The organism is Shewanella waksmanii (assembly GCF_043643685.1).
GTDB lineage: Bacteria > Pseudomonadota > Gammaproteobacteria > Enterobacterales > Shewanellaceae > Shewanella > Shewanella waksmanii_A.
The window spans coordinates 1-115,001 of sequence record NZ_JBHZSN010000010.1 but is presented as its reverse complement, the minus strand read 5'-3'; the positions used below and the strand labels follow the sequence as shown (position 1 = coordinate 115,001).

Below are 115,001 nucleotides of genomic sequence, written 5' to 3'. Positions count from 1 at the left end.
GAAAGCGATTTACTAACCATTGCGTATAATTCATCAATCGTCCTATCGTGAAATTATTTTGCGCCTAAAAAGCAGGCAAATATAGACCACAGAAATGGTGAGGACAAGTGATAGCACATTAATATGACAATTTGATTAATATTAACGCACGCATTTAGCTGTTAGTCGCGCCAGTCCGTTTCGCTGTGATGCAGCTTACCTTTATTGCAATCGCTACATAGGATTTGCAAATTATCGATATCTAATGCGAGCTCAGGATACTTTGAGCGTGGTTTAATATGATCCACTTCCAGGCGCACACCATCATTCGCCGTGGCAGCGCAACACTGACATCTATTTCCATAGCGTTTAAACGCTTGATGTCGCAAAGTCAGCCATTTTTGACTCTGATAGAAATGACTCGTTTTAGCTGGCGTAAAAGGTACCTGTTCAATGGATTCGAACGTACTCGGATCGTGACCAGGGCCTATGAGCACCGCCGAGGCACTTTGGTCTGACTGTATGTTTTGAAACCATTTATAGATCGCCCGTAACGCACCTTGTTCAGTTTTGTATTTTTTGCGCTTTACACCATCGCGGGTCTCATAGCTAACAGAAAATATCATTGTCACCTCAATGCTAAACGCCAACGTTAACGATTACACACAAAAAAATACCCTGTCAGTAAACTAACAGGGTATTGTGCTAAAACTCAATTAAAGTCGAGTTTAGTCTTTGTATTTCAAGGTACCGTTTTCTTTGATTTCGTCAAACCAAAGGTTGTGATGTTGGGTCGCCCAGTTCTCATCACAGTAGCCTGAAACCATACATTCCATACCACCTTCAGACATCACTGTTGCCATGAAGATATGTACGATTGAGAATGCAGTAATGATGATTGCACTCACAGAGTGAAGCACCAACGCAATTAAGCTCAATGTACGGCTTGGTTCAAATAGGTTAGGGAATAACAGCAACATACCTGATGCTGAAATCACTAGACCAAACAGAGCAAATGCCCAGAACCACATCTTCTCACCAGCGTTGGCGAAGCCAGCGTCTGGGTGCTTACCTTTAAATGGACCAAAGTTGATGTAACCACCAACGACCATCATCCATTTAAGATCGTACATTTTAGGTAACTGGTTTTTGGCCCAAAGCACGCTCATCAATGCCCAACCGATCATGAACGGAATCGCCATGATGTCATGCACTTGTTTTGCGCCGTAAACCAAACCAGCCCAGAACCCTTCACCTAGGTAAGGTTGGAAGAAGAAACGACCTGCAAGCAAAGTTAATCCGGTCAAAATCAATAGTAGACACGGTATCGCACCTAACCAGTGAATTGATACGTCAAACTTAGACCAACGATACACCATCTTGCCAGAGAAACCGCCATGCAGCTTCGAGATACCATTCACTTTAATAAACAGTACAAAGATGATGATCATGCCAAAAAGCGCCGCCATTAAGGCTGGAGCTAAAAGGTCGCTACGTAATTCAAGTACGCGCAAATCATAAGTATTGATAGGCTGATTGTGGAACTGACCGTGAGAGGTTGTTTCTCCAGTCGCACCCGCTTTTAACTGTGCCCAAATTTGGCCTTCAGTTGCTGCATGAGTGTGGTCCGTCGCATCGTCATGTGCCATCGAAACGGGAGCAAATACCGTTGCAACAACTAACGCTAAAATCACACTAAAACGTTTGAACAAATTGTTCATGTAACATCCTCTTAGGCCACAACATACCTCGGCATGTTGTGGCTTTGGTGTCATGCTAGTTTGGGGTTAACCCCAGATAGCATTTTTTGAACCACGGTATGCAACACGCTCACGGAAGATTGAAGAAATCACTTCAGCATCACCCGCTAGCAGCGACTTAGTCGCACACAACTCAGCACACATTGGTAGCTTACCTTCAGCAAGACGGTTTGAACCGTACTTCTGACGCTCTGCATCAGAGTGGTTCTCTTCTGGGCCACCGGCACAGAATGTACATTTATCCATCTTACCGCGGCTGCCAAATGCACCCTGTTTAGGGAACTGAGGCGCACCAAATGGGCAAGCATATAGGCAGTAACCACAACCAATACAGGTATCTTTGTTGTGTAGCGTTAGGCCGTCTTCTGTTTTGTAGAAACAGTTTGCAGGACATACCGCTTCACATGGCGCATCAGTACAGTGCATACATGCCACTGAGATTGACGCTTCACCTGGTTGACCGTCGTTAATCGTCACAACGCGGCGACGTTGAATACCCCACTCTAGCGCAGAGTCGTTTTCGTTTTTACACGCAGTGACACAACCATTACATTCGATGCAGCGCTTGGTATCACATAAAAATTTCATTGTAGCCATAATGGCAATTCTCCTAGCTAATTCTGCGCTTACGCTTTAGTGATCTGACATAGCGATGCTTTAGTTTCTTGCATCTGTGTCACAGGGTCATAACCGTAAGTCAGTGCAGTGTTAGCTGATTCACCGATAACGTATGGAACCGTACCTTCTGGGTAGTTAGGCGCTAAACTCTCACCTGACATTTCACCCGCGAAGTGGTAAGGCATCCAAGTTACACCTGGCTTAACGCGTGGGGTAACCATTGCCTTAATCTTAATACGTCCACCTTCTGCACCCTCTAGCCATACCGTGTCGCCATTGCGAATGTTACGGTCTGCTGCGTCAGCTGGGTTGATTTCAACAAACATCTCTTGTTGAAGCTCAGCTAGCCATGGGTTAGAACGTGATTCCTCACCACCACCTTCGTACTCAACCAAACGACCAGAAGTTAGACCTAGTGGGTACTTATCTGTGTTGTCATTTTGCTGGATAGACTTGTACAGCGTTGGTAGACGGTGTACTTGCATATCGTCATAAGTTGGGTACTTAGATACCAGATCACGACGAGGTGTATATAGCGGCTCGCGGTGAACAGGTACTTGGTCTGGAAATGTCCAAACGATACAACGTGCTTTAGCGTTACCGAAAGGAATACAGCCATGCTTCATCGCAACACGCTGGATACCACCAGAAAGGTCGGTCTTCCAGTTTTTGCCTTCCGCTTCTGCTTTCTCTTCAGCAGTCAAGTCATCCCACCAGCCAAGTTGCTTAAGTAACTTGTCAGAGAACTCTGGGTAACCGTCTTGAATCTCACTACCTTTAGAGAAGCTGCCTTCAGCAAGTAGGTTCTTACCGTTGTACTCAACACCATAACGGGCACGGAAGTTACCGCCGCCTTCTAGCACGTGCTTGTGTGTGTTATACAGAATTTGGGTACCAGGGTGCTTCTGCTCTGGTGTACCCCAACATGGCCAAGGTAGACCATAGGTCTCACCTTTCGCTGGGCCACCTGCAGCTTCAAGCGTCTTGTTGCTGAATGTACCCCAGTTTTGGGTGTGCAGTTTCAAACGCTCAGGGCTTTGACCTGACATACCGATAGTCCACATACCGCGGTTGATTTCGCGAGTAATGTCTTCAATCACTAATAGGTCTTTAGCGTCTTTAGCAATACGCTTAGTGTACTCTTTGTCGAAGCCTAGCTTTTGCGATAGGCGGTACATGATCTCTAAGTCAGTCTTAGATTCAAATAGTGGCTCAACCACTTTTTCACGCCATTGCTGGCTACGACCAGAGTTAGATACTGAACCTTCAGTTTCAAACTGAGTACAAGCAGGTAGCAAGTAAACACCATTTTGACGACGATGCATTACACCAGCCATGGTTGGGAATGGATCCACAACAACCACAGTGTCCATCTTATCTAGTGCTTCGCGCACATCATTTTGACGTGATTCAGTGTTAACTGACTGTCCCCAGAAGAAGCCCATGCGAACACGGTCTTTTTGTGCAAGTTTTTCAGGGGTTTCAAGCACACCATCGTGCCAGCGTGAACATGGAATACCAGGGGTATTCATTGGAATGCGGCCAAGGTATTCATTGTTATCGAAGCGACCTTTAACCCAGTCAAAGTCTAGATCCCAAACGTGAGACCAGTGCTTCCAAGAACCGGTTTTTAGACCGTAGTAACCAGGTAGCGTATCGAACAATAGACCTAAGTCAGTTGCACCCTGTACGTTATCGTGACCACGGAAGATGTTAGTACCACCACCTTGCTTACCCATGTTACCTAGGGCAAGTTGCAGCAAGCAGTATGCACGTGTGTTGGCATTACCAACGTGGTGCTGAGTACCACCCATACACCAAACAACAGTACCAGGACGGTTGTCCGCCATTAGCTTAGCCGCTTGGTAAACTTCCTCTTCGCTACAGCCTGTGATGTCAGCCACTTCTTTTGGTGGGAACTTCTTAGCTTCTTTGCGGATCTCATCCATTGCGAATACGCGCTGCTCGATAAAGGTCTTATCTTCCCAACCATTTTCAAAGATATGCCAAAGCATACCGTAGATAAATGGAATATCAGTACCTGGACGCAGGCCGCAATGAAGATCTGCGTGAGCGGCAGTACGAGAGAAACGTGGATCAACAACAATAACTTTAGCGTTGTTCTTCTCTTTCGCAATCAAGATGTGCTGCATAGCCACAGGATGCGCTTCAGCTGGGTTTGACCCGATGAAGAAGATGGCATTGGCGTTCTGGATATCGTTGAAAGAGTTAGTTTGCGCACCATAGCCCCAAGTGTTAGCAACACCGGCTACCGTGGTAGAGTGACAAATACGTGCAGAGTGGTCGACGTTGTTGGTTCCCCACATTGCCGCAAATTTACGGTACATGTAGCAGCCTTCATTTGAGAACTTAGCACTACCCATAAAGTAAAGTGAATCTGGACCAGACTCTTTGCGGATATCCAGCATCTTGTCGCCAACTTCATTAATGGCTTGTTCCCAAGATAATTTCTTCCACTTGCCATCAACAAGCTTCATTGGGTATTTTAGACGCTTCTCACCGTGACCGTGTTCACGAAGTGCAGCACCTTTAGCACAGTGACCACCGGCATTGAATGGGTGATCAAACGCAGGCTCTTGACCTGTCCACACACCATTTTGTACTTCAGCGTATAAACCACAACCTACCGCACACGCACTACATACAGTACGTTTGATTTCAATCGGCGCGTCATGTGGAATGTCTTTGGCTTCAGCACGACGCATCATGCCAGTACCAAGAAGAGATGCAGCAGCAATACCACCTGAAGTGATACCAGCATGCTTCATAAATTGACGACGGCTAATGCCTAAAGATTTTTTTTCTGCCTTAGGTGCCTGATTAGATTTGCGAGTTAATTGCATCGCTCAAATTCTCCTAAACTAGCTACGCAAGCTGTTGTAATAACTGCGGATATGTGCAGTTTCGTGGTAGCCATCAGCATGCTTAGATGCTGCAGTTTTTTCTGTTGCTTGGGCAGTGCTAATACCTGAAACTGCCAATGCAGCGGTAGCTGAGCCACCTATGGTTAGCGCTTTCAGCAGTGATCTACGGTTGAGATCGGGCTGTTGCTTCTTCATCATTACTCCTGACGAGTGGTAAAACTCTATTTGTCGGAACTTGAATTTACCGCCGACACACATGTTGCAAATTTGTTTGAACTTGGTGTGCTTTTGGTGAATTTTGTTTATTTATTAAAAACATCCAAAAAAATGCCGTTGCAATATAGAGAAATTTAGTCGAGCAAAAGTTGATCTAAATCCATTTAGGTCGGCGCTAGCGTGCGATGGTTCATGAAATTGTTAACCAAGTCATATTTCTTAACGCCAATGACTAAAATTTCACCTTGGATTAATTTTGAATTCAGAGAAGATTTGTAACAGCTTTGTGTCAACTAAGACGTTGATTCATGTAGGTAAATGATGTTGATAACTATTATCAACTAATGCAAAAAGTGACTAGTTTACAGCCAAAACAGATACAAAAACCCCCTCTGACACTGTGTGCCAGAGGGGGTTTTAATTTATAACCAATATTTAGATTAAGCTTGGTCTTTGTACTTCAACGTACCATTTGCCTTGATTTCATCAAACCAAAGATTGTGATGCTGGCTAGCCCAAGTTTCATCACAATAACCTGAAACCATACATTCCATACCACCTTCAGACATCACTGTCGCCATAAAGATATGGACGATAGAGAAGGCACAAATAATGATGGCACTGATTGAGTGTAAAATAAGCGCGATTAAGCTTAGCTCACGACTTGGCTCAAATAGGTTCGGGAACAATAACAGCATACCTGATGCTGAAATAATCAAACCGAATACCGCAAATGCCCAAAACCACATCTTCTCACCGGCATTGGCGAAACCTGCATCAGGGTGCTTACCTTTGAATGGACCAAAGTTAATGTAGCCACCCACCACCATCATCCATTTAAGGTCGTACATCTTTGGCATTTGGTTCTTGGCCCAAAGTACCGTCATTAATGCCCAACCAATCATGAATGGAATGGCCATGATATCGTGTACTTGCTTAGCCCCATAGACCAATGAGGCCCACATGCCTTCACCTATGTATGGCTGGAAGAAATAGCGTCCAGATAGTAACACTAAGCCAGTCAAGATTAGCAATAGGCACGGAATAGCACCTAACCAGTGAATAGATACATCAAATTTAGACCAACGGTAAACTAACTTGCCGGAAAAACCGCCATGCAGCTTTGAGATACCATTAATCTTAATAAATATGACAAAGATGATGATCATACCAAACAACGCCAACATCAATCCCGGCGCTAACCAATCACTACGAACATCGAGCAAACGCAAGTCGTAGGTATTAATAGGTTGGTTATGGAATTGACCTTGAGATGTGGTTTCCCCAGTCGCGCCAGCTTTCAGTTGCGACCAGATCTGACCTTCAGTTTCAGCAGCAGGTGTAGACTGGGCAAAACTCACAGCACTGAAAGCTGTGGTTAATGCCACCACTAAAACCAAACCTAACTGTTTAAACCATCTGTTCATGTTACATCCTCAATAGTCACAGCATGCCAGGCATGCTGTGAACAGTTTGACAATGCCTATTGGCAGTTAACCCTATTGATTAACCCCAAATAGCACTGTTAGAACCACGGTATGCAACACGCTCACGGAAGATTGAAGAAACAATCTCTGCATCACCAGCAAGTAGTGACTTAGTTGCACATAGCTCGGCACACATAGGTAGCTTGCCTTCAGCTAAACGGTTAGCACCGTACTTACGACGCTCCGCATCTGAATGATCCTCTTCAGGACCACCCGCACAGAAGGTACACTTGTCCATCTTGCCACGGCTACCAAACGCCCCCTGTTTCGGGAACTGAGGCGCACCAAATGGGCAAGCATAGAGGCAGTAACCACAGCCGATACAGGTATCTTTGTTGTGCAGCGTTAAACCATCTTCAGTCTTATAGAAACAGTTTGCTGGGCAAACCGCTTCACACGGTGCATCAGTACAGTGCATACATGCCACTGAAATAGATGCTTCGCCTTTAACACCATCATTGATAGTCACAACGCGACGACGTTGAATGCCCCACTCTAGAGCTGAATCATTTTCGTTCTTACATGCTGTGACACAACCATTACATTCGATGCAGCGCTTGGTATCACATAAAAATTTCATTGTAGCCATAGTGGCTTATCTCCTCGCTAAACTGTGTTTAGGCTTTCTCAACCTGACACAGAGTCACTTTCGTTTCCTGCATCTGTGTTACTGGGTCATAACCGTAAGTCATTACCGTGTTAGCCGACTCGCCTACCACGTATGGCTTAGTGCTGTATCCGCCAGACTCAGGGTACTGCAGCGCTTCACCGTGCATCACACCCGCAAAGTGGTATGGCATCCAAGTTTGACCAGGAAGTACCCGCTCAGTCACCATAGCTTTAATCAGAATGCGACCGCCTTCTGCACCTTCAACCCAAACATCATCGCCATTGCGAATACCGCGGTCGGTTGCATCAGCTGGGTGCATCTCGATGAACATCTCTTGTTGAAGCTCAGCAAGCCAAGGATTAGAACGAGACTCTTCACCACCACCTTCGTACTCAACCAGACGACCAGAAGATGCAATAAGTGGGTATTTCTTATCTAAGTTATCGCTGATCACTTTGTCTTGGATCGTCTTGAACAAGGTCGGTAGACGATGTACTTGCATATCTTCATGGGTCGGGTACTTAGCAATTAAGTCACGACGTGGGGTATACAGCGGCTCACGGTGTGTTGGGATTTCATCAGGGAAAGTCCAAACACGACAGCGTGCTTTCGCGTTACCGTAAGGCACCATGTTGTGTGCGAGTGCAACACGAACAATACCGCCACCTAAATCCGTTGCCCAAGTGCGATTTTCTGCTAAGGCTTTTTCTTCGTCCGTTAGCTCATCCCACCAGCCAAGTTGCTTCAGCATCTTGTCATCAAATTGTGGGTAACCATCTTGAATTTCAGCGTCAACAGATGCTGAGCTATCAGCAAGAATGCTTTGACCTTCATACTCAACACCAAAGCGGGCACGGAAGTTACCACCACCTTGGTTCACATTCTTACCGGTACGATAAAGAATTTGTGTACCTGGATGCTTCTGCTCTGGCGTGCCCCAGCAAGGCCAAGGTAGACCGTAGGTCTCGCCCTTGTTGATACCGCCTGGCGCTTCCAAAGTTTCTGCAGAGAAGTCACCCCAGTTCATGGTGTGATTACGGATACGCTCTGGACTCCAACCGGTGTAACCGACACTGCGCATACCGCGAGCGTACTCACGCATGATGTCATCAGGGTTTGGCATGTTGCCATCAACGGCGATGTTTTTAGTCCAAGTGTCAGCAATACCAACATGTTTAGCAAGGCGATACATGATTTCTAAGTCATTCTTAGACTCAAACATTGGCTCAACAACTTGTTGACGCCACTGCGCACTACGGCCAGAGTTGTTCACCGAACCTTCACACTCAAACTGTGTTGCTGCAGGTAGGATGTATACACCATCCTTACGACGATGCATCACACCCGCCATGGTTGGGTAAGGGTCAACCACAACCACAGTCTCTAGCTTATCTAATGCATCACGCACTTCCATCTGACGGGTTTCAGTATTGATTGACTGACCCCAGAAGAAGGCTAAACGTAGGTTGTCTTTTTGCGCTAGCTTATCTTTCGCTTCTAGCACACCATCTTGCCAACGTGAACATGGCATACCTGGTGTGGTCATTGGGTCGCGACCTAAGTATGGCGCTTGGTCAAAACGTGCTTTAACGTCGTCATATGGCAGTTCCCAAACACGAGACCAGTGCTGCCATGCGCCTGTTGCAAGGCCGTAGTAACCAGGAAGGTTATCGAACAGCAGACCCATATCGGTCGCGCCTTGCACGTTATCGTGGCCACGGAAAATGTTGGTACCACCACCTTGGATACCCATGTTACCCAGGACTAACTGGAGAATTGAGTAAATACGAGTATTACCGTTACCCACAGTATGCTGAGTACCACCCATACACCAGATAATCGTACCTGGACGGTGCTCTGCCATATTCTTAGCCGCAGCGTAAACATCTTCACGTTTAACACCAGTAACATTTTCAACTTCTTCAGGTGTCCAACGCTTGGTTTCTTCACGGATCTTGTCCATACCGAAAGCGCGTGCTCTGATAAAGTCTTTATCTTCCCAACCGTTTTCAAAAATGTGCCATAGCAGGCCATACACTAGCGGGATATCTGTACCTGGACGAAGTGGGAGATGAATATCCGCATGGGCCATCGTGCGAGAATAACGTGGGTCAGCAACCGTAATTTTAGCCCCGCGCTCTTTCGCAATTAAAATATGCTGCATCGCAACAGGATGCGCCTCTGCTGGGTTAGCCCCAATCAGGAAGATATTTTTCGCGTTACGAATATCGTTAAACGAGTTCGTTTGTGCACCATAACCCCAAGTGTTTGCTACACCCGCGACTGTGGTTGAGTGACAAATACGTGCAGAGTGGTCAACGTTGTTTGTTCCCCACATCGCCGCAAGTTTACGGTACATGTAAGCGCCTTCGTTAGAAAACTTAGCACTACCCATGAAGTAAACTGAATCTGGACCGGATGTCTTGTTGATCTCAAGCATCTTATCGCCAATTTCGCTAACCGCTTGTTCCCAAGACAGCTTCTTCCACTTGCCGCCTTCCAGCTTCATTGGGTATTTCACACGCTTATTAGAGTGAGTGTGATAACGTAAGCTCGCGCCCTTGGCACAGTGACCGCCTTGGTTAAATGGGTGGTCAAATGCTGGCTCTTGGCCAGTCCACACACCATTTTGTACTTCAGCATACACACCACAACCTACCGCACAGTGTGAACAGATTGTGCGTTTTACTTCCGTTGGAGCGTCATAAGCAACATCTTTTGCTTCCGCTTTACGCATCATGCCAGTGCCTAGCATAGAGACAGCGGCAATACCACCTGAAGTGATACCAGCGTGCTTCATAAATTGACGGCGGCTAATACCAAGCGTTTTCTTTTCCGCTTTTACAGCCTCGTTTGATTTGCGCGTTAATTGCATCGCAGTTGTTCTCCTAGGTTAGCTACGCAAGCTGTCATAAAAACTACGAATATGCGCAGTTTCACGGTAGCCATTAGTGTCTTTCTTGCTTGATGTTGGTGCAGTAACTTGAGCAGCACTAACACCTGTCACTGCTAATGCAGCGGTAGCTGAGCCACCTATGGTTAGCGCTTTCAGCAGTGATCTACGATTTAGATCGGGCTGTTGCTTTTTCATTCTTACTCCTAATAAGAAAATTACCCTAATCTAGGGCTATTGGAGGAGGCGGTTTGTTGCCCTGAATGAGGAGAAAAAAGCTATCGCCCAATCGTTAAGCAAATGTATAAAAAACGTTGATCTACGTTTTGTATTAACCGCTTCCTAAAATGTCGCAGTCAATATAAGGAGGGAGATGATTCGAAATATTGATCTAAGCTAATTTCCGAGTCGGATTCTGGCTAAAATAAACTGATTTTGTTAGCTAGATCATACAAAAAAACCAAGCTTAAAACAGGCTTAAATTTAGATTAAAAACACTTTAAGTCAACAACTTACACAACATTAATCGAAGCTTAAAACGCCCTGTTTTTTGTTAACTTATGGTAACTATTGCTGCAGTTATGTGAACGTCATTTAAGGCCGATTTAATTGGTTTCACCTGCCAAAATGGCCACTCAGTCTTAAATCAATCATGCCGACATAAATTGTCATGGACAAATCATCAAACCTAGCAGGGCTGGCCATTTTAGCCTTAAACAATCTGCGCCAAATGGCGACGTATACAAGCCAGTAAATCACGACATAACCATCACCTTCTAGCAAGATAAAACCGCAAGCCACAACCCTAGTTAACCAACGAGTAAAATAACAATACTTCTCATTAAGGCTTCGGTATAAAAATGCTGCGATCCTAGTCTAATACCAATCAACATAAAGATGTGATCGCTCAGCGAGAGTTTAGCGCTTTTGAGACAAGGCAACGAATGAAGGGCGTAGTTACTCTAGGTTCAAGTTTGTTTACACAGTCTCAGAAGCGCTAAAACTCGCCCTTTGGGCGCTTTTTGGGCTGCCTACTTCTTCGTTGAATAACTTCCCAATAGAACCACTATTACTTAAGTTATTCGTCTCGAACTAGTTTGCCAAAAATAGCTTTGAGTAGATCACTTTCTTATGCCGACTGGTATAACTCTGCGGATAAAAAAACACCCCGAGGTGAAACCATCGGGGTGTTTTATCAATCCAGCGTAGCGCGGTATGATTAATTAATCTCGATACTGTAACGTGCCATTTTCTTTGATCTCATCGAACCAAAGATTGTGGTGTTGAACAGCCCAGTTTTCATCACAATAACCGGATACCATAGACTCCAAACCGCCTTCACTTAATACCGTCGCCATCCAAATATGAACGATGGTAAATGCAATCAAGATGATGGCACTAATACCATGTATTAATAGTGCAGCCATCGAAGCTTCGCGAGGCAAGTCTAAACCTGGTAATACCAACATAATGCCTGAAACACTGATGAATAATCCGAACAGAGTTAATGTCCAGAACCACATCTTCTCACCAGCATTGGCAAAACCACTATCAGGGTGCTTACCTTTAAATGGACCAAAGTTGACATAACCACCAACAACTAAGAACCATTTAAGATCATACATCTTGAACGTCTGCAGTGGCATCCACTTAACCACACACAAAGCCCAAGAAACAATGAAGATTGGACCAACCCAATCATGCACCACTTTACTACCGTAAATGAGTGCCGCCCATATACCTTCGCTAACATAAGGCTGTAATACATGCTTACCTAGCATGATATTCAAACCGGTGAAGATCAAACCCATACAGGAAATCGCCATCACCCAGTGCAACCAAATATCCGCTTTTGTCCAGCGCAACACCATCTTGCCAGAAAAGCCTTTACTTAACTTTGAAGGCCCATTGACAAAATAAAACACTAAAAATGCACCAAATACCCCTAGTACAGCTAGCCCCATCACTGGAGTCAGGTATTTATTACGTACATCTTTACCTTGGTTACCTGCAACATTGATTAGTACGTTGGCATCAACGCCCTTATCAGTGCTGTAACCTTTTTCACCGCTTTTAACCGCACGCCAAAGATCGGCATCGCTCTTAGTCGAGTTGGCCATCTGTTGGCTAGTTTGGTCATCAGCAGCAGCAACCGTGGTCGCCATACCTAACCCTAAAGTTAAGACAACGGGCAATACCAGTAAAGCAAACAGGCCGCGCAGTGATTTCAATAACATAGTCACTCCCTTATCGGATAAGCACTTGGCGGTGGCATGCCACCGCCAGCTCTTATTACGCGCCAGTTTGTGGGGTGTAACCCCAGATTGCGCCTGGGTTACCGCGTGCAGCAATACGCTCACGATAGATGGTCGATACGATATCGGCATCACCCGCTAGCAGTGCTTTAGTTGCACATAGCTCTGCACACATAGGTAACTTACCTTCAGCAATACGGTTTGCACCGTACTTTTGACGCTCAGCATCAGAGAAGTTCTCTTCTGGGCCACCGGCACAGAAAGTACACTTATCCATTTTGCCACGGCTACCAAAAGCGGTTTTCTTAGGGAACTGCGGCGCGCCAAATGGGCAAGCGTAGAAGCAGTAACCACAACCAATACAGGTATCCTTGTTATGCAGGACAATGCCGTCTTCTGTACGATAGAAGCAATCTGCTGGACAAACAGCCTGACAAGGTGCATCGGTACAGTGCATACATGCCACTGAAATTGACGCCTCACCTGGCTCACCATCGTTAATCGTTACAACACGGCGACGTTGAATACCCCACTCAAGTGCGGCATCGTTCTCGTTCTTACATGCTGTGACACAACCGTTACACTCGATGCAGCGTTTGGTGTCACACAAAAATTTCATGACTGCCATAATGGCTTATCTCCTCATCAAGTTCAGTTAGGCTTTTTTGGTGATTTGACACAAGCTAGACTTCGTCTCTTGCATCTGTGTCACAACATCATAGCCATAGGTCAATACGGTGTTGGCAGACTCACCAATCACGTAAGGAACCGTACCTTCTGGGTAGTTCTTCTCAAGGCTCTTACCTTCAAAGACACCCGCAAAGTGATATGGCATGAAGCTTTCACCTTCGATAACACGAGGAGTCACCATAGCTTTAACGGTGATCTTCGACCCTTCTGGACTGTGAACATAAACGTCATCACCGTCACGAATACCGCGATCCGCTGCATCAGCAGGGTTGATCTCGATAAACATTTCTTGCTGAAGTTCTGCAAGCCATGGGTTAGAACGCGTTTCTTCACCACCACCTTCGTACTCAACTAAGCGACCAGAAGTCAGTGCTAATGGGAAGTCCTTAGCAAAGTCTTGATCCTGAATTGACTTATAAAGCGTTGGAAGACGTGCAACCATACGGTCATCATAAGTTGGGTATTTAGAAACCAGATCACGACGAGGTGTATATAGCGGCTCACGGTGCACAGGGATATCATCTGGGAAGTTCCAAACAATACAACGGGCTTTTGCATTACCATAAGGAATACAACCGTGCTTAATAGCCACACGCTGGATACCACCTGAGATATCGGTCTTCCAGTTCTTACCTTCCGCGTGTTGCTTCTCTTCGTCGGTCAGTTCATCCCACCAACCAAGTTGCTTAAGCATCTTGTCGGTAAACTCTGGGTAACCGTCTTGAATCTCACTGCCTTTAGAGTAAGAACCTTCAGCCAAGATGTTGTTACCATTATGCTCAACACCATAACGTGCACGGAAGTTACCACCGCCGTCTTTAACGTGGCGACCAGTGCGGTAAAGGATCTGAGTACCTGGATGCTTCATCTCTGGCGTACCCCAACATGGCCATGGTAGACCATAGGTTTCGCCGCGAGCTGGGCCACCAGGAGCTTCAAGAGAGTTAATATCGAAAGTGCCCCAGTTTTCTTGGTGCATTTTCAAACGCTCTGGGCTTTGACCAGTATAACCAACAGTCCACATACCTTTGTTGAATTCACGGGTAATATCTTCAATCAACGGCTCATCACCGTTCACTTTAATATGCTTACAGAATTCTTTTTCGATACCCCATTTCTTGGCTAGCTTGTACATGATCACATGGTCAGGCTTAGACTCGAATAGTGGTTCGATAACTTGAGTACGCCACTGTAGCGAGCGGTTTGACGCTGACACAGAACCGTAAGTTTCAAACTGTGTTGCTGCAGGTAATAGATACACACCGTCAGTACGTTCGTGCATTACACCAGCCATCGTTGGGAATGGGTCAACAACCACAACTGTGTCCATCTTGTTCAGTGCTTCACGCACTTCACGGCCACGGGTTTCGGTGTTAACTGATTGACCCCAGAAGAATGACATACGGATGTTATCTTTTTGGGCAATCTTAGATTTGTCTTCAAGTACACCATCATGCCAACGTGAACATGGGATACCTGTAGATGTCATTGGATCTTGACCTAGGTATTGCTCTTGGTCGAAGCGACCTTTAACCCACTCATAGTCTAGGTCCCAAACATTACACCAGTGCTTCCAAGAACCGGTTTTCAGACCGTAATAACCAGGTAGCGTATCGAACAGTAGACCGAAGTCGGTCGCACCCTGTACGTTATCGTGACCACGGAAAATGTTAGTACCGCCACCTTCAACACCCATGTTACCTAGGGCTAATTGCAGGATACAGTATGAACGGGTATTGGCATTACCAACGTGGTGCTGAGTACCACCCATACACCAAACGATGGTGCCAGGCTTAGTTTCAGCCAACATCTTAGCAACGCGACGCATTTGCGCTTCAGGTACACCGGCCACGTTTTCAACTTCAGCGGGTGTCCACTTAGCAACCGCTTCACGGATGCGTTCCATACCGTATACACGTTGGTTGATAAAGTCTTTATCTTCCCAGCCATTTTCAAAGATGTGCCATAGTAGACCATAAATGAATGGGATGTCCGTACCAGGACGGATATGCACGAACTCGTCAGACTTAGCTGCAGTTCGGGTGAAACGAGGATCAACAACAATAACCTTCGCGCCGCGCTCTTTACCTTCTAAGACATGTTGCATCGCAACCGGGTGCGCTTCAGTTGGGTTAGACCCAATGAACATCATGGCTTTGGCTTTACGAATGTCGTTGAACGAGTTGGTTTGCGCACCGTAGCCCCAAGTGTTTGCAACACCGGCTACCGTGGTAGAGTGACAGATACGAGCAGAGTGGTCGACGTTGTTTGTGCCCCACATTGCCGCGAACTTTCTGTACATATAAGCTTGTTCGTTCGAGAACTTCGCACTACCCATGAAGAATACTGAATCTGGACCTGATTCTTGACGAATCTGTAGCGCCTTAGCACCCACTTCTTCAATCGCTTGATCCCAAGATAGTTTCTTCCACTTACCGCCTTCAAGCTTCATTGGGTACTTAAGACGTTTCTCACCGTGTCCATGTTCACGCAGTGCAGCACCTTTGGCACAGTGACCACCAGCGTTGAATGGGTGATCAAATGCTGGTTCTTGACCAGTCCATACACCGTTTTGTACTTCGGCATAAATACCACAGCCCACTGAACAGTGAGAACAAATAGTACGTTTTACTTCAGTTGGTGCATCATGAGCTACATCTTTTGCTTCAGCTTTACGCATCATTCCTGCGCCAAGCATAGAAGCCGCAGCAATACCACCAGTTGCAAGACCTGCAGACTGTAGGAATTGACGACGGTTTAGACCTAGAGCCGGCTTACTCGGTGCCGTTGTTGCTTGGTCTGTTTTGCGGGTTAATCGCATCACACATCTCCTTAAATTATTCTTTATGTATTAAGTATTTAATTACTTGCTACGCAAAGAATCGTAATAACTACGAACATGATCGGTTTCACGGTAGCCATCGCCCTTTGCTGTAGGCTCAATAGATGGCGTTGCCGCTACGGCTTGTCCACTTACTGTCGCAACAGCACCAGCAGCACTACCCAATGCCAATGCTTTAAGCAGTTGGCGGCGGCCCATGTCAGAAGCTTGCTTCTTCATAGTGTCTCCTATTTGTTTTTTTACTAAAGGTGATACTTATGCCGCTGCGTATCGTTGACTCTCACATCTCATTACGCATTAGCATAAGCACTACCCAACTCATGCGAGGGTTCCCCCTCAGTTCTTGCACACCATCTCAACGACAAATTTCTAAGATGGCCTAAGATCTACCCATTCACTAAGACGCAAGTTCGCTAGTGGTTGGGGTGATTTTTTCTGCTTCACTGCCAGGGCAGTTAACAGGGATATCTAAACTCAATTGTTCAAATTCGTTAGCTTCAATTTCGAAGAACGCTTTGGCTAACTGTGCAACAGTGGCATAGAAAGCCGCACTTGGTGTTGCTGCCAATGTGTCACAGAAACGCTCAATCCAGCTGCCAATATGACGCTGATAAAACGCCAGCTGACGGTAGCCTGGTGCTTCCAAAATCAATACACCCATCACTTCACATAATGCGGCAACATGATCTTCAGGCTCTTTCACTTCTTCTTCGCGCTCAAAGCCTAGCTGCATCAAATCTTGACGTAGCAATGCTAGCGGCTTGTCCATTAATGAACCTGTCATAAACCAACTGCCGTAAGGCAAGATTTCACCACTACCTACACCTAAGAAGATGTTGAAGTATTCATCTTCTAGCTGCTCGCTGGTGAACTGGCCAGCCGCCAATTTGAGGGCAAGCCAGGCTTTGGTCATTTCGCTATCGTCATCAGCATCAACTTCTAGCTCTTGTAAAAAAGCCAATAGCTCAGCACTAGGCTGACTGCGTAAAAGTGCCGCGAGTAAATGATAAATATCGGCTCTTAACTGATCGTTTTCTGAAACTTCTCTTACTTGTTCGGTCATAGTTAAACTCTTATCGCAGTTGCTTTTCAGGATCTTGAAGAATGTCTTCAAACATATCTTTAACCCGGCAGTCGCCGCACATTTTTAAGCGCTCAGTGTTAGCACTAAATGCACTATGGCCACCGACTACATCCAGCATCCGTTGCACCATGGACTGGGTTGCGAAAGCGGTGCCACAACGAATACATTCGAATGGGGCTTCCTCTTTCAACGTTTGACGCTGTTGACGCGCCGCTTTATCAAAGTTGATTTGTGGTGTCAGGCTAATCACTTTTTCAGGACAAGCCGTTTCACACAAACCACACTGAACACAATCTTGCTCAACAAAGTTCAGTGCTGGTAAGTCACCGCCATCGGTCAGTGCTTGAGTCGGACAAGTCGACACACAAGACAGACACAAGGTACAGTTTTCAGTGTTAACACTGACCTTACCGAAAGGAATATTGCTTTTAGTTAAGCAGCTATCAATTGACGCTGCTTGCTCATTAAGGTGGTCAACAGCGGCATACAAGGTGTCGCGCTTCGTTGTAGGCGCAAATTCACCAGGAACAATCACTGGCCAATTGGCACTGGTTGCAATCAAATCACCTAACTCATTTAGTTGCTCTTGATTGACGACGCTAATGCGTTGCGGCTGACCCATCTCATCCAAAATGTCATTAGCAAGTTTTAGCTCACCATTAAGCATTTGCGTCAAAGTTGGCGCTGTGGCGTCGGTATTAAGCACCAAGATTTGACGTGCGCCCCAAGCTAGCGCAGACATCCAGTGGTCCATGCTGGCCACGGTAATCTCTTCCAGCTCAACAGGAATAATCGCGCCTGGAAGTTCTTCATTAATTAACGCCGCACCATTAGCTGCGTCATGGAATAGGATCACAGGTGCAGTTTGAGCTTGCTCACGGAAGCGCCCGACTAACTTATGTAGATAAGAGTGCAGCGCTTGTGGCGTAGGCAAATCATAGGCAATAGCCCCAGTTGGGCAGGCGTTGGTACAACTACCAGCACCGTGACAAAGATAAGGGTCGATCTCAATGACTTTGTCGATGCTTTGAATCGCATCCGCTGGGCAGAAATTTAAACAACGGTTACACCCGTCTAAGCCGTTGCGGTGATGCGCACAAATCTCGCTATTCACTTTCACGTATCGAGGCTTATCAAACTCACCAATCATGCTAGGAAGCTGTTCAATGGCTTCATCTAACTTAGCCTGATCTTGACCGACATAAAAATATCCAGGTGGCAGCATCTCTAGGTTGATACAAGGTGCGATGCTTAAATCAAGGATAAGGTCAAAATGGGCTTTACGAATGGCGGCAAGACTTAAATCAATTGCCGAGGTTTCGGTGGCTGATTCAGGTTCAACTTTGACTTGGAACTGACCTAAAAAGCCTTTGATCTCGATGAGTTTGTTGTAATAACTTTCGATGTGTTCTGCAGACTGCATCACCTTTTCAAGGTGTGCTTCGTCTTGGCTAGTGATAGATTCATTTGCCAAAATAGCCACTTGTCCCATGTTGGACAAACGGTCTGCAGCCAAACGTGCCAAATCTTCTGGCCCGATGACCAACACATTGCCTTCAGTGGTATAACTCACTGTCGGTGGGATCAGATTCTGTAGAATCTGGGTTTGCCCCAATACTTGCTGACGGATCTGCTTTAAGTCAGCTGATTCACTACTATTTAAATGTATGCTCACATTGCGTTCCTGAACAGTTTTGGCCGCTGCTGTCGGCTAGGTGGCTGTTTTGCTCTTGATGGCTGCGCTTTAAATGCGCCAGCTTCACCTATTTATATTTGTAATACAGCAATTCACGTACCAAATTTATGGGTTTAATAACTCTCCAAACTTACCTTAAGCAACAGTTCCTTTTGTTTCACCGTCTACATCTGGTTCATTTTGGGACACCTCGACAGTACCTTCGTCCAAAATGTCCTCGCTGTTGTTTTCGGTGATTTTCGCCATTTGCGCTTCACGTTCTACGGCGGAATCTGCAGTCATCTCTTCTGCAGACTCTTGAGTCTCTTCATCATCTTTAGTGATGTGTCGGAAAATCTTTTTGGTGAGCTCTTGTGACACATCAGCACTTAACTTTGGTTGGTTACTGTAATCCAATGCGTACTCAAGCAAGCCATCAATTTCGTTATAATGCGGTTGTTTCCAAAGTGCTCTTAATGCGGCCGTTTTAGCTGCTGGGTCAACATTGTCAGCCATAAAGCTGGCAAAACTGCCACCCACCTCAATTTTCTCGGGATCTGGCAAGTCTTCTGCACCAAGCACTTTATCTTCCGCGGTGTCCGCTACAGACATTTCAGCTTCAACAACAGGCTCTTCGGCTTGCTGCTCATCAGCTGTCTGCTGTGCTTGCTTAGCTGCTTCAGCTTCTTCGGCTAGCTTCTCTTCTTCGACCTTTTGCCTGCGAAGATTCCAGCGTGATAAAAAGCCACTCGACTGTTCACTCATAATTAACCTCGCCCATGACTATTACTTTGGCTAGGTCCCTCGCCTTTACGTCGGTTCACATGCTTACGACGGTGAGCACTAATCTCAACTTCACCGTGACGAGTAATGAACGCTTCTATCCAACATGCAATGGCACTTGGCATTGGTATGTTTAACACTGGGGTATCACCTTCTAAGCAACCGGCGGCGACATTCTGGTCGGCCGAAATTGCCGCTGGAACCCAAGTACCATCTTCAAGTTCATCACAGACAATATAGAGCATGGTATTGTCCATATCGAGGTTTAAGCGATAACTGGCGCGCTCATCACGGTACAACTCTAAAACAACGAGTTTAGACCCTTCAGGGGCTTCATGGGTGGCAGGAACAATCTGATCGATTTCCCACTGGACTGATGTCCAGCGACCCACAAGTTTCTCTGTTTTTTTCAAAGATACGTACATGGGCCATTGACTTTCGGTATGCTGCATTCCGTCTCCGTCTTGCTATGGAAAGCCGACTCAAACATAGAGAATCAGCTATTTTCCGCTCAGCGATGTCTATGCAGCTGCAATATTGATGCCAGTTAATAAGCCTCAATAGTTTGAACTAGATCATCATTTCCACAATAAGCGTAGGACAATTTGTCCAAGCTGCCAGTCGAAACGGGACAATAAAGGGCGTCGATAGCGACAAAAATCGACCAGATCACGCATTTCATTAAGAATCGCTGCATAAGGAATGAATATTGCTATGCTTGAGGCTGTCTATTGTGACTACACAACGAAATGAGCGCCATGAAACGTAATCCAACCTTAGTTAAAACCGATGTTGAGGTCCCACTGACGATTGCCGTCAAAGCCGTGAATGAACAAGGCGAAGCTGTTGATAAACATATCGCTTGCGAGCGCCCGCTAACGGTTTACCTCAATTGGCAGCCTATCGTCACGCTTATGACATTGGGTGCTAGAGCTGAATCGCTTGCCTTAGGCTATTTAAAGAATCAAGGCTTCATCTCTGATGTTAAACAGCTTGAATCAGTGATTATTGACTGGGACGTGAACTCAGCCGCGGTGTTAACTAAAGAAAATACCGCCGACTTAGAAGACAAACTGTCTGAAAAAACCGTCACCACTGGCTGCGGTCAAGGTACGGTTTACGGCGGGTTCATGGACGGACTGGATGAGATTAACCTACCTCAGCCTAAGCTCAAACAAAGTATGATTTATCGTCTGTTAAAAAATATCAGCGAATACAATGAAACCTACAAGAACGCTGGTGCTGTTCACGGTTGTGGCCTGTGTAAAGATGACCAGATCACCGGCTTTGTTGAAGATGTGGGTCGCCACAATGCGGTCGATACCTTGGCTGGTGAGATGTGGCTTAACCAAGAAGTGGGTTACGACAAGCTGTTTTACACCACTGGGCGCTTGACCTCTGAGATGGTGATTAAGGTTGCCAAGATGGGGATTCCGGTGCTGCTATCGCGCAGCGGCGCAACTCAAATGGGCTTAGAATTGGCGCAAAAGTTAGGTATCACTATGATTGCCCGCGCCAAAGGCCGTCATTTCTTAATCTATAACGGCGCAGAAAATATCGAATTTGATGATATGCCTCCTAAAAGAGCGGCAAAGTAAATTGGCGAATATGAGTGTTTATTGTGTTAAGGAAAATCCATGACTGAACCTAGTGAACTTATCTATATGAGCGCTAAGCAAGTCGCTGAATATTTGGATCTCAATGAGAAGAAAGTCTACGCCATGGCGAACGACCGCATTCTTCCTGCGACAAAAGTAACTGGTAAGTGGTTATTTCCTAAGATTTTAATCGACAGATGGGTAATGGATTCTTGCCACAGCGGCATGTTATCTGACCGCATGCATATTACCGGCAGTGACGATCCATTATTGTCCATGCTAGTTGCACGCCTCATGTGTCGCATCGGCAAAAGTGACTTAGTTAGCTACAGTGCAACCGGCTCTCGAATGGGTTTAGACCTGTTATCAAGAGGCTATGCTGACGTTTGTACCTTACATTGGGGCACCGTAGAGGAAAGTAATGTTAGACACCCTGCTTTACTCAAAGGCTACCCGAATCACCAGCAATGGGTGATGGTCCATGGCTACACTCGAAAGCAAGGCTTGATGATGCGACCAGACATGCATCAACGCTGCCAAGAAGAAGATAAGATAGTCAGTATGCCTTGGCGCTGGGTTGGCCGCCAAGAAGGCGCTGGCAGTCAGCAGCATCTAGAGCATTGGTTAATGAAGCAAGGCGCTGCAGTGAGTCATTTGAGCTTTTCAGTCACCGCCCATAGTGAACGCGAACTTGCTGGCTTTATTGCTAGAAACGAAGCTGACATCGGCTTTGGTTGCCAGTCGGTGGCGATGGAAAGTGGCTTAAGTTTTGTACCACTCATCACCGAATCTTTTGATTTTGTCATGCCTCAAGGCATCTATTTTAGACGCCAGTTACAAGCCCTGTTCGACTTGTTGGCCAGTACCCAAACCAAACAGTTAGCGGCCACCTTGGGAGGCTACGATCTGACTGATTGCGGTAAGCTAATTTGGACACCTTCTTAAGAGCCGGCACAAAGACAGTTTAGCATTACCAATTTACAAAGTGAGTTGGTAGTGCAAACTGTCGCCTTGGTCCTTGGTAATATTAACAAAGCCCAATTTTTGCAATAAGTGCATTGAACTTCGATTGTCAGCACTCACACCTGCCATTAAACACGTTAAGTTTTCAACTGTTCGCATTTGTATTATCAACTCACTTAATAACTCAGAGGCCAACCCCTGTCTCCAGTTTTGTTGACGTATCAAATAGCCGATATGCGCTAGTTGGCAATCAAAATGAATGAACACTAGCCCCAACAACTGATGACTTTGCCGACACCTAACCAGTAGTAATTCACTGTCATCTGTGATTTTTACTAACCAATCTTTGGCTGCGTCAATATCATTTATGCCTTGGAAATAGGCCGGCAATGGTGCCACAACAGCAGGGGTTAATAGGGTGATAACTTCCTCAAGCAAGGTATAATTTTGCAGGTGAGCGGCCGCCATATCTACGCCGCTAACGATTAAGCGTTCAGTAGTAAATTGAGTCATAACTGCCCTATTAACTTGTTGGTTGTTTGATGACAAAACCCCTTTCGATATCCCCCCGCATACCCACAGACTCGTACAAGCGATGGGCACCATGCAGTTGCGCGCCTGACAATAACATCACTTTATACCAATCGGCATAAGAAAGTGATCTACTCAGCGCTATTTTTGGCAAACGAGTTCGAGACGAATAACTTAAGTAATAGTGGTTCTATTGGGAAGTTATTCAACGAAGAAGTAGGCAGCCAAAAAAGCGCCCAAAGGGCGAGTTTTAGCACTTCTGATACTGTGTAAACGAACTTGAACGTAGAGTAACTATGCCCTTCATTCGTTGCCTTGTCTCAGAGGCGCTAAACTCTCGCTGAGCTATCACATCTTTATGCCGATTGGTATTATAACAATCCAGCTGCCACGCGAGCTCGATCCCATATTTCAGCACGGCTTGGCTTAATCCTCGGCGACGAAACGCATCTAACGTAATCACATGCTCTATCATAGCGAACGGCCTAGCACCATTGGCCAGGCTGAGATTTAAAGTCAGCGAGTAAGTTGAAGCTAACTGCCCCTCCACTTCAGCTACGATGATATGGGTATTACTATCTTCACAAAGCCGCCGCCAAGTCTGTGCTGCAACCTCAGCTGACAGCTCTGGGTCATGGGGACGCAAAACTTGGTAGAGCTTTTGGACCTGAGCTAAATCTTGTTGGTTAGCGAGTCTAATCATCCTGATCAATGGCTCCTAGTCAATCAACGCCGTTTGCAGGCCAGCGCATAAACAGCACTGATCCCTTTAGCCTTCTCTAACGTATCAATTTGAAAATGAGAAGGAACTACTATGAGCATCAGCAATGCAAAAATCAATATCACCAACCTACGGCTGCGCACGTTCATCGGCTTTAATCCCGAGGAACGTGAAAAACAGCAGGACGTTGTTATCAACATAGAGATACATTACCCCGCCTCACTGTCAGCGCAAACCGATGACGTCAATAACGCGCTAAACTACAAGACCGTCACTAAGAAAGTGATTCAACATGTTGAAGAAGGGCGATTTTTACTCCTGGAAAAACTGGTGTCTGACATTCTTGAGATTGGTTGTGAACATCCATGGGTACGTTATTGCCAAGTCAAAGTCGATAAACCCCATGCGTTGAGGTTTGCCGATTCCGTGTCGCTCACCCTTGAAAGCCATTTAGAAGAGCGCCAATAACCCTATTTTCCGGAGAGCATTATGTCGCCAGCAGCCGAACAAGTGAAACAGGCTCTAATCGCCCAAGGATTAGAAACTCCACTACTTCCTTCTGACATGAATAGTCAGCAAAAATATGAAAAGATTAAGCATTTAATGACCGATGTGGTCGAGACACTAGGCCTTGATTTAACCGATGATAGCTTGTGTGAAACACCACATCGAATTGCCAAAATGTACGTCAACGAGATATTTTCTGGCCTCGACTACGATAACTTTCCCAGCATCGCTCAAATCGACAATAAGATGGGCTTAGATGAGATGGTTAAAGTATCCGATATCAGCCTTACCAGCACCTGCGAGCATCATTTCATCACCATCGATGGCCTTGCCAAAGTGGCGTATATTCCTCACAAATCGATATTGGGATTATCGAAAATCAATCGCATAGTGCGATTCTTTGCGCAGCGTCCACAGGTGCAAGAGCGATTGACACAGCAGATTTTGGTGGCGTTACAAACCTTATTGGACACCCAAGATGTCGCTGTCACGATCACTGCCACTCATTACTGTGTTAAATCACGCGGCATCATGGATAGTCAGTCCGCCACGCAAACGACTGCGCTAGGTGGCTGCTTTAAAGCAAACCCAGATACCCGCGCCGAGTTTCTTGCATAGCTCTTTGCTCGCTTAGCCACTTTAATTGCAGCAAACCAGACGCTAACATGACAAAACATCAGCACATTTATTTCAAAAATTGAGTGACACGATAATGACAAAAACCATCTTGATCACCGGCGTAGGTAAACGCATTGGTCTTTACCTCGCCAATGCCTTTATACGCCAAGGCTATCAGGTGATCGGTACCTATCGACGCCATTATCCCAGCATCGACACCCTAGCGGAATCAGGCGCAGATCTTTATTGCTGCGATTTCACTGATAACCAACAAGTTCAGCGGCTTATCGAAAAAATCACCGCCGCCTACCAGCAACTTGATGGCATCATCCATAACGCCTCATTATGGTTACCAGACAATGCACCGCAACCAGCAGCCGACATCTTAACGACAATGATGCAGGTACATGTCAATGCACCGTATCAAATCAATCTGGCCTTGGCTCCCTTGCTGCAGGCGGGCGAGCATCAAAGCAATATTATCCATATCACTGACTATGTGGCACAAAAAGGCAGCAATAAACACATCGCCTATGCTGCAAGTAAAGCTGCTTTAGAAAATATGACCCTATCATTCGCTAATTTGCTTGCTCCCAAAGTCAAAGTGAACAGTATTGCACCGGCGCTCATCTGCTTTAATGACGATGATGGCGAAGATTACAAACAAAAGGCCATCAATAAATCCTTAATGCAACGCGTCGCTGGTGAGCATGAAATGTGGGATGCGGTTATGTACTTAATGGGCAGTCATTATGTGACAGGGCGTTCGCTGCCCCTCGATGGTGGCAGGCACCTTAAATAATGCTAGGGCAATGGCTTAGCCAGAACGCTAAGCCACATCTGCTCATCGTCCGCAAAATGAGACTGACATTGCCGCTGCGGCGAGAGCATAAGTCGTTGCTGCAAGGATTGATCACTAGAGAAGGACTGATCACTAGATAACGCACCACGCAACTCAATATCCAGTTGCAGCAGTCCAGTTTCTACAATTTGGCTAACCAAAATCATCTCAAACCCATCGGCATCCAAGGTATAAGTTTCACCGACTTCTATAACAACATTATCGTGCAACAGACAGTGTTGTTGCTGATAAAGGTCTATGGCTAAGGCTATGTTAACGCTTTGGTTTTGCTGCCACTGTTTTATCTTCTGACGCCTCACGGCTGCGAGATAATCACCCGCTAAAGGACTACTCATATAATCGACCTCCCTATTCATGTCCCATAGCCGTCTATGGCGAGCAAAGCTCATCTACCTATCATCTATCAAGGCGCGTAATTTAGACCAAGTCACTCTTTGTGACTTGTCTAAATAGCTCCATGCCAATATGCGCGTTTGTTTATTTCCCTGCGCCATGTTGATAGTTTTTACCGCCACAGCCCCCATACTCTCTAGTGCTTGGTAACAAGGCTTAAGGTTCTCTTTTTTAGACACCAAACTAGTAAACCACAAGCATTGCGCGGCATAGGGCTTACTTTGGCTAATCATATCGAGTAAAAATCGACGCTCACCGCCCTCACACCATAGTTCAGCTTTTTGGCCACCAAAATTTAGCTTAGAAGTAGCTTGGCTGCTTTGATGACCTTTTGCCGCGCGGTTAGCAGCGAGGTTGGTTAATTTGCGCTGAGTACCCTTAGTGGCTTCAGCCAACGAAGCGTGAAATGGCGGATTACATAAGGTGACATCAAATCGCTCTTTCGGCGCAATAATGCCATCGAATATTTTCCCTCGATTGTCTTGTAACCGCACCGATAACTGCTGAGTCAGTTTAGGATTAGCCTTAGCTATCTGCTGCACATTTTTCACCGACACTGGGTCAATATCACTGGCGACAAACTGCCAACCATAACAACTGTTCCCCAGTAGTGGGTAGATACCATTGGCTCCCGTGCCGATATCTAACAGCTTAATTTGATGACCATACAATCGCTTAGGAATAGATGGGACATTTTGTCCATCAAGGGGGCGCTCTGTTAATAGATCAGCCAAGTAATGCAGATAATCCACTCTGCCAGGAATGGGCGGGCACAAGAATCCAGCAGGAATATCCCAGTTGTCAATTTGGTAATGGTGCTTCAATAACGCCGCATTTAAATGTTTAACGGCTTCAGCGTCTGCAAAATCGATAGATAGTTTGCCGTAGGGATTTGGCCTAACAAAAGCTTTAAGTGGTTGAAAGGCGGCAACGAGTGCTGAAAAATCATAGTCTTGATTATGAATATTTCGCGGATGTAAGCCCGTTTTATAGGCTGGCACAATTTGATAATCACCGCGAGGGACGACATGTGATGCAGATGTTGCTGCAGCGTGTTTTTTAGATGCTACGGCTTTAGCAGTGTGGACTGCACGCTTTTTTTCCGAGGGATGGGTGCGCACAAAACTGTGCCGAGAGGCTTTACTCATAAAATTCGCTTAACTCAAAGCAGGCCGCCCCATTGACTGGTGCGTAAGGCGATTAGGCCAACATGTCCTAATCGTACAAATATTTAGTAAATAACAGGTTAACCACCATTGCTTTGCCAGTTTCCGCTTCCAGCAAATTATTGATGGTGTCATAACATTCACGGCGGATATCCTCCTTGCCGGTTAATGACTTCACCTTGTCTTCAGTTTGCGACCCTAGAATCTCAACAATCGCCGCGCGCAGTAATGGATCATGACGCTCCAGCGCAATCAAATCTTCCGGTGCCTTAACCATTAATTCTACGCCGATACGGACAAAACCAAGCTTTTTACGATTAGAAATGTAATTGGTTACGATGTCAGGCTCAAAACCATAATAGGCATAGGTGTCGAGCCTCTCTTCTTCCTCTGCATGGGAAAACGCAGAAAAAACGCCCAACACAAGGATGAGCCATAATGACACTAACTTTTTCATATCTAACAATAACTCCTAATATAACCAGGCTTACTTGGTTCGCTAGCTCAATTATGACAGAGGTCAGCGAAGATTTCCTGTCCAAGTGAATTTCTTGGCGAAATATCTTAACGGGTACTGCACAGCGCTTTCTGGTTTGCCGTAACGCATGGTAAACTTAGGCGGTTATTTGTATTGTACTGAGAATGAAATGAGTGTGACGAAATTAAGCTTCCCCTATGGTGAAGCTGTACAGTGGTATTCACCCGAAGCCATCACTCCCTTACCTGCATCAACGTTTCGAGACTGGTTACTCAGTACTGGTAGCTTAACCCAAAAGCTACGCGCCCAATGCCAGCATTTTGAAGTGAAAATTCTCGGTGAAGGCAATATCAACCCTTTGGCGGGCGAATTAAGCCAGCCACAACAAACTTGGGTTCGTGAAGTGTTACTTTGTCTTGATGGTGTCCCATGGGTGTTTGCACGAACCCTGATCCCCACTCAACTCATTTCGCAAAGCCAATCAGACTTTGTTGGGCTCGGTACCCGGCCTTTAGGTGAGTTATTGTTTACGAGCGATCAATTCACCCCGGGGCTCATTGAAGCTTGTCACTTTACTCCCTGTGACAAGTTGGCCGCATTAGTAAAACAGCTTGATCAAGACCAAGCACAACCGCTATGGGGACGACGCCGTTATTTCAAGCACCATGACAAACAGCTGATTGTCAGTGAGATTTTTTTACCAGCAGCAAAAGCAGCGATTGAAGCACTACCTCAGCCAGCCTAATCTTGCTGCTGATGCAACCAATCGCTATACAGCAATAAAAGAACCGAAGCTGACCAGCTAAAATTAGTACAATGTAGCCCTTCACCTGTGATTGGATGATAGTTTTCTCGAATCGGTTGTTGGGTTTGCATACCTTCACCAGCTTCAACTAATTGTCTTGCTAATTGCTTTGCTTCGGCAATGTAACCATAGCGGGCCAAACCATGCAGGGCAAAGTAACTTTGATCTAACCAAACCGGACCGCGCCAGTACTGACTTGGGGCAAATGCCGGACTATCAGCACTGACAGTTGGAAACGGAACTTTGGTGGCAAAGGCTGCATCATTAAGATAACGAGAGACCATTTGCTGTGCTTGTTGCTTGCTCGCAGCCCCAGCCCATAACGCTACCCAGCCTTCAACACCGCGGCCAGCATCTACCATGCGCCAACTACGCTGCTCATCAAAACGTAAGTCGTAGAAAAAGCCACTTTCATTATCAAACATCTGTGTCTGGATTTGCGCTTGTAACACGTCAGCTTGTTGTTGCCACTGCTTGCTGTCCTGCTGCTTTCCTAACACTTGCGCAATGTCAGCAAGCCAGCGCTTTTCTGCATAAAGGTAAGCATTCAGGTCAACCGATTCCTGTGAAATGGAATATCCCAATAACTGCGGTTCACTAGAACCAGCTACCAAACCGATATTCTCGAGGATCTGCAATTCGGGGCTATCATCGAAGCGGGGAGCATTGTCCATTCCCGACTCCCAAGCTGCCGCCTCAATCACCGCTTTACGATCCACTTTACCCTGTTGAATATGCAATGGATGCACATTGGCACCGTATTCCACCAAACCATTCCCGTTATGGTCGCGGTTGCGATACCACCATTGATGATAGGCCACCAGTTTGGGGTAAAACTCAACCAATAACTGTTTGTCTTGAGTTTGTTGGTAAATTTGCCAAATGGCCCATGTTGCTAGAGGCGGTTTACCATTACGTTCATTCCAATTGCCACCATCACCTTGGCGTTGACTATCTTGGTTATAAAATATGGCATCAGGCAGGTTGCCGGCATCCTGTGGGCGTACCGGGTCGTTAGCAGTAAACTGATAATCAAACATCGCGCTGACATTGGCCGTGGCGAGTTGTGGGTCAAACTGTGCGAGCGCTACCGCTTGTTTCCAACTATCCCATGCCCACACACCATTAAACCATTTATAAGTGATTGACGGCGTAACGGCATCATGACGAATGGCACCTGCGGGACTTCGCCAATTATGCATCAAGGTTTGCATACTTTTGGCGGCCATGCGGCTATCTATAAGCGAGCCACCACGATTTAGCTTAGCAAGTCGCTGCTGCCAGCGCTGATTGTTGCGCTGAAGCTGCTGAGTCACTTCAGACCACTTAATCTGACCCGCCTGTTTGCGCTCAGATTGAGTATGGAAATACCGCTGTGCACTGCGCAATGACACTTGAGAATTAGGTTCAAGATACAGAACAGCACTGCTAGCCTCGTAGCCCTCAGCAGTGACTTCTATGTTGGTTGCATGCTCAAACAGTATTTCGTATTCAGCGTCAGCTAACATAAGCTGCCAAGTCTCTCGAGTAGGATTTAACTGCCAACGGATCCCAGCATCGAGTTTTGACGTGGTGTTAATCAGCTGATAGCTGTCAATATTGGGGTGAGAGGAAAAAGGCTGACCATACCAGCGAAGTTGCCAACGTTGCGGCTCGTCGCTGTGGTTATGCAAACTTGTGGTAATAATGGCCGTACGGTTATCACTAAATTGCAATTGGGTTTTTAAGCTTAATGTCGGCCAGTGAAACTCCTGCACTAGCCTATCTGATAGGCTATATATTTGACGTTTTGGCGCACTAGCAAGTGACCAAGATTGTCCACCATCGGCATCAATTAGTGCGAGCCTCTGTATCGCATCACTAAAATGCACACTGTATTCTTGGGCAATGATCAACGGCCCAGTAAATGCGCCAAAGTCTGTTGCTGTCGCTGGTAAATGAAATCCGTGCCACGCCCCCTGATCGGTATACACCGCAGGGATTAATAGATTCCCTTTGTTATCTCTCTGCTCCATCGATTGCGGTGTACCACGGTAGTCAAGGAGATCGCTATCGGGCATAGTTGACGCTGCCATCATACAAGCAGCACAAAGAATAAGAGTAGATAACATAGTTAGCTGTAATTATTGAATACAATATTCAATAATTACAAACTATCAAGCATTATGCAAATAGGCGCTATTGTTAACCGGTATGGGCAATGTAGTTAGCAACCCCATCAAGGAACATCTGCACCGATAGCATCACCAGCACCATCCCCATCAAACGCTCTACCGCGGTCAGGCCTTTCTCGCCAAGCACTTTAGTAAACAGCTTATAGAACAACAAAATAACCGCACTTGCCCCCCAAGCCGCCAATAATGCAATCGTCCAATCTCCCATTCGACTGCTATCGGTATGGGCTAACAAAATCAAGGCAGCCAAGACAGATGGACCTGCCATCAAAGGAATCGCCATAGGAACAATGAAGGGTTCTTCACCGGCTGCCAAACCAACTACGCCACCGGGCTGAGGAAATATCATCCGAATGGCAATCAAAAAAAGAATGATACCGCCGGCAATACTGACCGACTCGGAGCGTAAATTAAGGAAGTTTAAAATAGCTTCACCGGCAAACAAAAACAGCAACATAATGACCAGTGCAATAACGAGCTCACGTACCAACACGCGGCGACGCTTTTTCGGTTCAATATGACGTAATATTGAAGCAAAAATAGGCAGGTTCCCAAGGGGATCCATAATTAAAAACAACATTACTGCTGCGGAGAGAGTATCCATGGCGAAAGCTTTTTGTCACAAATAAAGTCTATATTGTATAACCTTTTCGGCATAACAATCATCAGATTGGCTCACTTTTGCAATAATTTATCCTGCATTTGTTGCCGCAAGCGTTACAGCACTCGTGATCTATGCAACTAAACCGCACTTTTAGAATGTAAATCATTCGCACAACGCGATTTCCGCATCAACTAAATACAATTGATATGTTATAATCTGTCGTTTCCCAAGGCTCCTTCACTGAATTACCATGTTATATCTCGTTGCCAGCTGTATAGCACTATTGCTAGGCCCGCTCTTTTACCGCTTCTTCACCACGGGAGCTGGGCTACATAAAGGCTTAGATGGCTTTATCTTTGTCTCACTTGGCGGCTTAGTACTGGTTCATATCCTGCCGGAACTACTCGAACATGGCGGCTTTTTAGCACTGGTATTTGTGATGATTGGCATATGGGGACCAACTCTTAGCGAGCGGTTATTCCATCGCTATTCAGAAGTCACTCATAACCTCACCCTTATACTCGGTATCGGCGGTCTGCTTCTGCACACGATCACCGATGGCGGTGCGATGGTACTCGCCCAACAAGAAGGTGTATCGACCCTATTGGCATTGGGCGTCATTTTGCATCGCTTACCCGTGGGCTTAGCCATTTGGTGGTTATTGAAACCCCAGGTCGGCACTCGTTGGGCATCTGTGGTGCTAGTGGCGATGATGGTACTCACTGCTGCTGGCTACTTTGCAGGTGAGCAACTACTTACTCACTTGAGTTTGGATAACACGGTTTACCTACAGGCGTTTGTAACAGGCTCAATCTTACATGTGGTATTACATCAGCCCCACGGCCAACAGAACCACGATAATCAAGGCAAGTATGAGTACCAAGCTGGGATCGGCAGCTTACTTGGCATCGCACTGTTAGCTTTACTGTTGCTGGTCGATTCTGGCGGTCATGACCACCATCAACATGGCCACAGCACCGAACAGTTGATGAGCTGGATCACCACCATTGCGCCAGTATTGCTGCTTAGCTATCTGTTTGCCGCCTTACGCTACCAATTTGGCTTATCGCCCCAAAGCGAGCACCTATCTTTGCAATGGTTGCAACGATTACTCGGCCCTGAAGCCTTGATTGTCACTTGGCTATTGTTAGGTTCTGAATTTGCCATCATGCAAGTGCTAATTCTCGTTGTGATTGCTGCTGTACTCACGTTGAGTAAAGTCGAACCAACCGATCCCCACATAAAGCTGCCAGAATCAGGCTGGCGTTTTGGCTTCGCACACTTGGTTGACCGCAGTGCACCTTGGGTTATTTTGAGCCTATTGCTCGCCAACCTTATTGGTCATCCGTCGGTGCCGCTATCTAACTCTTGGGTACAAGTTGCAGTATTGCTCGCACTGTTCTTACCTATGCGCTTTTGCAATTTAGGCGGTGCCGTACTGGCATTAGCCCTCGCCTATAGCGGCTGGAGTAATGCGGCTGTGATGTTAGCGCTCATCGCGGCACCTGTATTTAATCTAGCTCAGATAAAACTAATGTCAGCGGTGCAAATCGGCTTACTGTGCGGTGCTATTATTGGTGGTATTTTTGTCACTGAGCTTGTTCAATTAGCTTGGCACAATGTAATGGTGATCCCTGACAACATCAGCTTTGCGGCAGTCATTGTGTTGGCATTGTTGTTCGCAGCAAGCCTGTTGCGACTTGGCCCAAGAAAGTTCATGGCGCGAGTGATGTTGTGGAAACCCAAAGCTCACGCGCACCACCATAACGACTCAGACGGCCACGCTCACCATCACTAAAGCTGCTAGACCCAATGCCGTTAGTCGAGTAGATTGAATGCTATCGACCACGGCATTGAGTGTTAATCCATGTGTATCCTGTTTGTCGCTTATCAAGTTCACCCAGATTATCCACTGATTGTTTGTGCCAACCGAGATGAGTTTCATCACCGGCCGACACAAGGCCTGCATCAATGGCAGCAGCCCCAAGGGATTATCGCAGGTAAAGATCTTGAAGCTGGCGGCACATGGTTAGGTATCAATCAGCGCAGCCAATTTGCAGCCCTGACGAACATTCGCATGCCACAATTGCAGCAACAAGATATGCGAAGCCGCGGTGATCTGGTATTACAGGCCCTGGATGATACACACCCACTAGACAGTCAGTGGCTGCAAGCAAATAGTCAGCAATACAATCCATTTAATTTAGTGTTTGAACAAAACCAACAATTGCAGTGCTACAACAGTGTCAACCAAACCACTACCGCACTAAGCAGTGGCTTTCATGCCGTTAGTAATGGCGAACTTGATGATGTTTGGCCAAAAATGGCCAAAGGCACCCAAGCACTGCAGCGCTATGTTAATCAACTACTCGAAGATAAAACCGCGCCCAACATGCTACAGCTTAGTGCATTAATGAAGGATGAAACGTTGGCAGAAGATAGCGAGTTACCACAAACCGGTGTCGCACTTGAGTGGGAACGATTGCTGTCTGCAATCTACATCAAGCACCCAGAATACGGTACTCGCGCCACCAGTATTGTACTGCGCCATCGAAGCGGCCAAATGCAGATCATGGAATTACGCTTCGACGGTAAAGGCCGACAACTAGGCAGTGAAACCTTTACAGTCACGCCTTAAACGGTGGTCAGATAAAGCGGTTAATCTGAGCTATGATCGTGTGTGATCACCCAACGATCATCGATGCGCTCCACAAGCAAGGTAAACACCCCATTAGGGTTATCTTTGGCGCGTTTTAGCTCCCAACGACCTACCACTAACGCAGCATAATTGCTGAGCATTTTGGTCTCTTCAATGGTGAACTTTAACTTGCCAAGTGTGGCAACGTCTGGGTAATTTTTTTTGTAGGCTGCAAGGGTTTTCTCCCAGCCATAGCTGAACTTATTTCCGGAAACAAAGCGCAACTTCTCATTGTTCCAGTAACCACGCATATAGTTATCAAGATCGCCACGATTCCACGCCGCCTCCTGCTGAGCAAGAATCTCAGCAATATCGTCGCTTGGCACCGCTTGTACCGACGCGGCTAAACAGATTAAAAGTAAGCCAAATGCTTTTTTAATCATCAGCTTCTCCACAATGCGAATTTAAGTGTACTATACATGACATCACCGCATAACGCCCCATCAAAACAACTAAAATGATAATAGGGCGTCAAGAATAAGAGTGGCACAACATGATTCAAGCACTATGCAAAATGCTACTGGCCATCATCGGCTGGCAGGTTGATGGCAACATGCCGAAGCAAGATAAATACATTGTTATTGTTGGCCCTCATACCAGCAACTGGGATTTTATTATCGGCGTGATTGCACGCGGGGCCATTGGTGAAAAAATTAACTTTTTAGGTAAACATCAGTTGTTTATTCCGCCTTGGGGCTGGCTGTTTCGAGCCATAGGTGGCACGCCTGTAGACCGACGTAAAAGCAACAATTTGGTCGATGCTGTCGCCAAGTTATTCGCCAGCAAACCTCAATTTAAACTGGCTTTAGCCCCTGAAGGAACTCGCAGCCCAGTCAAGCGCTGGAAAACAGGCTTCTACCATATTGCCACCCAAGCTGACGTCCCCATAGTCACGGTAGGTTTAGACTTCGGCCGTAAAGCCGTGGTTATCGCCCCGTCAATGACAGCCAGTGGCAACATAGAGCAAGATATGCAACATATTCTTGATTTCTATCGCTGCATTAAAGGCCGTCACCCCAAAGACATCCCCGATTACACGCCACCTAAACCAAAATAGTTGCGCTATCAGCAATACCTTTGGTGACCGTGTGAGTAGATTGCGCATCTGGGCAACAATCGCTATAGTGCTGCCATCACTAATTTTGTATACAATTTTATGAGCTTTGATACTTGGCTGTTGTATTTAGTCGCAATTTTGCTGATCGCCATCTCTCCCGGTACGATGGCGGTGCTGTCCATGAGTCATGGTATTCACTTTGGTAAGGCCCGTAGCTTAGCTACCGCGATAGGTAGCGTGTCATCGGCACTGTTGTTAATGTTTGCTTCCGCGGCAGGATTAGGCGCGATATTAAGTGCATCAGAATATGGCTTCACCATCTTAAAGTATTGCGGCGCAGCCTATCTTATTTATCTCGGCATCAAACTGCTGCTCACAAAAGCCAGTGGCCAAGGGTTAGATTTACAACATATCAAAGGCAAAGGCACGCCGAAGCAAATGTTCAAAGAAGCATTTCTGGTTGGCATCAGCAACCCCAAAGATCTGTTGTTTTTCGGTGCCTTGTTCCCACAGTTTATTGATATTAGTGCACCACAAGGTCCGCAATTGGCCATTTTGGCCATCACCTGGGCGGTGGTCGATTTTAGCTTTGTTATGCTCTATGCCAGCATGGCAAATGTACTGGCCCCCAGTTTAAAAACCAGTAATAAGCTACATTGGTTTGACCGAACTAGCGGCGGAGTCTTTATCGCACTCGCCGCTATTTTGGTCGCTAAAGATGGCTAGTCCTAACCAAGCTCTGGTATGGGATTACTGCTTTAAGCTACGTAAATCTGCACCACTTGGCGCTTGGAAAGCTTTGAGGTTGAATTCCGGCAAAATCGCAAAAATATGGTCAAAAATATCGGCCTGAATATCTTCGTATACTGCCCAGCGCGTGTCATTGGTAAAGATATAAATCTCGATTGGCACCCCTTCTTTGCTAGATGCCAATTGACGGACTAATAAGGTCATATCTTGATGGATTTGCGGGTGCTGTTTTAAATAAGCCAACATATAGGCGCGGAAAGTACCAATATTGGTGAGTTTGCGACGGTTAACTGGCGAGTCAGGGTCTACCACCGTGGCATTATGCTGACTTAGCTCACTTTGTTTATCTGACAAATACGTTTTTAGATGATTGATTTTACTGAGTCTAAGTTCATCTTCTTCCGAGAGAAAACCAATGGTATCAATGTCAATCAATACCGAACGCTTAATACGTCGACCGCCTGATTCCGACATACCGCGCCAATTCTTAAATGCATCAGAAACCAACACGTAAGCCGGGATCATGGTGATGGTCTTGTCCCAGTTTTGTACCTTAACCGTGGTTAACGAGACCTCTTCGACAGCACCATCAGCACCATACTTATCCATCTGAATCCAATCACCGGGACTCACCATGCGGTTGGCGGCTAACTGAATACCCGCCACAAAGCCCAAAATGGTATCGCGAAACACCAACATGACTAAACCGGTTGCAACACCTAAACCACTTAAGAAAATCAATGGTGATTGGTTGGCTAGCACCGATATAGAGATGATGATTGCCACGAAAAACAGGAATAGCTTAAACAGTTGCACAAAGCTTTTGATAGGTAGGCGGCGACTAACAAGGTTAACATCAGCAATTTCATTTGCAGCATCAAAAGCACTAAAAATTGCCCGCACCAGCAGCACCACAATGGCAACACTTAATAGTCGACTGGCTAAACTACTCAACAGGTGGTATTCCGCTAAGGCCATAGGTACCAGCAGACTCAGCACTAACGCCGGCACGACATAGGCTAGCTTTTCTAATACCCGGTGGCTCATGAAAATATCATCCCATGACACCCTAGAGCGTTGAATGACCACATTCATCGCCCGCACCACACCTCGACGCACAAATAAGTAAGCTAATAGCGCCAATATCAAACTGGCCAGCAACATAATCGAGGTTGACGTGCCATCACTGGGTACGCTGTTTATTCCCCATTGCGATAGCCAGTCGGTTAACTGCAGCCGTAACTCTTGATCAATTGTTTGCTTTTCCATGTTACTTATCCAACGCCTCTGCCAGTACAAACATTGTGTAAAAAATGACATCTACTCAAACCAGTCTACACTTGGTCAACCAAATTGCCACATTTATTACACAAGCCTTTATTTTGAAATGAATTTTAGCACTTATAATTGACTGAAAGAATGAGATTTACCACAATCATGCCACTCGTTCAATTGGGGGGAAGAGTCATGATTCGTACCGCTGTGGCCATTAGTGCAATTGCCATTTCATTCGCAGCAAATGCTAATACTTATACTGATGATGAAGGTGTCACCAAACGTAAACCGGTCATGAGTGTCAGTGCCGACTATATACCTGCGACGAATAATATGTATGGTATCACCTTTGCGCCCTACCACTATGACTCTGACTACACAGACTGGGGGTACTACATTGGCTATGCCCGCAGTAAAGATGAAGATGTCACAGTAGAAGAACCTGGCGAAGCTTACAGTCGTGAGACCCTTTGGCGTTTTGGATTAAGTTACTCATTAACGCACAATATGAGTATTTATGGCGGTGCCACGGCCTATATCCAAGAGCTTCACTCCACCACCAATATCACCCCGATGTGTGTTGGCTGTGAGCCTGTATGGGAAAAAGAAGACGACAAGACTTGGGGCGGTGAAGTCGGTCTTCGCTATATCATGGACATGGGACTCATGATTGGTGCTGGGTATAACTCAGCAACCGAATCTGCGGTGATCAGTGTCGGCTTTGCCATGTAATTATGCTTAAAACAAAAAAGGGCCAATAGGCCCTTTTTTAGGGCGTGTTGATCTTTCACGGTTAAATTTTGTTCGAGATACAAGCGTTTTAATCGCGACGAGCAGTTTGCCGCCTAGCATGCTAAGCAAAATACTGCTCAACAAAGAGTAAAACGCTTGTAGCCGAACCCTCTGGGCAGTGTTTGTGGCTTCTTTCTACGTCGTTATCGGCTTATCAGGTAGGGGGCTACATTTCAAAGCCTCTGCCTTGTATAAAGCACCCACAAACTGCTGCAAAAATCATCTTGAAAAATCAACACGCCCTAGTATTGCACTCGCAAACAAATTACAAGCTAGGCAATAGCGCTTCAGGCAAGTAACGGTTATAACTTGCGCTCAATAGCAGCTCTGTCGCGTGCTCAATGTCAGGACCAAAGAATCGGTCTTTATCATAATAGCTAACCCGTTCGCGTAACTCAGCCTTGGCTTGAGCAACAGCTTTTGCAGGTTGCAGTGGAGCGCGGAAATCGAGCCCTTGCGCCGCAGCCAATAACTCCACAGCCAACACACCACGGGTATTTTCAGACATATCACGCAAACGACGTGCAGCGAAAGTTGCCATCGACACATGATCTTCTTGGTTTGCCGAAGTCGGCAAGCTATCAACCGATGCAGGGTGAGCGTAGGTTTTGTTTTCAGAAGCCAGAGCTGCCGCCGTCACCTGAGCAATCATAAAGCCTGAATTCACCCCACCGTTTTCAACCAAAAATGGCGGTAGCTTAGAAAGGTTTGAATCGATTAACAGAGCGATACGACGCTCTGCAATTGAACCCAACTCGGCAATCGCAATAGCAAGGTTATCTGCAGCCATTGCCACGGGTTCAGCATGGAAGTTACCACCAGAGATAATGTCGCCGGTATCTTGGAATACTAATGGATTATCAGTCACACCATTGGCTTCAGTTTCTAGTACTTCAGCGGCGTGACGAATCTGCGTTAAACACGCGCCCAATACTTGCGGCTGGCAGCGCAGTGAATACGGATCTTGCACCTTTTCACAATTGACATGATCTAAGCTGATTTCAGACTCTTCACCCAGCAGGTGACGGAAAATCGCTGCCGAGTCAATCTGGCCACGCTGACCACGTGCTGCATGAATACGAGGATCAAACGGGCTACGACTGCCCATTGCCGCTTCGACACTCATGGCGCCAATGACCGAGCTTGCGGCAAACAGATCTTCTGCATTAAACAAACCTTCAAGTGCCAATGCGGTCGATGCTTGTGTTCCATTTAATAGTGCTAAACCTTCTTTAGCAGCTAGCTCAATTGGCTTAAGGCCTGCAATCTCTAACCCTTCGGCAGCAGAAATGATTTCGCCTTTGTGGCTCATTTCACCTTCACCCAACAGAGGTAAGCACATGTGAGATAGCGGAGCCAAATCGCCCGACGCGCCCACTGAACCTTTCTCTGGTACACAAGGGTAAACTTCTGCATTGACCAGCGCGATTAGGAAATTAATAACTTCTAGTCGAATGCCTGAAAAGCCACGACTTAACGAGTTAATTTTTAGCACCATCATCAAACGTACAGTTGCATCTTGCATGTACATGCCAGTACCCGCAGCATGTGATAGCACGATAGAGCGTTGTAGCAACTGTAGATCATCTGCTGCAATTTTGGTGTTGGCTAATAAACCAAAACCAGTATTGATGCCGTAAACAGTACGACCTTCATCCAGCACTTGTTGCACTAGGCCCGCACTGGTGTTGATGTCAGCAATGGCGCTGTCGGCCAACTCAAGGCTGACTTTACCACGGCTAATATCACGAATTTGTTTTAGGGTTAAGCTACCAGGTGTTAATACTAAATGGCTCATGATTACTTCTCCTCATTTAGCATTGGCAAGTCTAAGCCCTGCTCTTTTGCACAATTTTTGGCAATATCATAGCCAGCATCCGCATGACGCATCACGCCTGTAGCCGGATCATTCCACAACACACGGCCTAAGCGGGCCGCGGCGTCATCGGTACCATCAGCAACAATGACAACACCAGAGTGTTGACTAAAGCCCATGCCGACACCACCACCGTGGTGCAGTGATACCCATGTCGCACCACTTGCAGTATTGAGTAACGCGTTCATTAATGGCCAATCTGAAACTGCGTCAGAGCCATCTAACATAGATTCGGTTTCACGGTTGGGGCTCGCCACAGAGCCTGAATCTAAATGGTCACGACCAATGACAACAGGAGCAGAAAGCTCACCATTTTTCACCATTTCATTGAAGGCTAATGCCAAACGGGCGCGATCTTTAAGTCCAACCCAACATATACGTGCTGGTAAACCTTGGAATGCGATACGCTCACGGGCCATATCTAACCAGTTATGCAGGTGAGGGTTATCAGGAATCAACTCTTTGACTTTCGCGTCAGTTTTGTAAATGTCTTCTGGATCGCCAGACAGTGCTGCCCAGCGGAAAGGCCCAACACCTTCGCAGAATAGAGGTCTCACGTAAGCAGGAACAAAACCTGGGAAATCAAAGGCGTTTTCAACACCCTCTTCAAATGCCATTTGGCGAATATTATTACCGTAATCGGTGGTTGCCGCACCAGCCGCTTGTAATGCAAGCATGGCTTTCACTTGTACCGCCATCGATTGTTTCGCAGCTTTAACTACCGCAGCTTCATCAGTTTTACGCATGGCCGCGGCTTGCTCTAATGTCCAGCCCTGTGGCAGATAACCATTGAGTGGATCATGGGCCGAAGTTTGGTCAGTAACCACATCTGGGGTAATGCCTCGCGCAACTAGCTCAGGGAACACATCAGCCGCATTGGCAAGTAGACCCACTGACACAGGCTTGCCTGTTTTGTTTGCCTCATCAATGATCGCAAGCGCTTCATCCAAGGTCTTGGCTTTCTTATCCACATAACGAGTACGCAAACGGAAATCGATACGGGTTTCATCAACTTCACAAGTCAGAACAGAATAACCCGCCATGGTACCGGCTAACGGTTGCGCACCGCCCATGCCACCTAAACCACCGGTTAAAATCCACTTGCCACTGGCATCACCATTGAAGTGCTGTTTAGCCATGGCGACAAAAGTCTCGTAGGTTCCTTGAACAATGCCTTGTGAGCCAATGTAGATCCAAGAGCCCGCAGTCATTTGGCCATACATAGCCAAACCTTTCTTATCGAGTTCGTTAAAGTGTTCCCAGTTAGCCCAATGCGGCACTAAGTTGGAGTTGGCAATGATGACTCGTGGTGCATTGCTATGAGTTTTGAATACCCCAACCGGCTTACCAGATTGCACCAACAGCGTTTCGTCATCTTCAAGGCGTTGCAATACTTCAACTATCTTGTCATAACACTGCCAATCTCTTGCCGCACGGCCAATACCGCCGTAAACCACGAGATCTTCAGGACGCTCAGCCACATCAGGGTGCAAGTTATTCATTAGCATCCGCAGCGGTGCTTCCGTTAGCCAACTTTTACAACTTAGCTTGCTACCCGTTGGCGCAATAATGCGACGGCTAGGATCATGTCTGTTATCCATCGAGACTACCTCATTCAATTTGTTTTTATGTCATTATTGTTTGTTGCTGTCTTGCTTGTTGCTTTCAATCGATCAACTAACTAAACGTCAGATGACCGCCTAATCTAAATCGACTACCGGGATGCACGAGTCGCGCAAAACTCACCACACCTTGGCGAGACCAAGTGCGGCGCGTTATCTGTAAACAGGGCTCAGAAGCCGGAATATTTAATAACTCAAGCTGCTCAGCATCGGCGAGCTTAGCTTCAATGGTATGCTTAGCTTCAGTCAGCGGCGCCACCATCGATAGGTATTCATGGGGAGTTTGGCGAGTAAAGTCTTGCTCAAGATACTCAGGCACCAATTGCGGATTAACAAAACGCTCTTCTAACTGCAAAGGCATGTCCTGTTCGCAATGAACCAACAGTGAATGGTACACCTGGGTGCCCTCTTCTAAACCCAATGCAATCGCAATTGGCCCTGTTGCCGACGCAACGGTTAGCTTAAGCTGCTGAACACTGTAACCATGACCTCGGTCTTTGATCTCATCAGCAATATTGCGAATTGCCATCATCGAAGACTGGCTTTTTAAACCCGCGACAAATGTGCCTAAGCCCTGCGCACGTTCGAGCACGCCTGATTCTGTTAACTCGGTCAGACCACGTCTGGCGGTCATACGGCTACAATTAAACTGTTCAGCTAGCTGATTTTCTGACGGCACGCGGCTATCTTCGGCCCATTCTCCAGACTCTATCTGAGCTAAAATATACTGCTTAATTGCTTCAAACTTTGGCGTTGCCATTCGCTACCTTAGAGTGCTTCCCCTGTGAACCAATAAAGCTTGGTACCACACAAAACCACATGATTATGATCATTTACTGGTCATCAATCCTAGCTTGTATATACAAGTAAATACAAGTAGAGTGGCAAAATAATTTTGTTAAACTCAGCAATATAATTAAAACCAAGAGAGTGCATTATGTCGTGGGATCAAGTTTGGATAGATATCAACGTTGCCAGTATGTCATCTGCAATATCAACACCTTATGGTGCTATTACCGATGCTGCTTTGGCCATTAAAGACGGCAAAATTGCTTGGCTAGGTCCCCGCTCTGAACTGCCCGAATTTGATGTTCTCGCCACTCCTGTCTACAAAGGTAAAGGAGGCTGGATCACCCCAGGACTCATCGATGCTCACACCCATTTAGTGTTTGCTGGTAACCGTGCAAATGAATTTGAATTACGTCTGCAAGGCGCCAGCTATGAAGAGATTGCTCGTAGTGGCGGCGGCATTATCTCTACCGTTAAAGCTTGTCGTGAAGCCAGTGAGGCAGAACTGTTTGAGCTCGGACGCCAACGACTCAATGCCCTCGCTAAAGAAGGCGTAACCACAGTTGAAATCAAATCAGGTTATGGCTTAGATGTCGAAACCGAGTTAAAAATTCTTCGCGTTGCCCGCGAGCTGGGTAAACACCATCATATCGATGTGCAAACAACCTTTCTAGGTGCTCACGCTATACCGCCCGAGTATCAACATGACAGCGATGCCTATGTGGATTTAGTGATCAACGAAATGCTGCCTAAGGTGATTGCCGAAGACCTCGCTGATGCGGTCGATGTATTTTGCGAGAATATCGCCTTTTCCCTGGCGCAAACCGAGCGCGTACTGCAAGCAGCAAAAGATGCCGGTCTCGCTATCAAGTTGCACGCAGAACAATTGTCCAATTTGGGCGGTTCTGCCATGGCAGCGAAACTTGGTGCCAAATCGGTAGATCATATTGAATACCTGGATGAGGCTGGCGTGAAGGCCCTGAGCGAAAGCGGCACCTGTGCAACATTATTACCCGGCGCTTTTTATTTTTTGCGTGAAACGCAGCATCCACCAATCGATTTACTCCGTCAGTATCAAGTCCCTATGGTCGTTGCCAGCGACTATAACCCGGGATCTTCACCACTATGCTCGAGTTTATTGATGCTCAATATGGCCTGCACTCTGCTGCGCTTAACGCCTGAGGAGGCCTTAGCCGGTATGACCCGCAATGCAGCAAAAGCACTCGGTATTGAGCAAAAAGTTGGCGTATTAGCTGTCGGCATGAATGCAGACTTCTGCTTATGGAATATCAGTACCCCAGCACAGCTGGCCTACACCTACGGCGTAGATGCGTGTATTAACGTGGTCAAAAATGGCCAATTAGTGCACCAGTAAGTTATTTCAGCGTCAAACGATGGAGTTGTATATCGTTTGACGCAACACGGGCCTGTTCAGTTATCCTCTAAGCAAGGTGCTGATGTTTTGCTTAAATACTCCTCTCGCAGCCCATATCGTAATAAAAACGATGAACATTAATATAGTGGCAATACAGATCGCCCAAATCAAAGGCTGAAAGATAACAAGATTAATCCGTGACAAATTCAAATATTCTAGCATTACCAAAACACTAAAAGTCAGTAACATACCAATAAGGGCCAGCATTAAATTACCCAGCACCATTCGAACCATCAGTGCTTCTCTCCTACCACCGACAGCCAACATTATTGCCCACTTCGTTTGCTCGAATTTAACTGCATAACTGAATTTGTTGTATAGCGTAAAAACTACTAAAAACGTGATTAATAGCGCCATCGCACTCGAAGTCAAAAACAGTAGCTTCCCTGAAATATCGGTATCTTTAATCTGCTCAACGAGTTTATTTCCTTGGCCATAACTCAGTTTTGGAGAGAGTGTTTGACCCCATTCATTAATACGGGAACTGACTACTGCACTATTGCCAGATTTACTATAAAAGACAGGGGCAATACGATTTGCAAGTATAGGGTTTTGGTCTTTTAGACTTAAGTACATAACCGGCTTAGCATCGTTAGCGATGCCAAAATGAGGGGAGTCAGTCACAATCCCTGCCACCCTAACCTGTTTTTCATAAAAAAAACCTGAAACTTTTAGTGCAGCTCCCTTGGCTTCTCGCCAATCCGCTAACTGCAACTGAGTGGCTAACTGTATTGCCATAGTGCGATTAATAATCACCTCATTTTCAGCCAATTGACCACTAATTAAGGCTGGAATATCCAATAAATCGAAAAAATTGTGCGAAACATATAAACCGTTAATCGCTTTTTCTACACCATTGCCCAAGTGCGACTGATATTTTAATGATGGAGTGCCCAATTTGGTGAACGAAGCTGACGACAGCGCAATCGGAACGCCATCCACACTCCAGTTGCCATCAACCTGATCAGCGCTCAGCATAATGCTTATTCTACCGTCGACTTTTGGCGAGTATGTAACTACATCACTGGCAACAAACACCGATAGGTATTTGTGTAGCTCTTGATACATTAGACTCATCGAGATGAACATCACGCCGGTAATCACAGCAAATTGCAAAACTAAAATGCCCTGTTTAACCACTAATTGAGCTTTAGTCGTGTGGCCCTGCTTACCCCGTGAAAATAGCCCTTTCAGAGAACGACTAAGGGGCAAAAGCGCGCAACAAAGAAACAGCAATAAAGAGCAAATAACCGCCAGCGCCCACAAGCCAAAATTAAACTCGAGCCCGGCAACAAAATAATCTTGATAGATACCCATTTGGCTGGCGAAATACGTCAACATGCCGCCTATTAACGGGCTTAAAACGGCGACGATAACTAATGCTGGTACATTTTCGGCTAATAACTGAACCATGAGTCCGCGCCGACATCCCCCCAACGCAACCTTTAAATTAATTTCAGATTGGCGCGAAATGCTTTGCTGTGAATATGCTGAAACAATGCCGCTAAAAATGATAAAGCCAAAGCCAACGAGTAACAGTAGTAATATCCATGCTTGTTTATGGAGCGCCGCACGTCCATTAGGGTTAAGCTCAAAGCCATCGATCACCCAAGGTCGAAATTGATTATCAGCAAAAGCGCCTTCAGGCCAAGGCGTCTGTTGCCTCAATGCGACATAGGCAGCTTGAAACTGCTCTAAATCGAGTCGTTGCTGTAATAAGGCAAATCCGAAGCGATTGCTCACGGTATCTAGATAAAGGTTTGGGTTGTCCACAAACATCTCGGGGACGTCCTCGTGCAAGTATGAATCCGGTAGCCAGATATCCACATTAACACGACCTAATTTATCCATAGCTCGTGGGGCAACCCCAACAATACCTACTGCTTTGTTCTCGAAATAAACTCGGTTTTCTTCAAGCGCTTTGGAAGAACCTAAATGTTGCTGCCAAAATCGTTGTGACACGATAGCCACTTTAGCTTCAAAGTTTTGCTCAGAAAACGGAGTAGGTAACCCCAATACTGTTTTAGCATTGGCCGAATAAAAACCAACAGTTGTGCGAGGCACTTCTTTCAAATCTACAGAAACGGTTCTCGCTTGAACCACAACACTGGCAATGTCCTTAACACCTGCGAGCCGCTGCACAATATTAATGTCATAACCGGCTGTAGGTTGAATATTGCCGCTAAGGTCTTCCTTAGCAATAGTTATCATGGGTTGTTGATGCTCAACCCATTGAGGGCGATCACTGCTCAATAACCAAAATAAGTTAACTACAAAGCCAATCAAACTGCAGAAGAAGCACAAACTAATAATTAGCAGACACCAAAATCCACGCTGCGGCCGCCACTTTCGCCACCCATATACAACATCAAACAGCATGTTTAAACTCCTGCGCTGATGCAGGGGCTATCTCTCCATCATAGAGCCTGTATGCTTTTTGACAGAAATCTGCAACTTCAGGATCATGGGTAATAATGACGACAGTTTTCCCTTCTTTATGCAGGTCTCCCAGGAGTGCCATAATCTTATTAGAGTTTAGCGAGTCTAGATTTCCTGTCGGTTCATCACACAAAAGAATATCTGGTTGACAAATAAGTGCTCTAGCAATTGCCACCCGTTGTTGTTGCCCACCAGAGAGCTCCGCCGGATAAAAGGCTTGTTTATCTGCTAAACCGACTTTTTGTAATACTTGGTTAATCTTTGAAGTAAACTCGCTTTGCTTAATAGACGGGTTAAATCGTAATGGTACAGCCAAATTTTCAGCCACGGTCATATCAGCAATAAGATTAAAATTCTGAAATACCCAGCCAATGTGTTTATTGCGCAAAAGGCTCATCTGATAAGCGGAAAACGTACTCACGTTTTGGTCACAAAGTAAAAAGCGCCCTGAATCGGCAGTATCGAGTAAGCCCATTATCGAGAGCAATGTCGATTTACCACTACCCGATTGGCCTAAGATTGCTATCATTTCGCCACTTACAACCGACAAATCTATCTTTTTGAGTACATGATGACTACCGGCACCATTTGTAAATGATTTATTGAGCCCCGACAATTCAATAACACAATTACTCATATACATCCTCCATGGCAATCTGTGGCGAATTAATGTGTTGCTTGGGAACGTCAATAATAACGACATCTCCAACCTCAAGCCCCTCTATTATTTGCATTTTTTCATCAGCAATATCGCCTATCAGGACATCTCTAGGGTGAAAATAGCGCTTTGATTCATCTTGCACGAATAACGAATATAGGCGGTGAGAACGTACGATACCTACAGGCCTTTCTACAACCAGAGTACTTGCATGTGAAGCGATATCTACTCTCGCGGTAACATCAATATTAGGGCGTACCGCTGACGGTAACTCCCCTTCAAAACGAATATCTATTTCAACGCTACCATTGTTCACCGTAGGGTCTACACGGGAAACTTCACCCTGCACTACAATTCCTTTGAACTGAACCGAGGCTACTTGCCCAACATCAACATACTCTGCATCAGCCGCAGTAATGTTAATCCGAGCATAATAAGAAGCTAAATTCGCTATCATACCGATAGCTTTTCCTTCTTCGACTTGACGGCCTATTTCAAGATCATCGGTTAGCTCGGTCAACATACCCGCCATACTCGCCCTAACATCAAGTTGGGCCACTTCTGCAGCAAGTAACTCTTTCTGCTTTTGCGCCTTTTCTAAACGATATTGAGCGGCATCTTCTATCGCCTTACGAGTTTTTTTCAGCGTATCTAGACGACTTAGCGCCATATTCAACATGGCATCTTCTTGCTCCCAAGCCACTTGAGCTTTATGTAAATCGAGAGAAGAAATAACTTGATTATCTTTGAGTTGTTGATGAGCTTTGAGCTCAGCTTCGGCTAAAGCAAGTTTTACTTTAGCTAGACGAATTTCACCGCGCTGGTCTTCTATTTCCTGAACAGATTCAGCTTTGACTCGCTGTTGATGCGCATGCTCTTCAAGTAAAGCAAGCTCGCTGGTTTCTAGTAGCCTAAGTAGCTTGGGGTTATTAAGACTAAGAATCACCTCTCCCTTGGCCACCAAGTTGCCTGGCTTCTTAAATACCTCAACAATATGTCCACCACTTAACGCATTAATACCACGTTGAATCTTGGGTACGAACTTACCGTATCCAGAAATAGAGACACCTAAGTGACTAATTTTGACTTCTGCTATGGAAGAGGGATTATCTGCATGATCAGATGAAAAGGCTTCACGGCTTAAAAAGAAAATTACAACCAAAGCGCCAGCTAGGCACGCTATGACAAGTAAATACCAATTAGCTGCGCTGGCCCGACTCCTATCCTTAGGGATGTCAAACATCATCAAATTCCATTTCCACCATTTAAGTATATAACAATACAAACAATTACCAAAAAAAACAATAGTACTATACTACTATTGACAATATATCCGCAAAATATATAGGTTAATAAATGGAGATATAGGATGTACTCCAGAATTTTAAATTAACAAAAAAATCTAAATCAAGGATTGATAATGTTTAAATCACTTCTATTTGTAACAATCATCGTTTTAACCTCTTACAATGCTATGGCCGGGTGTACACCTATAGGTGAAGGTGGTGGTGGTGGCAGTATATGCTGCGAAGTAAAAAACGGTGTAATAGAGTGTTCTGACTCATTGGGCTAAAACAATATACAAAATATAAAAAGGGAATCAACTCCCTTTTTATTTAATTAGAGAGATGAAATGAAATTATTCACTTTACTATTAACACTATTAATTTGCTTTACTACAAATGCAAGCTCTTTATTGACTTTAGGGCCTCAAGATAAATCTATAATTTTAAACGCTGCCTCCCCTAATCAAAAACACAAATTTCCCGCACTTTATGTTTATGATGTTCTCAATCAAAAATTTCTCAGCAAGGAAGAAGCCACTTCCTATCTACAATCGATGAACGAAGACCCTTTATGGAACAGCACCTCTGAACAGTGGACCAAGAACACCGAAAAGTTCTCAGCTAACATTGATGTTCTCTCTAAAGCCTTACCAACGTTATTGCTAGATAAAAATTACTTCGTTTTATACGATAACCTACCAGGCTCAATGCTCAAACAATTAAAGTCTATGGATCCACTACTTGAGCAAAAAGACACCTTAATAAAATTGATTTTGAGTAACAATGAAGATGCTAGGAGTTATACTACATACTAATTATATTAATCTCAGAGAAAATCTAGCCTCACAACCATGAGGCTAGATAAAAAGCTAACCACTCACTTAAGGTAAGAAGTCAATATTATTATACAACCAAGGGCACCAATACTTTCTTACCGCTACTTTTCCCTATTAAAGTTATCTTTACGAATAACCTTAAACTACAAAACAACCATCAAAAGTGTTCTATTGACTTAGCATTTATATTTTTACACTTTCGAATGGCTAATTATTTATATTTAGCATTTATATAGATAATCATCATTAAGGACATTCTTTAGAATGTAGATAAGGAATATCATGAATAAGAAAATCACTTTAGCCCTCGTTGGTATTGGAATGAGTCTAGGAATGGCAACAACAGTCACCGCAACACCAGATGCCCGATACTGTCAAATCGCAAAGAACAATGCTAACTATTATTGCAATGGCAACTATGATTATGAGCTATGCCGCTACTGGGCGAATGAAGCTAAACGTTGTGGTCCGCTAGAAATCTAAAATTAAGCAGCCAGCTAAATAATATTTAGCTGGCTGCTTAATACAAAAATAACTTATTTTGAAAAATATCTACCCACTACTTTGAAGTGGGCCCTGCAATAGTAATGCGCCACACTTGTTGTTGCTCATCAATATCGTCAGCCATCTGTTGTGTCACCATTCTATCGACAATACTCACCCCTTCTAGAGCCATACGATTAAAGCTATCGATACCGTCATTATCAAAGCCTTTGCGAGTCCGATGAATGTTAAACTTATCAGCAAATTGGCGTTGAAAAGCGCTTTCAATGCCTTGCTTACCAATAATGAACCCGAGTAACCCACCCCAAGTTGCTGCTGGGTTATCAGAATCCCATCCAGCTAATGTGGCAATTTTAATGGTTTCGACAATATCTCCCTCACCGTAAAACAAGCTAACTAAGCTGGCGGCAAAATTGATTCCTGAAGCAAAACAGCCATTGCAGTAACGTTTTTGCGCAGTGATATCATAACCATCTTGTTGATTGAGCTGATACTTAACATATAGCTGATCTCGTACCTCCTCCCATGGCACACCTGCAAGGTATTGTTGTTTGACAAAATCATACATTTTGGCGCTGTAAGAAGCGTTTGGCAGTTGCACCCGAGCAACATCGGCGATGGCAATTAACTGTGGCTTAATGGCTGTTTTACTATCGATGGTTGCCGCTAGCGAGTGCATCACCACATAAAACTCCGCTACCCAAGCGGCGTTTTCTCGAGCTGTAGTCCGTATCGGTAAATAGGCCATTTCTAAAGCTATATCTGGCCGCCCAGGGGCGAACAATCCAAATATCTCCGTAGTTAATTGGGCGTCAATCATTTCATAATCTGGATTATTAGCAGGCTCACTTGTCTGTGGCGGTAACATGCCCTGCTCCGACATCAAGTCAAATGCGCGTTGATTTGATACCCATAAAAAATTTTCTGCATTACCGGCATCATCAACCCCAAAAGGCGATGAAGTTTCTGAATAGATGTGAGTTAACCAGCCATCACGGATCTGTTCGGCCGTTAAAATTGTAGTTTGGTGCTTATCTAGCAGGTGCTGGTATATGTACTCTATATCTGTGTCATCATCAGATCCCCACACCTCACCAGGATCTTTAAACACAAAGTCGATAGTGGCAGACAGATCACTTGGCACGCCTTGCCCCCAAATACTGGGTTGATCGGCTTTGCCCCAATCATGGCGTGTATAAAACTGTCCATGGGGGCCATCACCACCAATCTTGTCCATTTCTGTGACTAATCCGGTCCAATTGGCAATACTTTGTCCCAACCAGAACCCATGAAGTTTATCGACATAGTCAGCACGTGAAATGACCAGTTGTTGTTTATCTTGTGGTTCATTGGCTTCGACAGCACCACTGGCTGCACCCATTTGGCAGGCTGCCATTAGGCTTAAAGCGGAAGTTAAAAAAATTAAATAAATCACTCGCATCTGCGTTGCCTCTTTTGATTCCACTAGCTTTACTCATCTTCCATTACACAAAAACTCAATCAAAATACAGCGATAATTTCTAGCAGCTTACAACTATTGCCAAGTTGAATGGTTAAAGGTTCATCGAGGTATTGACCCATCAGTGCTTGACCTAGCGGAGATTGCGGGGTGATCAACATGACCTCATTCACAGCCAAATCGGTATCAAATAATGTGCAATCAAAACTTACTTTAACACCACCAGCACATGGCGATACAAACAAAGCCTGCACCATTTGTGCTTGATCTTCGACAAACACTAAGGCACCAATATCGATCGCATCATCTTCGGTATAATGACAAACAGGCATCGCGCCAATGGTTCTGATATCTTGTTGTAACTGGGCCACACGGTGAGTTTGGCCATGGGCTAAATAGGAAGCTTCTAGCCCAAAAGTTTCATATTTGCTGCGGGCAATGCTTTCACTATGGGTCGCAGTGACATGAGCTTGATTCGCAGCCTGCTTAGCTACGCTCTGAAGCTGATTAAGTACCTCTATAATCTGCTGCTGAAGTGAGGCTTTATTCCGACTCATCGCCACGGCTCGCGGTTTTACTGTCTAACTTCCCCCACTGGGCTACTGCAAATACCACTAACATGGCGCAGGCGGAGCTAATTGCAGCAATAGATTGCGCAGCAGTAAACAAGGTAGAAAAATCAAAAGACGGCGGAATAACCCGCAATGATATATAGGCTAAAGGCAACTGCATAAGTACTGCACTAAGCCAATTATTAGGATAACGTTTAAACAGTTTGCTATATAGCAACAATACCGCGGAAGCAAGCAACAAAGCGACCATAACGTCATGCACGATGAGCACAATATTCTCTAAGCTGTTGGCATGAAATCCCGCTACCGTTTCTAAGTAGGCCAGCATATAACCTGCAGTTATCCCCAAAATAATTAAACTTAACTGGGCAAGTAATAATCCACATACCAATGCAGGCAGATAACCAAGTAAATGACGCAACTGCAGCCATCCTTTTCAGTGATTTGTTGAGCCATTCTAAATCATGCTGGCCTTGAGTGGGTAAAATTAGTCACAGGTAAAAAGTTTTTACGCTGCAAGGCAAACGGGCAACGTGATTCAATACCTAGCCCTGCTAACCACAAACCATAAAACAGTGGTTATCATTCAACATTCAGTTGCCGATAAGATTCAATCGTTTTGCTATAGCGATTTATCCAAAAGGGATGCTGCGTGTTATCTAATGCTAACTGTTGATGTTTAATCGCATTATCATACTGTTTTAATTCGGCATAAGCTGCCGCTAACGCATCGTGAGCGGTTGCTGATTGCGGATAATGCTTTACCGCAAGTAGATAGGTTTGCATCCCCGCAGATGAAGATTGCTTGGTTTGATGTTTAGCTAGCTGTATCAACGAACTGACTGCAGATACTTCAAAGCCATATTTGTTTGTCGACAACTGCTGATAATAATCTACGACGGCTTTGGCACCTTGTTTAGCCACATCAGAATCTACCGCTAACGGCCGATGATAATCATCAAATAACAACTCAATACCATAAGCCGTTGCCAAAACCGGTTGCGTCATATAATAGCTGCCGTCAAAACGTTTAACCCGATAATCTAAGCTGTCTGTGGCATATGTGTTGAGTATTTTTTCCATCTGGGCGAATGAAGCTAACTGCCCTTGTTCGTATCCACTGTCGCTGGTGCTCATCATCAAAAATCGTGACTGTCCTTGCATATCTGCAAGCTTTTTAGGTGCGTCTGCCAAGACATACGCAAAATCCTGACTCAGTACCGGGCTGGCAATAAAGTAAGCGTTAAAGAGCTGTGGCCGATTAATCAGCGTATACAAACCTAAACCGGCATTGCCAGTAAAGCCACTAAAGATCTTAAAACCGTTAGTACGGTATTGACGATCAATAGCAGGCAAAAGCTGGTGTTCAAGAAAATCGAGCAGCTGGGTATCACCGCGAGTCTCAATCGCCGCTGATTTCATATCACCCAGTAACTTATTTTCATCCGGTGCTGTAATAACTATTGTTTCTAACCAAGGCCAATCACCGTTATGGCTCATCCAGTCATGCATTCCAGCTAAATAAGCATGGCTGCGGGGATGGAAATCAAACAGCACCACGTATTTTTTATCTGGCAGCTGGTGATAACTATCAGGCAAAGTAACCTGAAATTGAAAGTTAGGTCCACCATCAGCGAGCTCAACTAACAAAGTATCGGTGGTTGTTGATGGACTCGTAGCGAATACGCTCGGAACAGAACACACGACTAAGGCCACAAACAATAATGCTAACTGGTTAATTTTAATCAAAATAAATATCCTTTTAATTTTGTTAGTTGATAACCTACCAGTATTTATTCGTGCTTAATAGCCCCCGATACAACAACGCCGAAGCATCAAGTTTGGTAAATTTAATACAGTTTGAATGCCAAATAAGCTAGCCAAAGCGTTCATTTCGACATAGGATCTGAAACCAGCAGAGCTTGCATTGACCAAACTTGATAGTGGAGAACACCAACACCATGGGTATCAGAGCCATCGTTGTAGATACAGCAGGTACAACAACCGATCTCAATTTTATCAAAGAGACTTTGTTTCCCTACTCGGCAAATGCACTAAGCGAGTTCTTAGTTGCAAATCAGTCAAATGTTTTAGTTGATAACTGCATCTGCGATGTCAGAGATATCGCTTTAGAACCTGATGCTAGCATCGAACGTGTGGTGGAAATTTTACAGCAGTGGATCACTGAAGATCGTAAGGCGACACCACTAAAAACCCTACAAGGGCTGATTTGGAAACAAGGTTATGCCCAAGGTGAGTTCACAGGTCATATCTACCCAGACTTCATTGAAGCAATCGATTCAATTAAGGGACAGAACGTTCGTCTATATAGCTTCTCTTCTGGCTCAGCTGAAGCGCAGCAATTACTGTTTAGCCATAGTGATGCCGGCGATCTGACCCCTAAATTTGACGGCCACTTTGATACCCGTACGGGTAACAAGCTGTTTAAACAAGCTTATTGCAACATCATCAACACCATCAGCTTAGCGCCAAAACAGGTGCTATTTATTTCAGATGTGGTTGAAGAGCTTAAAGCGGCACAAGAAGCAGGCATGCGCACACTGCAAATGGTTCGCGATGACAACCAACGTACTGCAGAGCACCCCATCATTCATAGTTTTGCAGAGCTTTCGTTGAACTAGCAGAAAACAAAAAAGGGCCAAACGGCCCTTTTTTAATATCAAAAAACCACTCATTTAATATCAATCAAGCAGTCTAGCTTGAGCTTGCTAACGGAAACGCTGGAGATACACAAGGTTTTACTTCAAAACGATATCCATCTACCGCCGAGCTGTCAGCGAAAATCTCTAATATCTCGTAATCATTCAACTCAACCACTTTAGATTCAGGTGATTTCTCACAGCGCGAACGACTATCGGCTTCTAAATTAAAAGCAAACTCCGCGACCATCTTGCGGACAAACTTTTGATACTTCTCGCGGGTATTATCCTCATCATCTAATGCTGGCTGCGCTTGATTATTTTCAACCTCCGACTCATTCACCAAAGCAACTCCTTCAGTTAACTCTTCAATCAAGGAATCATCACTGGCATCATCCGCAGATTGCTCAGCTAATTTGGCTGCCCGCACTTTGGCTTGCGCGTCACTGATCAATTGCGTTGCTTGGCGTATTGCCGCTGCATCTTCATCTGTTACGTTCTCATTTAACGCCAAACCAGCTTCCACTTCGGCAACTTGGCTATTAATGCTGGTTTGAATATTTTCGGTGGTTTCATCCTCATTAATTTCTGGCACAAGATACAGCACTAAATACACCAATAAGGTCGTAGCTAACACCAAACGCACAAGTAATGTTGTCTTACGAAAATGCTCATTCTGTGTCAGCCGTGGCAAGGTAATGCCCAAAGGTTTTACCAGTAAAATCAACATCAAATAAAAGGGCACAATCAGTTGCGCAAATAGAATCGCCAACGCACTGATGATCACAAACCAAGCAGGTATATAAAGTAGAATGGCCATATTATGGGTATAGCTCAAATGACTCGCAGGCACCCCCACGACATCATTAACAATACCGGCAGCCCACCCTAAGGCAAAATTGGCCACAATGGCATAAAACAATAACAGCACCGCCTTACCCGCTAAGCTATGCCAAATACGTTCAAATACCGGCCAAAACTCAATACTTAAGCCAGCCACAGTTAACAACGCAATAAGAGCAAAAGAGTCGGTCATGAAGGTAAGTAAAATGGCCACCAAATATAGTTTTTGGGCCACCATCAACTTACCGATTACACCTTGAACACGTCCCATCACCCACTGCCAAGTGAAAGTAATGGGGTTAGGTAACGATTTGATTGACGTACTAAATTGCCGGTAAAGCTCAGACATAATGACAAATTCCATTTCTTATTTTTATAGCCTTTTTCATCATATCGTTTTTGCAACATAAACCCAACAATGCTTGTGATATCGATTACCTACTGTTAGGCTGGAATAAAATTCAAACAGGCGTTTACATTCATGCAAGAGTTTACACAACAATATCCGATCCACACTTCAATCAATGTAGCGTGGGGGGAAATGGACGCATTGCAACACGTGAATAATGTGGTGTATTTTCGCTATTTCGAAACAGCCAGAATCGATTTCTTCAACCAAATTGGTTTACTCGCTGACCTCAAGGTTACCCAAGTCGGCCCTGTTATCAGTGAAAACCAAGCTCGCTATAAACGTCCAGTGACCTTCCCTGATACTTTATTGGTCGGCGTATCAATCAGCGATATCAAAGCAGATCGATTTTTAATGCACTACCATGTTTATAGTCAAAGTCAACAAGCGATCACCACCATTGGCAGTTCTCAGGTTGTGATGTTTAATTTTAAAACTGGCCAAAAAGCACAACTAGATGGCCAGCTGCTTGAAGCGTTACATAAATATTCTCAAGACAATTAATCGCGAGGAGTCGTTATGCATTCATTGACCATTGTCCATCAAGAACAACAGCAGCAATTCATTGCAGGCATTCCAGAAAACCAAGCTTTATTGCAGTATGAATTAAGCGATCAGCAAGTAAATTTCCACCACACCTTTGTCCCCGACAGTATGCGTGGACAGGGTGTGGCTCAACAATTAGTAGAACGCGGCCTTGAATGGGCTAGAAGCAATAATTATCAAATTACTGCTAGCTGCAGCTACGTGCAAAAATTTCTATAGATTGGGACCGCTGAGCAAGGATAGCTGCTGCCGAACCACATCATCAATGGCTAGACTACAATTCTTCTGATAGTCATAGTGAACCAGTGTCGTTTGCGCCTCTGCGGTTTTTACACCGTTTTGCCAGCTTTGCTGAGTCACTTCAAAACTACTATTGCCGACACGGCTGATCCACGTTTTTACCTCTACCGGCGCACCGTAATGAGTTGGTGAGGTAAACGCGATAGTAAACCCGGCAACAATCAGATTCCACTGACTTAAATCTAACTGCGGGTTAAAGATTTCAAATACGGGTTCCCTTGCGGCCTCAAACCATACTGGAATAACGGTATTATTGATATGGCCTAGACCATCGGTTTCATTAAAACGAGGTTGGATAGTTAACTGAAATAGAGATTCTGACACTTGGTTGTCCTTATTGTCGGTCGGAAACGTTTTTCGATAGCAAATCATACCACTGCCCTGCAGATTACTATCGACTAAATATTAAAAAATTGCGGCCATAAAAAAGGGATGCAATGCATCCCCGTTTCACTATTCTACCCTAACGGTACATAGCACTGATTTCACTGGCGTATTTATGATAAATCATTTTACGACGCAGTTTCATTGTTGGTGTTATCAGCCCTGCTTCCATAGAAAATGCTTCTGGCAATAGGGTGAACTTCTTAATCTTTTCAAAACCAGCCAGTTCACTTTGTAGCGTTTTTAATCGTTGCTCAAAGTGCTCAATCACATGGCTGTGGCGCAACAACTCCAGCGGCGACTCATACTTGAGCCCTTTTTCTTGCGCCCACGCTTCTAATGATTCAAACGCCGGAACAATCAAGGCAGTCACATAGTTTTTAGCATCAGCAACAATCGCTACCTGCTCAATAAACGGGCAACATCCCACCGTTCCCTCAACGCGTTGAGGCGCAATGTACTTGCCGTTTGACGTTTTCATTAACTCTTTAATACGGTCGGTAATAAATAAATTGCCTTGTTCATCTAAACGGCCTGCATCACCGGTTTTTAGCCAGCCATTTTCAAATGTAGCAGCCGTCTCTTCTGGACGATTGAAATAGCCGCGCATCACAGTATCACCGCGAACTAAAATTTCATTGTCCTTACCAATTTTCACTTCAACTTCTGGTAATGGCTGGCCATTTGAGCCGGGGACGCGATTTTCAAGCGTATTACAAGTCACGGTAGCGCAGGTCTCTGTCATACCAAAGCCACACAATACCGGCACATCAATACTTTGGAAAAAAGCACTCACATTGGGATCTAATGCCGCACCACCACAAGGCATAAATTTAAGCCGCCCGCCCAGCACTTGTTTTAGCTTGCTAAATACTAATTTATTCGCCAACTTCCATTGTAAGTTAAGCAGCCCAGAAGCCGATTGTCTTCCCTGCTCTACTTCTGACTGACGGTGTCCCACACTAAGCGCCCAAGCAAATAGCTTCTGGCGAGCAGTCGGTGCTTTAGAAACTTTATCCTGTACCGCACTGTAGACCTTTTCTAAGAAACGCGGCACCACACATAAGGTATGCGGACGCACTTTAACAATGGCTTCTTTGGCTGCCATGGGATCTTGCAGATAAACGTTATGGCCACCACGGCACAACACGTAAAAGCTCCAGCCACGTTCAAATACATGACTTAATGGCAGAAACGCGAGTGATACGTCACCTGGAGTAAAGGGTAAGAAGTTATCGTGCTGACGTACAACAGAAGCAATATTGCGATAATCCAGCATCACCCCTTTTGGATCGCCAGTCGTGCCAGAGGTATAAATCAGTGTGAGCAGATCATCAAGATTGGCTGCATCTAATCGAGCTTGCAGTTCAAAATGCAATTCAGCAGCAAAATCGCGGCTAATTAACTCATCGAAATGACTATGATTAGGGTTATCTTGCAGCTTAACATTGGCATCAAAAACAACAATATGGGTTAAACTATCGCACTTGTCGGCTAGTTCACAAGCCATGTCGTAGTGTTGTTGCTCACCAACGAACACCACTTTCGCTTCTGCGTCGTTAACAATGTACTTAGCTTGCTCTTGCGTACTGGTTGGGTAAATCGGCACCATTACAGTTCGAGCCTTAAGTGCACCAATATCAGCACAAGTCCATTGCGGCATGTTATTGGCTAAGATAGCCACACGCTCTTGGCTGGCGACGCCAAAGTGCATTAGCGCTAACGCAACTTTAGTACTGATACTATCAAATTGGTTCCAGCTCACTTGATACCAAGGAGCTTGCATTTCGAATCCTTCGAGCGCAATGGCATCACCAAGAGATTGGCTTTGCTGTTTAATAAGTTGGACTAAATGATATTGCTCGAGTGACATGAGTATAAGGCCTTATTTAGCGTACAGGTGTACCTGTTTTTTTAGTATTTTAACTTTAACATACACTAAAAATAAGAGCTTTTGCTCAAATTTTGTTAACTACCGCACAGATTTTCGACTTTTGTGCTGTTATAACAAATCACCAGACCAGAGTTTTTTCTTTCCAATCCATAGTGTTAAGCATGCTGGCAACAGTAAAACAACATCTATAATGAGCCAAAATAAATTCCCCTGTTCAGCAGACATCTGTGACATGGAATAAGACAAATAACCGGAAACCCACCAGAGACAATCGGCAATCATACTGCAGTATTAAGCTTTACAGCTTGCCAGCTACATCACGATTCAAGACATTACAATTGATTGCGCTTCTTATCCGCCCCTGCTTCTGCTGCAAGTTCGGCAGCAAGCTCTGCCAATGCTTGCTTTTGGTCAGCAACAGCATCAAATTGATACTGCACAAAAGCTTGATAGTACTTATTATTTAATGCATAGAAAGTAAGTAGACCGAATACAATACCAATAAGATAAATTAGTAGCAGTTTCGATTGGGCATCCATAAGCAGCACTGATGGTAAAAATACACTGAATAGCACAATCATGTAGCAGTTAAATGCCGTTGCAGCAAAAAAAGAACCTCGGGTCACCGCAAAGTTAAAACCGCAAAAGACCAATATTGACCCAAAAAAATAGCCAAGTTGAAGCTCGATGGAAAAGTCGGTATATGACGCAAGAATTACATAATTAAGTGTAGTAATCGAAAAAATCATCAACATTGTTGAAGAGAGAAAGGCAAAAATGGCTTTTAAGGGAGGCAGGAGGCCAACAATATCATCATCGCTTCTTGGAGTATTACTCGGCTTCATTAGTCATTCACCTCTTCGTAAACGCCGATAGCTAAGGCTTTCACAGTACCGGTTAGCGCGCTACCAGAAAAACTCAAAGATGCACCAACCGCATCTTTAAGTTGTAAACGAAATGCATGGGTTATCTGGGTGCCACTATACTTTTTAATAAGCCCCTTTCTGCTCAACGATTTAATCATCCGGCCAGAAGCACCAGGTAAATTTAATCTGGCTATTTCATTATTTAGTCGCCTTTTCTCTGGTCGAGATAAGCCTTTTAAGATCTGCATAGTGCTCTTAGATGTGCCCACTTGCATCATTTTAATCGTCTTTATCATAGAGGCCGATGCGGCACCCGCTCCAGCTAAAGAGATAAGATCAAGCGCCGTTGTGGCTTGTCGATACCACTGATTTGAATCTAGCATTTCATTGAACTGAGGCTTAGAATACTCATTGAATGCACGTACCCCACCATTTGCACACTGCAAAGCACTTGCAGAAGCGGCACCTATCGCTAGATAAGTCACCACACTAGTGGTTCCACCCGTTAAGGGAATCGCTGCACCACTGCCTAATACGACCGTCCAGCCAATAAAAGCTGCACCACAACTCAATATGGTGCCAGCTACTTCAGATACGAGTTTTGATTCTCGGATATTGCCCTGACTGCCCCGTAAATGGGACGCAAAGGCTGCTTGATTCATCGCTTCTGGCGGCTCCCGAAGCACTATTTTGATGGGGTCAATACGACATACTGGTTCAAAGGAGCGTAATTCAACCATATTGAATTGGCTATCAATATAAACAACACCCGCACCAGTGAGACCAAGGATAGCATCAATGTTATCAAAGAGCGTTTTTGTGTCTAATTGTGATTGTATTCGCTGACTCAGTTGCGTATCAAGAAATGCTCGTGTACTTGAGTTGAATGTTGGCCGTCCATTTGCCATTGCTATTGTCATGGTTCCTTCCATGTTGTGAACACAAGAACTTTATTGTACTCCACAAAAATGAATTAACCATTGCCGCAAAGTATTACAAACAGCCGAGGAACATCGCTTAGCACTATTTTTCAGCGCACTGCCAATGTGTTACTCACCAACAAAAGCCACAACGAATTCGGCTTACAACAAATCACCAGACCAGAGTTTTTTCTTTCCAATCCATAGTGTTAAGCATGCTGGCAACAGTAAAACAACATCTATAATGAGCCAAAATAAATTCCCCTGTTCAGCAGACATCTGTGACATGGAATAAGATAAGTAACCTGAATAAACCACCACAGCAAACATTGCTAGGGAAATATGCAGCACTCTACTGGACATGCAACCAAGGCCCAGTAATAGCCCGCTGCCAATAAATGTCGTCAGCACCACATGCAGCCACATGGCAAAAGACATTGTCTCATTCAATAGGCCAACCAACGCGGCGGTCACCGCCATTGAGATAATAATCAACCCAATTAAGCGATTTTGACTGCGTATAAACAGATCAATCATGCCTTGTTTGCCGTCAAAACCCGGCAATAAATACAGAGTTTCAACACCACGCCAGCGCTGTATTCGACACCAGTGCACAATCGCGCAAAGTACACATATAAACTGTGATAATAGAAATAACACCGGCATGTTTATCCCCATTGCAGTCATAACCACAGCTGCTAATAAGGTTAATACAGGTAAGCCGATTAGCATGATCGATAGTAATGGCCCAACAAAGAAAGAAAGCGGATGTAGGTACGATTCAAGCTTCGCTAACAACTTAGCATTGCCCATGTTAGGTAACCAAAACCAGCCCATTTCTAAGCCATTTTGATACACACTTCTTGCCTGTGAGTGCCACACTTGTCGACGCAATTGCCAGGCAACCAGCAATAACATAATACTTAAAAGCATCAACAAGATATGGTTGTTTTCATTGAGAACCAGGGCAAGATCAGACAGGAAAACCAGACAAACAAAGAGTAAAAATGACAAATGAAAACTGGCAGGTCGAATCAAGGTGAGCGAGATAAAACCTAGCCCTAATAAACTGGCTAACATTAACTCAGTGACAAACAGTGGCAATTGCCAAAACCACGCTAATCCAATACACAGTAGCGTCGATATCAGCGCCAATACTATAGATTGAATGATAATATTACGTCGATAGTCAGGCACCAAATCGGCCCATTCTGTTGCGCTAAGCCGCATCAACTGCCAAGCAATTGCAGTTGCAGTTGAGACTTGCAACATCGACAACATAACGGCGAAATTTTCTATTTTTGCCGGCGCCAGCACAGGAGCAATCAGCATTAACACTAACGCCATCAGACTCACACCTAAGAAACTGGCGCTGCCTACATCAAATAGCCAAAAGCGCACCACGCCTTTAAACGGTGACCCCTTACTCATCGATGTAACTCCATAAAGAGTTGCTCTAAGCTAACGGATTTAACCTCCAACATGGCATCATTGTCATGCAAAGCCGCTTGATAGTTATCCACCAGTACTTGGTCACCACAACGGTTGAGTACATTTAAACCGTCGGGTAAAGGGTGGCTAGTGTCAACTTTTAAAAGCTTAACCTGCTCACGCACGCTATCCATCTCTTTAAAGAGCACTAATTTTCCCGCCCTAATTAACGCGAGATGGCTGGCGACACGCTCTAAGTCAGAGGTGATATGTGAGGAAAATAACACCGCAGAACCTGACTCTAAAGCCAAATCAAAAAGGTCTGCCATAAACTGGCGACGGGCAATCGGGTCAAGGCTGGCTACTGGCTCATCTAATATCAATAATTTAGGTCGATAAGCCATCGCCATGATTAACGCCAGTGACTGACGCTGACCCACAGATAAACGTTGTACATGCTGCTTGGTATCAAGAGCAAACCGTTGTAACCACTCTTGTTCTAATGCGTTATCCCAGTCGGGATAAAAAGATCGATGCAATGCTAAGGCTTTGTCGACAGTAAAGCCCTCATAGCCGAATGGTTGCTGTGGTACATAGCCAATCTGCGCTTTGGTTGATGAAGCGATATTAGCTACCGACTCACCCAATATCTGTATCGAACCGGCGTCTGTCTGCAATATTCCCAATGCACAGCGCATTAACGTCGACTTACCTGCGCCATTTTGACCTAAGAGTCCGACCACCATACCCGGTACCAACTCAATGCTCAGATCATCAATTGCACGTGTATCACCGAATTGTTTGGTGACATTGGTAAAAGCTAAAATTGGTTCCACATTCATCTCCATTGCAGGGCTTGCCAATTAACAAAGGCCTGTTATTGCCAATGCTTAGTTATCTCCAATGCTTAGTTATCGCATCTTGTACCTGTTCGATTGAAACGCCAAGTTGTTTTGCTTGCTCAACAAGCGCTTTGACTTGAGGAGACAGGAGTTCAGTACCTTGGGTATTAACATCCATGGTGCGTTCGGCAACACGCGTTGGCTGACCTCTACGCCGCTCAAGCCAACCTTGCTCAACTAACATTTGAATTGCTCGGGATACCGTCATGGGATTTACAGCAAGGTGCTCAGCAATCTGCCTGACAGAAGGCAGAACCTGATCCGTCTGCAGTTGGCCACCAACAATCAAGCGAATAATTTGCTCGCTTAATTGCCGATATATCGGTTCGCCACTACTGGGGTTGACATTTAGTTGTTCTAACATTAGCCTTTACTTACTGTATTAATACATTGATACACTGATACACTATTTAAATTACCACAGATACAAGAAATTTCAACAAAGGAATAAGTATCATGTTTGATGGAACACCCAAGGCTAGATACCTACAAGACAGCGGTAATGCCATACGCAAACATCTGGCTAAGGGACTATTGCCAGCAATAATCGCTACTGCAGTATTCACACAACCTGCCTATGCTGAAGCCAATGAGCCCGCCGCGCCAGTAAGCCAAGCGCCCCATGCGTGCTATGTCTCAGGCCTTTCTGAACAGGTTAGTTGCGGCTCAATTCTAGTGCCAGAAAACTACCAAGAGCCACAAGGTAAACAAATTGCCATCCATTACACTGTACTGCCTGCCATTAAATCTAACTTTGGTAGTGAGGCCTTTTTAGCCATCGCCGGCGGCCCAGGACAATCAGCCATCGACAATGCCGCTTACTTCGATAAAGTCTTCAGCAAAGTACGCCAATATCGCGATATTTTACTTATCGACCAACGTGGCACAGGTCGTTCAAATCCACTTAACTGTGAAGGTGAAGGCTTTGAAGCTGGGCTAGCTCTTAACGATGAAACCATAGACATCGAAGCGACGACTCAGCAATGCTTAGATCAGCAAACCGCTGATATAACACAATATGGTAGTGAAACAGCCCTGAAAGATTTTGAGGCAGTCCGCCAAGCATTGGGTTATAACAAACTGCACCTATACGGCATTTCCTACGGTAGCCGCATGGCCCAGTTATACATGCGTCACTATCCAGAGGTGTTAGAAACCGTCACCCTTGATGGCGTGGTGCCAATGCAGCAAAGTGTGGTCGCCATTGGTGATGCCATTGAGCGCGCAACTCAAATCTTATTCAACGAGTGTCAGACTAATCAATTATGTCAGCAGTCTTTCCCGCATCTCGCTGATAATTTTGCCAAAGTCGATCGCCAGCTCACCCAAGGCCCCATCACCACCACCACAAGGGATCCATTAACTGGCGAGCCCAGCGAATTACTGCTCACCCGCTCAAAATTTATGGGCGCGATTAGAATGGCAATGTATGGCGCTAATATCCGTGCTTTATTACCCTATGCAATTAACCAAGCAGCCAAAGATAACTTTCAACCAGTACTGGGGCTGTATGCCTTAAATATGGATGGCATCGGTTTAGCCATGGGGATGCACTCTTCGGTTGTCTGTGGTGAAGATTGGCCGCGCATCGATGAAAATATGCGGCAACAACTCCAGAGCAACTACTTTGGCGAGCAAATGTTGATTGGCTTCGATAAGTCGTGCGCTATTTGGCAAATACCCGCCGTTGACAACAGCTTCAGTGCTGCAATTGATAGCGATATTCCAACACTATTATTGTCCGGTGAAAACGATCCTGCGACACCACCAAGTTGGGCCGAATTAGCAATGGAAAAAATGTCCAATGCCAAGCACCTTATTGCCCCTTATGCCACCCATGGCGTCGCGCACCAGTCTTGTGCCAATAATTTGGTTGCAGACTTGGTCAACAGCAAAGATGTAAATCAACTCGACAGCAGCTGTTTAAGCCGAGATGTCAGCCGCAACTTCTATTTAAACGCCAGTACCGTTGAATCTGTACAACAGTCAAATGATCCGCAAGGAGCGAGCCATGATTAAAGTAGCCAATTTATCTAAGCGTATTGGCGATGTCCAAGCGCTCAACGACTTGAGCTTTAGTGCAGAAGACGGTCAAATCACCGGCTTACTCGGCCCCAATGGCGCCGGTAAAACAACCTGCCTACGTACCGTATTTGGATTACTTAAACCCGATGCTGGTCACGCTGAAATTGACGGCATTGATGTTGCTAAATCGCCTCAGCAAGCTAAGCAACAGTTAGGCTTATTTCCAGATCCTTTTGGCCTGTATGAGCGTCTTACACCACGGGAATATGTGCGCTATTTCGCCGAACTTAACGGCTTAAGTAGCAGCCAAGCTAAACAGGCAGCTGCCAAAGTGTTAGATAAGCTACATATGAATGACATTGCCGACCGAAAGTGCAAAGGCTTCTCCCAAGGGCAACGCATGAAAACCGCGCTTGCTCAAGCAATCGTTCATGAACCAACCAATATCATTCTTGATGAACCAACCCGAGGTTTGGATGTGATGAGTACTCGGGTACTAAGAGATATTCTGCGAGACCTAAAGCAGCAAGGTCACTGCGTACTGTTCTCAAGCCATGTGATGCAAGAGGTCGCGGCGCTATGCGACCAGGTAATCGTGATGGCAGAAGGAAAAGTTGTCGCCGTCGGCAGTCCAGATGAACTCTGCCAACAAACCGGTAAAGCATCACTGGAAGATGCCTTTATTCAACTTATTGGTACCGATGAAGGAATTGCAGCATGATCGCACAAATAACAACCATGTTAAAAAAAGAGCTAACTGACGCAGCAAGAGACAAGCGTTCAGTGATGGCAGGACTATATTACGCGATAGGCGCCCCCTTAATGATGTGCGGCATGTTTATGCTACTCATTAGCCAAGTAACCAGCCCCGACGCGCTCAATATCACCATTGAACATAGTCAGCGAGCACCAGATCTAGTTAAGTTCCTAGCCAGTAACGATATTACCGCCAACGATGACAGTGCGCAAAAAGATATTGTGCTGACTATCAGCGAAGATTACGCCAGCAATATGGCAAAAGGTTTACCAGCCGAGTTAACCCTTAGCGCCGACAATTCTGATGAGAAGCTACAAGCTTCTATTCGCCGCTTAGAAACAACCTTACAGCAATATAGTGCAGAAATGGGTAGCCTTAGGCTAATAGCAAGAGGGGTTGATCCTAAAGTCGTTCAGCCACTAAAAGTCAACGTTGAAGACAAGGCTACCGCGGATTCCAAAGGCGGTATGATCTTGGGTATTGCGACATTCATGATGATCTACGCCGTATTCATTTCAGGCATGAATCTAGCCATCGATACCTCTGCAGGTGAGCGTGAGCGCAACTCGCTTGCCCTATTATTGAGTCATCCAGTCACAACACGTCAAATCGTTTGGGCAAAAATGGCCGCCGTGAGTACCTTTGCGATGCTAGGTTTGTTACTCACTTTAATCATCTCGAAGATTGCTTACGGTTTTGTACCATGGCAAGAGCTAGGTTTCAGCGTCAACTTAACCCCTGAGTTTATCGCCCTAATGCTACTTGTCAGCTTACCAATCGCTCTGATGGCTGCCGCTTTACAGTTATTTGTGTCTTTCATGGCCAAGTCATTCAAAGAAGCACAATCTTACCTAACCATTGTGCTTGTTGTGCCTATGATGTTGTCGTTGGCGGCAAGCTATAACATTGCCCCCGAAACCATGCAGTGGTTACCGGTTTCTGGACAAATGCAGGCGCTGATTGCCTTTATCAAAGGTAAAGAGTTACCCATGTTACAGCTGTTACTGTCTTCTGCGTCAACCTTGGCTATTGCCTTGGCACTCACCTTTGGCATGGAAAAATCACTCAAAAGCGAAAAAATCGTATTTGGCTTGTAGCCAAAACTCGGCCTCTTAGCCCGATTGGTTAAGAGGCCGGCGTAACCACAAAAGGACAATTGAATATGGAATATCTACAAACCTTACTCGCCGGCGAAAACTATGCATTTATCGCCATGGTATGTACAGCAGCACTGATTATTTGGTTTTTACCCGCGATATTGGCGCTGTTCTTCAATCGCAAACACTTCAAATTAATTTTACTCGCCTGCATCCCCGCGGGGCTGTCGTTTATTGCTTGGGGTGGCGTTTTCTTATGGGCAGTAACTGGCAAAGTCGTCGATAAATACGCTGATAAACCTAATCAAGCTTAAGTTATTTCATTAATACACAACCACTAAGGAGTTCAACATGGACAAACAAACCCTCGTTATGATAGTCATGCTGGCATTTATTGCTTGCGCAACATTCAGTGAGCTATTCAAGTATTACTTAAAAACCAAGCGGGTCAGCAACGCTGATATCAAAAATAGCGAAATAGATCTGCTACGACAGCAAAACCGTCAGCTTCAAGAACGTGTCGAAACCTTGGAAAAAATTGTTACCGAGCCAAGCTACGATCTGAAGCAACGCATCAATGCACTTTAAGCTGATTTAACAACAAGTATGAGTATTAAATTTCTGTCGATAAGCGCGTGGCGTTAAGCTCGTCAGCTGGATAAACAGCTTTCTAAATGAGCTGACATCTTCATAACCCACGCGCTCTACGATTTGTTCAACCGCTAACTCTGTTGTTTCCAACAAACGTTTTGCTTCATCAACTCGCAGTCTTTGCATGTAACTTGCCGGCGTCTCATTAACGGCCTTTTTAAAACGCCGAATCAAGGTGCGTTTACCCACGGCAAACTTGCTAGCAATGTCATCAAGCAGCCAGTTTTGATGTAAATGTTGCTGCATCCAACTTTGCACTTGCTTGATCAGTTCATCTTGGTGTTGCTCAGGGCTCATAGCCATGGTCATAAAAGGCTGCTGCGAGCAGCGATTTGGATCGATGAGCAATATTTTAGCCATCTGTTGTGCCAACTGCTCACCCGCTAGGATGCTGACCAAATGCAACGCCAAACTCAAGTTTGATGTCGTAGCACCCGCAGTATGAATGTGACCATCGGAGACCACTAAGGTGTCCATACATAAATTGACGTCTTTGAAATTACGCTCAAACATCTCATTGAGCCACCACACGGTTGTGGCTCGCTTATGTGCCAACAAACCCGACGCTGCTAACATTAATGTACCTGAACAATAGGCCGCCAAAGGTTTTTCAGCTTGAGAATAAAGGCTTAGAGCAGGGAAGAAAGGCTCAAACTCTTTCAGATAAGCTTGCAGCTCTTCTCGATTAGTCACAAACGATGAAGCCAAAATCACTGCATCAGCCTCTAGAATATCGCTATCGCTTTGCAACCCCTTGGCGTCGATTTGAAAGCCTTGATTCGTGGTGACAGGTTCGCCATCAGGGGTAATCACATGATAATGGAATAGATCTTCACTCACCTCGGGATTAACCCGTTTTAAAAAGCTATTACAAAAACTAAAGACATCAAGAAATCCCACAATACCACCAGCAACCACATTACCTGCCGCTAAGATATAGACCTTCTTCATTTTGCCTCCCTTCACAATGTCACTTTTGACTTCATATTTGTCAATAATGACACTTATTGTGTCAATGTCTAGTTTTTATACTGTCACTATCACCTTGAAGTACTTTGTAAGGACACATGTTATGAACACCACACGCACTCATATTGGTTTAAGCATCAGCTATCTGTTGGCAAGTTGGGGATTACTATTTTGGCTGCACTTTAGCACCGAACCCAATATTTTCGCGCATATGATCGCTATTCCGACCTTACTGCTATTTACTGGATTCAGTGCCTATCAAATTGTACGAAAGGGGCTGTAAATCTCTTTACCCCCATCAGTGATGAGATCAACACGCCCTAAATTCGAAACTCATGGACTAAGTTATCAAGTTGCTGAGCCATCTGCGCCAAATGCTCACTCTCACTGGAGGTCTGCTGGGCACCGGCAGCAGCTTCGTCAGCAGCATGGCTGATATTAACTATGTTAGTGTTAATTTCTTCTGATACGGCAGACTGCTCTTCTGCCGCGGTAGCAATTTGGGTATTCATATCTTTGATTGTGGCAATAGCGGTTGATATTGCTGATAACGCATCACCGGCTGACTTAGCATGATTAACACTTTCTTCTGCATGCTGGCGACTATCGGCCATCACAGTCACCGCCTGTTTAGTGCCATTTTGCAATTTCTCTATCATCGACTGGATCTCTTCTGTGGACTCTTGAGTGCGACTCGCTAGGCTGCGAACTTCATCAGCCACAACCGCAAATCCTCGTCCTTGCTCACCCGCCCTTGCAGCCTCAATGGCGGCATTCAGTGCCAATAGATTAGTCTGCTCAGCAATACCTTTAATCACATCTAAAATTGAGCCAATTTGGTGACTATCATGTTCTAAGCTTTGCACGACTCTAGCCGCTTGTTCTATCTCGTCTGCAAGACCAACGATAGTGGTTACTGTGTTATTAACCACCTGCATACCGGCTTGGGATTGCTCATCGGTTTGCAACGCGGCATTTGCTGCATCATTGGCATTTTTAGCCACTTCAACAACGGTGGCGGTCATCTCATTCATTGCTGTGGCAACCATATTCAGCTCTTGGCGCTGACTGTGGACAGAGCTTGCCGTATTGGCGGTAACCTGCGCAACTTCACTAGCCGAGCCCGATAGTTGCTTGGCAGTATCTGAGACACCTTGAATACTCGCTTGAAACTTATCCAACATACGGTCAAACGCGCTAGAAACCTGGCCTAACTCGTCGTTGCTATTAAGCACTGTGCGCTGAGTTAAATCCGCGTTAGCTTCAATATCGGCAATGGATCGCGCCAACAACTGGCTGCTACTGACAATGGTTCGCGCCACAAAGAACATCAACAGTCCCCCTATGACGACACCACCGACGGTGAAACCAATGAGTTGTATTCTCATATTCGCCATCGAATCTATTGCAGCTTGCTGTATCTGTTGCCGTGATACTAGTTCTGCGTCACTTAACGCTGCAAAATGTTTGCGCGCTTGCTGGGCAAAAGGACTGGCGCCAACACGATAGTCTTGCCATGCCTGCGCTAACACTTCGGCGGTGCGTGGCTTATTGGCAAGCGCTGCCATCCGATCACGGCCATCGTGTAAAAATAGTAAGGTGGTATTGCGCGCTTGCGAAGCCAGACTGGCTAACTGCTGCTGAGCGATGGGATCAGACATCAAGCCTATCGCTTGTTGAAGGGTATCAAAATGGTTATCAATATCAGCAATACGCTGTTCTAGTAAACGGCTGTTGTTATCATAATCATCACCAAGCATGATGCTACGTGTCAGCCGTGATACATAATTCATATCCCGATTGATCATCAAAATCGCCCGCTGGCTAGTGACACCCGCTTGGTCATATTCATTGAACTTGTTTTCTACAAACTGGGTATTTACCACCACATCGATCAAAATCGTCAAACCTGCGATAGCAAATACCGCCATCACCACGATCAGCTTGCGCTTAATGCTCCATGAAGACAGTTTACTCATTCCTGTATACTCCTAATTTATCACTCACCTCCCATTCAAGAGGCAGTTTCCCTAGATTAGGCTAATTCAGGAGCAGATTTGACTATGTATATAAATGCAGCGTTTTTGGTAAAAAGTTATAAAAAACAATAAAAAAACCAGCATAAGCTGGTTTTTAAGAGGTCAATCAAACAAAGCGAATTACTTTGCTTTAGGCCTGAACGGTTTAATGACCGACTCATCACACTCTAAGAATGGGCCATCCATCAAATCAATACAGTAAGGAATCGCTGGGAATACAGCATCTAAACATTCGCGGATTGATTTAGGCTTACCCGGTAAGTTAACAATCAGTGAATCACCACGTAAACCCGCTGTTTGACGTGACAAAATCGCTGTTGGCACAAACTTCAATGATTCAGCACGCATCAACTCGCCAAAACCAGGCATCATACGATCACACACGGCTTCAGTGGCTTCAGGGGTAACATCGCGCTTTGCAGGGCCAGTACCGCCAGTGGTCACAATCAGGCTGCAGTTTTGGTTATCTGCCATATCAATCAAGGTTTCAGCAATCACATCTTGTTCATCGGGAATAACCTGATAGACCGGCTCCCACTCTGAAGTAAGGTATTCATTCAATACATCAATAATCGCTTTACCTGAGATGTCTTCATATACGCCGGCACTGGCTCGATCACTAACGGTAACAATGCCGATTTTTGCTTTACTCATTACTCTATCCTTCTGAAGCTGGCAGATATTTGGCTAATTGCTTGCCAATCTAGCATAAACTGCGGTGGATTGGATTGATTAAAATCCAATTTAAACGCCAGTTTGCTGTTAATTACCGCCAAGTTTATTCAGCAAACCACCAAGCTCTTTCTCTGCGCGCTGCTTGAGTTCTTGCTTAGCACGCTCTTTTAACTGTTTCTCCGCTTCTTTCTTGGCTTGTTTAATCATGTTATCCAGCATTGATTGAACGATTGCCGCCCCCACCTGATCAGCTGGAAGCCCATTAGGGAACCCTACAGGGTCTGCCATAAATGTCGGTAATGTCACTTGGTAGCTTTGTTGACCCACAGCGGTAAGGTCCACCGTTAGACTGACACCTTCAATTTTCACTTGCTTAACCGCAATTAAGGGCTCTTTACCTGATGGCGGTGGCGGGCTTGATGGCTCAGGTTCACTGGGCGCTTCCTCTGCTGTAGATTTATCTTTCGCTGAAGACGTCCCCAGTTGCGCCGCTAGATTATTTTTCAATTGCTGCAGATTATTACTACCATCAGCGGCCATTTCAAAGCGCACGCTCGGACCAGAAATCAATACCTCATTGATCAGCACTTCTTGCGTGCTAAAGTTACTGGTTTCAATATCAAGCTTAATTTGCTTGAACGCCAATGCCGCATTATCACTAAACCCTTTGGGGTTATGCACTGCAAACCCTTCAAGGGAGCCAAAACCCTTGAGCATCTGTAAGTCGACCTTGGCTAAAGTCACTGGGGTTTGTAGCAAACGACTACCTTGCTTTTCAACCTGAGTTTGCACAATACCATTGAGGTTATTGAGTACCCAATAAACAATCACCGCCAGTAATAGCAGTAAACTGATGAGAATCGCTACAATCGCTTTTTTCACAGCGTGGCTCCATAAATAAAGTTAATTCGACATACTTGTCAGGGTAAAGACAAAGTGTGCCTGAGCACAGCAAAAAAAGCTATTTGGATCAGAGACAAAATCGCCGACACTGACTGTGTCGGCGATGGATTAGCGCTTCTCCAAAATGGATTGAGGCGTCAGTAAACTAGTTTACGGTGATAGAGATAAAGTAGCCCAATACCGTTGCGGTGATCACACCGATAAACCCTGGGGCTAAGAAACTATGGTTGAGCACATATTTACCAATCCGCGTTGTGCCACTGCGGTCAAAGCTGATTGCCGCGAGATCACTCGGATAAAACGGGAAGAAGAAATAGGCATAGCACGCAGGTAACACACCAATAAGAACTGCTGGCGGGATCCCCAACGAAAAGCCCAATGGCAGCATAATCGTCAGCACCGCCGCCTGACTTTTCAAGAACACTGACACCACAAACATGGCTATCGCGAAAGTCCACGGGTACACCGCAACAATATCACTCACCGACTCGACTAAATAGGATTTATGATGACCGATAATGGTGTCACTCATCCAAGCGATACCAAAGATAATGATCACCGCTGTCATACCTGCTGTAAACACATTACTGGTGGCAATTTTCTTTGGCGAGATATTGGTCGCCAGTAAGATAATACCGCCCACAGACAACATCATAAATTGAATCGCCACCGACATTTTCACTCCCTCTGGGAGTAATTGTTTGCTAAATAGCGCAATAATGATGACCGATAAGATACCTAACAAAAATACCGTTAGGCCCTTTTTCGCCGTAGCATCGGTTTCTTCTTTGTCACTTTGAGCGGTTTCTGGGTCAAGCAAGGCGGCTTTAAATTCTGGATCTTGTAGTCGCTGTTGAAACTCAGGGTCTTTATCTAAATCTTTACCGCGCTTAAGACTCCAAGTACAAGCGACTAGTACACCGATTAAGGTTGACGGGATGGTGACCATCAACACATCAATCAAACCAATATCTAATTTATTGTCAACTGCCGTTGCAATAACAACCGCTGCTGCAGCCGCTATCGGGCTGGCTGTGATCCCCATTTGAGAAGCAACCGTTGCGATGGCAAGTGGCCGCTCAGGACGAATGCCCTTCTTGTAAGACACATCATAAATAACCGGTAACAAGGGGTAAACCGAATGCCCAGTACCCACCAACACTGTTAGTGAGTAGGTACACAGAGGACCTAAAAATACAATGTGTTCTGGGTGTTTACGCAACAGCTTTTCAGCAAACTTAACCAGTAATTTTAAGCCACCCGTCGCTTCAAGCGTGGCAGAAGCGGCAACCACAGCTAAGATAATCAGCATCACACTGATTGGTGGTGTACCAGGGGCTATACCAAAAACAAAGGCTAATACCGACACCCCCAAACCACCGAGCAAACCAAACGCGATACCACCATGCCGTATACCGACAAAAATGACGGCTAACAGCAACAACATATGAATATAAAACATTGTTCACCACCCTTTTTATTATTTGTGCAGCTCAGGTATACCACACGCATAATCAATAAAAGTGACGACTATCAAGCATTTAAAACAAGACAAAAACTAGTGTTTAAAACTGTGACCACGGGAGCAGTAACTCGGCAACGTTAAGGCTTGTTGTTGATACAAAACAATAGACACGATAGGAGAGCATTAGCAGGCCCCATACCTTTATAAGTTAGAGGTGAGCGGGCTGATTTCGAGCGTTTAACTGTTGTAACGGTAGCAACCATCGCATGACAAATACCCATTAGCGATAAAGCTGACCATAATTATCGACGTGACGCTCCCACAAAGGCGGGGTACCTATATAGTCAACGACGGCATTAACAAACTCCTTCACTAACAGGGTTTGTTTACGGTGGGGATAAATGGCGTAAATCGCCCGATCTAAATTAGACAGCACATGATCAGTCAGTAGTGGCACTAGCCCCAGCTCATCGGCACTTTGATATAGGTTCGACAAGTCCAACATGGTGTAACCTAGCCCATCACTCACTGCACTCACCAAGGCATTAACATCACTCATTCTTAATTTACCGCGCATACGATAATTCTTAAAAATGTCGCCATGGGGTTGCTCACTGATGCGCAGTAAATCTAGGGTGAAGTCGCTATTGCTGTATACCACTGCGGGCAAGGCAGCCAACTCATCTGGCGTCTTAGGCTCACCATGTTGCTCAATAAACTGTTGTGATGCCACAATAGCAAAATGGGTATCAGCAATTTTCTTGGCAATCAAATTAGAATCAGCCAACTTACCCATGCGGAACGCCAAGTCAAAATGATCCCCAATAATGTCGGCCTTCTTATCATCCAAAATTAAGCTAATTTGCACTTCAGGATAGCGCTGCATGAACTGGGTAATAATCGGTTGTAAATACAGCTGGCCAAAGTACACCGGCGAGGTAATGCGCAAAATCCCTTTGGGCTGCGACTGATAAGAGTCGGCAATACTGTTTATTTGCCCAAGGGTATCAACCAAAATATGAGCCTGAGCTAAGATCTCCTCTCCTGCGGGGGTGAGGGCAAAAGATCGCGTCGAGCGGTTCAGTAGCTGCACGCCAAGCTTAGCTTCTAACTGTTTAATCTTCTTTGATAATGACGAATTATCCATATCGTGCAACGCGGCAGCTTTAGTAAAAGAGCCTTGTTGCACCACATCGATAAACAGTGCTAGTTGATGGGTAATAGACATCGAATTTTTCCTGCTAACGGTAAAACTGATTGTGTTAATGGGTAACCAACACAATCAGCTTACCTTAGCAGCCAGATATCACCAATACAGGGGTGATAGCACCATCGATATTAAGGTAAATTCAGCTGCTGCTTGATTAACTGCCAAGGTACCCATTTAAAGTTTTGATGTTCATCCGGCAAACGGTTACGGCCATCTTGTACGACTAACATGCCATCAGACCATAAGCCGTTACCCACAGCTTTAGCTGTTACCGCTAAACCATCGGTTTCGGCACTGCCATCATGTCCCTGCATACCATTAACACCGATTCGGAATCGACCAATGTAATCATAGGGTGGCTGAGCATCATAGAGCACGTAGCTATCGTTACCTTGGCTAGAAACAACTAAATAGGCGCCGCCCTCAGGTCGCTGGTAAAGGTCTAGCCCTTCAATGTCAGCAACTAAAGGCCCACCAGCGGAAAGAATCATCTCTCCCTTAACCGATTGCTTGCTCAGATCAAATAACCAAATACCAGTATTCTCTTCGCCGACAAACAATTGTTTGTTTTGATCATCTGCGACACAGCCCTCTGGTTGAGTCGGTACCGAAAAGCGCCGTACTTCGTCTGCACGCAAATGGTGCTTATCCCAGCTCAACGACAATTGACTGATCACGCCGGATTTATCATTAGCAAATGCATATAGACTAGTTTCATCGGGCTGATATAAACACAAACCATATATGTCAGTTAGACTTGTGGCTTGCTCCACTAACTGAGTTAAGTGTCCGTGTTGATTGATTTCAAAAATACTCAAGCTGTTGCGGTCACGGTTACTGGCAACGGCAATATCTCGATACTGTCCACCCAATTTCACCCGCTGGCGAATATCAACATTATTGACTCTACCGGCCGGTAATTTTTGCACTTGTTGGCCCTGCATATCAAAACTCAATAAGCCCCAACGTTTGTTGGTACCCAGAATTCGGCTTTGACTAGGCTGTGTCGGGTGCACCCAAATTGCCGGATCATCCATGGTATCACCTGCGCGATCGGCAATAGCACTTTCTACCTGAGTTGGAATTTCAATGATCAACTCGCTTGGCGCCTGCTGCTCGGGCTGATAATCCCACGGCACTTGATAATAACGTTTGTCACTGTCAACCAAATAGATAAGCTGGTTGCCATCAACGGCAAAACTCTCCACCTCATCAACACCCACTTGCTTGGTCAATACCGTATCACCTTTTAGATCAAACAAATGTCCTTGTTGATCACTGAGCAACACTTGCCCGGCAAACTGATTAATACTGCTAAACTCGTTATCGTCGCGGTGCAATACTAACTGTCCCTCTGCAGCATTATTGGGTGCCGCAGGGTATTGCCAAACGCCATGTTGGTTTTCGACAACATATAGCTGCTCGGTACGGGAATCCGTTGCACAAGCCAGCGCGCCCATGGCCACTGACAAGCTGCGCACCAACTGCGGACGCCACTGCTGCTCGGTCACTAGTAGCCATTGCTCAGCTTGCCCCTCCTCATTGCCAATCCACGCATACAAGTTGTTATCGGCTTGGCGAGGTTGCAAACACAACCAATCAATTTGGATCTGTCTTTTGGGTAGCAAAGGTAAGCGCTGCATATTGTGCATATCAAGCTTTATCCCCTGCACTTGATCAACTTGAGTATCGTAAGTCAGCGCAATGTCTTGCCAAATGGCTAAGTATTCAAACTGACCCGGTACTACCGACTTTAGTTGCTCATCGGCTAACACTAACCCTTGTTGCTCACTGACATATAACCAATGCTCGCCCCACTTAGCCGCCTGACTGCCGGCAGCCGGACCCACAACTGATAATGAGTCATTTATCGACGTCGCCGCCACTGAGTTTCCGGCGCACATGCCGCCTAATAACACGCTAGTTTTTAATATTGTTTTTATCACTTTCATGATGCGCCCTTACATATTGATGTACTGAATACCTAATTGAAAAGTACGGCCGTACTCTTCATATTGGGCGTTATAACGAGACACACCGGTATAGGCATAATAAGGTTCATCCGTCAGGTTGATCCCTTTGAAGTAAACGGTGAAGTTTTCGGTAATATAGCCTTTAGCAACAAAATCCCACTGGGTATGTGCATCTTGGTAGATATCAAAATTAGCATCATCAAGCTCAGTGACTTCGATTAAGTACTCTGATTTATAAGCTGCAGACAAGCGCAAACTGACATAGCTATTTTCATAGCCAAATGAGGCATTTGCAGTGACTTCGGACTGACTCGGCAGTGGGATATCTCGGCTTTGCTTACCATCATCTTGCCAAGAAATCGTTGCAGAGGAATCACTTAAAGTAAGGTTACTGGTGAATATCAACCCGCGCCAACCTTCAGGCATAAAGCCAAACTCTTGCACATAGGTCAGCTCAACGCCGGTGATATTGGCTTCATCGCCATTGGTAAAGGTATTGGCTTTATCAAAGTCTTGGTATTGACCATACCCACCTAAATCAGCTTCATATATAAAGTTACTAATGTCTTTATAAAAGCCACTAGCCGATATCACACCAAGGCCGCCCATATAATGTTCGATACTCAAATCCCAGTTCATCGACTCCAACGCATCAAGATCTGGGTTACCAAAGCTGGCCTCTAACTCATCATCAACCTCAATGAGATAACCGGGAGCTAACTGGCCAAAGGTCGGCCGCACAATAGTATTGGTCCAAGAAGCACGTAATACCGTGTTGTCACTGTATTTATAGTTGAGATGCAATCCCGGTAACCAATGCTGATAATCTCTGTCAGTTTCAGATGCAAAAAAGTCATCTTGGCTTTCATCAAAACCAAACCCTTTGGTATGCATATCTGTGTGCTCAAAACGTACACCAGCCAAAACTCGCAACTTGTCGATATCCACATGCCCCATCAGGTATGCAGCACTGATATCTTCATCAATATCAAAGTCATTGATAGTTGATTCGATCTCATCTTTGGCCGCATCGGCATCTAGGCCATTAACCAAGGCCCAAATCGGTGCAGCATTAATGGAAGGGCCAAACCGCCCTAAATTGTAATCAGGCTCAGCACCAGCGTAAGCACTTAGCAGTAGCTGATCGTCAGAGATGCCCTGCTCGGAGAAATCTTCATAGATCCAAATATCTTCACGGTTTTCTTTGCTGCGCGCGGTATATTTTCCACCAAACTTAACTTCGACCGGCAACTCATTGATGAGCCAGCGTTTACTCAGGTCAAACTTAACTGACGTCATGGTATCAACCGCACTGGAGTCTCCCACTTCAACCTTATCTATCTCATACTCACTGGCGGTGTAAAATGGCTCATCCGCGCTGATTTTAGGGACCTGAGTATCGTTTACAGCCACATTGCTAAACTCGCCGTTAAAATCTGCACCACCGATATAACGCGGCTTATCAGCCGTCGCTCGACTCCAACTGGTTTGATAATCAAAAGTCCACTTATCGAAGCGAGATTGCCCACCCAAGACGATAGAAGCAATCGCCTGCTCTTCAGTTCTAGCCTTTAATGATCGAGTCGCTTCAACGTCAGCACGTTGGCCCACCTCAACACCGTCTTCCCAGGCAATTTCATTGCCATTACGGCTTTCTTTGTCATCAAACTGGCTATACAGGGTACGCAAATAAACGTCGTGATTGTCATTAGGACGAAAATCAAAATTAACCCCTAAGCCAATACGCTCTCGATTGATTTGGTAATCCCGTTGCTCCATCTCCTCAAGCAATACAGGCTCGTCAAACCCCCATTTACCGCCAGTTTCAACATTGTCAGAGCCAAAATCACGGTTGTACCAACTTGCAGCAACAGCCACACCCAATCGGTCATCAAAAATATCACTGTAACTGGCTGCAAGCTTGGGGTTGGTATTGTCAGTCAACTCATCATATGACCCTTCAGCACTGAGGTTGAAATAGGTGTCATCTCGATCAAAAGCGGACAGACTTTTTACTTCGATGGCACCGCCTAGTGAGTCGGCATCCATATCTGGTGTCAGGGTTTTAGAGACTTCAACCGACTGCAACAGGTCAGCAGGTACAACATCCAACGCTACAGCACGGCGGTCACTTTCAGGTGATGGTAAGCGTGAGCCGTTCATCGATACCGCATTATAGTCGGGGGCCATACCGCGTATTCGCACAAATCGGCCTTCACCTTGGTCACGCTCAATAGACAAACCCGGCACTCGTTGCAGCGCCTCACTGATATTAGTATCGGGGAAATTGCCTAACGCATCGGCACTGAGTACGCTGACCAAGTTGTCAGCCGCACGTTGGCGATTGAGTGACTTACTCAACGCGCCGCGTTGACCAACCACTTGTATGTGCTCAAGCCCATGACCTTGAAGCTGGATTTGACTGTTGGTCACACCATCTTGCGTTACAGTAATTGTTTGTCGATAGGTTTGCCCGCCGAGGTAACTTGCCACCAGCGTATACTCACCCGCAGCTACCTTAGGAAAGAAGAAGCGCCCATCGCGATTAGATTCCAGTTTAAGGTTTAACTCTTCAATTCGAACGATGGCACCTTGTAAAGGCAACTGAGTATTGCTGTCTCTTACCGCACCTTCTATTCGACCCGCCCATGCCGCGGAAGGCATACACAAGCTAGAGGCGAGTAGGCCAATATAAAGAGGAGATAAGGCACTCTTTAACGTCATGATATTACATCCTATTGGTTGTTAGCTCTGATGGGCGGCAAAGCTAGGCCAAGGATATGACAATGATGTGACGCTATGATTTACCAGCGACCAATATCGGTGCAAATATCAGGTTTAACGAACACTTTGAGCTAATTTGACTGGGTAACAGCCTCAAACTTTGACACAAGGTCAACACCAACAAACACATGCTAATATGCTGATTTAAAATAACTATAATTAAAAACCATGTTCAATAGTGTTTATCATATCTCCAATTGACAGTGATTTTTTGTCGAACAAAGTTGATTGCCTGAGCTAGTTTGCCTCCTTCCATGCCACAGTCCCATCACAAAAGCGTCATAAAAGCCCATTAACGTAACGGCTATTGCTACTAACGACCTATTACCCATGACCCATAATGTAAAACTCACTATCACGATGTTGCTTAGCTGCACAGTATTATTCACCCTTTGTGTTATTCAAGCACAGCCCAAAGCAACAACCAACATTGATTGGCTAGATGTCAGCGCAGAAAGTGCCCTGCTCATTTTAGGGTTATGTTGGTTAGCCTTAGTGCTATCAGCAAGGCCTGGAGGCCGGGTTACTCAGCTGCTGATTGTGGGCTTACTCGGTTATTGCCTAGGTTGTTATATGGACTTGCTCGATGAGTTTTTTATCAATGACAGCTTACCCGGTTGGTTTAGTCTGATTGAAAAGCTGCCCACCCCCATCGGCCTACTGACATTAACCGTCGGCTTATGGATGTGGCGAGAAGAGCAAACGACTATCAATGAGCAACTACGTACTCGAGAGCAGTTTTATCGACAACATCAGCTGGTTGATCACCTCACTCAACTGTGTGACGCCCGTGCCATGCGTCACCAACTCAATCAACATTTGAGCCGACCGCACGCCATTGCACTCATCATGATTGACTTAGATAATTTCAATCAAATCAATCGCCAGCAAGGTTTTACTCAGGGCGATCAACTACTGACGAATGTGGCACAGCTACTTGCCAGTCAGTTGCGCTCTCAAGATCTCGTCTGCCGCTACGCCGGTGACCGGTTTATCATTATGCTAACCCAATGCAGTGAGCATTTTGCCAATGCCATGGCAAAGGAGCTGGTCGCTGCGATTAGCCCATTAGGCTGTCACGCCAGCCACGCGATGAGTTACACCAGTATCCCAAGCAATCAAGCTTCACAAACCGCACAGCAACTGATCGATCAGGTCAATCAGAAGTTGGAGCAAGTGAAATGTCACCAGACATGGCCTAAAGCGGGATGAGACAAGCCGGTATCGCCTATGCAGATGATAAGTGCATTGATAGCCAATTGCTCGTCGCCAGCTTAGTGGCACTATTTCGTCAACGTGGGCTGTCTATCGACAACTTGCTGGCTGGCAGCGCCATCTTTGAGCAAGACCTTAATCAACCGCAACATAAGATCAGCGCCACGCAACTGCAAAAGCTACTGAGCAATGCCATCAAATATTGGCCGGGAGACGATCTCGCCTTTATCTTAGGACAACAATGGTTACCCGCCCAAAGTGGCCCACTAACTCAAGGGTTACTCTGCTGTAATGACTTTGCCCAAGCCCAAAGTTTTTGGCAGCGATATCACTGGCTAGTGCAACCTTGGTTACAGATATCACTGTGGCAAACCGCTCAACAGCAACACTTATTAATTCAACAAGCGATGGGAATGCCGCATCTGCAGCGTTTCTTCATCGAGCTGACCTTATCCAGTCTGGTCTCCAGTTTCAAATATTTAACCCGCAGTCGATGGCACAGCCAGTTTTTACTGCCCTATCCACAACCGGACAATATCGACCAATACCATAAGTATTTAGGCGGTTCACTGAGTTTTAACCAGCCAATCTGCGTACTAAGTATTGACCACTCATTACGCTATCAGCCTTTTGAAATGGCCAATCCACAGGGGTTAACTCAAGCTAACCGCAATCTGAGACACAGCTACTTTAATCGTCACTACCGTATTAGCTTGCCTGCCATGGTGAGACAACTGCTACTAAAACAACAGCAAATTGACGCCAGCCTACCCCACATTGCTGAGCAACTTTCTCTTAGCCCTGCAACCTTAAAAAGAAGGCTGAAAGCATTCAATATCAGCTTTCAACAACTGCAAGACGAAGCCAAGCTGCAACAAGCCATTTATATGATTGCAGTTCACGGCGATAACAACCTCAATATCGCAAAACAGCTTAGGTTTGCCGACAGTAATAACTTCCGGCGCTCCTTTAAACGTTGGACAGGTAAATTACCAAGTAACTTTAAATACTGGCTAACTAATTAAATTCAAAACCCTATTTACCATCGTAGTACTAACTAATGAAATAATAATATTTAGCCAATTTAAAATAGCGCTATGAAATCTCTGTGCTAAGTTTTAATGCCCTGATAGAAATTGACCATCTCTATTGATAACCAAGGAGCAATTAATACCATCTGATATAAAGGAAAACAGATGAAAACACATAATCATGGTCGAATTGGAATAAATAGCAATACACTGAAAACACTGCGAAAAAAAAGGCTTGAGCCAAGAGAGATTGGCCGATGAATGCGCCAAACAAGGATTACAAGTGTGCGTGGCCTCAATCAAAAGAGCAGAAGCCGGAAAAAACGTACTGTATCGAACCATTGTCAATATTGCGCATTTTTTCAATATTACTGTCGACTATTTACTGGAATCGGCACCACTACCTCTTTGGCAATTTGCTAGCCAACATCCAAAGTTTGTCAAACCTTGTATTGGCCGAGATTGGGAGTGTCATCAACTTACGCAGATACAAGCTTACGCCCAACATGTAAGCCAAGGTCAAACCGTTTGCATCACCGCAACACAAGGCGCTGGCATATCCTGTTTATTGAAATACTATTATCAGCAACATACCCAACAAACTGCGCACCAAACAAACCCGCAAAATATCTACATTGAATTTAGTAAAATTTGCCAGCCAGATAAGGATTACGCAGCTTGTTTTATCTTACAACTGCTAGCGCTGCCCCTACAGGCCAAATGCGAAGAGATTCGTCATAAAATAAAAGCCTTATCAAAAACATCACTGCAGTTTTTAGTCTTGTTATGGCTTACAGGAACCAAGCTATCAGAGACGGAAAAATTCACGGTTACTCAACTGAGCCCATCACAGTTTGACCATACATTAGCGCAAGCTATGCAGATCTTGCTCCACCATTGTACTGGGCAAAATAGCGAAGCAAGTACCGAGAGAAGCACCGAAAGAAGTACCACGCAGATAATCGTGATTGACGGCGTCCATCGGGTGGATGCGCTTTGTGCAAAATTGCTCGATTATTTTATTCAAGCCGTACCCAGCACATCGATATGTTGCGTGCTCGGCATCGCCGAAATCGCTGATTTTGTTCAGCTGCCAACCTGGCTTGAAGATAGCCACCAAATCAAACTCAAACCGTTAACAGACAAACATGCGCAGCAACTGGCCAAAACGGTACTAAGTCAGCGTGGTGTGTGCCCCATTAAACACGCGAGTCTCGTCCAATGGGCAATAGAGCTGGCCAATGGCCACCCCGGTATATTGGAACAGCTACTGTTAAATCATAATGATTTTAATCTGCTACCAGAAAGTATCTTAAAGCCGGCATTATCCAATCTTTATTCACTCACAACAGAACAGATCACCTTGATAAAATATTTAAGCTTACTCGGTTTAAAATTCAGCATTGATAATATTGAGTTTTTCTTTAATAAAATAAATATCACCAACCCGCTTAGCCAATTACACCAATTAACTTACCGAGGTTTAATCAAGCCAAACTCTGGGGAATATTGTTTTAATCACCCTTTAACAAGACAAATTATTAAGGATCAAATAAAACCCCAAGAGAAAACTCAGCTGGAAGCGATTTATCAACAATCACAACAGTAAGTGATCCGTAAGTGATCCGGTTTGCACCACACAAAGTGGTTAATTTTTCTTCCGCAGTCAATGCTGATCAATGTTGTGGGGCTAAAGCCCGTTAATCACAGCATTTTCCTGACTGCAATTGACATCAATTGAATCGGAAGGAAATCACCATGGAAGCACAACTGAGAGTCCATAACCGCAATACATCTTGGGTGGGGGAAAGCCAAGCCCTGACTCAAACTCGTCGCACCTTAAGTGCGCTGGCCCAAAGCCAGCTGCCGGTGCTCATTCAGGGACAAACGGGGACCGGCAAGCGCATTGCTGCTAAAGAACTGCATGAACTGGGTAAAGGCAAGCACAATCCATTTGTTAGCGTATGCTGCAAACGCTGGAATACCAAAGACTTAATCAAGTTAATGGATGAAAGCTGGGAATATGCCCAAGGCGGCACCTTATTTGTACGTAACATCGAAGCCATCAAAGCCAATGATGCTGCGCAAATTAAAGATTTTTGGCTTCGAGCAAACCAACAACAAGATGATGTCAGGCTCATTGCCTCCACCAGCCAAGTTGACAACCAAGATGGGAATACCGTTGATATCGACAGCCACTTTCTTAGCTGGTTGCAATATCATTGCCTGACTATCACCCTACCGACATTATCGGAGCGCGGCGACGATATTCCTGCGCTTATTCGCTATTTTCAACAACAAGATAGCGCAATAGCCAAGTTAGTCTTTACCCCGTGCGCAGCCAAAGTGCTTAGCCAATACCATTGGCCAGACAACATTAAGCAGCTCAAACGCTGCCTCGATAAATTAGTGGTTCTCGCCAACGCCAAACACATAGATAAGCACTGTTTGCTACGTCATTTCCCTTCTATGTTGCAGCCCAGCGCGATCAACAAACCTATCTCTTTATCTATGCTGCAATTAGATAATATGACCGATCGCAATCGGATTGCTGGCAATAATGTACTGCGCCTTGCTCCGCCACGTCAGTCCGCGAGCAAAGTCGCAAGCTTGCCACCTAAATCGCTGTCATCAACCTTAAGTGAAGAAGCCATTCGCGGTCACCATCCGGCGCTCGATCGTGCCATTCCTTATCTGTTCAACAACTATCGTAAACGGCTAAACATGGAAGATCTCGCCAGTCACGCCTGCGTCAGCCCGTCACACCTGTCGTTTTTGTTTAAACGTTATGTCGGCCAATCATTTAAACAAACTCTATTGAACCTGCGTATCAACGAGGCCATGAAACTGCTGGTCGACAACCCTGAACGACAAGTCACTCATGTGTGTGATGATGTTGGCTTTTCTGACTTAAGCTTTTTCGTCAGAAAATTCAAAGCCACGGTGGGATTAAGCCCTGGTGTATATCGAGATCAACATCGAGCTTCGAACCACAATGGCTATAAACTCTAGTAATGACGGCGACTTGTGGCTGTTAACCACAGCCACAAGTAGCACCAATATCTGCCGAGATTTTACCAATCAGCTTCCTAATTGATACCAATCGCAATGGATTTGACCTTTCTATACTGACTCCTGCGTTTGAAATTGTCGCTCTAATAGACACTCATATTTCGAACCACACGGATGATATTTAGTGAATCACAATTAATTAAATAAGGGTTTATTATGGCATTTCCAACAGCGGTCAATGACCAAATCACAGATTCAGTTACTCAGGCGAATGTTAAAGTGCTTGGCGACGCGCCAGCTATGTCGATGGGTAACTTATTTCAAGCCACCTCTCAAGCATTAGGTAATGCGGCGCATAACGCGACATCTGCTCAACAGCAAACCGCCATTACTGCACAAGCCGCCACCACCATGGGCGTGACGACCTTGTACTCAATCGATACAGCATCTACCGGGGTAGCCACCAAAGACATTCTTACCCCAAGCAGTAAAGTTGCCGGTCTAGGCTCTTGATTGAGCTCAGTGTTCTGGTTTTTCGCCACGCTAATACGAGGAGACACCAATGGCATTTCCAACCGCAGTAAACAGTCAAATCACCGATTCTGTCACTCAAGCAAATGTGCAGGTTCTTGGCGAGGCACCCGCTGTCGCAATGGGCAACCTCTTTCAAGCAACGGCGCAAGCCCTTGCTAACGCAGCTCACAATGCTACTGCGGCACAGCAACAAACGAACATCACTGCCCAAGCAGTGACAACAATGGGAGTGAATCTGTTGTATTCACTTGATACCGCGTCTACTTCAGTTGCCACGAAAACCATATTGGGATAAGGCGAGCAATCGCTAACTCAATAGGTTTAGTCGCAATTGCGGTGAACAACCTTGTAATCATGGTGGTTACATACTTCAACCAAAAATAGGGAAAATATTATGGCATTTCCAACAGCTGTAAATAGTCAAATCACGGATTCCGTATCACAGGTCAACACTAAGGTGTTAGGTGATGCACCAGCAGTAGCAACTGGCAACTTCATGATAGCAACCAGTCAGGCGCTATCGAACGCTGCTCACAACGCAACCAGTGGTCAGCAAAATAGCGGTGTCACAGCGCAAGCAGCATTAACGCAGGGGGTTAACACCCTTTACAGCATTGATACTGCGTCTGCGGCTGTGGGCACGGCACGTATTTATCGCTAAGTGACGCTCTAACAGCAGTGTTGAGCCCTCACAACTCAACGCTGCTATTTATTGTAGCTAATAACGAGGTTTTTTCATGGCAAACAGCAACAGTGCAATTGTCGAAGGCAATATCAACCAAGCCTTGCCTTTTTCTGTCGCAGTCAGTGCGGTGACAATGGCCAGCTCAATCGGTTTGCTCATGGAAAATGCCGTTTTTAATGAGAAGAACTCACAGGCAATTCAAAATGCCAGCGTATCTCAATGTTGTGTGTTTATTCTCGGTGCTGGCGCAGCAAAAGCCGCTAAAGGTTAGCGCCCTGTCGTTCACCATCAATTACAAGGATGAGTCATGAGTACAGTTAACGATCAAGTAACCGATGCGGTCACCCAACTTAATGCATTATTAACCGGTGGCGCCGCCCCACAATCATTAAGCATGGTCGATATTGCCGGCGCGGAAACCATGGGCATGTCAATGTTTAACGCCATCACCGCCCAGCAAAACTCACAAACTTCTGCTTCTGCTGCGGCAACAGCAAGTTGCGCCAAAATGCTAAAAACCGAGGTCCCCGCCTTACCTGATAAAGATAAAAAAGATCAGTTAGCACTGGCCTTACTGGAAATTGAACTGGCAGAGCACAAAGTGGCAATCAGCTTAGCAGTTAACACCTTGTACCAGCTTTATAAACAAAGCCACCCAACAGTAAAAGCTGCTGATGCTCAGAAAGCCTTTACTAGCGCGCTATCAAAGGCAGAAAAAGCCATTGGCTCGACAGTATCAGATAAGTCTCAGATCAACACTGCCGCAGCAGAACTGACGGCGGGATTTAACAAGCTGGCGGCACCGGACGATTCAAACAACTCGTCGCAAACGCCATCCCAATAGGTTATCAACCCGCAACTGTGGTTGAGTAAAACATAAGGAATAGCATCATGTCAGAGGTAACAACAGTCAATGCCCAGGTGACAAGCACCTTAGATACGTTGAAAAACACCACCTTAAGTGGCGATATCATCAAACTTTCAGGAGCGGGTAAAGCCTACCAGTCCGTGTCTCAGTCATCGGCCATCGCAGTGCAAGATGCAACCGATAATCTCCGCAACGTCAATACCATGGCAACAACAGCCATGGGGGTTGCCATGGCACAAATGCTCGCCACCGGAGAAGTGGATAAATACAAAAGTATCATTGAAGCGGCTAATAGCATGGTGAGCAACAGTACCAACAACTTCACAGCAATTGGTAATGGGGCTAGCCAGTTACTCGGCCAGTTTCCAACCGGTGAATAGCTAACTGACACGCGCCACCAGCGACAAAGGTAAAGAGGCAGATATGAGCATTACGATAAACCAGGTTGATATTCAATCGGCAGCGCAATTACCCGATAACATCCAGACCTTATTCCAATTGATTCCGCAAGCGGAAACCTGGTTAGAAACCATGCGCAATAACCCAGAGTATGCATTTAACTTTAGCTCTGCGGAGGAGTTTATTGAACAGTTGAATATAGGCCTACGCAACTCATCGTTACTGAGCTTACCAAGGGTCAATGTCGTCGCTGATATTAAAAAATTACTGGAGCTGAGTAGTAATGACTTGCGCGATCTGTCTTATTTGGAAAATCAAAGCGCTGATTCGGCAAACGCTGTGGCTTCAAGAGCAAGTATTTTGGCCAGCAATCACCTTATCGACAATCAAGCGTTTGATAAAATAAACCAGTTTTACAAGAAGCATAATCTCACCACCCATCCATTGACTTGGAGTGCGGCCTTTCACGAACAGATCACCCTGTATGAGACCATTATTTATAGTGAGCAAGCTTTTTCACAAAACAATAAACAAGCCACTGAAGCATGCGATTGGGCACAGGCAAAGGCACAAAACTTGGCAGAGTTTGCTCGCTATTACCTGATATACCTCAATTGGGCTCAATACCATCAAGGCAAACGCACGCAAAGAAACCTGAGTTTAGACCGTATCATCGACACGCTAACGCCAACGGTACTGGATAATTTAGAATGCCCAGTGGTGACCTTTGAGTTGGACCAAATCAACTTGCATCGCGCCATTGAGCAATGGTGCAACTCAGACAAGCAAACCTTAGGTTTTACCGATCTATCCTCTGGGCTATTGAATATCACTCTCAATATCGATCTTAGCAACGAAAGTGATGTACGAGAGCAAGCACTTAATTATATCAAGCAGCTACAAAAACAACTTGCAACCAACTTGGCTGCTGATAGCTATGTCAATCAAGCTGGGCTGTGTCGTTATTACCGCTTTGACCTCCCCAATAACACGGTACAACTCAATCTAGATGCCAATGGTTGTCTGTGTGTTTATAGCGATAAGCCCAACATCTCCAAAGTCGGCAGCAGCACACTGGTAAAAAGGAATTAGCCCATGTCTTCTACAGAAAATGCGAGCTCAACGACGCCCCCATCAATGGGGCAGCTTGCCCAAGCAGCCATGCCTGCAGGCACGCAACAAATGATGGCGAGTATCGATACCATACTCGCTTCGGCAAAGCAGGTCATCGACCAGTCCATTTTGCAATCGGAGGCGCTAATCGCCCAGTCACAACAACAGTTAGATCAAGGTGCCACCAGCCCTGCTCCAGCAAGCACGGCAACACCGAATGCTCCGTCTACACAGAAAGAAACATCGACATCAGCTGCAACAGCAACTGATTCGCGACAGCAAGATGCATTGCTGCAAGAGCAACTACAATACCAACAAGCGATGTTGGCCCAGCAGCAAAAAACCCAGCAGGCTGCGCAACAAGCACAGCAAACGCTTGCGAAAAATAGTGCACAAATGAGCCAAAACTTACTGGCACAGCAACAGGCCTATGAAAGCAACATCAACCAATATGCAACCACGCAACTTGAACAATTAGCGCCAGACGTTGCTAAGGTGGAAACATGATAGCCATTGGATTTTCCACCACCAAACAAACCCCAGACATCGACGTCAAACAGGCTGCCGCCTTAAAGCAAATGCAGGCTCTACAAGCACGATTAACCGAGGGTCCCAAATACCATACGCTGACGCAAGCCGACCGACAGCGGTTGATAAAAGAAGGCTACGCTGCCGATCTTGTCGATAACTTAGTGTTTATCACCCAGCGTAATGCCGCCAACCAATCGGGAGCAAAGGATCAACTAGTTACCGGTTTCACCTATGCCGCATTTGATCCTGCCCTGTATGCAACCGATGAGATGAGCCTGCATTTACAGCAGATAAATCAAGGTTGTTGCTGCTATTGCGAAAGCTATCTTAGTGCCACAGAAGGTGGCAAAGTCAGCCATTTTAGGCCGGTGCAACTACTGGATGAAGTGGGTGCAAGCCCGGCGGATATCATCAACCAATGTTCGCCTTATTATCACTTAGCTTATCAACAAGATAATCTAGTCTATTGTTGTCATGCCTGTGATGAGCAATACAAAGCAGGACAGTTTCCTATCGTCGGCAAGCGCTTCCCTAAGGTCGAACTCGAGCATGAGCAAGGATTATTGATTGACCCCTACTATGACGACCCAAGACAACATATCCGCTTTAACCCACAAAACGGCCAAGCCTACGCCTATGACTTAGTGCAATTGTTTTACCAGCAGACACAATCACTCGATAAAGATGACATTGCTAAGCTATTGTGGCGCCAACCCAGTGCAATTCCGCTGCAATGCAATGCCGCTGGGCAATCCATTTCGCCAAAAGAGCTAGACCAGCAATTTCATACTTGGCTCAGCCAATACCTCAATAGCGGCGGTGTCAGTAAAGGCCATATCACCATCACAACATTGGGACTCAATCGTCCCGCCTTGGTGTTGGCACGCTTAGCCTCACTCAATCAGTTAAAACTGTCTGCCCCAGTAGCAGATAAAAGCAAACTTAATGATATAGCAATGGCTCATAGTCATGCCTACCGCAGCCTAGCCATTGATGCCTTGCATAGCTGGCACTATCAACAAACAAGTGAAAATAGTGAGGTCGTTGTTGCCCCTCAGGCAACTGGCCCCGCCACCAGCCCAGCGGTTGCTGTCAGACCGCAGGCATTTAAGTTCCCCCAATGGTTTAGGGCAAGCTTGCGCTATTTCGTGACGGAATCAGAGCTCGATAAGACCCAACAACGTCAATTAGTTTGCCTGTCGAGCAAAGACCGCGTCTATGGTCAACAACCTAAGGAAAAATGTGTTTTTTTACCGATCGATTGGGAAAAAGATGCCAGCAATATCATTAAAGTGCGCTCCCACAGAAACATATGGGAAAGCTCTTTCTCAGAGCTAGCGCGCTCGCGGCCGCTTGAGCTCATCAATCTGTTTACTCACAACGAAGTCTGGGTCGAAGGTGCTTTCGAAGCATTAACAACCTAAATCTTACCTCAACTCAACCAAAGGAAATCAACCATGAACCGAGATCAAAGACTAGAGCGTGCATCAGAAAAGAAAGTCATTGCTGAAGAAGCGGCTGCCACCCAAGCTGTCGTCGATGCCGATATTGATACCGCAGAAGAATCCACCGGCTTCTACACCACTTCGCCAGAGCAGGCTGAGCGGATTGCCCGTGATGCGGTCATTGCCGCTGATGAAGCGGTCGCCAGACAAATTAGTGGCAATGGCTCAATACTCACCCCTGAGGAAGCTGAGCGCCTAGCCACTCAGGCGGTAGTTGATACGGAGTGATAATCATCCTCTTTGTTCACCAGCAACGTCTATCAGCGCTTTATGACTCGTGATGCATAAAGCGCTTAATTTTCAGTTTTATCTTATCACCAAGCACTCCCCCTAAGTTTTACCAACTCAATCCCAACATCTACCAAGTTGCGCTGATTTACCAAATCTATATTAGTCATTAGTACCAAATACCCAACAACATAAGGATAGAGCTATGAATTATGCTGCTAGCCAGTATCAATACCGCTATTGGACCGATATGTGTAACCAATATTGGAATAACTTTCACCACTTAAGCTGCCCACAATTATTACAAGGTGCAACCGCCTGTGAAGAGATGGCCCTATGGCGAGAATATCACTCAAATCGTTTTTTCAATGGTCCCGACGCAGAGCATCAGGGTTACATCAATAACGCACGCTACCGCAGTAACCTACTTTTAGCGGCGTTTAGACATGAGTGTGGTCATTAACCCTAAAATGGAAAATGGAGATAAACGACTATGGCAAATAATCCCGATCAATATGGCGGCGTCAACAAACAAATTGATATATCAGCAAACCGTCCAAGTTTTAAAGCTGCAACAACCCAAGCGATTCCATGCGCCAATCAGCAAAAATCTCTATGCCATATTTTAAGCTGGGGAAGTATGGTGGCGGGCTACAAGGCCAGTATTAATAACCAAGATAGGCAAACTTGTGTCAGTAACCTGCAAAAATTATATCGAGCGACAGGTCTTAATCCGAACAACAACGCAATCACCGCCGCTTGCCAAAATGCTAATCGGAATAACAACCAGTACACTGCAGCTGATAGTAGTGTTTTAACCGAACTTTATAACTCTATACCCAACCTTTATTGCGGTTGGCAAAACACCAACGCTTCTATCCAACAAGGCTTAGACGTTCCTTGTAATCAGCAAACCTATCACGCAAATAATGGCAACCCCTACATCGAGATCAATGGGCAGGCACTCAATGCTGTTAGGCACTACAATACGATTGAAGCAAACCCTACTAGCCCCATTTTTTGGTACGCCATTAACCGAGGGTGTAATCAAGGAAACTGCAATAACAGGCGTATTCAAAGCAGTGATTGCGAGGGCGATTTGGTTAATACCGTCAACCCAATCAACATCCCCATTAAAGGACAGGTCAACCAACAACTACAGCAACTGAATTAATCTTGACTATAACCAGATTTAAACTTTACATAACACAGCAACTGCTACTTTGCGACACAGTAACTGCGATAAAGGTAACCCGAAAAAATGCCAAGCAATAATGTTAGCACCAGCTCAGCTCAGGCCATGGCGGCGGCCAACAAAGCCGCTAGCGCAGGTAAAGCTTATCAAGCCGTTGCCCAGTCTGCTGGTATTACCATTCAAGATGCCACCGACTCACTGCGCAACGTGCAAACCATGAGTAACACTGCGCGCGGGGCAGCTTTAGGTCAATTGCTAGCAACCGAAGACGTGGCAACCTTTACCGCGGTAACCACCGCCATCGCAACCATGGAAACCGCTTGCATTGCCAACTACACGGCTATTGGAGCCGCTGCCAGTGACGTACTGGCGGGGTTTCCATCAAGCTAGCAACAAACACATTTTTAACGATAAGGAGATCAAATGGCTAACTACATTATCGGTGGCTGGAGCCAAGATATAAACTACCAAGCCCCCCCACAGCTCGATATCATTATGTACGGCATGGTAACCAACCTAACCGGCCTCACCACAGGCACCGCTGCCGAGCCAGGCTGGAGCCCGACCAAAGTAGATGCCCCCAGAAACAGCTTAGCGAAGGTGATGTGGACCTATGGTGGCGGAGGCGCTGAACCAAGCAACATGCCTGACTCAGAACAAGACATCACACAGATTGTGCAGTGCACTAAAAACCACTATTGGGATGGCGTTGATTTTGATGATGAAAGCCAAATGAATATTGCAATGGTAATCGACACCATGCAGCAACTTGCGCCAAAACAAAGCAGTTACACCTTTAGCGCAGGCTGGGATTATAACAACTCCAGCAGCTCCGCTGTGGGTGAAGCCACTAATCAGGCTGTAAAAAATATCGCTGCGGCCAATTGCGCTAACCGTTTTATCTTGATGTGTTACGGGACACAGATGTGGGGCAAGCATGATATCGAGAAAAATGTCGGTCCAGCAATTGAACTCACGTTAGCCAATGGCGTCGCTAAAAAACACATTATTTTGGCGCTCACGCCAGCAGGATTAACTAGAAAAAACTTAGATTACTTTTTGGACCAAGTAAAACACTATGATATTGGCGGATTGTTTATCTGGAATGTGGATGAACTGCCCGAAAAAGCACTAAAGTACATAACGGCATCACTCAAACCTGCCTAATACAAACCTCCTTAACCTAACCTCGCCTTCCCTCTGTTAACCCTAAAGCCCACCTTTGGTGGGCGCGACACAATGACCGAGCCACACAAATTACGCTTAAATCTTTATTGGCAAAGATGCGCAACAAATCGCTAAGGAATCGTAGGTTTTACCAAGTAGATGGTTAACTATTCCAAGTTGGTAAAAGTGACGCTGGTTATAGTTATTTTACCAACAGCTTACGCTTTGGTCTGAACTTGGAGCAGCCTGATGACAGTTAAGTGATACCACAATGTTGATCAAGCTAGTTCTATTCAAGCACTTACAGCATTTTATAGAGGAACATCTTACATGGAAGAGTTAAACTTAATAGCACAAGCAGATATCGCAACTGCCAACGCAAAAGGCTTTGTTTCTAGCGCTGTGGTTAACCCTATTCTCGTCGATCAGTATCAATCAGAAGATTTTAGTTTTTGCCTCCGAGAAATTGGTGTGGTAACGCCAGCAGAGGCCAAAGACAATACCATAGAGCCACCTCATTATCTGACACATATGGAAGCATACAGTATTATGCTTGGCGTACATGATGGTGGCAGCGGCCTCGCACTGATGCCTTTATACAAGGTGCCTCAGGAGGTCGTAAAAAAGAGTAACATTGAAGAATCATCGGAAGCGCAAGCCAAGATAGTTGTAAAGTTACTCGGCCATATCGGCCTACCTTTGGGAATCACGGTTTGGATAGACATTGAGAGTATTAATGCGTTGAGTTCACAACCTGAAAATAAGGGCTTTACCGCAGAACAAACCAAGCAATACCTAAAAGGTTTATCCGATTACATTCTCGATAGTGGGTTCTCAGTTGGTTATTATTATGGCAACACAGCAAACTGCAGTTGTCCATCAGAAACACAAATGTCAGCAAGCAATATTTTACAATCCATCAGTTGTGCCAACGGCTTAGGCGAGAACCAGCTCCACACTATTTCAATTGGCGATAATAACGATTCCTGCAAGATCCGCTGGGCATACTATAAATAGCAAGATTCAAATCTCGCTTACCTATTTACATCACACATATACTGTGTGATGTAATTTTATAGCTTTAAACAAGTCGTCTCGCATACTGTGTTATCCATAAAAGCCCCTAAGTTGTACCATCCCAATTGCGTTGTTTTGCCAATCTTTATGGTGAATTTGATTCCTATAATTTGCGTTGAAAGTCACCCGTTTCAACAACCGGGCTTTTAACTCATTCACAATCGAAAGAATAAGGAAATTTACAATGGCATTCCCAACCGCAGTTAATGACCAAATTACCGACTCCGTTACTCAAGCTAATGTTAAGGTACTTGGCGATGCACCAGCACTCTCTATGGGTAACTTGTTCCAAGCGACCTCTCAAGCTCTCGGTAATGCGGCCCATAACGCCACGTCGGCGCAGCAACAGATGGCGGTAACCGCACAAGCGGCAACCACGATGGGCGTCACAACCCTGTACTCCATCGACACCGCCAGTACTGGTATGGCAACCAAAACCATTCTAGGGGCCTAGTTTCTAGCAGCCCAATCTCTAACGGCCAAAGCAGGCTGTCATTATTATGCTAAACATCAAAAAATGCCTGAACATTCATGTTCAGGCATTACTTTTTCCCCTTTATGTTGACGACATAAGTTACGAAAAAACGCCAATCAGTCACCTAAGTTAATCCAATTCTTAGCCCAAATAGCTGGCTATATTGATGGCTTCAAGCCACTAACCAAAGGGCAAACAAGGTGAACAATGTAACTCCTAAGGCCAATTTCCAACTTGGTCAGCTTTACCATCAAAGCCAGGGCAATCCAGAGATTGTGGTGGCAATCATTGATGGCGCCATCGATGGCCAGCATAAGGACTTTTCCCACACCAATATCAAGATGTTAGACGAGTCCCAAACAGTAACTTGTGACTCGGCCGATGGTCCTTCATGCCAACACGGCACCTTTATTACCGGTATCTTAGCCGCTAACCGAGACTCGCAAGCGCCCGGCATCTGCCCGCAATGTACCTTTTTAGCCCGGCCGATATTTTGTCAAGCCGATGATCTAGCAAGCTGCCCCCCCGTCACACAACAGCAGCTCGCCGATGCGGTCAATCAGTGTATTGATGCTGGTGCAGATATTATCAATATGAGTGTCGGCTTGAGTGGTCAACCCGAGCCGTTATCAGCCGAGCTAAAGCAAGCCTACGACAAAGCAAAACAAAATGACGTGCTACTTGTCGGTGCCAGCGGTAATCAAGCCAGCGAAGAGGTCAATAGCATCTTCGCCCATCCTTGGGTGATTGCGGTAAGTGCAGTCGATGCTCAAGGGCAAATTCTGCCCAGCGCCAATACCGGCCAATGGGTGGCTGAACATGGTTTACTTGCACCTGGGGATCAAATCACCAGTACCGCTGCGGGCGGTGGCTACAAACAGATGACAGGAACCAGCGCAGCAGCACCTTTTGTTACCGGCGCCGCCGCCTTGCTTTGGAGCTTAAACCCCAACGTCACGTCACAAACTATCTACGACGCATTAATGCATCACGGCCCTAAACAACAAGCTAACACCCCAAGCGCACTCGATGGCGAGGCGAGCTTAGGGCGACTAAACCGTGACTTACCCGCCAACCCTCGAGAACCGCAAATGATGACAACAGCACCAATCAACACACCAGCAGTATCAAGCCAAACCAATAAAACAGGTGATGGCAACATAGAGGCACAACAATTAGATGTACAACAACTAGATGTGCAACAAATAGACATGCAGCAAGCGGATATACAAACTCTTAGCCCGCAATCTTGTGGCTGCCAACAAACAAATGGCGCCTGCAGCTGTCAAACCGAGCAACCTTCTCCGCCGCCCCTTGCCTATGCGGTCGGTATCTTAACCGTGACTTTTGCCAATCTAGGGGTTCAACAAGCGTTTGATAGCGCCGCACAGCAGTTAAAGGTCAGCGAGCTAGATTACTATCAAGTGTTTAATTACCAAGACAGCCAAACAAAGCAATACCCTTATTTTTACCTAGCGGCTCAAGCACAGTGGCAACTAAGCATTGATGGCGCTAACCACTATTTGGTGGTGCCTCGCTCCATCGTTGAGTTACAACAATGTATTGCCGCCTTAAAACCGCAGCCAAATACGTTACAGCCCGTTTACTCGACCGTCATCGGCTACATCGGCCCTAACGATGCCCAAAGTTCGCTGCCCACTTTGATGTGTGAACAGCTCTTCAGCCAAACCCTGGATGAGCTGCACAACATGCTAAAGAGCTATACCAATGCGAGTTCTGATGCCATTCAAGATGTTATCCGTCAATTGGAACTCAACCCTAACGCCGGTGATAATGACTTTGCCCGAGCGAAAAACTATATAGCATTTCGTTACCCCGACGTTTATCAACATACCCACCAACTAAAAAATAGCAGCGGCTCGGGTAATGGCGATACCAGTCAGTACTTTCTCGTTGATGTGAACTGTAATTACGCTGACATCGAATCAAATCAAACCCTTGTTGATGTGGTTTTCACTTATCAGGCCAACAGCAGTGACCAACAAAAGCACTACTATTGCTGTGTCGATGTTTCCGGTTGCTTTCCTTTTATCAGTAGCGCGATTCAACCTTTTATCCCTTTCACCTTAGTGTCCTGAATCCACAAACGTTATTTGTATAAAAAGGAGCTTTATTATGGCAACAACCACACAATCTACCCTGACGGAAATAACGGATGTCGCTACTAGCATCGCCCCGCAAAACTGCGGCTGTGGTGAGCAAACGTTTGTGTTTGCTATCGGTCAATTCCGCCCCTACTTTGCTACCCTCGATCTCCAAAACGAGTTTATTGCCGCAACCGAAGCAATCAACGCAGCCAAAAGTGATTACTATGCGGTGTTCTCTCACACAATTAGTGCGCCAGGAGAGAGTCAACTTAAGGTCCACCCCTATGCCTATTTAGCTGAACAAGCTTGTTGGGTGTTCACTATCAATGATGTCGATAGTTACTTAATGGTGCCCAGCTCTGAAATCGTGTTAAACGCCTTTATTTCGGCACTAAACCCCTCACTCTCTGTCTCAGCCGTTGCGCTGTGCGGCATGTTGGGTCCCAAAGCGCCAGCTAATTATTGTGGCAACCTCAATCTATCTTTAGTGATGACAAACAACTTACAGGTGGTCGACCAACAACAGTCCGAGCTGTTACCAGTCAAAGCCAACAGTGGCATTAGCGATGCTGATCGCGCGGTCAATTTTCTGATGACTCAACTACCCAGCTTAAGTCAACAGCAAAGTCTTAATCTAACCAGCTTACAAAGCTTGAGTTTTCAGTTCAGTACTGCCGTTGATAACAGAACCGTTGTTGAAATCATCTTAGGGTTCAATCAAAACGGCATAAATAAATTTTATGCCTGTGGCATCGACGTGAGCGATCAAAACCCTTTCCTTACTTTCCCGCTACGCACATTTGTGCCAGCCAATTAACTGAGGTGATCTGATGAAAAGCCTATCAATACAAGCCAACAACATCACAGGGAACGGTTTGCAACAACAGTACCTTCCTTGGCATGGCTTGAAAAAATCCTCCATTGAACCTGCCAATCATGACGATGCAAACAACTGGATTTATGTCGTGGGTAAAATCAATGCGCTATTTCCATCGCTAAGTTTGGAGCAGGAATTTTTACAAGCGAGCCAAATCGCTGGCACACCGCCTCCTGCTAACAGCATGGCTAGCGATCAGGTCGAACTCGAACAAATCAACAGCCAACCACAACAATCAACATGGTTATATAACGGCTTGAGTCAGCCACAAAATTTATACATTGCTAGAGAGATGACTTGGGTACTAGAAAACACTGACAACAATCAGTTATTCACGTTGCAACCGACATCCAATCAGTGTTTATTGCAGTTAATCACCGCGCTCAGTCCAGATACCGGTAACATCATTTTAGTCGGTCAACGCTTAGCAAACGGACGCGTTGCCGTCAGTAATCTCACCACAACCAACACCCCCACATTGCAGCAAGTCATCCAGCAGGGACAGGGCAAAGGTAAACCCTTTACCCGAGTGGTCAATGAACTGTTATCGCTTAACGCCAATAACGGCGAATCCGATGCCGATAGAGCGATTAATTTCACCCTGTACAACAACGAAATGATTTACACACAAACCTTTGAATTTTGCTATCAACCCAACACATCGGGCGCCAACCCGAGTGGTTACCAGCTGGTGAACGTCCAAGTGAAAACCAACCCCAGTGGCGATAGGCTTATCGCTAAGGTGATATTTCACTATCAAGGCATTAATACTGGTGCTAAGCAAAGCTGGTTTTGCGCAGTCGATGTCACGGGCGAATACCCATTTATCACCGTGCCTTGGAAACAGTATCTATGCCACTAACAGGTGAAAATGAGCAATATACCTTAAAGCTATGTACCAACAACTTATGGGCAAGCGCAAACCACAGCGGCCACCCAAGGCTTAAACACTGTTATGCGCAGATCCTCGACCAAGATGGCAATCTAGTGCAGAGTTTATCTTATGGTTTATCGGGTGTGGGGGCGGAAAAGCAGTTATATACCGCATCCACCCAATGCCAAACCTTAAGTTCGACACTATCGAGCCAGCAAGTGACACAGTTTGTGGAAAGTTTTGCCAAGCAAGGCGAAAAAGCCTATCAATGGGGTAAACAAGACTGCTGCTCAATGGTCAGTCACGCTGTGACACAAAGCTTAAATCAGCCTGTTTCTATGCGCGTTGCCATCGCCCAACAGCGACTACAACGCTCAAGAGATTTATCTAGAATAGTAACCAATAAACTATAAATGAACATTATTGGTTATCAATATTAAACAATCATGTGCAGCGACAAAAGAATTGGCCCAGGTAAGCCCCTAGTATCTTAAGCCCTTACTGTCGAAGCTATCAAAACAAAAAGCCAGCGGTCAGTGACTGATGGCTGGCTTTTTTACCCACCCTATCCCTTAATTACACGTTATGATTCGGCTGATCAGCAGTGCCTTTGGCCTAGCTTTTTTCAAAGCAATAACAATGTACTCCTAAAATTGTTTGAATAGCGCTATGGTAGCTAACTGGCTAGCCATAGGGCTTTACCAACTTGGTGCTTCAAACGATTGTGGTTACCCACAAGTTTTGGCGTTTAGGTGCCAACTCCCTTTTTTGGGTTCTTTTATACACTACCAGATGGCAGGGTATTCAACAATTCCATCAATATCAAATCCATGATTTAGCAGTGATTGTCTTGCTATGAATGGTAGTGTATTAGCATCGCTTGGGTATTTAGCTAAAGTTTTTTCAGCGTAGTTATCAATTACAATAAGTAGTTCTGCAAGCTCATATTGTTCAGAGACAAATGCGCCCCAAATAGCATCTTCTACCGTTGACTCAAGCTCAGCATTGCTATGTTGAAACGTTAATCGACTTTGATGAACAACTCTAAATTTGTTGTTACCTTGGTGATGAATGGTAAGTTTATGCTGAGGAATTTTCTTTTCTAATTTATGACTCACTCTTCTCGCGTCATAAAAGGCTTGGTTCAAAATAACTTTGCCTTCAACCTTGTGGAATACTTTGGTCTTGCTTTCAGAATCAATACTCCAATAAACCTTAAAAGAATTTCGTCTTAACTTATGACCATATAGCTCAAGCAGCGGTCTAAGTTGTTGCTCAGTTCCTTGCTTGGAACCTTTGCTCCAAGCACTAACAACAGATTGTTGAGTTCTGCACTTTTCAGCAATATCCATCTGCGACCAGCCATCATTAATTGCCAATCTAACGAGCTGTTTCGTTTGTTTGAATTTTCGCTTTTTCTTTTTATTGTTAGTTGCTTCCATACTTATCCCTAAAAGGTGGCAGGTAATGTTACCCTGCCACTGTATATCCCATTATTTTTTCTGGTTGGGATTCATTTGCTTACCACGATTACCTTGCACCTTAGCATATGCTTGGTTAGCACCAGAAGTGCCTTTGTTAGCGTTACCTTGATTTGCTTTGTGGTTGTTTTGTTGATTAGACATCATGTTCTCCTGTTCATGTGATTGCCTAAATCAATCTTATGTAACCGTGGGAAAATAAAAATTGATAGTTTGATGATAAAACATGATATTTCATGATAATTAACAGATTAGAGCAAACTGATAAGCCAATTTCTTGTTAATTCCTCAATTTTCTCATATTCTAGCTTTGTTCATTATTGAGATAATCCAATGACAGATGAAATACTGACAATTCAAGAGGTTGCTAAATACCTCAAGTTGAATGAAAAAACAGCGTATCGCTTAACTAGCGAAGGTAAGCTTCCAGGCTTTAAAGTAGGCGGTAGTTGGCGCTTCAAGCGAAGCGATTTAGAGAAGTGGATTGAAGAACAGAAACAATGATAGGTCCACTTAAAACAAATATATATTTAAAAATATACATAAAAAACAATTTTACGAAAAGTAGATTAAATTTTTCGAATTACCTTTTAGATAACGTGATAATAAAAAGGAGAAAGCGTGTCACGTCTTACTGACTTAATAGCACAAGCTAAAGCTAAAGACCCATTGATGGGGGCTGACTTGGAGCGAGAGTTTAAAGCTCTTTCATCCCGACGCTCGTTCGGTTTGAACTTCGAAAGACACAGACCTGAAACAGTAGAGTTACCTCAACGCCCAATTAGAAAAGGCGATAAAGTTCATATTCTTCCTCCTAGAGGCGAAACATCAAGGGGTGAACAAAAAATTTGGACTGTTACGCGAATTGAGGCTGTCGGAGAACAAAAGATAGCGCACTTACTTGTACGTGATGCGCTTGGATCTGAAACGAAACAGGTTAATGTATCTGACCTTGTAGTTGTAGCAGAGTTTCGCGATAAGATTTTTCCAGGCTTGGTTAGCACTGGAAAGGTTGAAAATGGTGCTGAAAAGCCGTTTCACTCAGTGATTAATGGCGAAAACTATCACGCCTTGAAAGCTCTTACTTTTACTCATCGAGGTAAAATCGACGCTATTTACATCGACCCACCATATAACACAGGTGCGAAGGACTGGAAGTACAATAACGACTATGTCGATTCGGAAGACTTGTATCGCCACTCCAAGTGGTTAGCATTTATGGAACGCCGGTTGAAGTTAGCAAAACAACTATTGAACCCTAAGGCATCTGTTCTAATTCTTACCATTGATGAGAAAGAAGTTAATAGAATTGCTCTATTGCTAGAGCAGTTATATCCAGAGGCTGACGTTCAAATGGTAACTACCGTGATAAACCCAAAGGGTTCAACCAGGGGTAAAGAGCTAGCTCGGGTTGATGAGTACTACCTCATTTGTTATTTCGGTGAAATTAAAGCAATCCCTACCAAGCGTGAATTGTTAGAAAATAGTATTTCATCTAAGTCAGGTAAGACTCCTCAAATTTGGTACCCTCTAATCAGAAGTGGTACAGATATTCGACGTGAAGACAACAAAACGGGTTTTTATCCAATTTACATTGATAAGATTGAAGGGCGAGTTGTTGAGATTGGTGAGCCTTTATTACCCGTAACATTGAGTAGGGATGACGTTGAAGACAAGCCCGGTCTTAAGGTTATATGGCCTACATTAGCTGATGGTTCTGATGGTCGTTGGCAAGTTTCTTTCAAAAAACTAAAAGAACTTGTTGAGAAAGGGATGGTTCGTGTTGGAAAAGTTAACTCTCGCACTGGTCAAGTCTCGATTACATACCTTAAAGCTGGCGAAATTAGACGTCTAGAATCTGGCGAAATTACGTCAAAAGGAAAAAACGAAAATGGAGTCCTTCAGTTAGAATATGCCGACCTTAATGCAAGACGACGTGTAGGGAAGACCGTTTGGAATACTCCTGCTCATGATGCTGGAGAACATGGTAGTAAGCTTCTTCGGAAAATGTTACCCGGTCGTAAATTTCCATTTCCCAAATCTCTATATGCTGTAGAGGATGCTCTTCGCTTTTTTATTGAAGACAAAAAAGATGCTGTAGTTTTAGACTTCTTTGCGGGCTCAGGGACAACATCTCATGCAGTAATGAGACTAAATAAACAGGATAATGGTAGACGTCTATGCATTTCAATAACTAACAATGAAGTTGCTGTAGAAGAACAAAAATCACTGAAGATGGCTAAGCTACGTCCCGGGGATAAGGACTGGGAAAGGTTGGGCATTTGTGAATATGTAACTAAGCCGCGAATTAAGGCAGCTATAACTGGTGAAACACATGACGGCAGTCTTATTAAAGGTGACTATAGATTCGTCGATGAATTCCCGATGTCTGACGGTCTAGCTGAGAATGCTGAATTCTTTACTCTCACTTATGAAACCCCAATAGCTGTTAATCACAATCTCTCATTCTCAAAAATAGCCCCATTACTGTGGCTTCGTGCAGGTTCAAAAGGTAATAGGATTGAATCAATACCTGATGAAGGTTGGGATGTAGCTGACACTTACGGTGTTTTATTTAATCTTGATAAAACTCGAGAGTTTTGTAGTGAAGTTACAAAACGCCAAAGCATTACGACTGTATATGTCATCACGAATGATGATCGTCGCTTTCAATCTGTAGTCAGAAATATATCTAAAGACGTTGAAGTAGTTCGTTTATACGAATCATATTTGAATAACTTTCAGTTTACTAATGGAGATTAAGTCATGAAGTTTACGTTAAAAGATTATCAACGTGAGGCTGTTCATGACTCGCTCAACAATCTAGCTAAAGCCAAGAAACGCTGGCATGAAGACAGTGATGTTCATGCGTTTTCTTTAACCGCGACAACTGGTGCTGGTAAGACCGTTATGGCTGCGGCAGCATTTGAGGCTCTTTTCTATGGTGACGATGAATTTGATTTTGAGGCTGACCCTGGAGCTGTTGTCATTTGGTTTAGTGATGACCCATCATTAAATGAACAAACACGATTCCGCCTAATGGAGGCTGCTGACAAGTTAAATCATACGGATCTAGTTGTTGTAGAAAATACGTTTAGCTTGGAGAAGTTTGAAGCTGGAAAAGTGTATTTTCTAAACACGCAAAAGCTCAGTAAAAACAGTTTACTAGTCCGCGGCTACGACCCTGATGGTGGCGATACTGGTCAAAGTGATCTTTTCCCTGAAACTCGACCAGATTTGCGTTCGCACACTATATGGGAAGTTATTCGTAATACTATTGAAGACCCTAGTCTAACACTTTATCTCGTTTTAGATGAGGCTCACCGAGGAATGGGGACTAAGAGTAAAGCAGCCCAAAGTGATAAATCGACAATAGTAAAAAGACTGATTAATGGCGCCGGTTCAGTACCTGCTATTCCTGTTGTATGGGGGATTTCTGCTACTGTAGAGCGCTTTAACCAAGCTATGAGTGTTGCACAAGGTCGAAGTACTCTGCCTAATGTAGAAGTAGACCCTTCTAAGGTTCAAGAATCGGGCTTACTGAAGGATACGATCGTCTTGGATGTTCCTGATGAATCGGGGTTATTTGATACGGTTCTTGTCCGTAGAGCGACAGATAAAATAGTCGAATCTAGTAAAGCATGGAATGATTACACGAAGGCCGAAGGCTTAGAGCCGATGCTACCTCTGATGATTCTCCAAGTTCCTAATAAACCTAAAGCAGAAGATATTAGTCGAGCATTAGATACGATATTTGAACGCTGGCCAGACTTAAAGAGTGTCAATATTGCTCATGTATTTGGTGAGAGAAAAACTCTTACATTTGGAAGTCATACGGTCTACTACACTCAACCAGAACGAGTTCAAGATGATACTGAAATTAGAGTGTTGATTGCTAAAGATGCGATAAGCACTGGGTGGGATTGCCCTCGTGCAGAGGTCATGGTTTCATTCAGACCAGCTAAAGACCAAACTCATATAACGCAGTTGCTTGGACGTATGGTTCGTACTCCACTAGCCAGACGTATACCCGGTAATGATAGATTGAATGCTGTAGATTGTATGCTACCGTTCTTTGATAAAAAATCGGTAGAGTCTGTAGCTGATTCACTGATGCATGGTAGTTTTAGCGATGGTGAAAGTGAGATTAAAGGGCGTCGAGTTCTAATTAATCCTGTGACAGTTGAGCCTAACGGGAGAATTGAGAAAGATATTTGGCCTGTCTTCTCTGAAATCACCTCACAAGTTTTGCCTCAAAAGATCGCCAAGCCTATAAAACGTCTAACCGCTCTTGCTCATGAATTAGCTCAAGATGAGTTGATGTTGAATGCAGGTAAAATAGCGCATTCCGAAATGCACAAGGTGTTAAATGCTGCGTGTACTAGGTACTCATCAGAGATTGAAGAAGCACGAAAAGATGTACTTACTGTAGAGGGTAAAAGCTTACGTGCTGATCTAGGTGGTAAGAATATGTCTTTTGACGACTTTGTAGAAGAAGCTGATTATGCGGTAATCGAAGACGCGTATAAACGTGCAGCACGCTTATTTAGCCCTGACCTTGCTCGAACTTATGCTGACCATTTAGCGGATGAGAATCAATCAACAGACTCTAGAGAAGAAGCATTAATTGAGGCTTACATAGATATTGCAGCCCTTGGGTTGGTTAAAGATGTTTCAGATTACTTTAATTCTGAAGCAGAAAAAATGGCTAGCGATTGGTTTAGTAAGTATCGCATTGATATTAAAGACTTAACCGATGTTCGTCAGGAAACATATCGACAAATTAGAGAGATGAGCAAAGAACCTCAAAATGTCGATCTAATGATCCCTAAATCTTGGATGGAACCTACAGTGCTTCTTGAAGGTGGAAAAGAAACTCTTTTACCGACACTTCCAAACCATTTAATGTCGCAAGATGACGGTCTTTTCCCAGCTTTTCTGAACCCATGGGAGCATAAAGTCATTGAGGTTGAAAGCTCTCGTGATGGATTTGAAGCTTGGTATCGAAACCCTGCTCGTTCAAGTCAAGATAGTTTGGGTATTTCCTATGTAGATAATGATGAATATAAGCTATTGAGGCCGGACTTTATTTTCTTCGCTAGAAAGCCTGATAACGATATAGCTGTCGATATTGTTGATCCGCATAGCTTGCACTTAAGTGATGCTCTACCTAAGTTGAAGGGGTTAGCTGAATATGCAGAGAAACACCATAGCAAATACCGTCGAATTGAGTCTATTGCTTCGCTTGATGATAAGACTCTTTTGGTATTAGATTTAATGAGAGAAACCGTTCGAAAAAGCGTTCTAAAAGCAGATAATGCGAAAGCACTATTCTCTAGTGATCTAGCAGAGAAATACTCAGAGCTATAAACTGGAAAAATACACGGGTGACGGAACTCTTCGTCACCCCTATTTAATCCCTGATTTGGAGTTTCTTAAAAGTTTGTGTTGTGCTTATCAATAACAAAACGAAGACTATCTGACCTTATTAAAATCAATATTTAATATGGTCTTACACCACACTTTAAAAGACAACGTCTTCGCTCTAATTTAAATTGTCTTCGTTTTAATTAACTTAAATCACAATCAAGCTGATAGCCCAACCGCCACACCGGATGCCCAGGCCCATTGGAAGTTAAAGCCTCCGAGCCAGCCGCTAACATCCATCACCTCACCGGCAAAATACAAACCAGGCACTTGTTTACTTTGCATATCTTTAGATGACAGCTCGTCAGTATCAACACCACCTAAGGTCACTTCTGCGGTGCGGTAACCTTCGGTGCCGTTCATCACCAATTTCCAAGACTCAAGATCAACAGCCAATTGTTCTAACTCGGCATGCACTAATTGGTTAACAGCTTTATTCAGTAGCGATTCACTAAATAGCAATTCGACTAAGCGCTTAGGTAACCATTGCGACAACGCATTACGTAAGCTTTGTTTGGGGCTATCAGCTAAAACCTGCTGCAACTTGGCACGGGCATCTTCTCCGGGCAACAAGTTGATTGAGATAGCTTCGCCTGGTTGCCAATAGTTTGAGATTTGCAATATGGCAGGGCCTGAAAGGCCGCGGTGGGTGAACAACAAGGCTTCACTAAACTCGGTGCCATCTTTGGCGGTAATGGTACTAGGCACCGCGATACCTGATAAGGGTTCAAATCGTGCTTTTTGATCACTATGCCAAGTAAAAGGTACAAGGCCAGCGTAGGTCGGTAACAGCTTTAATCCAAATTGCTCAGCAACTTTATAGCCAAACGGTGTCGCGCCCAATTTCGGCATTGAAAGACCACCCGTTGCAATCACTAATGATTCACAACTGTAGTCACCCTTGCTACTTTTCACGATAAAACTGCCATCGGCTTGTCGGCTGATATCAACAATTTCAGTCCGCAGCTGTACTTGCGCCCCCGCCCACTCACACTCAGTTAATAGCATGGTCACGATCGCTTTGGCAGAGTCGTTGCAAAACAGTTGTCCATGGTCACGCTCGTGATACTCAATACCATGGCGCTCGACTAACTCGATAAAGTCGCTAGAACGATACCTTGCTAATGCTGACTTAACAAAATGCGGATTGCGACAAATAAAGTTATGGGGTTCCACTTTCTGATTGGTGAAATTGCAGCGCCCGCCACCGCTGATAAGAATCTTCTTACCCGCCTGTTTAGCATGATCTAACACCAATACATCACGTCCGCGGTAACCCGCCGTCGCCGCACACATTAGGCCGGCTGCGCCCGCGCCTATGATAATAATGTCATGGTGTTTCACTACAACAACCCCTAGCGTCTTAGCTCATGTGTGGCGCTGATTTTAGCGCCAACAACCAATAAAAAAGGGCGCTATTTTAGCACCCTTTTCTGTCGATATGGCAAAAACTCATTAAACGCTACTCGTTGTCAGCCGTTTCAGATTTTTTCTCTCTCGCTAACAAAGCTTTAGCCGCTTCGTGAGGAGTTCCACCTTGATACAGTACTTTGTAGACTTGTTCAGTAATGGGCATTTCAACCCCTAAACGTTTAGCTAAGGTATACACCTCTTTAGTGTTGCGATAGCCTTCAACCACCTGACCAATTTCTTGTTGGGCAGCATCGACATCCTTACCTTGGCCTAGGGCCAAACCAAAGCGACGATTTCGAGACTGATTGTCGGTACAAGTCAATACTAAATCACCCAAACCCGCCATCCCCATAAAGGTCGCGCTTTGGGCACCAATGGCCTCACCTAACCTTGATAGCTCAACTAAACCACGGGTTATCAATGCGGTACGAGCATTGGCACCAAATCCAATGCCATCTGACATACCGGCGCTAATGGCAATCACGTTCTTTACCGCACCACCAAGTTGCAATCCGGTAAAATCGTCATTGGCATAAACTCGCAAACGTTTCGGGCTGTGCAGTAATTCCACCAGATCATTGGTAAAGCTTTCGTCAGTACCTGCAACCGAAATGGCTGTTGGCATACCTGCCGCGAGTTCTTTGGCGAACGTTGGGCCAGATAATACTGCGAGCGGATATTTATCACCTAAAATATCGCCTGCGACTTCTTGAAGTAGACGACCCGTCTCCGGCTCTAAACCTTTTGTTGCCCAAACAATACGGGCATCATCACGCAATAAAGGTTTTGCTTGTTTAAGCACTAAACCAAATACATGACTAGGCACCACCACCAAGACATTATTTGATGCTTGTAGTGCAGTGGCGAGGTCGGCTTCGGGATGTAATAGCTCAGGTAAGGCAATGCCAGGTAAAAACTCTTCATTAGCACGATCGCGTTTAAGATTGTCGATGTGCTCGGGTTCATGACCCCAAAGCAGGGTTTTATGGCCGTTGCTAGCTAAAGAAATGGCAAGGGCGGTGCCATAAGAGCCCGCCCCCAGTACCGTAATATCGGCAGTGTTATTCATACGTGATTAAGCGTTTGCTTCTTCAGTTGCTGCTTCTGCAGACGCTTGACGCTGTTGAACGTATTGTGCGAATAGCGCATCAAAGTTAACAGGCGCAAGGTTTAGCTGTGGGAAAGTACCACGAGCCACTAGGCTACCCACGGTTTCACGTGCGTATGGGAATAGTACGTTAGGGCAGTATGCACCTAGAGAGTGAGCTAGTTGCTGCTCTGTTAGGCCACCAATTGCGAAGATACCAGCTTGCTGAACTTCACAAAGAAACGCTGTTTCTTCACCGTTCTTAGCAGTCACAGTTAGCGATAGAACAACTTCATATACGTCGTCAGCTAGCTTAGCGCTACGAGTATCAAGGTCTAGCTTAACTTCTGGGTTCCACTCTTTTTGAAAAACAGCTGGGCTGTTTGGTGTTTCAAAAGAGATATCTTTAGTGTAAACACGTTGGATGTTGAACTGTGGACCTTGTGCTTCGTTGCTTGCTACTTCTTCAGCCATAATTTCCTACCTAAATAATTTGTTCCTGCTTCCCTAATTGGAAACACTGCTTAAGGGCTTTTGTACCTTGAGTCTTAATCGACTTTAGCCACCATCCCGGTTTTTTAGTTTTCTCAAGTAGCCAACATGACCACTTGAGTTGATTTTAGAGATGATACTCTACTCAATGACACCATAATATGGCAATCATTTGGCGACTATATTACCGCTTGCTCTTGGTAACAGGTAAATTGTTCTGTTGCCAATCGCCCATACCGCCCTTAAGGCTATGCACAGATTCAAAACCTGCTTTAACCATAAGTTGTGCAGCTTGGGTAGAAACCATTCCCGCGTTGCATACCATTATAATGGGACTGGCTTTGTACTTTTCAAGGGCTGATATCTGATTATTTTTAATTTCAGACAATGGCACATTGATCGCATCAACAATGTGACCCTTTTTAAACTCATCTTTACCGCGTACATCGATCACTTTTGCGTCTTGCTTGTTGATCAATAAGGTAGCCTGTTGATAATCAACATTGGTCACTTTAGACACGCTGGATTTATAGACACTCACTATAAGTCCAATAAACAAACCCACCCAAGCTAGACTCAATAATGGGTTAGCGCGGAAAAATTCAATATATTCTTGCATGGTAATCGGCCTACTTCTGTGGCTGGAAGTTCAGTAAGGGCACAGAGTATACCAAAGCCGCATAAGATTGCAGCAAGTTGTTGGTGTCAGCATGGCCGCAAAGACCATTGAAACGGGCATTTATCACAGAATCGATAGCTGTAATTGGTGTAAATGGCTTTTTCATACCTAGCATACGTAGTAATATTTAACCAATTTCGATTTCTAACAACTCTTAAACTTTAAAAAGGTACCACCATGACGACACGCAAAAGGCCGTTAGCCTTGCTGATCCTCGATGGCTGGGGTTACCGCGAAAACACTGACAATAATGCAGTCTTTCATGCGAATACTCCGGTATTAGATCGCCTAAACAGTACTTATCCCAACAGCTTAATCTCTGGCTCTGGCATTGATGTTGGTCTACCCGACGGCCAAATGGGTAACTCAGAAGTTGGCCATATCAACATCGGCTCTGGCCGCGTGGTCTATCAAGAGCTAACCCGCATTGGTAAAGCAATTGACGATGGTGAATTCGATAGCAACCCCGCACTAACCGCAGCAGTTGATAAAGCAATCGCAACCAATGGCGCTGTGCATATTATGGGACTGCTATCGCCAGGTGGGGTACATAGTCACGAAGCACATATTGAAGCCATGTGTAAGCTAGCTGTAAGCCGTGGTGCCAAGCAGGTCTATTTACACGCCTTCCTTGATGGCCGCGACACGCCTCCGCGCAGTGCCAAGTCAAGTTTGCAGCATTTTGATGATCTGTTTACTACATTAGGCACCGGTCGTATCGCCTCAATGGTGGGTCGTTACTATGCGATGGATCGTGATAACCGTTGGGACCGCGTCTCTCAAGCCTATGAGCTTATCACCGAAGGTAAAAGCCAATATCAGTTCGACAATGCTGTTGAAGCCCTTGAAGCGGCTTATGCGCGTGATGAAAACGATGAGTTTGTCGCCACAAGTGCCATTATCGACAACGGTGCAGCAGCGACATTAAGCGACGATGATGCGCTGATTTTCATGAACTTCCGAGCTGATCGTGCTCGTCAAATAACCCGCAGCTTTGTTGACCCAAGCTTTGATGGTTTCGAGCGAAATGTGACGCCTAAAGTCAACTTCGTGATGCTGACTGAGTATGCCGCTGACATCAATGCGCCTATCGCATACCCTTCTGTCGACTTGGTCAATACCTTAGGCGAAGTGCTACAAAATAGTGGTAAAACACAATTGCGTATCTCTGAAACCGAAAAATATGCCCACGTTACCTTCTTCTTTAATGGCGGCAAAGAGCAGCCATTTGCTGGCGAACAACGTGAACTTATTCAATCTCCCAAAGTGGCTACCTATGACCTTCAACCTGAGATGAGCTCAACAGAACTCACCGATAAGTTAGTCGAAGCTATTGAATCTACAGAATATGATGTCATTATCTGTAACTACCCTAATGGAGACATGGTTGGCCATACTGGTAACTTTGATGCGGCAGTTAAAGCCTGTGAAGCGGTAGATAGCTGTATTGGCCGTGTTGTAGAGGCGCTAGCTAAAGTTGACGGTGAATGTTTGATCACCGCAGACCACGGTAATGCTGAGCAGATGACCGATGAAAGCACAGGCCAAGCACATACTGCGCACACCAGTGAATTGGTGCCGCTGATTTACGTTGGACGCAAAGGCGAAATTAGCGCTAATGGTCGCTTAAGTGATTTAGCACCAACTATGTTAACCTTGATGGGACAAGCGGTACCGGCTGAAATGACCGGACGTAATATCATCACATTGAGTGAGTAAATAGTCTTTGGTTAAACATTGCATACGTCAAACAGCCAGCATACTTGCTGGCTGTCTGTTATTTTGTTTCACTGCACAAGCATCAGATCTGAAACAACGTCAGTCTGAATTAGATGCTTTGCAGCAACAAATTAGTAAGCAACAATCAGCACTGGCTGATACCAATGCCCAACGAGAAAAATTAATACAGCTGCTAAAGAAAGATGAACAAGCTATTGCTAGCGCTGCCCGCAAAGTCAACCAAACCCAAACACAACTGGTTGAAACAGATAAAGAGCTCACCAAGCTCAATCAACAGCAAGCAGAGCTAGACATTCTAAAAAAATCACAGCAAAAAACGCTCGCAAACCAGCTCGCTAGTGCTTATTTAGCCGGTAATCATGACTATTCTAAGATGCTGCTTAATCAGCAGAATCCTGCAACCATAGAGAGATTATTAGCCTATTATCAATATCTCAATAATGCGCGAATGGCTTCAATTAATGAGCTGCAAAAAACCTTATCTGAACTCGAAGCGATTCACCAAGCACAGACAGATAAAAGCGCCCAGTTGAATAAATTGATCCTTGAACAACGCCAGCAAGCTAAAGCCCTGAGTAATGAGCAAGCACAAAGACAACAAACCTTAGCGCAACTGCAACGCACCTTAAACACCCGCGGTGAAAAGTTAGAACAGCTGCAGATAGAAGAAGCCAGTTTAAAGCGCGTGGTCGAGCAAGCCTTAAAGGCAATGCAAAACAGCCCAGCGATGGATGGGCTTTCCAAGGGCAACAAACTCGACTGGCCCACCAAAGGACGTATTCGCTCAGGATTTGGCAGTCGCCGCTCGGGTCAAGTGAAATGGAAAGGTGTGATCATGGCAGCACCTGAGGGGCAACAGGTCAACGCCATTGCCGCAGGAAAAGTCATTTACGCAGACTGGCTACGCGGGTTTGGTATGGTTTTAGTGGTTGATCATGGTAAGGGATATATGAGTCTGTACGGCCACGCACAGGCATTATTGAAGAATGCCGGAGACACGGTTAGCCAAGGTGAATCCATCGCTTTAGTCGGTCGTTCGGGTGGACAGACAGAACCTGGCCTATACTTTGAAGTAAGGCACAAGGGGCAAGCTATCGATCCTGCGAGATATTGTAAACGCTAGATGATGCATATCCCCGTATCAACAGGGGCTGTGTATGAAACGATTTATTCATAATTTACTGTGTATTTTTATAGGGTTAACAATAGGCCTTTCGCTAACCCTTTCTGGGAAAGAAAACGCGCAACCATTTAACAGCCAGCTCAACTACCCGTTGCTACTCGATATCATTAATACCATAGAAACCTACTATGTCGATGATGTTAGTGAAGATGAGCTCATTAATGCTGCCATCGGCGGTATATTCAAAAAGCTGGATCCCTATTCAGATTTTCTTGATACCGACGCCTACAGTGATATGCGCGATGCCAACAAAGGCGAATACTTTGGATTTGGTATCGAAATCGCGGTCAGTGATGACAAAGTAACAATAATTAGTCCATTCCCGCACTCTCCAGCAGAAAAAGCAGGCATTCAAGCTGGCGATCAAATTGTTAAGATCAATGATACCCCGGTAAGTGCTGAAGAGTTAGAGTCACTGTTAAAAGAGATCCGCCATCACAGCACCCATGATTTGTCTCTATCATTGACCTTGTCTCATCAAGGCTCAGATAGTGAGTTTGAAGTCGCACTGAAGCCAAGTATCATCGCCATCCAATCCGTGTCAGCCAAGCTATTACCTGACCATGTCGGCTATATTCGCCTTGCCAGCTTCCAGCATAACTCAACGAAAGAGATGATCGCCCAGCTTACTGCATGGCAGTCACACTCACTGCGGGGTATCGTATTGGATTTGAGAAATAATCCCGGCGGCTTGCTCGATGAGGCAATTAGCATCGCTGATCTATTCCTAGAGAAAGGGCGCATTGTGTCAACCCAAGGTCGGTTTTTTGATGCTAACTCAGATTACTACGCATCACCGCAGGCTATGATGTCCAAGGTGCCTTTACTCGTGCTTATCAATAAAGGCTCTGCATCAGCGTCTGAAGTACTCGCTGCCGCATTACAGGATAATGGCAGAGCAACGCTAATCGGCGAGCAAAGTTTTGGTAAAGGCACAGTGCAAAGCTTGATCCCAACTTTAATTGAAGGCAATGCAATCAAGCTTACTATTGCCAAGTACACCACGCCAAATGGTAACGACATCAATAGTGTCGGCATCGCCCCAGATATTTTATTTGACCCAGCAACTATGACTGAGCAACAAAGTGTGCCTATAATCAGCGGACTTACACCCCATGACAGCATGGTTGATACCGCTATAACATGGATTAATAATAGCGAGCTCAATGATAAGGGCTCATAAATAAAATAAAAAAACACGTGCGCTTATTCTTTTTTTTAGCAATTTTAATTTTTACAACATCAGTACAAGCATCAAAAGTCGCCCTCATCATTGACGATATCGGATATCGTCAAACCGATGAGGCGGTGCTGTCGCTTCCAAATAAAATCACGTTATCGGTATTGCCTCACACCCCCTTAGGTGAAACTCTCGCTAAGAATGGCCATCAGCAAGGTCATGAAATCATGCTGCATATACCAATGCAGGCGCTCAACGGCAAAAAACTTGGGCCTGGTGGACTAACTAACCAAATGAGCGAGTATGAGTTTAAGCAACAAATTGACGCCGCCTTCAACAGTATCCCCTATGCAGTGGGTGTGAATAATCATATGGGCAGCTTGTTAACTCAGCTCGATGAACCAATGCAATGGTTAATGGAAAACTTGAAACACAGGCAGGGGTATTTTATTGATAGTGTCACCACACGCTATACTCGCGCAGGCGCAAAGGCTGATCATATCGGTATTCCTACGTTACGTCGGCAGGTATTTCTCGACAATGACACATCAAAAGCGGGTTTAGAGCGTCAGTTTAATCATTTGATCAGCCTTGCTCATCATCAAGGACAAGTGGTCGCGATAGCCCACCCTTATCCTGAAACCATTGAATTTCTGCAAAACAATCTATCGCGATTAAAGGAAAATGGCATCCACTTAGTGAATGCGTCTGAGTTGTTACCTTACCGTATTGCTCAACAGCCTACTAACAGTGCAACAACTCGATTAAAGTAGCGGCTAAGCGATTTGTAACACAGGGATATTCAAATCAGGCAACAGCGCTCTTAACTCAGAGCGATTGCTGACAATATCATCTAGTGTATATTGATCTAACACAGCAAGATAAGCCGCTACCGCGTCTGCTAACACCCCTTTGAGTTTACAAGCTGGCGTAAAACGGCAATATGGCTTACTGCAATCAATCGCAGCTAATGAGTTTTCAAGTTGACGCACAAGTTGACCAATATTAATTTCATTAGCAGGTGTAGCTAAACGGAAGCCGCCACTTTTACCACGTAGAGTTTGGATATAGCCTAACTTGCCCAAATGATGAATGATCTTTGAAACGTGGTTTGGCGATAGTTCGAAAACCTCTGTGATTTCCGCAATACGAAATAGCGTTTCCCGCTCAGGTTGAATGGCAAGGTACATTAACGTGCGAATACCATAATCTGTATAACGTGTTAGTTGCATGATAACCCTTCTAACTTTGCGTAGCCGCTTCAAGCGTACTAATTAACCATAACGCTTCCTGATTCGTTGTACCGCAGACATCCTCTGTTGCCGTAAACCGTAAACAAACATCTGGGCGACTTGGTTGCCCAAAGATTTGACAAAGATTGTTGTCATCAAGCTGCACGCACCTTACACCTGCTGGCTTACCATCTGGCATACCGGGTATCGGCGTTGTAATAGACGGTGCAATACAACAGGCACCACAACCTAATCGACAATCCATCATTATTCCTACACAGTATACCCACAATTAGGTATATAGCTTTTGTGTTGATCACAGCAAAGTAAATTGAATTGTGTTGAGATCACATATCCGCAAAAGCAATTTCAACTTGTCTTCAATTATCTATGCCTTTGTTAAAGGCTGCTGATTGTACATCAATCCCCAAACTGGCTATAGCAACAATTACAACCACTGTGCGATAACGTTCACATAAATCATATAAATGAAATACATGTTAATTCTAGCACAGGGGTTTCATCCTTACCCTAACCAGATCAAACTAAAGCCACAAAGTATAATGTAACGCAGATTAAATGAAGCTATCACCAGCTAGATTGATTCGTCTTAGAATTTGTAGGTGAGCATAAGGTAGCCATAAGCTAACGAACGAGAGACAAGGGATGTCGAGCGGACTTTGTATATGGATGCACATCTTGCTATTCAAAAGCGCCTAGTATCTCCAGGGAAGAGTGTATGCTAAACATTGTCGGCAACAATGTAAGTTCAACTGAACCACCGCTTTTATAATTTCATGATGGTTCCTTTTCAGGATCACATACGAAAAAAGCCTCTGCACTCTTAATATAAATCAGTGCAGAGGCTTTCGTCTTAATGTTTGTGGGTGAGTACAGCGATGGCTGTGAGTTTACGAATACGAAGCGCAGCGTAAATGGGGCGGACTTGCACTTATAAAGAGACGAACCCATGTGCCTTCGGCACGTGAGACAGGCCGCTTGTTATTCAAAAGAGCCTAATATCTCCAGGGGCGGAGTATATGCTAAACATTGTCGGCAACAATGTAAGTCCAACTGAACCACCACTTTTATAATTTCATGATGGCTCTTTTTCTGGATCACATACGAAAAAAGCCTCTGCATTGCTGCAGAGGCTTTCGTCTTAATGTTGGCGGAGCGGACGGGACTCGAACCCGCGACCCCCGGCGTGACAGGCCGGTATTCTAACCAACTGAACTACCGCTC

Annotated in this window: 115 protein-coding genes (1 of these 115 running past the window's edge); 54 read left to right on the top strand and 61 right to left on the bottom strand. The window is 45.1% G+C overall.

Translation table 11 applies throughout. The features are described 5' to 3' along the window. From ACHUFW_RS15555 to ACHUFW_RS15470, 18 genes are all read right to left on the bottom strand, one after another. On the bottom strand, window positions 1-34 hold the beginning of the coding sequence (locus ACHUFW_RS15555; RefSeq protein ID WP_394204261.1) for a hypothetical protein. The gene continues 296 nt to the left of window position 1, outside the view; the window shows 34 of its 330 coding nt (coding positions 1-34); it begins with the start codon at window positions 32-34; the stop codon falls past the left edge of the window. A 127-nt stretch (window positions 35-161) separates the two neighbouring features. Continuing rightward, entirely contained in the window at window positions 162-605 is a 444-nt protein-coding gene (locus tag ACHUFW_RS15550; protein ID WP_394204260.1) for an HNH endonuclease, read from the bottom strand. Window positions 606-707: 102 nt separating this feature from the next. Continuing rightward, complete coding sequence (locus tag ACHUFW_RS15545; protein ID WP_394204259.1) at window positions 708-1,700, bottom strand: formate dehydrogenase subunit gamma; 993 nt, start codon at window positions 1,698-1,700, stop codon at window positions 708-710. Between the two features lie 66 nt (window positions 1,701-1,766). Next, window positions 1,767-2,336, bottom strand: a complete 570-nt coding sequence (gene fdh3B / locus ACHUFW_RS15540; protein WP_394204258.1) for a formate dehydrogenase FDH3 subunit beta — start codon at window positions 2,334-2,336, stop codon at window positions 1,767-1,769. Between the two features lie 29 nt (window positions 2,337-2,365). Beyond that, window positions 2,366-5,221 (bottom strand): molybdopterin-dependent oxidoreductase, encoded by a 2,856-nt coding sequence (locus ACHUFW_RS15535; RefSeq protein ID WP_394204257.1) that lies wholly within the window; start codon window positions 5,219-5,221, stop codon window positions 2,366-2,368. An 18-nt stretch (window positions 5,222-5,239) separates the two neighbouring features. Further along, a complete protein-coding gene (locus ACHUFW_RS15530) occupies window positions 5,240-5,437 on the bottom strand; it encodes a twin-arginine translocation signal domain-containing protein (RefSeq protein ID WP_394204256.1) in 198 nt (65 codons plus the stop codon). 461 nt (window positions 5,438-5,898) lie between these two features. Further along, complete coding sequence (locus ACHUFW_RS15525) at window positions 5,899-6,885, bottom strand: formate dehydrogenase subunit gamma (RefSeq protein WP_394204255.1); 987 nt, start codon at window positions 6,883-6,885, stop codon at window positions 5,899-5,901. Between the two features lie 79 nt (window positions 6,886-6,964). Then, window positions 6,965-7,534: a formate dehydrogenase FDH3 subunit beta gene (gene fdh3B / locus ACHUFW_RS15520; RefSeq protein WP_394204254.1), complete on the bottom strand. Its 570-nt coding sequence runs from the start codon at window positions 7,532-7,534 to the stop codon at window positions 6,965-6,967. A gap of 28 nt (window positions 7,535-7,562) precedes the next feature. Beyond that, a complete protein-coding gene (locus tag ACHUFW_RS15515) occupies window positions 7,563-10,430 on the bottom strand; it encodes a formate dehydrogenase subunit alpha (RefSeq protein WP_394204253.1) in 2,868 nt (955 codons plus the stop codon). A gap of 18 nt (window positions 10,431-10,448) precedes the next feature. Next, window positions 10,449-10,646 (bottom strand): formate dehydrogenase, encoded by a 198-nt coding sequence (locus ACHUFW_RS15510; protein ID WP_394204252.1) that lies wholly within the window; start codon window positions 10,644-10,646, stop codon window positions 10,449-10,451. A gap of 1,025 nt (window positions 10,647-11,671) precedes the next feature. Further along, window positions 11,672-12,685, bottom strand: coding sequence for a formate dehydrogenase subunit gamma (locus ACHUFW_RS15505; RefSeq protein WP_394204251.1), 1,014 nt, complete (start codon window positions 12,683-12,685; stop codon window positions 11,672-11,674). Between the two features lie 55 nt (window positions 12,686-12,740). Beyond that, window positions 12,741-13,331, bottom strand: coding sequence for a formate dehydrogenase FDH3 subunit beta (fdh3B, locus tag ACHUFW_RS15500; RefSeq protein WP_394204250.1), 591 nt, complete (start codon window positions 13,329-13,331; stop codon window positions 12,741-12,743). A 27-nt stretch (window positions 13,332-13,358) separates the two neighbouring features. Continuing rightward, window positions 13,359-16,214 carry a formate dehydrogenase subunit alpha gene (locus tag ACHUFW_RS15495; protein WP_394204249.1) on the bottom strand — a complete coding sequence of 952 codons (2,856 nt, stop codon included), beginning with the start codon at window positions 16,212-16,214 and terminating at the stop codon, window positions 13,359-13,361. 42 nt (window positions 16,215-16,256) lie between these two features. Continuing rightward, on the bottom strand, window positions 16,257-16,454 hold the full coding sequence (locus ACHUFW_RS15490) for a twin-arginine translocation signal domain-containing protein (protein WP_394204248.1): 198 nt from the start codon (window positions 16,452-16,454) through the stop codon (window positions 16,257-16,259). Between the two features lie 178 nt (window positions 16,455-16,632). Then, window positions 16,633-17,298, bottom strand: a complete 666-nt coding sequence (locus ACHUFW_RS15485) for a TorD/DmsD family molecular chaperone (RefSeq protein WP_394204247.1) — start codon at window positions 17,296-17,298, stop codon at window positions 16,633-16,635. A gap of 10 nt (window positions 17,299-17,308) precedes the next feature. Continuing rightward, window positions 17,309-18,994, bottom strand: coding sequence for a 4Fe-4S binding protein (locus ACHUFW_RS15480; protein ID WP_394204246.1), 1,686 nt, complete (start codon window positions 18,992-18,994; stop codon window positions 17,309-17,311). A gap of 156 nt (window positions 18,995-19,150) precedes the next feature. Beyond that, window positions 19,151-19,759 (bottom strand): DUF3306 domain-containing protein, encoded by a 609-nt coding sequence (locus tag ACHUFW_RS15475; RefSeq protein ID WP_394204245.1) that lies wholly within the window; start codon window positions 19,757-19,759, stop codon window positions 19,151-19,153. Between the two features lie 2 nt (window positions 19,760-19,761). Continuing rightward, on the bottom strand, window positions 19,762-20,229 hold the full coding sequence (locus ACHUFW_RS15470) for a DUF3305 domain-containing protein (RefSeq protein WP_394204244.1): 468 nt from the start codon (window positions 20,227-20,229) through the stop codon (window positions 19,762-19,764). Between the two features lie 297 nt (window positions 20,230-20,526). Between ACHUFW_RS15470 and ACHUFW_RS15465 the strand changes: the two genes are divergently transcribed. Both ACHUFW_RS15465 and ACHUFW_RS15460 read left to right on the top strand, forming a co-directional pair. Continuing rightward, window positions 20,527-21,375, top strand: coding sequence for a formate dehydrogenase accessory sulfurtransferase FdhD (locus ACHUFW_RS15465; protein WP_394204243.1), 849 nt, complete (start codon window positions 20,527-20,529; stop codon window positions 21,373-21,375). A 39-nt stretch (window positions 21,376-21,414) separates the two neighbouring features. After that, window positions 21,415-22,320, top strand: coding sequence for a substrate-binding domain-containing protein (locus ACHUFW_RS15460; protein WP_394204242.1), 906 nt, complete (start codon window positions 21,415-21,417; stop codon window positions 22,318-22,320). Window positions 22,321-22,353: 33 nt separating this feature from the next. On the opposite strand, the gene ACHUFW_RS15455 is transcribed toward ACHUFW_RS15460, so the two are convergent. Next, on the bottom strand, window positions 22,354-22,851 hold the full coding sequence (locus tag ACHUFW_RS15455; protein ID WP_394204241.1) for a GNAT family N-acetyltransferase: 498 nt from the start codon (window positions 22,849-22,851) through the stop codon (window positions 22,354-22,356). 268 nt (window positions 22,852-23,119) lie between these two features. Beyond that, window positions 23,120-23,572, bottom strand: coding sequence for a GNAT family N-acetyltransferase (locus ACHUFW_RS15450; protein ID WP_394204240.1), 453 nt, complete (start codon window positions 23,570-23,572; stop codon window positions 23,120-23,122). Window positions 23,573-23,689: 117 nt separating this feature from the next. Here ACHUFW_RS15450 and folX point away from each other — a divergent pair, with 117 nt between their 5' ends. From folX to folM, 3 genes are all read left to right on the top strand, one after another. Next, entirely contained in the window at window positions 23,690-24,058 is a 369-nt protein-coding gene (gene folX, locus ACHUFW_RS15445; RefSeq protein WP_394204336.1) for a dihydroneopterin triphosphate 2'-epimerase, read from the top strand. 21 nt (window positions 24,059-24,079) lie between these two features. Beyond that, the gene (gene folE / locus ACHUFW_RS15440; RefSeq protein WP_394204239.1) at window positions 24,080-24,715 is read left to right on the top strand and encodes a GTP cyclohydrolase I FolE; all 636 of its coding nucleotides are present in this window, start codon (window positions 24,080-24,082) and stop codon (window positions 24,713-24,715) included. Between the two features lie 94 nt (window positions 24,716-24,809). Continuing rightward, window positions 24,810-25,517, top strand: coding sequence for a dihydromonapterin reductase (gene folM, locus ACHUFW_RS15435; protein WP_394204238.1), 708 nt, complete (start codon window positions 24,810-24,812; stop codon window positions 25,515-25,517). Window positions 25,518-25,519: 2 nt separating this feature from the next. Here the strand turns inward: folM and ACHUFW_RS15430 are convergent, their stop codons facing one another. From ACHUFW_RS15430 to ACHUFW_RS15420, 3 genes are all read right to left on the bottom strand, one after another. Beyond that, on the bottom strand, window positions 25,520-25,912 hold the full coding sequence (locus ACHUFW_RS15430; RefSeq protein WP_394204237.1) for a hypothetical protein: 393 nt from the start codon (window positions 25,910-25,912) through the stop codon (window positions 25,520-25,522). 54 nt (window positions 25,913-25,966) lie between these two features. Then, the gene (gene rlmF, locus ACHUFW_RS15425) at window positions 25,967-27,118 is read right to left on the bottom strand and encodes a 23S rRNA (adenine(1618)-N(6))-methyltransferase RlmF (RefSeq protein ID WP_394204236.1); all 1,152 of its coding nucleotides are present in this window, start codon (window positions 27,116-27,118) and stop codon (window positions 25,967-25,969) included. Between the two features lie 67 nt (window positions 27,119-27,185). Beyond that, complete coding sequence (locus ACHUFW_RS15420) at window positions 27,186-27,593, bottom strand: flagellar basal body-associated protein FliL (RefSeq protein ID WP_394204235.1); 408 nt, start codon at window positions 27,591-27,593, stop codon at window positions 27,186-27,188. A gap of 190 nt (window positions 27,594-27,783) precedes the next feature. Between ACHUFW_RS15420 and ACHUFW_RS15415 the strand changes: the two genes are divergently transcribed. Then, window positions 27,784-28,359 (top strand): chorismate--pyruvate lyase family protein, encoded by a 576-nt coding sequence (locus ACHUFW_RS15415; RefSeq protein WP_394204234.1) that lies wholly within the window; start codon window positions 27,784-27,786, stop codon window positions 28,357-28,359. Here the strand turns inward: ACHUFW_RS15415 and ACHUFW_RS15410 are convergent. Both ACHUFW_RS15410 and ACHUFW_RS15405 read right to left on the bottom strand, forming a co-directional pair. Continuing rightward, window positions 28,356-30,497: an MGH1-like glycoside hydrolase domain-containing protein gene (locus ACHUFW_RS15410; protein ID WP_394204233.1), complete on the bottom strand. Its 2,142-nt coding sequence runs from the start codon at window positions 30,495-30,497 to the stop codon at window positions 28,356-28,358. The genes ACHUFW_RS15415 and ACHUFW_RS15410 overlap by 4 nt on opposite strands. Window positions 30,498-30,603: 106 nt before the next feature. After that, window positions 30,604-31,197 carry a YhgN family NAAT transporter gene (locus tag ACHUFW_RS15405; RefSeq protein ID WP_394204232.1) on the bottom strand — a complete coding sequence of 198 codons (594 nt, stop codon included), beginning with the start codon at window positions 31,195-31,197 and terminating at the stop codon, window positions 30,604-30,606. Window positions 31,198-31,447: 250 nt separating this feature from the next. Between ACHUFW_RS15405 and ACHUFW_RS15400 the strand changes: the two genes are divergently transcribed. After that, on the top strand, window positions 31,448-32,995 hold the full coding sequence (locus tag ACHUFW_RS15400; protein WP_394204231.1) for a metal transporter: 1,548 nt from the start codon (window positions 31,448-31,450) through the stop codon (window positions 32,993-32,995). Window positions 32,996-33,064: 69 nt separating this feature from the next. Further along, complete coding sequence (locus ACHUFW_RS15395; protein ID WP_394204230.1) at window positions 33,065-33,835, top strand: NRDE family protein; 771 nt, start codon at window positions 33,065-33,067, stop codon at window positions 33,833-33,835. 20 nt (window positions 33,836-33,855) lie between these two features. Here the strand turns inward: ACHUFW_RS15395 and ACHUFW_RS15390 are convergent, their stop codons facing one another. Further along, entirely contained in the window at window positions 33,856-34,278 is a 423-nt protein-coding gene (locus ACHUFW_RS15390; RefSeq protein ID WP_394204229.1) for a YybH family protein, read from the bottom strand. A gap of 110 nt (window positions 34,279-34,388) precedes the next feature. Between ACHUFW_RS15390 and ACHUFW_RS15385 the strand changes: the two genes are divergently transcribed. Together ACHUFW_RS15385 and ACHUFW_RS15380 are read left to right on the top strand one after the other, a co-directional pair. Then, complete coding sequence (locus ACHUFW_RS15385) at window positions 34,389-34,952, top strand: lysophospholipid acyltransferase family protein (protein ID WP_394204228.1); 564 nt, start codon at window positions 34,389-34,391, stop codon at window positions 34,950-34,952. 99 nt (window positions 34,953-35,051) lie between these two features. Continuing rightward, window positions 35,052-35,678, top strand: a complete 627-nt coding sequence (locus ACHUFW_RS15380; RefSeq protein WP_394204227.1) for a LysE family translocator — start codon at window positions 35,052-35,054, stop codon at window positions 35,676-35,678. A 24-nt stretch (window positions 35,679-35,702) separates the two neighbouring features. Here ACHUFW_RS15380 and ACHUFW_RS15375 read toward each other — a convergent pair whose 3' ends face one another. Further along, window positions 35,703-36,956 carry a mechanosensitive ion channel family protein gene (locus ACHUFW_RS15375; RefSeq protein ID WP_394204335.1) on the bottom strand — a complete coding sequence of 418 codons (1,254 nt, stop codon included), beginning with the start codon at window positions 36,954-36,956 and terminating at the stop codon, window positions 35,703-35,705. A gap of 213 nt (window positions 36,957-37,169) precedes the next feature. Between ACHUFW_RS15375 and ACHUFW_RS15370 the strand changes: the two genes are divergently transcribed. Continuing rightward, window positions 37,170-37,709 carry a TonB-dependent receptor gene (locus ACHUFW_RS15370; RefSeq protein WP_394204226.1) on the top strand — a complete coding sequence of 180 codons (540 nt, stop codon included), beginning with the start codon at window positions 37,170-37,172 and terminating at the stop codon, window positions 37,707-37,709. A gap of 325 nt (window positions 37,710-38,034) precedes the next feature. On the opposite strand, the gene hutH is transcribed toward ACHUFW_RS15370, so the two are convergent. From hutH to hutC, 3 genes are all read right to left on the bottom strand, one after another. Continuing rightward, on the bottom strand, window positions 38,035-39,567 hold the full coding sequence (gene hutH, locus ACHUFW_RS15365; RefSeq protein WP_394204225.1) for a histidine ammonia-lyase: 1,533 nt from the start codon (window positions 39,565-39,567) through the stop codon (window positions 38,035-38,037). A gap of 2 nt (window positions 39,568-39,569) precedes the next feature. Beyond that, window positions 39,570-41,246 carry a urocanate hydratase gene (hutU, locus tag ACHUFW_RS15360; RefSeq protein ID WP_394204224.1) on the bottom strand — a complete coding sequence of 559 codons (1,677 nt, stop codon included), beginning with the start codon at window positions 41,244-41,246 and terminating at the stop codon, window positions 39,570-39,572. A gap of 76 nt (window positions 41,247-41,322) precedes the next feature. Next, complete coding sequence (gene hutC, locus ACHUFW_RS15355; RefSeq protein WP_394204223.1) at window positions 41,323-42,027, bottom strand: histidine utilization repressor; 705 nt, start codon at window positions 42,025-42,027, stop codon at window positions 41,323-41,325. 177 nt (window positions 42,028-42,204) lie between these two features. Here hutC and hutI point away from each other — a divergent pair, with 177 nt between their 5' ends. Beyond that, on the top strand, window positions 42,205-43,431 hold the full coding sequence (gene hutI, locus ACHUFW_RS15350; RefSeq protein ID WP_394204222.1) for an imidazolonepropionase: 1,227 nt from the start codon (window positions 42,205-42,207) through the stop codon (window positions 43,429-43,431). A 60-nt stretch (window positions 43,432-43,491) separates the two neighbouring features. Here the strand turns inward: hutI and ACHUFW_RS15345 are convergent, their stop codons facing one another. The 3 genes from ACHUFW_RS15345 to ACHUFW_RS15335 are packed head-to-tail and all read right to left on the bottom strand — an operon-like array spanning window position 43,492 to window position 47,834. Continuing rightward, window positions 43,492-45,870, bottom strand: a complete 2,379-nt coding sequence (locus ACHUFW_RS15345) for an FtsX-like permease family protein (protein ID WP_394204221.1) — start codon at window positions 45,868-45,870, stop codon at window positions 43,492-43,494. Continuing rightward, entirely contained in the window at window positions 45,860-46,567 is a 708-nt protein-coding gene (locus tag ACHUFW_RS15340; protein WP_394204220.1) for an ABC transporter ATP-binding protein, read from the bottom strand. The genes ACHUFW_RS15345 and ACHUFW_RS15340 overlap by 11 nt, the downstream gene beginning before the upstream one ends. Next, window positions 46,560-47,834: an HlyD family secretion protein gene (locus tag ACHUFW_RS15335; RefSeq protein ID WP_394204219.1), complete on the bottom strand. Its 1,275-nt coding sequence runs from the start codon at window positions 47,832-47,834 to the stop codon at window positions 46,560-46,562. Before ACHUFW_RS15335 ends, ACHUFW_RS15340 begins: the two co-directional genes overlap by 8 nt. A gap of 387 nt (window positions 47,835-48,221) precedes the next feature. Between ACHUFW_RS15335 and ACHUFW_RS15330 the strand changes: the two genes are divergently transcribed. Then, a complete protein-coding gene (locus ACHUFW_RS15330; protein WP_394204218.1) occupies window positions 48,222-48,689 on the top strand; it encodes a hypothetical protein in 468 nt (155 codons plus the stop codon). Between the two features lie 303 nt (window positions 48,690-48,992). Further along, window positions 48,993-49,193, top strand: a complete 201-nt coding sequence (locus ACHUFW_RS15325) for a hypothetical protein (RefSeq protein WP_394204217.1) — start codon at window positions 48,993-48,995, stop codon at window positions 49,191-49,193. A gap of 76 nt (window positions 49,194-49,269) precedes the next feature. Here ACHUFW_RS15325 and ACHUFW_RS15320 read toward each other — a convergent pair whose 3' ends face one another. From ACHUFW_RS15320 to ACHUFW_RS15305, 4 genes are all read right to left on the bottom strand, one after another. Beyond that, on the bottom strand, window positions 49,270-50,679 hold the full coding sequence (locus ACHUFW_RS15320) for an ADP-ribosylglycohydrolase family protein (protein WP_394204216.1): 1,410 nt from the start codon (window positions 50,677-50,679) through the stop codon (window positions 49,270-49,272). A 35-nt stretch (window positions 50,680-50,714) separates the two neighbouring features. Beyond that, window positions 50,715-51,230: a transcription elongation factor gene (locus tag ACHUFW_RS15315; protein ID WP_394204215.1), complete on the bottom strand. Its 516-nt coding sequence runs from the start codon at window positions 51,228-51,230 to the stop codon at window positions 50,715-50,717. Continuing rightward, a complete protein-coding gene (locus ACHUFW_RS15310; protein ID WP_394204214.1) occupies window positions 51,217-51,666 on the bottom strand; it encodes a hypothetical protein in 450 nt (149 codons plus the stop codon). Before ACHUFW_RS15310 ends, ACHUFW_RS15315 begins: the two co-directional genes overlap by 14 nt. Before the next feature lie 161 nt (window positions 51,667-51,827). Continuing rightward, window positions 51,828-52,994 (bottom strand): alpha/beta hydrolase-fold protein, encoded by a 1,167-nt coding sequence (locus ACHUFW_RS15305; protein WP_394204213.1) that lies wholly within the window; start codon window positions 52,992-52,994, stop codon window positions 51,828-51,830. Window positions 52,995-53,206: 212 nt separating this feature from the next. Here ACHUFW_RS15305 and mtnC point away from each other — a divergent pair, with 212 nt between their 5' ends. Continuing rightward, window positions 53,207-53,887: an acireductone synthase gene (gene mtnC, locus ACHUFW_RS15300; RefSeq protein WP_394204212.1), complete on the top strand. Its 681-nt coding sequence runs from the start codon at window positions 53,207-53,209 to the stop codon at window positions 53,885-53,887. A 73-nt stretch (window positions 53,888-53,960) separates the two neighbouring features. Here mtnC and ACHUFW_RS15295 read toward each other — a convergent pair whose 3' ends face one another. Then, complete coding sequence (locus ACHUFW_RS15295; protein ID WP_394204211.1) at window positions 53,961-55,097, bottom strand: hypothetical protein; 1,137 nt, start codon at window positions 55,095-55,097, stop codon at window positions 53,961-53,963. Window positions 55,098-55,229: 132 nt separating this feature from the next. Here ACHUFW_RS15295 and ACHUFW_RS15290 point away from each other — a divergent pair, with 132 nt between their 5' ends. Both ACHUFW_RS15290 and ACHUFW_RS15285 read left to right on the top strand, forming a co-directional pair. Beyond that, window positions 55,230-55,661 carry an acyl-CoA thioesterase gene (locus tag ACHUFW_RS15290; protein WP_394204210.1) on the top strand — a complete coding sequence of 144 codons (432 nt, stop codon included), beginning with the start codon at window positions 55,230-55,232 and terminating at the stop codon, window positions 55,659-55,661. A 15-nt stretch (window positions 55,662-55,676) separates the two neighbouring features. Beyond that, a complete protein-coding gene (locus ACHUFW_RS15285; RefSeq protein WP_394204209.1) occupies window positions 55,677-55,922 on the top strand; it encodes a GNAT family N-acetyltransferase in 246 nt (81 codons plus the stop codon). On the opposite strand, the gene ACHUFW_RS15280 is transcribed toward ACHUFW_RS15285, so the two are convergent. The 7 genes from ACHUFW_RS15280 to ACHUFW_RS15250 form a co-directional block, all read right to left on the bottom strand. Beyond that, the gene (locus ACHUFW_RS15280) at window positions 55,917-56,327 is read right to left on the bottom strand and encodes an acyl-CoA thioesterase (RefSeq protein WP_394204208.1); all 411 of its coding nucleotides are present in this window, start codon (window positions 56,325-56,327) and stop codon (window positions 55,917-55,919) included. The genes ACHUFW_RS15285 and ACHUFW_RS15280 overlap by 6 nt on opposite strands. Before the next feature lie 139 nt (window positions 56,328-56,466). Then, a complete protein-coding gene (locus ACHUFW_RS15275) occupies window positions 56,467-58,260 on the bottom strand; it encodes an AMP-dependent synthetase/ligase (protein ID WP_394204207.1) in 1,794 nt (597 codons plus the stop codon). 353 nt (window positions 58,261-58,613) lie between these two features. Then, window positions 58,614-59,126 carry a hypothetical protein gene (locus ACHUFW_RS15270; RefSeq protein ID WP_394204206.1) on the bottom strand — a complete coding sequence of 171 codons (513 nt, stop codon included), beginning with the start codon at window positions 59,124-59,126 and terminating at the stop codon, window positions 58,614-58,616. After that, window positions 59,126-60,067: a hypothetical protein gene (locus ACHUFW_RS15265; protein ID WP_394204205.1), complete on the bottom strand. Its 942-nt coding sequence runs from the start codon at window positions 60,065-60,067 to the stop codon at window positions 59,126-59,128. Before ACHUFW_RS15265 ends, ACHUFW_RS15270 begins: the two co-directional genes overlap by 1 nt. A 162-nt stretch (window positions 60,068-60,229) precedes the next feature. Then, complete coding sequence (locus tag ACHUFW_RS15260) at window positions 60,230-61,498, bottom strand: hypothetical protein (protein ID WP_394204204.1); 1,269 nt, start codon at window positions 61,496-61,498, stop codon at window positions 60,230-60,232. Then, window positions 61,495-62,346 (bottom strand): ABC transporter ATP-binding protein, encoded by an 852-nt coding sequence (locus tag ACHUFW_RS15255; RefSeq protein ID WP_394204203.1) that lies wholly within the window; start codon window positions 62,344-62,346, stop codon window positions 61,495-61,497. The genes ACHUFW_RS15260 and ACHUFW_RS15255 overlap by 4 nt, the downstream gene beginning before the upstream one ends. 46 nt (window positions 62,347-62,392) lie before the next feature. Continuing rightward, entirely contained in the window at window positions 62,393-62,764 is a 372-nt protein-coding gene (locus ACHUFW_RS15250; protein WP_394204202.1) for a GntR family transcriptional regulator, read from the bottom strand. Window positions 62,765-62,856: 92 nt separating this feature from the next. Here ACHUFW_RS15250 and ACHUFW_RS15245 point away from each other — a divergent pair, with 92 nt between their 5' ends. From ACHUFW_RS15245 to ACHUFW_RS15225, 5 genes are all read left to right on the top strand, one after another. Further along, entirely contained in the window at window positions 62,857-64,419 is a 1,563-nt protein-coding gene (locus tag ACHUFW_RS15245) for an alpha/beta hydrolase (protein ID WP_394204201.1), read from the top strand. Further along, entirely contained in the window at window positions 64,412-65,146 is a 735-nt protein-coding gene (locus ACHUFW_RS15240; protein ID WP_394204200.1) for an ABC transporter ATP-binding protein, read from the top strand. The genes ACHUFW_RS15245 and ACHUFW_RS15240 overlap by 8 nt, the downstream gene beginning before the upstream one ends. Then, window positions 65,143-66,279: an ABC transporter permease gene (locus tag ACHUFW_RS15235; RefSeq protein ID WP_394204199.1), complete on the top strand. Its 1,137-nt coding sequence runs from the start codon at window positions 65,143-65,145 to the stop codon at window positions 66,277-66,279. The genes ACHUFW_RS15240 and ACHUFW_RS15235 overlap by 4 nt, the downstream gene beginning before the upstream one ends. 65 nt (window positions 66,280-66,344) lie before the next feature. Beyond that, window positions 66,345-66,593, top strand: a complete 249-nt coding sequence (locus ACHUFW_RS15230) for a superinfection immunity protein (RefSeq protein WP_394204198.1) — start codon at window positions 66,345-66,347, stop codon at window positions 66,591-66,593. 37 nt (window positions 66,594-66,630) lie between these two features. Next, on the top strand, window positions 66,631-66,867 hold the full coding sequence (locus tag ACHUFW_RS15225) for a hypothetical protein (protein ID WP_394204197.1): 237 nt from the start codon (window positions 66,631-66,633) through the stop codon (window positions 66,865-66,867). 6 nt (window positions 66,868-66,873) lie between these two features. On the opposite strand, the gene ACHUFW_RS15220 is transcribed toward ACHUFW_RS15225, so the two are convergent. Then, window positions 66,874-67,881: a GlxA family transcriptional regulator gene (locus ACHUFW_RS15220; protein ID WP_394204196.1), complete on the bottom strand. Its 1,008-nt coding sequence runs from the start codon at window positions 67,879-67,881 to the stop codon at window positions 66,874-66,876. Window positions 67,882-68,002: 121 nt separating this feature from the next. Between ACHUFW_RS15220 and ACHUFW_RS15215 the strand changes: the two genes are divergently transcribed. After that, window positions 68,003-68,182, top strand: a complete 180-nt coding sequence (locus ACHUFW_RS15215; protein ID WP_394204195.1) for a hypothetical protein — start codon at window positions 68,003-68,005, stop codon at window positions 68,180-68,182. Window positions 68,183-68,219: 37 nt separating this feature from the next. Here the strand turns inward: ACHUFW_RS15215 and ACHUFW_RS15210 are convergent, their stop codons facing one another. From ACHUFW_RS15210 to ACHUFW_RS15180, 7 genes are all read right to left on the bottom strand, one after another. Next, a complete protein-coding gene (locus ACHUFW_RS15210) occupies window positions 68,220-69,878 on the bottom strand; it encodes a methyl-accepting chemotaxis protein (protein ID WP_394204194.1) in 1,659 nt (552 codons plus the stop codon). A gap of 180 nt (window positions 69,879-70,058) precedes the next feature. After that, window positions 70,059-70,592 (bottom strand): molybdopterin adenylyltransferase, encoded by a 534-nt coding sequence (gene mog, locus ACHUFW_RS15205; RefSeq protein WP_394204193.1) that lies wholly within the window; start codon window positions 70,590-70,592, stop codon window positions 70,059-70,061. Between the two features lie 108 nt (window positions 70,593-70,700). Further along, window positions 70,701-71,495 carry a DUF748 domain-containing protein gene (locus ACHUFW_RS15200; protein WP_394204192.1) on the bottom strand — a complete coding sequence of 265 codons (795 nt, stop codon included), beginning with the start codon at window positions 71,493-71,495 and terminating at the stop codon, window positions 70,701-70,703. Between the two features lie 166 nt (window positions 71,496-71,661). After that, entirely contained in the window at window positions 71,662-72,978 is a 1,317-nt protein-coding gene (locus ACHUFW_RS15195; protein ID WP_394204191.1) for an anaerobic C4-dicarboxylate transporter, read from the bottom strand. Window positions 72,979-73,261: 283 nt separating this feature from the next. Beyond that, window positions 73,262-74,209, bottom strand: a complete 948-nt coding sequence (locus tag ACHUFW_RS15190) for a LysR family transcriptional regulator (RefSeq protein WP_394204190.1) — start codon at window positions 74,207-74,209, stop codon at window positions 73,262-73,264. A gap of 110 nt (window positions 74,210-74,319) precedes the next feature. After that, window positions 74,320-76,143: a phytase gene (locus tag ACHUFW_RS15185; protein ID WP_394204189.1), complete on the bottom strand. Its 1,824-nt coding sequence runs from the start codon at window positions 76,141-76,143 to the stop codon at window positions 74,320-74,322. 9 nt (window positions 76,144-76,152) lie between these two features. Continuing rightward, window positions 76,153-78,888: a TonB-dependent receptor gene (locus ACHUFW_RS15180; protein WP_394204188.1), complete on the bottom strand. Its 2,736-nt coding sequence runs from the start codon at window positions 78,886-78,888 to the stop codon at window positions 76,153-76,155. A gap of 390 nt (window positions 78,889-79,278) precedes the next feature. Here ACHUFW_RS15180 and ACHUFW_RS15175 point away from each other — a divergent pair, with 390 nt between their 5' ends. The 24 genes from ACHUFW_RS15175 to ACHUFW_RS15060 all read left to right on the top strand — a co-directional run bounded on the left by ACHUFW_RS15175 (window position 79,279) and on the right by ACHUFW_RS15060 (window position 98,255). After that, complete coding sequence (locus ACHUFW_RS15175; RefSeq protein WP_394204187.1) at window positions 79,279-80,160, top strand: GGDEF domain-containing protein; 882 nt, start codon at window positions 79,279-79,281, stop codon at window positions 80,158-80,160. Then, window positions 80,157-81,188 carry an AraC family transcriptional regulator gene (locus ACHUFW_RS15170; RefSeq protein ID WP_394204186.1) on the top strand — a complete coding sequence of 344 codons (1,032 nt, stop codon included), beginning with the start codon at window positions 80,157-80,159 and terminating at the stop codon, window positions 81,186-81,188. Before ACHUFW_RS15175 ends, ACHUFW_RS15170 begins: the two co-directional genes overlap by 4 nt. A gap of 295 nt (window positions 81,189-81,483) precedes the next feature. Beyond that, entirely contained in the window at window positions 81,484-82,803 is a 1,320-nt protein-coding gene (locus ACHUFW_RS15165) for an ATP-binding protein (protein ID WP_394204185.1), read from the top strand. 149 nt (window positions 82,804-82,952) lie between these two features. Next, a complete protein-coding gene (locus ACHUFW_RS15160; protein WP_394204184.1) occupies window positions 82,953-84,206 on the top strand; it encodes a helix-turn-helix domain-containing protein in 1,254 nt (417 codons plus the stop codon). 216 nt (window positions 84,207-84,422) lie between these two features. Then, window positions 84,423-84,719 (top strand): RebB family R body protein, encoded by a 297-nt coding sequence (locus ACHUFW_RS15155; protein ID WP_028773761.1) that lies wholly within the window; start codon window positions 84,423-84,425, stop codon window positions 84,717-84,719. A 49-nt stretch (window positions 84,720-84,768) separates the two neighbouring features. Then, the gene (locus ACHUFW_RS15150; protein ID WP_394204183.1) at window positions 84,769-85,035 is read left to right on the top strand and encodes a RebB family R body protein; all 267 of its coding nucleotides are present in this window, start codon (window positions 84,769-84,771) and stop codon (window positions 85,033-85,035) included. Window positions 85,036-85,134: 99 nt separating this feature from the next. Continuing rightward, window positions 85,135-85,401 (top strand): RebB family R body protein, encoded by a 267-nt coding sequence (locus ACHUFW_RS15145; RefSeq protein WP_394204182.1) that lies wholly within the window; start codon window positions 85,135-85,137, stop codon window positions 85,399-85,401. Window positions 85,402-85,477: 76 nt separating this feature from the next. Continuing rightward, window positions 85,478-85,696: a RebB family R body protein gene (locus ACHUFW_RS15140; protein ID WP_394204181.1), complete on the top strand. Its 219-nt coding sequence runs from the start codon at window positions 85,478-85,480 to the stop codon at window positions 85,694-85,696. 36 nt (window positions 85,697-85,732) lie between these two features. Continuing rightward, on the top strand, window positions 85,733-86,269 hold the full coding sequence (locus tag ACHUFW_RS15135) for a RebB family R body protein (RefSeq protein ID WP_394204180.1): 537 nt from the start codon (window positions 85,733-85,735) through the stop codon (window positions 86,267-86,269). A 47-nt stretch (window positions 86,270-86,316) separates the two neighbouring features. Continuing rightward, the gene (locus ACHUFW_RS15130; RefSeq protein ID WP_394204179.1) at window positions 86,317-86,673 is read left to right on the top strand and encodes a hypothetical protein; all 357 of its coding nucleotides are present in this window, start codon (window positions 86,317-86,319) and stop codon (window positions 86,671-86,673) included. A gap of 43 nt (window positions 86,674-86,716) precedes the next feature. Continuing rightward, window positions 86,717-87,784 (top strand): hypothetical protein, encoded by a 1,068-nt coding sequence (locus ACHUFW_RS15125; RefSeq protein ID WP_394204178.1) that lies wholly within the window; start codon window positions 86,717-86,719, stop codon window positions 87,782-87,784. A gap of 3 nt (window positions 87,785-87,787) precedes the next feature. Beyond that, on the top strand, window positions 87,788-88,312 hold the full coding sequence (locus tag ACHUFW_RS15120; RefSeq protein WP_394204177.1) for a hypothetical protein: 525 nt from the start codon (window positions 87,788-87,790) through the stop codon (window positions 88,310-88,312). Further along, the gene (locus ACHUFW_RS15115) at window positions 88,309-89,760 is read left to right on the top strand and encodes an HNH endonuclease family protein (RefSeq protein WP_394204176.1); all 1,452 of its coding nucleotides are present in this window, start codon (window positions 88,309-88,311) and stop codon (window positions 89,758-89,760) included. Before ACHUFW_RS15120 ends, ACHUFW_RS15115 begins: the two co-directional genes overlap by 4 nt. 33 nt (window positions 89,761-89,793) lie before the next feature. Further along, window positions 89,794-90,069, top strand: coding sequence for a hypothetical protein (locus ACHUFW_RS15110; protein ID WP_394204175.1), 276 nt, complete (start codon window positions 89,794-89,796; stop codon window positions 90,067-90,069). Between the two features lie 205 nt (window positions 90,070-90,274). Continuing rightward, complete coding sequence (locus tag ACHUFW_RS15105; RefSeq protein ID WP_394204174.1) at window positions 90,275-90,532, top strand: hypothetical protein; 258 nt, start codon at window positions 90,275-90,277, stop codon at window positions 90,530-90,532. A gap of 30 nt (window positions 90,533-90,562) precedes the next feature. Continuing rightward, window positions 90,563-91,243, top strand: a complete 681-nt coding sequence (locus tag ACHUFW_RS15100; protein WP_394204173.1) for a hypothetical protein — start codon at window positions 90,563-90,565, stop codon at window positions 91,241-91,243. 87 nt (window positions 91,244-91,330) lie between these two features. Beyond that, window positions 91,331-91,654 carry a hypothetical protein gene (locus tag ACHUFW_RS15095; RefSeq protein ID WP_394204172.1) on the top strand — a complete coding sequence of 108 codons (324 nt, stop codon included), beginning with the start codon at window positions 91,331-91,333 and terminating at the stop codon, window positions 91,652-91,654. Window positions 91,655-91,687: 33 nt separating this feature from the next. After that, the gene (locus ACHUFW_RS15090; protein ID WP_394204171.1) at window positions 91,688-92,431 is read left to right on the top strand and encodes a hypothetical protein; all 744 of its coding nucleotides are present in this window, start codon (window positions 91,688-91,690) and stop codon (window positions 92,429-92,431) included. Between the two features lie 330 nt (window positions 92,432-92,761). Then, a complete protein-coding gene (locus tag ACHUFW_RS15085) occupies window positions 92,762-93,448 on the top strand; it encodes a hypothetical protein (protein WP_394204170.1) in 687 nt (228 codons plus the stop codon). A gap of 244 nt (window positions 93,449-93,692) precedes the next feature. Next, window positions 93,693-93,962: a RebB family R body protein gene (locus tag ACHUFW_RS15080; RefSeq protein ID WP_028773772.1), complete on the top strand. Its 270-nt coding sequence runs from the start codon at window positions 93,693-93,695 to the stop codon at window positions 93,960-93,962. Between the two features lie 221 nt (window positions 93,963-94,183). Continuing rightward, the gene (locus ACHUFW_RS15075; protein WP_394204169.1) at window positions 94,184-96,082 is read left to right on the top strand and encodes a S8 family serine peptidase; all 1,899 of its coding nucleotides are present in this window, start codon (window positions 94,184-94,186) and stop codon (window positions 96,080-96,082) included. Window positions 96,083-96,119: 37 nt separating this feature from the next. Then, window positions 96,120-96,908, top strand: coding sequence for a cyanobactin maturation protease PatG family protein (locus ACHUFW_RS15070; protein ID WP_394204168.1), 789 nt, complete (start codon window positions 96,120-96,122; stop codon window positions 96,906-96,908). A 13-nt stretch (window positions 96,909-96,921) separates the two neighbouring features. Continuing rightward, the gene (locus tag ACHUFW_RS15065; RefSeq protein WP_394204167.1) at window positions 96,922-97,830 is read left to right on the top strand and encodes a cyanobactin maturation protease PatG family protein; all 909 of its coding nucleotides are present in this window, start codon (window positions 96,922-96,924) and stop codon (window positions 97,828-97,830) included. Beyond that, window positions 97,821-98,255 carry a hypothetical protein gene (locus ACHUFW_RS15060; protein ID WP_394204166.1) on the top strand — a complete coding sequence of 145 codons (435 nt, stop codon included), beginning with the start codon at window positions 97,821-97,823 and terminating at the stop codon, window positions 98,253-98,255. Before ACHUFW_RS15065 ends, ACHUFW_RS15060 begins: the two co-directional genes overlap by 10 nt. Before the next feature lie 372 nt (window positions 98,256-98,627). On the opposite strand, the gene ACHUFW_RS15055 is transcribed toward ACHUFW_RS15060, so the two are convergent. Then, complete coding sequence (locus ACHUFW_RS15055) at window positions 98,628-99,284, bottom strand: hypothetical protein (RefSeq protein WP_394204165.1); 657 nt, start codon at window positions 99,282-99,284, stop codon at window positions 98,628-98,630. A gap of 51 nt (window positions 99,285-99,335) precedes the next feature. Further along, window positions 99,336-99,467 (bottom strand): hypothetical protein, encoded by a 132-nt coding sequence (locus ACHUFW_RS15050; protein WP_394204164.1) that lies wholly within the window; start codon window positions 99,465-99,467, stop codon window positions 99,336-99,338. A 189-nt stretch (window positions 99,468-99,656) separates the two neighbouring features. Here ACHUFW_RS15050 and mads1 point away from each other — a divergent pair, with 189 nt between their 5' ends. The 3 genes from mads1 to ACHUFW_RS15035 all read left to right on the top strand — a co-directional run bounded on the left by mads1 (window position 99,657) and on the right by ACHUFW_RS15035 (window position 104,693). After that, window positions 99,657-99,827, top strand: a complete 171-nt coding sequence (gene mads1 / locus ACHUFW_RS15045; protein ID WP_394204163.1) for a methylation-associated defense system helix-turn-helix domain-containing protein MAD1 — start codon at window positions 99,657-99,659, stop codon at window positions 99,825-99,827. A 117-nt stretch (window positions 99,828-99,944) separates the two neighbouring features. After that, window positions 99,945-102,086, top strand: a complete 2,142-nt coding sequence (locus tag ACHUFW_RS15040; protein ID WP_394204162.1) for a site-specific DNA-methyltransferase — start codon at window positions 99,945-99,947, stop codon at window positions 102,084-102,086. 3 nt (window positions 102,087-102,089) lie between these two features. After that, window positions 102,090-104,693 (top strand): DEAD/DEAH box helicase, encoded by a 2,604-nt coding sequence (locus tag ACHUFW_RS15035; protein ID WP_394204161.1) that lies wholly within the window; start codon window positions 102,090-102,092, stop codon window positions 104,691-104,693. A 216-nt stretch (window positions 104,694-104,909) separates the two neighbouring features. On the opposite strand, the gene ACHUFW_RS15030 is transcribed toward ACHUFW_RS15035, so the two are convergent. From ACHUFW_RS15030 to ACHUFW_RS15015, 4 genes are all read right to left on the bottom strand, one after another. After that, window positions 104,910-106,094: a BaiN/RdsA family NAD(P)/FAD-dependent oxidoreductase gene (locus ACHUFW_RS15030; protein ID WP_394204160.1), complete on the bottom strand. Its 1,185-nt coding sequence runs from the start codon at window positions 106,092-106,094 to the stop codon at window positions 104,910-104,912. Between the two features lie 118 nt (window positions 106,095-106,212). Then, on the bottom strand, window positions 106,213-107,232 hold the full coding sequence (gene gpsA / locus ACHUFW_RS15025; protein ID WP_394204159.1) for an NAD(P)H-dependent glycerol-3-phosphate dehydrogenase: 1,020 nt from the start codon (window positions 107,230-107,232) through the stop codon (window positions 106,213-106,215). Window positions 107,233-107,238: 6 nt separating this feature from the next. Beyond that, the gene (secB, locus tag ACHUFW_RS15020; RefSeq protein ID WP_394204158.1) at window positions 107,239-107,724 is read right to left on the bottom strand and encodes a protein-export chaperone SecB; all 486 of its coding nucleotides are present in this window, start codon (window positions 107,722-107,724) and stop codon (window positions 107,239-107,241) included. 202 nt (window positions 107,725-107,926) lie between these two features. Beyond that, entirely contained in the window at window positions 107,927-108,361 is a 435-nt protein-coding gene (locus ACHUFW_RS15015) for a rhodanese-like domain-containing protein (RefSeq protein WP_394204157.1), read from the bottom strand. A gap of 237 nt (window positions 108,362-108,598) precedes the next feature. Between ACHUFW_RS15015 and gpmM the strand changes: the two genes are divergently transcribed. The 4 genes from gpmM to ACHUFW_RS14995 are packed head-to-tail and all read left to right on the top strand — an operon-like array spanning window position 108,599 to window position 113,297. Continuing rightward, the gene (gpmM, locus tag ACHUFW_RS15010; RefSeq protein ID WP_394204156.1) at window positions 108,599-110,140 is read left to right on the top strand and encodes a 2,3-bisphosphoglycerate-independent phosphoglycerate mutase; all 1,542 of its coding nucleotides are present in this window, start codon (window positions 108,599-108,601) and stop codon (window positions 110,138-110,140) included. 7 nt (window positions 110,141-110,147) lie between these two features. Continuing rightward, complete coding sequence (locus ACHUFW_RS15005) at window positions 110,148-111,284, top strand: murein hydrolase activator EnvC family protein (RefSeq protein WP_394204155.1); 1,137 nt, start codon at window positions 110,148-110,150, stop codon at window positions 111,282-111,284. Window positions 111,285-111,318: 34 nt separating this feature from the next. Further along, window positions 111,319-112,527: a S41 family peptidase gene (locus ACHUFW_RS15000; RefSeq protein WP_394204154.1), complete on the top strand. Its 1,209-nt coding sequence runs from the start codon at window positions 111,319-111,321 to the stop codon at window positions 112,525-112,527. Between the two features lie 17 nt (window positions 112,528-112,544). Beyond that, entirely contained in the window at window positions 112,545-113,297 is a 753-nt protein-coding gene (locus tag ACHUFW_RS14995; RefSeq protein ID WP_394204153.1) for a divergent polysaccharide deacetylase family protein, read from the top strand. 3 nt (window positions 113,298-113,300) lie between these two features. Here the strand turns inward: ACHUFW_RS14995 and ACHUFW_RS14990 are convergent, their stop codons facing one another. Both ACHUFW_RS14990 and ACHUFW_RS14985 read right to left on the bottom strand, forming a co-directional pair. After that, on the bottom strand, window positions 113,301-113,756 hold the full coding sequence (locus tag ACHUFW_RS14990; RefSeq protein ID WP_394204152.1) for an Rrf2 family transcriptional regulator: 456 nt from the start codon (window positions 113,754-113,756) through the stop codon (window positions 113,301-113,303). A 10-nt stretch (window positions 113,757-113,766) separates the two neighbouring features. Further along, the gene (locus tag ACHUFW_RS14985; protein WP_394204151.1) at window positions 113,767-114,021 is read right to left on the bottom strand and encodes a YkgJ family cysteine cluster protein; all 255 of its coding nucleotides are present in this window, start codon (window positions 114,019-114,021) and stop codon (window positions 113,767-113,769) included. Window positions 114,022-115,001 lie beyond the last annotated feature (980 nt).

What these genes read in the sequence shown, in the direction of transcription:
- ACHUFW_RS15070 (WP_394204168.1), top strand. Translation starts at nt 96,120, where the DNA reads ATGGCAACAACCACACAATCTACCCTGACGGAAATAACGGATGTCGCT.
- ACHUFW_RS15325 (WP_394204217.1), top strand. Translation starts at nt 48,993, where the DNA reads ATGAATAAGAAAATCACTTTAGCCCTCGTTGGTATTGGAATGAGTCTA.
- ACHUFW_RS15470 (WP_394204244.1), bottom strand. Translation starts at nt 20,229, where the DNA reads ATGCAGCATACCGAAAGTCAATGGCCCATGTACGTATCTTTGAAAAAA.
- ACHUFW_RS15185 (WP_394204189.1), bottom strand. Translation starts at nt 76,143, where the DNA reads ATGAAAGTGATAAAAACAATATTAAAAACTAGCGTGTTATTAGGCGGC.
- ACHUFW_RS15160 (WP_394204184.1), top strand. Translation starts at nt 82,953, where the DNA reads ATGGAAGCACAACTGAGAGTCCATAACCGCAATACATCTTGGGTGGGG.
- ACHUFW_RS14985 (WP_394204151.1), bottom strand. Translation starts at nt 114,021, where the DNA reads ATGGATTGTCGATTAGGTTGTGGTGCCTGTTGTATTGCACCGTCTATT.
- hutH (WP_394204225.1), bottom strand. Translation starts at nt 39,567, where the DNA reads ATGAGCCATTTAGTATTAACACCTGGTAGCTTAACCCTAAAACAAATT.
- fdh3B (WP_394204254.1), bottom strand. Translation starts at nt 7,534, where the DNA reads ATGGCTACAATGAAATTTTTATGTGATACCAAGCGCTGCATCGAATGT.
- ACHUFW_RS15130 (WP_394204179.1), top strand. Translation starts at nt 86,317, where the DNA reads ATGTCAGAGGTAACAACAGTCAATGCCCAGGTGACAAGCACCTTAGAT.
- ACHUFW_RS15515 (WP_394204253.1), bottom strand. Translation starts at nt 10,430, where the DNA reads ATGCAATTAACGCGCAAATCAAACGAGGCTGTAAAAGCGGAAAAGAAA.
- ACHUFW_RS15345 (WP_394204221.1), bottom strand. Translation starts at nt 45,870, where the DNA reads ATGCTGTTTGATGTTGTATATGGGTGGCGAAAGTGGCGGCCGCAGCGT.
- ACHUFW_RS15180 (WP_394204188.1), bottom strand. Translation starts at nt 78,888, where the DNA reads ATGACGTTAAAGAGTGCCTTATCTCCTCTTTATATTGGCCTACTCGCC.
- ACHUFW_RS15415 (WP_394204234.1), top strand. Translation starts at nt 27,784, where the DNA reads ATGAGTGTGACGAAATTAAGCTTCCCCTATGGTGAAGCTGTACAGTGG.
- ACHUFW_RS15050 (WP_394204164.1), bottom strand. Translation starts at nt 99,467, where the DNA reads ATGTCTAATCAACAAAACAACCACAAAGCAAATCAAGGTAACGCTAAC.
- ACHUFW_RS15170 (WP_394204186.1), top strand. Translation starts at nt 80,157, where the DNA reads ATGAGACAAGCCGGTATCGCCTATGCAGATGATAAGTGCATTGATAGC.
- fdh3B (WP_394204258.1), bottom strand. Translation starts at nt 2,336, where the DNA reads ATGGCTACAATGAAATTTTTATGTGATACCAAGCGCTGCATCGAATGT.
- ACHUFW_RS15510 (WP_394204252.1), bottom strand. Translation starts at nt 10,646, where the DNA reads ATGAAAAAGCAACAGCCCGATCTAAATCGTAGATCACTGCTGAAAGCG.
- ACHUFW_RS15275 (WP_394204207.1), bottom strand. Translation starts at nt 58,260, where the DNA reads ATGTCACTCGAGCAATATCATTTAGTCCAACTTATTAAACAGCAAAGC.
- rlmF (WP_394204236.1), bottom strand. Translation starts at nt 27,118, where the DNA reads ATGAGTAAAGCCTCTCGGCACAGTTTTGTGCGCACCCATCCCTCGGAA.
- ACHUFW_RS15115 (WP_394204176.1), top strand. Translation starts at nt 88,309, where the DNA reads ATGATAGCCATTGGATTTTCCACCACCAAACAAACCCCAGACATCGAC.
- ACHUFW_RS15255 (WP_394204203.1), bottom strand. Translation starts at nt 62,346, where the DNA reads ATGGAGATGAATGTGGAACCAATTTTAGCTTTTACCAATGTCACCAAA.
- ACHUFW_RS15135 (WP_394204180.1), top strand. Translation starts at nt 85,733, where the DNA reads ATGAGTACAGTTAACGATCAAGTAACCGATGCGGTCACCCAACTTAAT.
- ACHUFW_RS15330 (WP_394204218.1), top strand. Translation starts at nt 48,222, where the DNA reads ATGAAATTATTCACTTTACTATTAACACTATTAATTTGCTTTACTACA.
- ACHUFW_RS15080 (WP_028773772.1), top strand. Translation starts at nt 93,693, where the DNA reads ATGGCATTCCCAACCGCAGTTAATGACCAAATTACCGACTCCGTTACT.
- hutC (WP_394204223.1), bottom strand. Translation starts at nt 42,027, where the DNA reads ATGGCAACGCCAAAGTTTGAAGCAATTAAGCAGTATATTTTAGCTCAG.
- ACHUFW_RS15110 (WP_394204175.1), top strand. Translation starts at nt 89,794, where the DNA reads ATGAACCGAGATCAAAGACTAGAGCGTGCATCAGAAAAGAAAGTCATT.
- ACHUFW_RS15530 (WP_394204256.1), bottom strand. Translation starts at nt 5,437, where the DNA reads ATGAAGAAGCAACAGCCCGATCTCAACCGTAGATCACTGCTGAAAGCG.
- mtnC (WP_394204212.1), top strand. Translation starts at nt 53,207, where the DNA reads ATGGGTATCAGAGCCATCGTTGTAGATACAGCAGGTACAACAACCGAT.
- ACHUFW_RS15315 (WP_394204215.1), bottom strand. Translation starts at nt 51,230, where the DNA reads ATGAGTCGGAATAAAGCCTCACTTCAGCAGCAGATTATAGAGGTACTT.
- ACHUFW_RS15420 (WP_394204235.1), bottom strand. Translation starts at nt 27,593, where the DNA reads ATGAAAAAGTTAGTGTCATTATGGCTCATCCTTGTGTTGGGCGTTTTT.
- ACHUFW_RS15545 (WP_394204259.1), bottom strand. Translation starts at nt 1,700, where the DNA reads ATGAACAATTTGTTCAAACGTTTTAGTGTGATTTTAGCGTTAGTTGTT.
- ACHUFW_RS15525 (WP_394204255.1), bottom strand. Translation starts at nt 6,885, where the DNA reads ATGAACAGATGGTTTAAACAGTTAGGTTTGGTTTTAGTGGTGGCATTA.
- ACHUFW_RS15150 (WP_394204183.1), top strand. Translation starts at nt 84,769, where the DNA reads ATGGCATTTCCAACCGCAGTAAACAGTCAAATCACCGATTCTGTCACT.
- ACHUFW_RS15155 (WP_028773761.1), top strand. Translation starts at nt 84,423, where the DNA reads ATGGCATTTCCAACAGCGGTCAATGACCAAATCACAGATTCAGTTACT.
- ACHUFW_RS15450 (WP_394204240.1), bottom strand. Translation starts at nt 23,572, where the DNA reads ATGATTAGACTCGCTAACCAACAAGATTTAGCTCAGGTCCAAAAGCTC.
- ACHUFW_RS15215 (WP_394204195.1), top strand. Translation starts at nt 68,003, where the DNA reads ATGAACACCACACGCACTCATATTGGTTTAAGCATCAGCTATCTGTTG.
- ACHUFW_RS15265 (WP_394204205.1), bottom strand. Translation starts at nt 60,067, where the DNA reads ATGACAATAGCAATGGCAAATGGACGGCCAACATTCAACTCAAGTACA.
- fdh3B (WP_394204250.1), bottom strand. Translation starts at nt 13,331, where the DNA reads ATGGCAGTCATGAAATTTTTGTGTGACACCAAACGCTGCATCGAGTGT.
- ACHUFW_RS15505 (WP_394204251.1), bottom strand. Translation starts at nt 12,685, where the DNA reads ATGTTATTGAAATCACTGCGCGGCCTGTTTGCTTTACTGGTATTGCCC.
- folE (WP_394204239.1), top strand. Translation starts at nt 24,080, where the DNA reads ATGTCGCCAGCAGCCGAACAAGTGAAACAGGCTCTAATCGCCCAAGGA.
- ACHUFW_RS15390 (WP_394204229.1), bottom strand. Translation starts at nt 34,278, where the DNA reads ATGATTAAAAAAGCATTTGGCTTACTTTTAATCTGTTTAGCCGCGTCG.
- ACHUFW_RS15210 (WP_394204194.1), bottom strand. Translation starts at nt 69,878, where the DNA reads ATGAGTAAACTGTCTTCATGGAGCATTAAGCGCAAGCTGATCGTGGTG.
- ACHUFW_RS15015 (WP_394204157.1), bottom strand. Translation starts at nt 108,361, where the DNA reads ATGCAAGAATATATTGAATTTTTCCGCGCTAACCCATTATTGAGTCTA.
- ACHUFW_RS15055 (WP_394204165.1), bottom strand. Translation starts at nt 99,284, where the DNA reads ATGGAAGCAACTAACAATAAAAAGAAAAAGCGAAAATTCAAACAAACG.
- ACHUFW_RS15065 (WP_394204167.1), top strand. Translation starts at nt 96,922, where the DNA reads ATGAAAAGCCTATCAATACAAGCCAACAACATCACAGGGAACGGTTTG.
- ACHUFW_RS15285 (WP_394204209.1), top strand. Translation starts at nt 55,677, where the DNA reads ATGCATTCATTGACCATTGTCCATCAAGAACAACAGCAGCAATTCATT.
- ACHUFW_RS15410 (WP_394204233.1), bottom strand. Translation starts at nt 30,497, where the DNA reads ATGATGGCAGCGTCAACTATGCCCGATAGCGATCTCCTTGACTACCGT.
- ACHUFW_RS15290 (WP_394204210.1), top strand. Translation starts at nt 55,230, where the DNA reads ATGCAAGAGTTTACACAACAATATCCGATCCACACTTCAATCAATGTA.
- folM (WP_394204238.1), top strand. Translation starts at nt 24,810, where the DNA reads ATGACAAAAACCATCTTGATCACCGGCGTAGGTAAACGCATTGGTCTT.
- ACHUFW_RS15260 (WP_394204204.1), bottom strand. Translation starts at nt 61,498, where the DNA reads ATGAGTAAGGGGTCACCGTTTAAAGGCGTGGTGCGCTTTTGGCTATTT.
- ACHUFW_RS14990 (WP_394204152.1), bottom strand. Translation starts at nt 113,756, where the DNA reads ATGCAACTAACACGTTATACAGATTATGGTATTCGCACGTTAATGTAC.
- ACHUFW_RS15335 (WP_394204219.1), bottom strand. Translation starts at nt 47,834, where the DNA reads ATGATGTTTGACATCCCTAAGGATAGGAGTCGGGCCAGCGCAGCTAAT.
- ACHUFW_RS15100 (WP_394204173.1), top strand. Translation starts at nt 90,563, where the DNA reads ATGGCAAATAATCCCGATCAATATGGCGGCGTCAACAAACAAATTGAT.
- ACHUFW_RS15295 (WP_394204211.1), bottom strand. Translation starts at nt 55,097, where the DNA reads ATGTCTGAGCTTTACCGGCAATTTAGTACGTCAATCAAATCGTTACCT.
- ACHUFW_RS15105 (WP_394204174.1), top strand. Translation starts at nt 90,275, where the DNA reads ATGAATTATGCTGCTAGCCAGTATCAATACCGCTATTGGACCGATATG.
- ACHUFW_RS15175 (WP_394204187.1), top strand. Translation starts at nt 79,279, where the DNA reads ATGACCCATAATGTAAAACTCACTATCACGATGTTGCTTAGCTGCACA.
- ACHUFW_RS15490 (WP_394204248.1), bottom strand. Translation starts at nt 16,454, where the DNA reads ATGAAGAAGCAAGCTTCTGACATGGGCCGCCGCCAACTGCTTAAAGCA.
- ACHUFW_RS15035 (WP_394204161.1), top strand. Translation starts at nt 102,090, where the DNA reads ATGAAGTTTACGTTAAAAGATTATCAACGTGAGGCTGTTCATGACTCG.
- ACHUFW_RS15485 (WP_394204247.1), bottom strand. Translation starts at nt 17,298, where the DNA reads ATGACCGAACAAGTAAGAGAAGTTTCAGAAAACGATCAGTTAAGAGCC.
- ACHUFW_RS15230 (WP_394204198.1), top strand. Translation starts at nt 66,345, where the DNA reads ATGGAATATCTACAAACCTTACTCGCCGGCGAAAACTATGCATTTATC.
- gpmM (WP_394204156.1), top strand. Translation starts at nt 108,599, where the DNA reads ATGACGACACGCAAAAGGCCGTTAGCCTTGCTGATCCTCGATGGCTGG.
- ACHUFW_RS15220 (WP_394204196.1), bottom strand. Translation starts at nt 67,881, where the DNA reads ATGAAGAAGGTCTATATCTTAGCGGCAGGTAATGTGGTTGCTGGTGGT.
- ACHUFW_RS15535 (WP_394204257.1), bottom strand. Translation starts at nt 5,221, where the DNA reads ATGCAATTAACTCGCAAATCTAATCAGGCACCTAAGGCAGAAAAAAAA.
- ACHUFW_RS15270 (WP_394204206.1), bottom strand. Translation starts at nt 59,126, where the DNA reads ATGAAGCCGAGTAATACTCCAAGAAGCGATGATGATATTGTTGGCCTC.
- ACHUFW_RS15405 (WP_394204232.1), bottom strand. Translation starts at nt 31,197, where the DNA reads ATGGATACTCTCTCCGCAGCAGTAATGTTGTTTTTAATTATGGATCCC.
- gpsA (WP_394204159.1), bottom strand. Translation starts at nt 107,232, where the DNA reads ATGAATAACACTGCCGATATTACGGTACTGGGGGCGGGCTCTTATGGC.
- ACHUFW_RS15125 (WP_394204178.1), top strand. Translation starts at nt 86,717, where the DNA reads ATGAGCATTACGATAAACCAGGTTGATATTCAATCGGCAGCGCAATTA.
- ACHUFW_RS15430 (WP_394204237.1), bottom strand. Translation starts at nt 25,912, where the DNA reads ATGAGTAGTCCTTTAGCGGGTGATTATCTCGCAGCCGTGAGGCGTCAG.
- ACHUFW_RS15550 (WP_394204260.1), bottom strand. Translation starts at nt 605, where the DNA reads ATGATATTTTCTGTTAGCTATGAGACCCGCGATGGTGTAAAGCGCAAA.
- hutU (WP_394204224.1), bottom strand. Translation starts at nt 41,246, where the DNA reads ATGGATAACAGACATGATCCTAGCCGTCGCATTATTGCGCCAACGGGT.
- ACHUFW_RS15090 (WP_394204171.1), top strand. Translation starts at nt 91,688, where the DNA reads ATGGCTAACTACATTATCGGTGGCTGGAGCCAAGATATAAACTACCAA.
- ACHUFW_RS15455 (WP_394204241.1), bottom strand. Translation starts at nt 22,851, where the DNA reads ATGACTCAATTTACTACTGAACGCTTAATCGTTAGCGGCGTAGATATG.
- ACHUFW_RS15495 (WP_394204249.1), bottom strand. Translation starts at nt 16,214, where the DNA reads ATGCGATTAACCCGCAAAACAGACCAAGCAACAACGGCACCGAGTAAG.
- ACHUFW_RS15240 (WP_394204200.1), top strand. Translation starts at nt 64,412, where the DNA reads ATGATTAAAGTAGCCAATTTATCTAAGCGTATTGGCGATGTCCAAGCG.
- mads1 (WP_394204163.1), top strand. Translation starts at nt 99,657, where the DNA reads ATGACAGATGAAATACTGACAATTCAAGAGGTTGCTAAATACCTCAAG.
- ACHUFW_RS15475 (WP_394204245.1), bottom strand. Translation starts at nt 19,759, where the DNA reads ATGAGTGAACAGTCGAGTGGCTTTTTATCACGCTGGAATCTTCGCAGG.
- secB (WP_394204158.1), bottom strand. Translation starts at nt 107,724, where the DNA reads ATGGCTGAAGAAGTAGCAAGCAACGAAGCACAAGGTCCACAGTTCAAC.
- ACHUFW_RS15120 (WP_394204177.1), top strand. Translation starts at nt 87,788, where the DNA reads ATGTCTTCTACAGAAAATGCGAGCTCAACGACGCCCCCATCAATGGGG.
- ACHUFW_RS15465 (WP_394204243.1), top strand. Translation starts at nt 20,527, where the DNA reads ATGAGCGCCATGAAACGTAATCCAACCTTAGTTAAAACCGATGTTGAG.
- ACHUFW_RS15195 (WP_394204191.1), bottom strand. Translation starts at nt 72,978, where the DNA reads ATGTTTTATATTCATATGTTGTTGCTGTTAGCCGTCATTTTTGTCGGT.
- ACHUFW_RS15370 (WP_394204226.1), top strand. Translation starts at nt 37,170, where the DNA reads ATGATTCGTACCGCTGTGGCCATTAGTGCAATTGCCATTTCATTCGCA.
- ACHUFW_RS15145 (WP_394204182.1), top strand. Translation starts at nt 85,135, where the DNA reads ATGGCATTTCCAACAGCTGTAAATAGTCAAATCACGGATTCCGTATCA.
- ACHUFW_RS15095 (WP_394204172.1), top strand. Translation starts at nt 91,331, where the DNA reads ATGCCAAGCAATAATGTTAGCACCAGCTCAGCTCAGGCCATGGCGGCG.
- ACHUFW_RS15400 (WP_394204231.1), top strand. Translation starts at nt 31,448, where the DNA reads ATGTTATATCTCGTTGCCAGCTGTATAGCACTATTGCTAGGCCCGCTC.
- ACHUFW_RS15235 (WP_394204199.1), top strand. Translation starts at nt 65,143, where the DNA reads ATGATCGCACAAATAACAACCATGTTAAAAAAAGAGCTAACTGACGCA.
- mog (WP_394204193.1), bottom strand. Translation starts at nt 70,592, where the DNA reads ATGAGTAAAGCAAAAATCGGCATTGTTACCGTTAGTGATCGAGCCAGT.
- ACHUFW_RS15245 (WP_394204201.1), top strand. Translation starts at nt 62,857, where the DNA reads ATGTTTGATGGAACACCCAAGGCTAGATACCTACAAGACAGCGGTAAT.
- ACHUFW_RS15460 (WP_394204242.1), top strand. Translation starts at nt 21,415, where the DNA reads ATGACTGAACCTAGTGAACTTATCTATATGAGCGCTAAGCAAGTCGCT.
- ACHUFW_RS15225 (WP_394204197.1), top strand. Translation starts at nt 66,631, where the DNA reads ATGGACAAACAAACCCTCGTTATGATAGTCATGCTGGCATTTATTGCT.
- ACHUFW_RS15385 (WP_394204228.1), top strand. Translation starts at nt 34,389, where the DNA reads ATGATTCAAGCACTATGCAAAATGCTACTGGCCATCATCGGCTGGCAG.
- hutI (WP_394204222.1), top strand. Translation starts at nt 42,205, where the DNA reads ATGTCGTGGGATCAAGTTTGGATAGATATCAACGTTGCCAGTATGTCA.
- ACHUFW_RS15250 (WP_394204202.1), bottom strand. Translation starts at nt 62,764, where the DNA reads ATGTTAGAACAACTAAATGTCAACCCCAGTAGTGGCGAACCGATATAT.
- ACHUFW_RS15140 (WP_394204181.1), top strand. Translation starts at nt 85,478, where the DNA reads ATGGCAAACAGCAACAGTGCAATTGTCGAAGGCAATATCAACCAAGCC.
- ACHUFW_RS15395 (WP_394204230.1), top strand. Translation starts at nt 33,065, where the DNA reads ATGTGTATCCTGTTTGTCGCTTATCAAGTTCACCCAGATTATCCACTG.
- ACHUFW_RS15060 (WP_394204166.1), top strand. Translation starts at nt 97,821, where the DNA reads ATGCCACTAACAGGTGAAAATGAGCAATATACCTTAAAGCTATGTACC.
- ACHUFW_RS15000 (WP_394204154.1), top strand. Translation starts at nt 111,319, where the DNA reads ATGAAACGATTTATTCATAATTTACTGTGTATTTTTATAGGGTTAACA.
- ACHUFW_RS15340 (WP_394204220.1), bottom strand. Translation starts at nt 46,567, where the DNA reads ATGAGTAATTGTGTTATTGAATTGTCGGGGCTCAATAAATCATTTACA.
- ACHUFW_RS15380 (WP_394204227.1), top strand. Translation starts at nt 35,052, where the DNA reads ATGAGCTTTGATACTTGGCTGTTGTATTTAGTCGCAATTTTGCTGATC.
- ACHUFW_RS15085 (WP_394204170.1), top strand. Translation starts at nt 92,762, where the DNA reads ATGGAAGAGTTAAACTTAATAGCACAAGCAGATATCGCAACTGCCAAC.
- ACHUFW_RS15190 (WP_394204190.1), bottom strand. Translation starts at nt 74,209, where the DNA reads ATGTCTATTACCCATCAACTAGCACTGTTTATCGATGTGGTGCAACAA.